Origin of the sequence: Photorhabdus sp. HUG-39 (genome assembly GCF_963878365.1) — a bacterium.
Lineage (GTDB): Bacteria > Pseudomonadota > Gammaproteobacteria > Enterobacterales > Enterobacteriaceae > Photorhabdus > Photorhabdus kayaii.
The window spans coordinates 57,672-173,014 of the sequence record NZ_CAWNWY010000005.1 but is presented as its reverse complement, the minus strand read 5'-3'; the positions used below and the strand labels follow the sequence as shown (position 1 = coordinate 173,014).

General features: G+C 41.2%; 99 protein-coding genes, 1 tRNA gene, 10 pseudogenes and 1 other annotated feature (2 of these 111 cut by a window edge). Of the genes and pseudogenes, 57 read left to right on the top strand and 53 right to left on the bottom strand.

Annotation, left to right across the window (positions count from 1 at the left end):
• Positions 1–183 carry the start of a Gfo/Idh/MocA family protein gene (locus AAC155_RS05955; RefSeq protein ID WP_113041394.1) on the bottom strand. It extends 468 nt beyond the left edge of the window, so the window shows 183 of its 651 coding nt (coding positions 1–183); it begins with the start codon at positions 181–183; its stop codon lies beyond the left edge, outside the window.
• Positions 184–978: 795 nt separating this feature from the next.
• Here AAC155_RS05955 and AAC155_RS05950 point away from each other — a divergent pair.
• The 4 genes and pseudogenes from AAC155_RS05950 to AAC155_RS05935 all read left to right on the top strand — a co-directional run.
• Positions 979–1,098, top strand: a pseudogene (locus AAC155_RS05950) (adenosine deaminase); the annotation flags it as partial.
• A 103-nt stretch (positions 1,099–1,201) separates the two neighbouring features.
• Positions 1,202–1,732 (top strand): annotated as a pseudogene (locus tag AAC155_RS05945) (adenosine deaminase family protein); the annotation flags it as partial.
• Between the two features lie 124 nt (positions 1,733–1,856).
• Positions 1,857–2,165: pseudogene (locus tag AAC155_RS05940) on the top strand (plasmid pRiA4b ORF-3 family protein); the annotation flags it as partial.
• A 57-nt stretch (positions 2,166–2,222) separates the two neighbouring features.
• Complete coding sequence (locus AAC155_RS05935; RefSeq protein ID WP_229015785.1) at positions 2,223–2,447, top strand: hypothetical protein; 225 nt, start codon at positions 2,223–2,225, stop codon at positions 2,445–2,447.
• Here AAC155_RS05935 and AAC155_RS05930 read toward each other — a convergent pair.
• The 6 genes from AAC155_RS05930 to AAC155_RS05905 form a co-directional block, all read right to left on the bottom strand.
• Positions 2,416–2,643, bottom strand: coding sequence for a hypothetical protein (locus tag AAC155_RS05930; protein WP_011146600.1), 228 nt, complete (start codon positions 2,641–2,643; stop codon positions 2,416–2,418). The two genes, AAC155_RS05935 and AAC155_RS05930, sit on opposite strands and share 32 nt — an antisense overlap.
• A gap of 89 nt (positions 2,644–2,732) precedes the next feature.
• Positions 2,733–3,065, bottom strand: a complete 333-nt coding sequence (gene pemK-mt / locus AAC155_RS05925) for a type II toxin-antitoxin system toxin endoribonuclease PemK-mt (RefSeq protein WP_146747606.1) — start codon at positions 3,063–3,065, stop codon at positions 2,733–2,735.
• A 1-nt stretch (position 3,066) separates the two neighbouring features.
• On the bottom strand, positions 3,067–3,324 hold the full coding sequence (locus tag AAC155_RS05920) for an AbrB/MazE/SpoVT family DNA-binding domain-containing protein (protein ID WP_146748061.1): 258 nt from the start codon (positions 3,322–3,324) through the stop codon (positions 3,067–3,069).
• Positions 3,325–3,418: 94 nt separating this feature from the next.
• On the bottom strand, positions 3,419–3,547 hold the full coding sequence (locus AAC155_RS05915) for a hypothetical protein (protein ID WP_262405117.1): 129 nt from the start codon (positions 3,545–3,547) through the stop codon (positions 3,419–3,421).
• A gap of 403 nt (positions 3,548–3,950) precedes the next feature.
• The gene (locus AAC155_RS05910) at positions 3,951–4,328 is read right to left on the bottom strand and encodes a type II toxin-antitoxin system VapC family toxin (protein ID WP_058588678.1); all 378 of its coding nucleotides are present in this window, start codon (positions 4,326–4,328) and stop codon (positions 3,951–3,953) included.
• Positions 4,328–4,531 (bottom strand): type II toxin-antitoxin system VapB family antitoxin, encoded by a 204-nt coding sequence (locus AAC155_RS05905; RefSeq protein ID WP_011146605.1) that lies wholly within the window; start codon positions 4,529–4,531, stop codon positions 4,328–4,330. Before AAC155_RS05905 ends, AAC155_RS05910 begins: the two co-directional genes overlap by 1 nt.
• 98 nt (positions 4,532–4,629) lie before the next feature.
• Between AAC155_RS05905 and AAC155_RS05900 the strand changes: the two are divergent.
• The 3 genes and pseudogenes from AAC155_RS05900 to AAC155_RS05890 all read left to right on the top strand — a co-directional run.
• Positions 4,630–4,789 (top strand): annotated as a pseudogene (locus AAC155_RS05900) (IS5/IS1182 family transposase); the annotation flags it as partial.
• Positions 4,790–4,868: 79 nt separating this feature from the next.
• Positions 4,869–5,333, top strand: a complete 465-nt coding sequence (locus tag AAC155_RS05895; protein WP_011146606.1) for an antitoxin PaaA2 family protein — start codon at positions 4,869–4,871, stop codon at positions 5,331–5,333.
• Positions 5,334–5,350: 17 nt separating this feature from the next.
• Positions 5,351–5,659: a type II toxin-antitoxin system RelE/ParE family toxin gene (locus AAC155_RS05890; RefSeq protein WP_113041392.1), complete on the top strand. Its 309-nt coding sequence runs from the start codon at positions 5,351–5,353 to the stop codon at positions 5,657–5,659.
• Between the two features lie 680 nt (positions 5,660–6,339).
• Here AAC155_RS05890 and AAC155_RS05885 read toward each other — a convergent pair.
• Together AAC155_RS05885 and AAC155_RS05880 are read right to left on the bottom strand one after the other, a co-directional pair.
• Positions 6,340–7,311 carry a bile acid:sodium symporter family protein gene (locus AAC155_RS05885; RefSeq protein WP_113041391.1) on the bottom strand — a complete coding sequence of 324 codons (972 nt, stop codon included), beginning with the start codon at positions 7,309–7,311 and terminating at the stop codon, positions 6,340–6,342.
• Positions 7,312–7,393: 82 nt separating this feature from the next.
• Positions 7,394–8,431, bottom strand: a complete 1,038-nt coding sequence (locus tag AAC155_RS05880; RefSeq protein WP_113041390.1) for an oxidoreductase — start codon at positions 8,429–8,431, stop codon at positions 7,394–7,396.
• 197 nt (positions 8,432–8,628) lie between these two features.
• Between AAC155_RS05880 and AAC155_RS05875 the strand changes: the two genes are divergently transcribed.
• The 13 genes and pseudogenes from AAC155_RS05875 to AAC155_RS05815 all read left to right on the top strand — a co-directional run.
• A complete protein-coding gene (locus tag AAC155_RS05875) occupies positions 8,629–9,069 on the top strand; it encodes a DUF2569 domain-containing protein (RefSeq protein WP_113041389.1) in 441 nt (146 codons plus the stop codon).
• 107 nt (positions 9,070–9,176) lie between these two features.
• Positions 9,177–9,758, top strand: coding sequence for an electron transport complex subunit RsxA (gene rsxA, locus AAC155_RS05870; protein WP_011146612.1), 582 nt, complete (start codon positions 9,177–9,179; stop codon positions 9,756–9,758).
• Complete coding sequence (gene rsxB, locus AAC155_RS05865) at positions 9,758–10,390, top strand: electron transport complex subunit RsxB (protein WP_113041388.1); 633 nt, start codon at positions 9,758–9,760, stop codon at positions 10,388–10,390. Before rsxA ends, rsxB begins: the two co-directional genes overlap by 1 nt.
• On the top strand, positions 10,383–12,386 hold the full coding sequence (gene rsxC / locus AAC155_RS05860) for an electron transport complex subunit RsxC (protein WP_113041387.1): 2,004 nt from the start codon (positions 10,383–10,385) through the stop codon (positions 12,384–12,386). The genes rsxB and rsxC overlap by 8 nt, the downstream gene beginning before the upstream one ends.
• Positions 12,387–12,398: 12 nt before the next feature.
• Positions 12,399–13,478, top strand: a complete 1,080-nt coding sequence (gene rsxD, locus AAC155_RS05855) for an electron transport complex subunit RsxD (RefSeq protein ID WP_113041386.1) — start codon at positions 12,399–12,401, stop codon at positions 13,476–13,478.
• Between the two features lie 9 nt (positions 13,479–13,487).
• Positions 13,488–14,117, top strand: a complete 630-nt coding sequence (rsxG, locus tag AAC155_RS05850) for an electron transport complex subunit RsxG (protein ID WP_113041385.1) — start codon at positions 13,488–13,490, stop codon at positions 14,115–14,117.
• Complete coding sequence (locus tag AAC155_RS05845; RefSeq protein WP_113041384.1) at positions 14,114–14,797, top strand: electron transport complex subunit E; 684 nt, start codon at positions 14,114–14,116, stop codon at positions 14,795–14,797. The genes rsxG and AAC155_RS05845 overlap by 4 nt, the downstream gene beginning before the upstream one ends.
• Positions 14,798–14,813: 16 nt before the next feature.
• The gene (gene nth, locus AAC155_RS05840) at positions 14,814–15,452 is read left to right on the top strand and encodes an endonuclease III (protein ID WP_113041383.1); all 639 of its coding nucleotides are present in this window, start codon (positions 14,814–14,816) and stop codon (positions 15,450–15,452) included.
• 127 nt (positions 15,453–15,579) lie between these two features.
• A complete protein-coding gene (locus AAC155_RS05835) occupies positions 15,580–17,523 on the top strand; it encodes an exoribonuclease II (RefSeq protein ID WP_113041382.1) in 1,944 nt (647 codons plus the stop codon).
• Between the two features lie 515 nt (positions 17,524–18,038).
• Complete coding sequence (locus tag AAC155_RS05830) at positions 18,039–22,940, top strand: putative adhesin (RefSeq protein ID WP_113041381.1); 4,902 nt, start codon at positions 18,039–18,041, stop codon at positions 22,938–22,940.
• Between the two features lie 166 nt (positions 22,941–23,106).
• Positions 23,107–24,159, top strand: a complete 1,053-nt coding sequence (locus AAC155_RS05825; protein ID WP_113041380.1) for a hypothetical protein — start codon at positions 23,107–23,109, stop codon at positions 24,157–24,159.
• A gap of 8 nt (positions 24,160–24,167) precedes the next feature.
• A complete protein-coding gene (locus AAC155_RS05820) occupies positions 24,168–24,374 on the top strand; it encodes a hypothetical protein (RefSeq protein WP_146748060.1) in 207 nt (68 codons plus the stop codon).
• 70 nt (positions 24,375–24,444) lie between these two features.
• A pseudogene (locus AAC155_RS05815) lies at positions 24,445–24,662 on the top strand (DNA replication terminus site-binding protein); the annotation flags it as partial.
• A gap of 176 nt (positions 24,663–24,838) precedes the next feature.
• On the opposite strand, the gene AAC155_RS05810 reads toward AAC155_RS05815, so the two are convergent.
• Positions 24,839–25,000: a hypothetical protein gene (locus tag AAC155_RS05810; RefSeq protein ID WP_205068530.1), complete on the bottom strand. Its 162-nt coding sequence runs from the start codon at positions 24,998–25,000 to the stop codon at positions 24,839–24,841.
• Positions 25,001–25,011: 11 nt separating this feature from the next.
• Complete coding sequence (locus AAC155_RS05805) at positions 25,012–25,137, bottom strand: type II toxin-antitoxin system Phd/YefM family antitoxin (RefSeq protein WP_113041379.1); 126 nt, start codon at positions 25,135–25,137, stop codon at positions 25,012–25,014.
• A gap of 193 nt (positions 25,138–25,330) precedes the next feature.
• Between AAC155_RS05805 and parS the strand changes: the two genes are divergently transcribed.
• Positions 25,331–25,777, top strand: a complete 447-nt coding sequence (gene parS / locus AAC155_RS05800; protein ID WP_113041400.1) for a type II RES/Xre toxin-antitoxin system antitoxin — start codon at positions 25,331–25,333, stop codon at positions 25,775–25,777.
• Positions 25,774–26,247 (top strand): RES family NAD+ phosphorylase, encoded by a 474-nt coding sequence (locus tag AAC155_RS05795; RefSeq protein ID WP_113041378.1) that lies wholly within the window; start codon positions 25,774–25,776, stop codon positions 26,245–26,247. The genes parS and AAC155_RS05795 overlap by 4 nt, the downstream gene beginning before the upstream one ends.
• 57 nt (positions 26,248–26,304) lie before the next feature.
• On the opposite strand, the pseudogene fumC reads toward AAC155_RS05795, so the two are convergent.
• Positions 26,305–26,538 (bottom strand): annotated as a pseudogene (gene fumC / locus AAC155_RS05790) (class II fumarate hydratase); the annotation flags it as partial.
• Between fumC and AAC155_RS05785 the strand changes: the two are divergent.
• The 3 genes from AAC155_RS05785 (at position 26,539) to AAC155_RS05775 (ending at position 28,512) form a co-directional block, all read left to right on the top strand.
• A complete protein-coding gene (locus AAC155_RS05785) occupies positions 26,539–26,703 on the top strand; it encodes a hypothetical protein (RefSeq protein WP_158536500.1) in 165 nt (54 codons plus the stop codon).
• A 169-nt stretch (positions 26,704–26,872) separates the two neighbouring features.
• Positions 26,873–27,235 carry a helix-turn-helix domain-containing protein gene (locus AAC155_RS05780; protein ID WP_113041377.1) on the top strand — a complete coding sequence of 121 codons (363 nt, stop codon included), beginning with the start codon at positions 26,873–26,875 and terminating at the stop codon, positions 27,233–27,235.
• Complete coding sequence (locus tag AAC155_RS05775; RefSeq protein ID WP_113041376.1) at positions 27,232–28,512, top strand: type II toxin-antitoxin system HipA family toxin; 1,281 nt, start codon at positions 27,232–27,234, stop codon at positions 28,510–28,512. The genes AAC155_RS05780 and AAC155_RS05775 overlap by 4 nt, the downstream gene beginning before the upstream one ends.
• Before the next feature lie 98 nt (positions 28,513–28,610).
• Here AAC155_RS05775 and AAC155_RS05770 read toward each other — a convergent pair whose 3' ends face one another.
• The 7 genes from AAC155_RS05770 to AAC155_RS05740 all read right to left on the bottom strand — a co-directional run bounded on the left by AAC155_RS05770 (position 28,611) and on the right by AAC155_RS05740 (position 32,840).
• Positions 28,611–29,060, bottom strand: a complete 450-nt coding sequence (locus AAC155_RS05770) for a nuclear transport factor 2 family protein (RefSeq protein WP_228902717.1) — start codon at positions 29,058–29,060, stop codon at positions 28,611–28,613.
• Positions 28,996–29,136: a hypothetical protein gene (locus AAC155_RS05765; protein WP_228902714.1), complete on the bottom strand. Its 141-nt coding sequence runs from the start codon at positions 29,134–29,136 to the stop codon at positions 28,996–28,998. Before AAC155_RS05765 ends, AAC155_RS05770 begins: the two co-directional genes overlap by 65 nt.
• A 103-nt stretch (positions 29,137–29,239) precedes the next feature.
• Positions 29,240–29,845 (bottom strand): TetR/AcrR family transcriptional regulator, encoded by a 606-nt coding sequence (locus AAC155_RS05760; protein WP_113041374.1) that lies wholly within the window; start codon positions 29,843–29,845, stop codon positions 29,240–29,242.
• Between the two features lie 400 nt (positions 29,846–30,245).
• Positions 30,246–30,572 carry a stress response translation initiation inhibitor YciH gene (yciH, locus tag AAC155_RS05755; protein ID WP_113041373.1) on the bottom strand — a complete coding sequence of 109 codons (327 nt, stop codon included), beginning with the start codon at positions 30,570–30,572 and terminating at the stop codon, positions 30,246–30,248.
• On the bottom strand, positions 30,562–31,308 hold the full coding sequence (gene pyrF / locus AAC155_RS05750) for an orotidine-5'-phosphate decarboxylase (protein WP_011146655.1): 747 nt from the start codon (positions 31,306–31,308) through the stop codon (positions 30,562–30,564). Before pyrF ends, yciH begins: the two co-directional genes overlap by 11 nt.
• 44 nt (positions 31,309–31,352) lie before the next feature.
• Positions 31,353–32,522, bottom strand: coding sequence for a lipopolysaccharide assembly protein LapB (gene lapB, locus AAC155_RS05745; RefSeq protein WP_112872301.1), 1,170 nt, complete (start codon positions 32,520–32,522; stop codon positions 31,353–31,355).
• 6 nt (positions 32,523–32,528) lie between these two features.
• Complete coding sequence (locus AAC155_RS05740) at positions 32,529–32,840, bottom strand: LapA family protein (protein WP_112872300.1); 312 nt, start codon at positions 32,838–32,840, stop codon at positions 32,529–32,531.
• Positions 32,841–33,254: 414 nt separating this feature from the next.
• Here AAC155_RS05740 and ribA point away from each other — a divergent pair, with 414 nt between their 5' ends.
• Complete coding sequence (gene ribA, locus AAC155_RS05735) at positions 33,255–33,851, top strand: GTP cyclohydrolase II (RefSeq protein WP_112872302.1); 597 nt, start codon at positions 33,255–33,257, stop codon at positions 33,849–33,851.
• Positions 33,852–33,943: 92 nt separating this feature from the next.
• Here ribA and acnA read toward each other — a convergent pair whose 3' ends face one another.
• Positions 33,944–36,619, bottom strand: coding sequence for an aconitate hydratase AcnA (acnA, locus tag AAC155_RS05730; RefSeq protein ID WP_113041372.1), 2,676 nt, complete (start codon positions 36,617–36,619; stop codon positions 33,944–33,946).
• A gap of 266 nt (positions 36,620–36,885) precedes the next feature.
• Between acnA and AAC155_RS05725 the strand changes: the two genes are divergently transcribed.
• Positions 36,886–37,713 carry a hypothetical protein gene (locus AAC155_RS05725; RefSeq protein WP_113041371.1) on the top strand — a complete coding sequence of 276 codons (828 nt, stop codon included), beginning with the start codon at positions 36,886–36,888 and terminating at the stop codon, positions 37,711–37,713.
• Between the two features lie 50 nt (positions 37,714–37,763).
• On the opposite strand, the gene cysB is transcribed toward AAC155_RS05725, so the two are convergent.
• Together cysB and topA are read right to left on the bottom strand one after the other, a co-directional pair.
• On the bottom strand, positions 37,764–38,738 hold the full coding sequence (gene cysB, locus AAC155_RS05720; protein ID WP_113041370.1) for an HTH-type transcriptional regulator CysB: 975 nt from the start codon (positions 38,736–38,738) through the stop codon (positions 37,764–37,766).
• A 304-nt stretch (positions 38,739–39,042) separates the two neighbouring features.
• A complete protein-coding gene (topA, locus tag AAC155_RS05715) occupies positions 39,043–41,646 on the bottom strand; it encodes a type I DNA topoisomerase (protein ID WP_113041369.1) in 2,604 nt (867 codons plus the stop codon).
• Positions 41,647–41,997: 351 nt separating this feature from the next.
• Between topA and AAC155_RS05710 the strand changes: the two are divergent.
• Positions 41,998–42,197, top strand: a pseudogene (locus AAC155_RS05710) (DUF2498 family protein); the annotation flags it as partial.
• 241 nt (positions 42,198–42,438) lie between these two features.
• Here the strand turns inward: AAC155_RS05710 and AAC155_RS05705 are convergent.
• The 3 genes and pseudogenes from AAC155_RS05705 to AAC155_RS05695 form a co-directional block, all read right to left on the bottom strand.
• Positions 42,439–43,269, bottom strand: a complete 831-nt coding sequence (locus AAC155_RS05705; RefSeq protein ID WP_113041368.1) for an alpha/beta fold hydrolase — start codon at positions 43,267–43,269, stop codon at positions 42,439–42,441.
• 406 nt (positions 43,270–43,675) lie between these two features.
• A complete protein-coding gene (gene sohB / locus AAC155_RS05700) occupies positions 43,676–44,722 on the bottom strand; it encodes a protease SohB (protein ID WP_113041367.1) in 1,047 nt (348 codons plus the stop codon).
• A gap of 674 nt (positions 44,723–45,396) precedes the next feature.
• Positions 45,397–46,160: pseudogene (locus AAC155_RS05695) on the bottom strand (CatA-like O-acetyltransferase).
• 296 nt (positions 46,161–46,456) lie between these two features.
• On the opposite strand from AAC155_RS05695, the gene AAC155_RS05690 reads away from it, so the two are divergent.
• Both AAC155_RS05690 and cobO read left to right on the top strand, forming a co-directional pair.
• Positions 46,457–47,221: a YciK family oxidoreductase gene (locus AAC155_RS05690; protein ID WP_113041366.1), complete on the top strand. Its 765-nt coding sequence runs from the start codon at positions 46,457–46,459 to the stop codon at positions 47,219–47,221.
• Positions 47,221–47,817, top strand: coding sequence for a cob(I)yrinic acid a,c-diamide adenosyltransferase (gene cobO / locus AAC155_RS05685; RefSeq protein ID WP_223121385.1), 597 nt, complete (start codon positions 47,221–47,223; stop codon positions 47,815–47,817). Before AAC155_RS05690 ends, cobO begins: the two co-directional genes overlap by 1 nt.
• Before the next feature lie 36 nt (positions 47,818–47,853).
• Here cobO and rluB read toward each other — a convergent pair whose 3' ends face one another.
• Positions 47,854–48,786: a 23S rRNA pseudouridine(2605) synthase RluB gene (gene rluB, locus AAC155_RS05680; RefSeq protein ID WP_113041365.1), complete on the bottom strand. Its 933-nt coding sequence runs from the start codon at positions 48,784–48,786 to the stop codon at positions 47,854–47,856.
• Between the two features lie 517 nt (positions 48,787–49,303).
• On the opposite strand from rluB, the pseudogene AAC155_RS05670 reads away from it, so the two are divergent.
• Together AAC155_RS05670 and AAC155_RS05665 are read left to right on the top strand one after the other, a co-directional pair.
• Positions 49,304–54,510: pseudogene (locus AAC155_RS05670) on the top strand (DUF637 domain-containing protein).
• On the top strand, positions 54,497–54,766 hold the full coding sequence (locus tag AAC155_RS05665; RefSeq protein ID WP_113041363.1) for a hypothetical protein: 270 nt from the start codon (positions 54,497–54,499) through the stop codon (positions 54,764–54,766). The pseudogene AAC155_RS05670 and the gene AAC155_RS05665 overlap by 14 nt, the downstream one beginning before the upstream one ends.
• Positions 54,767–55,348: 582 nt before the next feature.
• Here AAC155_RS05665 and AAC155_RS05660 read toward each other — a convergent pair.
• The 7 genes from AAC155_RS05660 to AAC155_RS05630 all read right to left on the bottom strand — a co-directional run bounded on the left by AAC155_RS05660 (position 55,349) and on the right by AAC155_RS05630 (position 69,865).
• A complete protein-coding gene (locus AAC155_RS05660) occupies positions 55,349–56,497 on the bottom strand; it encodes a C2 family cysteine protease (protein WP_229015657.1) in 1,149 nt (382 codons plus the stop codon).
• Between the two features lie 320 nt (positions 56,498–56,817).
• A complete protein-coding gene (locus tag AAC155_RS05655) occupies positions 56,818–57,438 on the bottom strand; it encodes an L-threonylcarbamoyladenylate synthase (protein ID WP_113041361.1) in 621 nt (206 codons plus the stop codon).
• 27 nt (positions 57,439–57,465) lie between these two features.
• Positions 57,466–58,326: an RNase RNM gene (rnm, locus tag AAC155_RS05650; protein WP_113041360.1), complete on the bottom strand. Its 861-nt coding sequence runs from the start codon at positions 58,324–58,326 to the stop codon at positions 57,466–57,468.
• A 200-nt stretch (positions 58,327–58,526) separates the two neighbouring features.
• Complete coding sequence (locus tag AAC155_RS05645; RefSeq protein ID WP_113041359.1) at positions 58,527–60,395, bottom strand: glycoside hydrolase family 18 protein; 1,869 nt, start codon at positions 60,393–60,395, stop codon at positions 58,527–58,529.
• Positions 60,396–60,522: 127 nt separating this feature from the next.
• Entirely contained in the window at positions 60,523–64,614 is a 4,092-nt protein-coding gene (locus AAC155_RS05640; protein WP_113041358.1) for a Tc toxin subunit A-related protein, read from the bottom strand.
• Positions 64,607–68,134 (bottom strand): Tc toxin subunit A, encoded by a 3,528-nt coding sequence (locus AAC155_RS05635; RefSeq protein WP_113041357.1) that lies wholly within the window; start codon positions 68,132–68,134, stop codon positions 64,607–64,609. The genes AAC155_RS05640 and AAC155_RS05635 overlap by 8 nt, the downstream gene beginning before the upstream one ends.
• 96 nt (positions 68,135–68,230) lie before the next feature.
• Positions 68,231–69,865, bottom strand: a complete 1,635-nt coding sequence (locus AAC155_RS05630) for a glycoside hydrolase family 18 protein (protein WP_113041356.1) — start codon at positions 69,863–69,865, stop codon at positions 68,231–68,233.
• Between the two features lie 919 nt (positions 69,866–70,784).
• Positions 70,785–70,885, top strand: a sequence feature (Trp leader region).
• A 28-nt stretch (positions 70,886–70,913) separates the two neighbouring features.
• Here AAC155_RS05630 and AAC155_RS05625 point away from each other — a divergent pair.
• The 8 genes from AAC155_RS05625 to AAC155_RS05590 all read left to right on the top strand — a co-directional run bounded on the left by AAC155_RS05625 (position 70,914) and on the right by AAC155_RS05590 (position 78,939).
• Positions 70,914–72,488: an anthranilate synthase component 1 gene (locus AAC155_RS05625; protein WP_113041355.1), complete on the top strand. Its 1,575-nt coding sequence runs from the start codon at positions 70,914–70,916 to the stop codon at positions 72,486–72,488.
• Positions 72,488–73,066 (top strand): glutamine amidotransferase-related protein, encoded by a 579-nt coding sequence (locus tag AAC155_RS05620; protein ID WP_113041354.1) that lies wholly within the window; start codon positions 72,488–72,490, stop codon positions 73,064–73,066. The genes AAC155_RS05625 and AAC155_RS05620 overlap by 1 nt, the downstream gene beginning before the upstream one ends.
• Positions 73,067–73,079: 13 nt before the next feature.
• The gene (gene trpD, locus AAC155_RS05615) at positions 73,080–74,078 is read left to right on the top strand and encodes an anthranilate phosphoribosyltransferase (RefSeq protein ID WP_113041353.1); all 999 of its coding nucleotides are present in this window, start codon (positions 73,080–73,082) and stop codon (positions 74,076–74,078) included.
• A gap of 2 nt (positions 74,079–74,080) precedes the next feature.
• Entirely contained in the window at positions 74,081–75,445 is a 1,365-nt protein-coding gene (trpCF, locus tag AAC155_RS05610) for a bifunctional indole-3-glycerol-phosphate synthase TrpC/phosphoribosylanthranilate isomerase TrpF (RefSeq protein WP_113041352.1), read from the top strand.
• Positions 75,446–75,664: 219 nt separating this feature from the next.
• Entirely contained in the window at positions 75,665–76,855 is a 1,191-nt protein-coding gene (gene trpB / locus AAC155_RS05605) for a tryptophan synthase subunit beta (RefSeq protein ID WP_011146690.1), read from the top strand.
• Positions 76,855–77,694 carry a tryptophan synthase subunit alpha gene (gene trpA / locus AAC155_RS05600; RefSeq protein ID WP_113041351.1) on the top strand — a complete coding sequence of 280 codons (840 nt, stop codon included), beginning with the start codon at positions 76,855–76,857 and terminating at the stop codon, positions 77,692–77,694. The genes trpB and trpA overlap by 1 nt, the downstream gene beginning before the upstream one ends.
• 146 nt (positions 77,695–77,840) lie before the next feature.
• Positions 77,841–78,158: an ABC-2 family transporter protein gene (locus AAC155_RS05595; protein ID WP_240002815.1), complete on the top strand. Its 318-nt coding sequence runs from the start codon at positions 77,841–77,843 to the stop codon at positions 78,156–78,158.
• On the top strand, positions 78,151–78,939 hold the full coding sequence (locus AAC155_RS05590; RefSeq protein ID WP_113041350.1) for an ABC-2 family transporter protein: 789 nt from the start codon (positions 78,151–78,153) through the stop codon (positions 78,937–78,939). Before AAC155_RS05595 ends, AAC155_RS05590 begins: the two co-directional genes overlap by 8 nt.
• Before the next feature lie 70 nt (positions 78,940–79,009).
• Here AAC155_RS05590 and ompW read toward each other — a convergent pair whose 3' ends face one another.
• On the bottom strand, positions 79,010–79,651 hold the full coding sequence (gene ompW, locus AAC155_RS05585) for an outer membrane protein OmpW (RefSeq protein ID WP_113041349.1): 642 nt from the start codon (positions 79,649–79,651) through the stop codon (positions 79,010–79,012).
• 430 nt (positions 79,652–80,081) lie between these two features.
• On the opposite strand from ompW, the gene AAC155_RS05580 reads away from it, so the two are divergent.
• Positions 80,082–80,852: a YciC family protein gene (locus tag AAC155_RS05580; RefSeq protein WP_113041348.1), complete on the top strand. Its 771-nt coding sequence runs from the start codon at positions 80,082–80,084 to the stop codon at positions 80,850–80,852.
• A 35-nt stretch (positions 80,853–80,887) separates the two neighbouring features.
• Here the strand turns inward: AAC155_RS05580 and AAC155_RS05575 are convergent, their stop codons facing one another.
• The 5 genes from AAC155_RS05575 to AAC155_RS05555 form a co-directional block, all read right to left on the bottom strand.
• The gene (locus AAC155_RS05575; protein WP_158536499.1) at positions 80,888–81,064 is read right to left on the bottom strand and encodes a hypothetical protein; all 177 of its coding nucleotides are present in this window, start codon (positions 81,062–81,064) and stop codon (positions 80,888–80,890) included.
• Positions 81,065–81,137: 73 nt separating this feature from the next.
• Positions 81,138–81,671: an Ail/Lom family outer membrane beta-barrel protein gene (locus tag AAC155_RS05570; RefSeq protein ID WP_113041347.1), complete on the bottom strand. Its 534-nt coding sequence runs from the start codon at positions 81,669–81,671 to the stop codon at positions 81,138–81,140.
• A 611-nt stretch (positions 81,672–82,282) separates the two neighbouring features.
• On the bottom strand, positions 82,283–82,834 hold the full coding sequence (locus AAC155_RS05565) for an Ail/Lom family outer membrane beta-barrel protein (protein ID WP_113041346.1): 552 nt from the start codon (positions 82,832–82,834) through the stop codon (positions 82,283–82,285).
• A gap of 398 nt (positions 82,835–83,232) precedes the next feature.
• A complete protein-coding gene (locus tag AAC155_RS05560) occupies positions 83,233–83,634 on the bottom strand; it encodes an HVO_A0114 family putative DNA-binding protein (protein WP_113041398.1) in 402 nt (133 codons plus the stop codon).
• Between the two features lie 226 nt (positions 83,635–83,860).
• Positions 83,861–85,591: a SulP family inorganic anion transporter gene (locus AAC155_RS05555; protein WP_113041345.1), complete on the bottom strand. Its 1,731-nt coding sequence runs from the start codon at positions 85,589–85,591 to the stop codon at positions 83,861–83,863.
• 211 nt (positions 85,592–85,802) lie between these two features.
• Between AAC155_RS05555 and AAC155_RS05550 the strand changes: the two genes are divergently transcribed.
• From AAC155_RS05550 to yciA, 3 genes are all read left to right on the top strand, one after another.
• On the top strand, positions 85,803–85,994 hold the full coding sequence (locus AAC155_RS05550) for a hypothetical protein (RefSeq protein WP_146748059.1): 192 nt from the start codon (positions 85,803–85,805) through the stop codon (positions 85,992–85,994).
• On the top strand, positions 85,933–86,469 hold the full coding sequence (locus AAC155_RS05545) for a septation protein A (protein ID WP_112875880.1): 537 nt from the start codon (positions 85,933–85,935) through the stop codon (positions 86,467–86,469). The genes AAC155_RS05550 and AAC155_RS05545 overlap by 62 nt, the downstream gene beginning before the upstream one ends.
• 77 nt (positions 86,470–86,546) lie before the next feature.
• Entirely contained in the window at positions 86,547–86,978 is a 432-nt protein-coding gene (yciA, locus tag AAC155_RS05540) for an acyl-CoA thioester hydrolase YciA (RefSeq protein WP_113041344.1), read from the top strand.
• Positions 86,979–87,039: 61 nt separating this feature from the next.
• Here yciA and tonB read toward each other — a convergent pair whose 3' ends face one another.
• Both tonB and AAC155_RS05530 read right to left on the bottom strand, forming a co-directional pair.
• Positions 87,040–87,720, bottom strand: coding sequence for a TonB system transport protein TonB (gene tonB, locus AAC155_RS05535; protein ID WP_113041343.1), 681 nt, complete (start codon positions 87,718–87,720; stop codon positions 87,040–87,042).
• A 102-nt stretch (positions 87,721–87,822) separates the two neighbouring features.
• A complete protein-coding gene (locus AAC155_RS05530; protein ID WP_112875877.1) occupies positions 87,823–88,005 on the bottom strand; it encodes a YciY family protein in 183 nt (60 codons plus the stop codon).
• 246 nt (positions 88,006–88,251) lie between these two features.
• Here AAC155_RS05530 and cls point away from each other — a divergent pair, with 246 nt between their 5' ends.
• Positions 88,252–89,712, top strand: a complete 1,461-nt coding sequence (gene cls, locus AAC155_RS05525; RefSeq protein ID WP_113041342.1) for a cardiolipin synthase — start codon at positions 88,252–88,254, stop codon at positions 89,710–89,712.
• Between the two features lie 111 nt (positions 89,713–89,823).
• Entirely contained in the window at positions 89,824–90,153 is a 330-nt protein-coding gene (locus AAC155_RS05520; protein ID WP_113041341.1) for an HI1450 family dsDNA-mimic protein, read from the top strand.
• A gap of 194 nt (positions 90,154–90,347) precedes the next feature.
• On the opposite strand, the gene oppF is transcribed toward AAC155_RS05520, so the two are convergent.
• The 7 genes and pseudogenes from oppF to AAC155_RS05485 form a co-directional block, all read right to left on the bottom strand.
• Positions 90,348–91,349, bottom strand: coding sequence for a murein tripeptide/oligopeptide ABC transporter ATP binding protein OppF (gene oppF, locus AAC155_RS05515; protein WP_113041340.1), 1,002 nt, complete (start codon positions 91,347–91,349; stop codon positions 90,348–90,350).
• Entirely contained in the window at positions 91,346–92,344 is a 999-nt protein-coding gene (locus tag AAC155_RS05510; protein ID WP_113041339.1) for an ABC transporter ATP-binding protein, read from the bottom strand. Before AAC155_RS05510 ends, oppF begins: the two co-directional genes overlap by 4 nt.
• Before the next feature lie 9 nt (positions 92,345–92,353).
• Positions 92,354–93,262: an oligopeptide ABC transporter permease OppC gene (gene oppC / locus AAC155_RS05505; protein ID WP_113041338.1), complete on the bottom strand. Its 909-nt coding sequence runs from the start codon at positions 93,260–93,262 to the stop codon at positions 92,354–92,356.
• Positions 93,263–93,276: 14 nt separating this feature from the next.
• Positions 93,277–94,197 carry an oligopeptide ABC transporter permease OppB gene (gene oppB / locus AAC155_RS05500; RefSeq protein ID WP_113041337.1) on the bottom strand — a complete coding sequence of 307 codons (921 nt, stop codon included), beginning with the start codon at positions 94,195–94,197 and terminating at the stop codon, positions 93,277–93,279.
• 85 nt (positions 94,198–94,282) lie between these two features.
• Positions 94,283–95,923: an oligopeptide ABC transporter substrate-binding protein OppA gene (oppA, locus tag AAC155_RS05495; protein ID WP_113041336.1), complete on the bottom strand. Its 1,641-nt coding sequence runs from the start codon at positions 95,921–95,923 to the stop codon at positions 94,283–94,285.
• A gap of 137 nt (positions 95,924–96,060) precedes the next feature.
• Positions 96,061–97,698 carry an ABC transporter substrate-binding protein gene (locus AAC155_RS05490; RefSeq protein WP_113041335.1) on the bottom strand — a complete coding sequence of 546 codons (1,638 nt, stop codon included), beginning with the start codon at positions 97,696–97,698 and terminating at the stop codon, positions 96,061–96,063.
• A 554-nt stretch (positions 97,699–98,252) separates the two neighbouring features.
• A pseudogene (locus AAC155_RS05485) lies at positions 98,253–98,482 on the bottom strand (MarC family protein); the annotation flags it as partial.
• Between the two features lie 424 nt (positions 98,483–98,906).
• Between AAC155_RS05485 and adhE the strand changes: the two are divergent.
• A complete protein-coding gene (gene adhE, locus AAC155_RS05480; RefSeq protein ID WP_113041334.1) occupies positions 98,907–101,540 on the top strand; it encodes a bifunctional acetaldehyde-CoA/alcohol dehydrogenase in 2,634 nt (877 codons plus the stop codon).
• Positions 101,541–101,670: 130 nt separating this feature from the next.
• Here the strand turns inward: adhE and AAC155_RS05475 are convergent, their stop codons facing one another.
• The gene (locus tag AAC155_RS05475; protein ID WP_113041333.1) at positions 101,671–102,276 is read right to left on the bottom strand and encodes a thymidine kinase; all 606 of its coding nucleotides are present in this window, start codon (positions 102,274–102,276) and stop codon (positions 101,671–101,673) included.
• A 645-nt stretch (positions 102,277–102,921) separates the two neighbouring features.
• Between AAC155_RS05475 and hns the strand changes: the two genes are divergently transcribed.
• Entirely contained in the window at positions 102,922–103,326 is a 405-nt protein-coding gene (gene hns / locus AAC155_RS05470) for a histone-like nucleoid-structuring protein H-NS (RefSeq protein ID WP_113041332.1), read from the top strand.
• A gap of 298 nt (positions 103,327–103,624) precedes the next feature.
• On the opposite strand, the gene AAC155_RS05465 is transcribed toward hns, so the two are convergent.
• From AAC155_RS05465 to rssB, 4 genes are all read right to left on the bottom strand, one after another.
• A complete protein-coding gene (locus tag AAC155_RS05465; protein ID WP_113041331.1) occupies positions 103,625–104,638 on the bottom strand; it encodes an NAD-dependent epimerase in 1,014 nt (337 codons plus the stop codon).
• Positions 104,639–104,646: 8 nt separating this feature from the next.
• Positions 104,647–105,990 (bottom strand): UDP-glucose dehydrogenase family protein, encoded by a 1,344-nt coding sequence (locus AAC155_RS05460; RefSeq protein WP_113041330.1) that lies wholly within the window; start codon positions 105,988–105,990, stop codon positions 104,647–104,649.
• Positions 105,991–106,015: 25 nt separating this feature from the next.
• On the bottom strand, positions 106,016–106,963 hold the full coding sequence (gene galU / locus AAC155_RS05455) for a UTP--glucose-1-phosphate uridylyltransferase GalU (RefSeq protein ID WP_113041329.1): 948 nt from the start codon (positions 106,961–106,963) through the stop codon (positions 106,016–106,018).
• Positions 106,964–107,361: 398 nt separating this feature from the next.
• Positions 107,362–108,387 carry a two-component system response regulator RssB gene (gene rssB / locus AAC155_RS05450; protein WP_113041328.1) on the bottom strand — a complete coding sequence of 342 codons (1,026 nt, stop codon included), beginning with the start codon at positions 108,385–108,387 and terminating at the stop codon, positions 107,362–107,364.
• Positions 108,388–108,544: 157 nt separating this feature from the next.
• On the opposite strand from rssB, the gene AAC155_RS05445 reads away from it, so the two are divergent.
• The 9 genes from AAC155_RS05445 to denD all read left to right on the top strand — a co-directional run.
• The gene (locus AAC155_RS05445) at positions 108,545–109,024 is read left to right on the top strand and encodes a YchJ family protein (protein WP_113041327.1); all 480 of its coding nucleotides are present in this window, start codon (positions 108,545–108,547) and stop codon (positions 109,022–109,024) included.
• Between the two features lie 45 nt (positions 109,025–109,069).
• Positions 109,070–109,918 carry a formyltetrahydrofolate deformylase gene (purU, locus tag AAC155_RS05440; protein WP_113041326.1) on the top strand — a complete coding sequence of 283 codons (849 nt, stop codon included), beginning with the start codon at positions 109,070–109,072 and terminating at the stop codon, positions 109,916–109,918.
• Between the two features lie 172 nt (positions 109,919–110,090).
• Positions 110,091–110,175, top strand: a tRNA-Tyr gene (locus AAC155_RS05435).
• A 408-nt stretch (positions 110,176–110,583) separates the two neighbouring features.
• Positions 110,584–111,489 carry an L-threonate dehydrogenase gene (ltnD, locus tag AAC155_RS05430; protein ID WP_113041325.1) on the top strand — a complete coding sequence of 302 codons (906 nt, stop codon included), beginning with the start codon at positions 110,584–110,586 and terminating at the stop codon, positions 111,487–111,489.
• Positions 111,489–112,766: a 3-oxo-tetronate kinase gene (gene otnK, locus AAC155_RS05425; RefSeq protein ID WP_113041324.1), complete on the top strand. Its 1,278-nt coding sequence runs from the start codon at positions 111,489–111,491 to the stop codon at positions 112,764–112,766. The genes ltnD and otnK overlap by 1 nt, the downstream gene beginning before the upstream one ends.
• The gene (gene otnC / locus AAC155_RS05420; RefSeq protein ID WP_113041323.1) at positions 112,759–113,400 is read left to right on the top strand and encodes a 3-oxo-tetronate 4-phosphate decarboxylase; all 642 of its coding nucleotides are present in this window, start codon (positions 112,759–112,761) and stop codon (positions 113,398–113,400) included. The genes otnK and otnC overlap by 8 nt, the downstream gene beginning before the upstream one ends.
• An 18-nt stretch (positions 113,401–113,418) precedes the next feature.
• Complete coding sequence (otnI, locus tag AAC155_RS05415; protein WP_113041322.1) at positions 113,419–114,198, top strand: 2-oxo-tetronate isomerase; 780 nt, start codon at positions 113,419–113,421, stop codon at positions 114,196–114,198.
• Between the two features lie 12 nt (positions 114,199–114,210).
• Positions 114,211–114,984, top strand: a complete 774-nt coding sequence (locus tag AAC155_RS05410) for a DeoR/GlpR family DNA-binding transcription regulator (RefSeq protein ID WP_113041321.1) — start codon at positions 114,211–114,213, stop codon at positions 114,982–114,984.
• A 190-nt stretch (positions 114,985–115,174) separates the two neighbouring features.
• Positions 115,175–115,343, top strand: partial view of a D-erythronate dehydrogenase gene (denD, locus tag AAC155_RS05405; protein WP_113041320.1) — the beginning only. It continues 797 nt past the right edge of the window; only the first 169 of its 966 coding nucleotides appear in the window; it begins with the start codon at positions 115,175–115,177; its stop codon lies off the right edge, out of view.

The following is a 115,343-nucleotide window of genomic DNA, read 5'->3' as shown; positions in this document are numbered from 1 at the left end:
TTCTAACGCATCGCTTACCGAAGAGTAAGTATCGAAACTATGATAGTTTGAGAAAGCTTCAAGTCGATTGCTATCTCTATCGACACAACCAACAATATCTAGGCACTCATAGTCATTAAGATTTGACACATAGAAGTCTGCAGCATAACCACAACCAACAATTAGAATATTTGACTTTTTCACCTCACCTCCATTTTCAGACTAATACTCACTAAATAAGCTTTCAAAATAGTAGATCACTTTGCAAAATGACTTGTACAATAAGGAGTACGAGCTATAGAAAGACCATGAATTAGTGCTGTTTATCAGGCATCAAACTTCCACTACTCAGACACTAATCAAATTGACTACTGTATCGGTATTACGAAATGCTATTTAATATTTCTCAACATAATTGAAATGGATAAATGTAAATACTTATTAGCTCACTTACAATACGTCTTCATTATAAGTATAAAATTTCAAAAAACAATCAAATATTTAAAATAAAAATCCAATTCATAGATTAAAATCACTTTTTCTTATAAAAATATACATCTATACCTATCATTTAACATGATATCCTATCAATAATAAATCACTTATAAGCATTTCCATAAAATTATTATAAGTTTTCTCTAATTAACCCATGAAATTTTTAAGAAATACAATTTTCAAATTGTGATAACATTTTCATTAAAAAAACCAATTCCATGATTATATTAATTTATAATCCATATATTAAATTTAATTATTTTATGGCGTAAAATATTAAACATATTATTTTCCATCACAGTTATCGTACCACCATTACTGGTGTGAATAGGAGGAAACATATTGAAAACTGATTTCGGTGGAACCTGTTTTGAGAGGTGTCCATTTCATTATTTCGAAATAGTAGATAACTTGAAGGGAGCTCAGTCCGATATTTGCGATCTGATCAATCGCCAAAAGTCACAAACCACAATATGGACTAAGTTATATCTATTATAGCATTAGGCAATTATTGATGGTATCCGTTCTGCCCGTCAAAATAACGGTATCGACATCCATCTTATCGGAATTTTGAGCAGAACTTTTGGTGAACAAGCCTGTACTCAGGAATTAACTAGCCTACTAAATAAGATTTCAAAATAGTGCTAAATCTTATACCACTCATAATTCTATGTATAACAATGGGTTGAAGAAGGCTATGTGTAGCATAATTACGAAACGTTATTTAGCTCACCAGCAACATATTACTGCATTGGATCTCGCGGGTGACGAGTTAGGTTTTCCCGGCCATCTTTTCCAATCTCATTTTACCAAAGCCCGTGATGTTGGATGGCATATAACTATCCATGCCGGCGAAGCCGCTGGCGCTGAAAGTATTTGGCAAGCCATTAGGGAATTAGGAGCCACGCGTATTGGTCATGGGGTAAAAGCCATTACTGATCCCGTATTGATGGATTATTTGGTTGAAAACCGTATTGGTATTGAAACCTGTTTAACCTCAAACCTTCAAACCAGCACCGTCAATTCTTTATTGGACCATCCACTCAAACAATTCCTGGAAAAAGGTATTCTTGCTTCCATTAATACCGATGATCCAGCCGTTGAAGGCATCGACATCCGCCATGAATATGAAATTGCCGCCCCTGCCGCAGGTTTATCTATTGCTCAAATTCGTCAGGCTCAGATAAATGGGCTGGAAACTGCTTTTATCAGTGATACAGAAAAACAGGCATTACGCATGAAAGCAGCAAATCGTTAAACATAAATAGCTCAGGAATGGAATCTCCCATTCCTGATTATCGAGACCATAAAAATCTGTGGTGCACGGTGTTAAATCAACGATAGAATGAGCAAAGGAACATCATTCTATCAGACACCTCCCCATGAAATCTTATATTGTGAAAGTAGCCCTCCGAGGTATCAGCCCAATGGTCTGGTACCGATTCAGATTGTCAGGCGAGACTTCTTTAGCGGCTTTGCACTATATCATTCAGATCGTGCAGGGATGGCAGGATGATCATCTGCATCAATTCCGTATTTAGGGCAAAAATTACGGCATTTCCTACTCCGGCGGGATCGGATTTCCTGATAACCCCTACAAAATTACGCTGGGTGACTTTGAATTTGATGCCGGTGACCGTTTTACCTACGAGTACAACTTTTTCGAGCACTGGCTTCACGATATCCGTATTGAAACGATTCTCGAAAATTCTCACCTGAAGTCTCCTTTTTGTCTGGCCGGAAACAGAATGCCCGGCGCGACGTTAGCCGATGAAACTGATAAGACACTGGCATTGCTTGACGCGATTATTCATGCTGATGATACGACCACGGTCGGAGAGATCCGTCCATTGGTTGAGGCGCTTGATGCCGTCAGATTCAACCGGCCCAAGGTTAATAGCCAATTAAGTCGGCTCAACCTTGATTCACCGGAACTGGAACCTATTGTGATCGAGCTGTGGCCGATAGGATGATCGGTATCCATAAAGGTATACCTTTTGCTCTTAACGCGTCTATTTGAGGCAATTTACTGATTTCCGCAGGCTGGTTGAGTTCATTAGCTTCATAGCCGGCTGCCGGGCTTGGGAAACCGGCCGCGACGGACTCGGCAAAGAAAGGTAATGAGTCGCCTTCATCAGAAGGCAGGGGATAAACTAACGCCAGCGCCATAAAATTAGCCTCCTAATATTGTTTATACATACAGTATATTGCAGCTATTCAGGAACAGGCAATGCCGGCAACATATTCACGTTATTGATTCAACTAAGAATTACGGTCAGTCGGGCCAGAACGTCATCCATGATTTTTGCAGGCACACGCTCAAGCCGCTTTCCGCCCCGTGCGCCCATGTCAATTGTGCGCGGCTGATCGCAGCGCACAACGCCGGTTGTACGTGTACCGGCACCGTCCAGCGATACTGCAAAGCCAGCGGTACGGACAAAATTACCACCGCTGGTAACGGGTACCACTACAGGCAGGCGGGTCACGCGGTTAAAGGCCGCTGGCGTGACAATCAGCACCGGCCGCGTTCCCTGCTGCTCATGGCCTGCGGTAGGGTCGAGTGAGACAAGCCAGATTTCCCCTCTCTCCATATCAGATTGCCTCCCGGCCTGCAGATGGCGCGTCCAGCCATTCACGATCTTCTGCACTGATTTCGGCATCCGGATCGCACTGTGCCAGCAGTTCAGCAAGCGAATATTGTGGGCGCTTGTGCGGCTCCACTATCAGCCGACCATTATCAATGACCATGCCGACTTCATTATCTGATCCCAGAGACAGTGCGTTCAGCAGCGCCGGCGGAACGGTCAGCATAACGGAACCGCCGACTCTCTTCAGACGAGTGGTATGCATATTTCACCTCCATAAAAGTTATATATAAATATAACATCCAACAGGGAAATAAACCAGGCGGCAACACTAAAAAGTTAAATAAATATATAACTTTTTATCCCAGAAGCGTAGCAGGCCCACTGCTGGCAGCAGTGCTACCCCGCGCCAGTAGACTAGGAAAATACACAGCAGGAACACCAGAACAGCGCCATGACTGACGAACATAGCTGTATGATTTCATCATTTCCCATCATCTGAAGCATAATCAGATGGTCTAAGTCTTTGAAGAAATCTTATCAGCGATTTCCTTTGTAGAGCATAAAAATCTATGGTCTCAAAGGCCGAGCCTTTGCCCGGCGCACAAAATATCCCACGAAGGCTATTTTTTGTACAAACTGACGTCTACAGTGCGCAATGCGCGATATTTCCCGGCTCCTAGCTGTAGTGACGCGCAATGATGATTGCCCCGATGCGCAATAAATGCCCTTTTCTGAACCACATTGCGTGAGAATGAAAAGCCGTTCCAAATCACTTTATCTGAGAATCAAACCACATTACTGATTTGCCCGCCCACCCTTCCTGAGAATGAGAAAACCACCAGAAAACCGGCCGGTTTTCTGGTGGTTTCCAGAGCGGTTTAAATTCTGTCAATGAATCGGCTGATAACTCGCATTAAGACGTTTAGCCAACTTCTCAAGTCGTCTATCCAGCGTCCAAAGCCTTGCCCCTGGTGTTATCAAGGTTGATGCCAGCAATGTAATATCAACCAGACCACATCCGAGGCCGTACAACTTTTCGTTTTCAATGAATGCCATTACCTCGATGATAGTGGCCTGATGACTCTGTGGTAACAGCCCCAGATCTCCAAGCGTTCGCAGTCTTGGTGCCGGAGGAGTACCACAGGCTATTTCAGCCAGTATCATTGGATGAATCAGAACCAGATCCCGGCTTAACAACTGGATCAATCCGTCATTCCTGTTTTTGAAATGGTCAATCCAGACGGACGTATCTACTAAAATAGTCATTATGCGGATGGCTCCTCCCGGCGACGGGGAACTATCTGCATATCAGGTGATGTGCTGCCGAGCGAAGCCAGTCTTTTTGCTGCCTGCACCCGAACAAACGTTTTCACCGCTTCACGGAAAATATCAGCCTTATCCATGCCAGGATCGGCCATTTCTAGTGCCTGTGCATACAACGCATCATCAATCGTGACAGTAGTTCGCATAATATAACCTCCTTGATTCACATATTGATGATAATATACATCAAAAATAGAATCAAAACAGTTTGTAAGAAAAGAATAATGGCATGGGACAACCTTGCAATCCGCACAAATCAAAGAGTGAACAACGTGCTGTGCCCCCCGGCGCCTATTTTGACGACTGCATAAAGCCGTCAATGAAGACCGGGCAGCAGTCGGAAAAAAAGCCTGAAGCCAGCCCTTAAGGAACGGCCGAGAAAGACGAAGGTCAGTACCACCGATTTGTCTAGGTGCTTGCGCGTTTCCTAGAAAACATGCACAATCAACCCTGTTACTTTCATCACCCTATAAGGAGTTAATCATGCAAAGCATGACCATTGAGCAGCTACGCGCCGCAAGCGATGCCGGCGGCGTGGAAGGTGTGACCCTGAAAGGGCAAGGCGGAACCTTCCTTGTGCAGATCGCAACCCGCAGCGGTGCCGCCGCTGTGCTGGCGAAGGCCCGCAGCCAAGAGCCGCGCCGTTTCGGCAACCCCATTGCCGCCCTGAACGTGTTGCGCGGCGTAGGCATCACCATCGGCCAGTTCGACGCCAGTGAGTGGAACCCGGACGAGAAAGAAGAAACCGCCGGCAATCGTGGCCGGGCCGAGGCAATGCGCAAGGCCCACCAAGCCGCCGCCTACTCGGAGTGGCTGGCCGCCGAGATTCAGGATGCTATCGACGACCCGCGCCCGAATCTTTCACACGATGAGGTTATGGCCGAGATGGACGCCGATATTGCCGCCTTGGCCGCCGAACACAAGCCCGCCAAAAGGAAGCGCGCTTGAGCGCGGCTGGCTGATTTATGGCGAAGGCAAAGACCCCTTACCGCATCGAGTGGCGACCGAAGGCCCGCGAGGATTTGCGCGCCATTGTTCGATACATAGGCAAAGACAACCCGACCAGGGCGGGCAGCTTCGGTCAGGAGCTACGCGACAAGACCTTGCCGCTTGCGCAGCACCCGGAGCTTGGCCGCACCGGGCGGCCCGGCCTGCCGGATTATGTGCGCGAGCTGGTCGCGCATCGGAACTACATTATTTTTTATCGCGTGCTGGACGAGGCGCGCACCGTCGAAATTTTGCGAGTGAAACACGCGGCGCAGCAAACGCCGTGACATGGTGACAGCAGATCTCCCTGCAGGAGATAGAGAGCGTAAATAACTCAAGTGCCCCAGACTTTTTTATGCTCTCCCTTTTCAACCAACAGAATATTAACGTAGATTTATCTAGGTCTAATTTAACAATGTTCCAATATATACCACAACAAATTAAGTATAGATTTAAAAAATCCATCATAACGACTATTTTAGTGATCTTAATCAAAGATTTAGACTTCTAAAGAAAACCATTTAAAATATAAAATTGTATTCATTGGGGAAATATAAAATTCAAATAGAAGTTTACGATTTAAATTTCGTAGTCAAATAAATAAGTTTTCATAATTATGCTCCACTTCCAACCAGCCCTTGTGTACCAAGATATACAGCCTTTTCATCCAAGTGGTCTGTAGAATCAATGAGATAGGCTACAGAACCAATGTTGTTCAAAAAGAAAACAAAAGGCATAGGTGTATCAGTATTATGGAAAGCTATTTATTACATTGTTGTAAATATCATTAATATATATACCCTATGGATTTCAAGATGCATCGCGGCGGCAAGGGAGCGAATCCCCGGGAGCATAGATAACTATGTGACCGGGGTGAGTGAGTGCAGCCAACAAAGAAGCAACTTGAAAGATGACGGGTATAAACATATATTTACAACAATTCCCTATCATAGATTTATACCTATTTCTATTTTAACCTTTTGGCATAACGTTGCGCCAATACTGCACACACCATCAACTGAATTTGATGAAAAATCATCAACGGCAACAACATTACGCCAACCGTCGCCGCAGGGAATAAAACATTTGCCATTGGCACACCATTAGCCAGACTCTTTTTCGAACCACAAAAAACAATCGTAATTTCGTCTTCTTTATTAAAACCCAACCAACGAGCAATATAAGTATTAATAACCAACACAACCGCCAATAAAACACAGCAAACCACCCCAATCGTCAGGAGTGAATAACCATCAATCTTATGCCAAATACCTTCTACCACCGCCTCACTAAAAGCTACATAAACCACCAAAAGAATCGATGACCGGTCAGTCATATTAAGCAGTTTTTTATGTTTCTCTACCCAACGGGCAATCAATGGCCGCGATAGATGTCCGATAATAAAGGGAACCATCAATTGCAGAATTATGGCTTTTATGGCTTCCAGAGTATCAGCGCTGCCTTCACCTTGTGTATGGATCATCAACCCGACTAATATTGGCGATAAAAATACGCCCAGAATACTGGACGCCGAAGCACTGCAAATAGCAGCGGCAACATTGCCACCAGCAACTGAGGTAAAAGCAATAGCTGACTGAACCGTTGCCGGTAATGCACAAAGATAGAGAAATCCCCAATAAACTGTTGGTGTCATGATTTCGGGTACTAGCAAATTCAACCCTAATCCGATAATTGGGAATAAGACAAAAGTACTGAGAAAAACAACTAAATGAAGCCGCCAATGTCCCATGCCAGCAATAATGGCCTGACGGGATAATTTAGCTCCATGCATAAAAAACAGCAAAGCAATAGCAGCCGTCGTTAGCCGTTGAAACCAGACTTTAATTTCTCCCTCGCAAGGCAAGAATGTCGCAATAACGACTACCGTCACTAATATCATCAAAAAAGGATCTATTCTTAACTTTTGCCACCAAGTCATTAGTTATTTTCCTTGTTTTACAAATAGTTAGCTCGGTTTACCAGGCTAATCAATAAATAGAAAGTCACAACAAGATATAAGCTTAAATTGCCACTGTTCGTTGTTGTTTTGCCGACTGAATACCGGCTTCAATTAATTTCATAATTTGAATGGCTTCACTTGCCGTGACTGGATTAGGTTTACCTAACGTAATCGCATCACGGATAGCAGCATAATAAGCAGAATAATTACCAGGTAAAGTCGGCACATATTCAGTCACTAATTCATCTCCACGTGACAGCGTCACAATCCCATCACGAATATCATATCCCCAATCGGCATGTGGCGGCCTTTCCCCCGCTTTCAATCGTTCTTCCTGAGGATCAAGACCATATTTCACGTAACTGCCTGCCATACCATGCAACGTATAAACAGCAGATTCAGCCGCTGCCACAGTTGTTGCATGAAGAACTACTTTAATAACCGGATAATTTAACAGTACATGGAAATAATCTGCCGCTTCCGCTTGTGGGCGAATCATTCCCAAATCAGCCGTAATAGATTGCGGTTTACCAAACAGTTGAACCGCCTGATCGAGTAAGTGAGGGCCTAAATCATACCAAATACCACTTCCTTGCCCTGCTGTTTCACGCCATCTTTGACGTATAACCGGACGATAACGATCAAAATGGGATTCGAAATATCTCAATTTGCCCAATCGATTTTCTTCAATCAGAGATTTTATCGTCAGAAAACCAGAATCCCAACGGCGGTTATGAAATACAGAAAGTAATAAATTCGCCTTCTCTGCCTGCTCTTTTAAAGATTCAGCTTGTTCAACTGTGATAGTAAACGGTTTATCCACCACGACATGCTTACCCGCTGCCAATGCCTTCTGCGCCAGAGGATAATGAGTATCATTAGGTGTCGGAATAACGATTAAGTCAATTTCAGGATCATTAAAAAGATCCTCAGGGCGGGGTACCACCGGGATATTTGGCCAATCTGATTTCACTTTCTCAGCGTTACTACTGGAAATGGCAACCAATCTAATACCGGCAGTCCCGGCAATTAATGGTGCATGGAACGTTTTACTCGCATAACCATACCCCACCAGCCCAACCTTTAATAGCTCATGCATAACAGCCTCTCAAACTCATTAATAATATGCAGCAATTCAGCATCCGTAAAAAATATCATCGGTGATGACCATTGCGCAAATTATCTCTGAATCTACCCTTGAAGATCTTTCAATCAATCTATTTCCTACAACCTATTTCCTAAGTCATCAGAATCGCCTATTATTCTTTTTTCATATAGCTTCAAGTGGAATGATTTATGTATCAAACCAATGATTACCACCGAATTAATGGTTGGATTCTGGCTCCGGCGTCTTATCTGATTATGACCTTTCTCAGTGCCAGTATAATGCTCGCCTTATATATTGTGTCATTTTTTAGTCAAAACAGTGCATTGAGTGCCGGGAATAATCACTTTACTTTAATGTGGTTTCTTTCTGTTGCCATTACTGCGGTAATGTGGTGTTACACCCTATGGGTATTGAAACTGCTTTTCATTCGATCAAAAAGATTCCCTCAAATTTTTATTATTTGGCTTATTGTTACCGTATTAATTGCATTGAAAACTTTCGCTTTCTCCCCTATTCCTGATCAAATGGCTTTGCGTGCATTAGCATGGCCACTATTGGCAACCGCTATTTTTGTCCCCTACATTAAACGCTCTCATCGAGTCAAAATGACTTTCACACAAGATCGATAACCTCAACTTTCTTTGGTTGTTATCATTAACAATAGATTGCCCCTGGTAAAACGAGGGCATACTTATAATTTAATAAAAAGTCAACAAACTCATTTTCAGGCACAGCAATGACTGACTATTTTCTTTTATTTGTTGGAACCGTATTGGTTAACAATTTCGTCTTGGTGAAATTCCTCGGTTTATGCCCTTTCATGGGCGTATCTAAAAAGCTGGAAACTGCCATCGGGATGGGATTTGCGACAACATTCGTTATGACACTAGCCTCTGTATGTTCATGGCTGGTGAATACTTTTATTTTATTACCACTGGACTTAATCTATTTGCGTACCCTGAGCTTTATTCTTGTCATTGCAGTCGTGGTGCAATTCACAGAGCTTGTTGTACGCAAAACCAGCCCGACGTTATACCGGTTATTGGGTATTTTCTTGCCGTTGATTACGACTAATTGTGCTGTACTGGGTGTGGCACTGCTGAATATCAATCAATCACACGATTTTTTACAATCCGCTATCTATGGTTTCGGGGCTGCCGCCGGTTTCTCTCTCGTTATGGTACTGTTTGCCGCTATTCGCGAACGTCTGGCTGTTGCTGATGTACCCGCCCCTTTCAAGGGGTCATCTATTGGTCTTATTACTGCGGGTTTAATGTCCTTGGCTTTTATGGGCTTTAGTGGTTTGGTGAAATTCTGATGACATCGTTATGGATTGCTATTGGTGCACTCAGTGCACTAGGGTTAATTTTTGGGTTAATCCTAGGGTTTGCTGCCCGCCGTTTTCAGGTGGAAGAGGACCCCATTGTTGAAAACATTGATGATATTCTGCCGCAAAGCCAGTGTGGACAATGCGGTTACCCAGGCTGTCGCCCTTATGCTGAAGCCGTAGCGAATAATGGCGAGATGATTAACAAATGTGCACCGGGTGGAGAGCAAGTCATGCTGAAAATTTCAGAGCTGCTCGGTATCGATCCGCAACCATTGGATGGTGATGCAAACGTACAAAACCCTGCACGCAAAGTCGCCTTTATTGATGAAGAGAATTGCATTGGTTGTACTAAATGTATTCAGGCATGTCCTGTAGACGCTATCATCGGTGCTACACGTGCCATGCATACCATTGTTGAAGATTTATGTACTGGTTGTGACCTGTGTGTTGCTCCTTGTCCAACAGACTGTATTACGATGATCCCTGTAGCAACAACCACTTCCAACTGGAAATGGGATTTAAAAGCTATTCCAGTCAGAAATATTCCTGTTCAGCCATCTCTCGCCATTTCCAATAAAAGTATCCCGGTCAAAAATATTGAGGCTGAACACCATGTTTAATTTATTTAATTTGCTCAATAAAAATAAAATCTGGGATTTCGCCGGGGGTATTCATCCACCTGAAATGAAGCTGCAATCCAGCCAGACCCCTTTACGCATTACGCCACTACCGGAAGAGTTAATCATCCCATTGCAACAACATTTGGGTACGGAAGGCGAGTTGCTGGTTAAAGTGGGTGATGAAGTGCTTAAAGGCCAACCTTTGACATTTGGCACTGGTCGTACTGTACCGGTTCATGCATCGACTTCCGGCACAATCATTGCCATTGAACCGTGTATTACAGCGCACCCATCCGGGTTGAAAGAGTTATGCGTTCGTTTGCGCCCTGATGGGAAAGATCAATGGGGTGAACGCATTCAAGCACCTGATTATCAATCACTGGATGCAGATACGATTCTTAATCGAATCCATCAGGCCGGTATCGCAGGTTTAGGTGGAGCCGGCTTTCCTACCGCAGCCAAACTACAAAGCGGCCGTCATGGTCTTAAGACGCTGATCATTAATGCCGCAGAATGCGAGCCTTATATCACCGCTGATGACCGCCTGATGCAGGAGCATGCCGGCGAACTTATTGAGGGCATTCGTATTCTAGAACATCTGCTTAAACCGGAGCAGATCCTGATTGGTATCGAAGATAATAAACCAGCAGCAATAAAAGAACTCAAAACCGTTCTAAAGGGCGATAAATCGATTATCGTCCGGGTTATCCCAACCAAATATCCTTCTGGCGGTGCCAAACAACTGACCAAGATACTGACCGGTAAAGAAGTCCCCTCCGGTGGCCGTTCCTCTACTATCGGTGTACTGATGCAGAACGTAGGTACCGTGGTTGCAATCAAACGTGCCATTATTGATGGAGAACCTTTGATTGAGCGCATCGTCACAATTACTGGCGAAGCCATCACCTCGCCGGGTAACTTTTGGGCGCGGCTCGGTACTCCGGTACAATTTCTTCTCCAGTTAGCCGGTTTTGCACCACAATCAGAACAGATGGTCATTATGGGTGGGCCCTTAATGGGATTTACGCTACCTGACCTCAACGTGCCCATCGTTAAGATCAGTAACTGTATTCTGGCTCCATCCCATCAGGAAATGGATTCAAATACAACGGAAGAGGCTTGTATCCGTTGTGGATTATGTGTGGAAGCCTGCCCTGCCCGTTTATTACCACAACAGCTCTATTGGTTCAGTCGGGGACAAGAGCACGAAAAAGCCAGAGATCACAATCTGTTCGACTGTATTGAATGCGGCGCCTGTGCTTATGTCTGCCCAAGCAATATTCCTCTGGTGCAATATTATCGCCAAGAGAAAGCCGAAATTCGAGCCTTGGATCAGGAAAACCGCCGTTCAACCGAAGCCAAAATTCGTTTCGAAGCTAAGCAAGCGCGCATGGAACGAGAAAAACTGGCCCGAGAGGAAAGGCACAAAAAATCGACCGTCCAAGTTGATAACAAAGATAAGAGCGCTGTACAAGATGCGCTTTCCCGCGTGAAGGAAAAACAGGCTAACGCGGGTAAAATTGTTGCTATAGAACCGGGGCAAATACCTGATAACGCCGCAGTAATAGCGGCTCGTCAGGCAAGAAAAGAGCAGCTTCGCGCTCGTCAGGCGGAAAAACAGGCGGTGGAAAATATTAATATTGCTCCATCTGAACCACCAAGTGCAGAAGATCCACGCAAAGCCGCATTAGCAGCAGCAATTGCCAGAGCTAAAGCGAAGAAAGCAGCTCAAAATCAAGAAGTAACACCATCACCAGAAGCGAGAGAACCAGAAACTACCGCTAGTGAAAAACAAGATCTTCATAAAGATGCGGTCACTGCCGCTATTGCCCGTGTCAAAGCCAAGAAAGCTCAGACTCAACAATTAGCTGAAACTCAGGCAGAAACACCATCAGCGGAAGAAACTGATCCACGTAAAATTGCCGTCGCGGCTGCTATTGCCAGGGTTAAGGCCAAAAAAGACGCTCAGGAACAACAGAAAATTTCAATAGAATAGTGATTGTTATAAATGAAATTCAGACCCGTTCAGATTGACAATAAAAAACTAAAAGTCGCAAGTTCGCCTTTTACACACGATCAGCAAAGTACCAGCCGCATTATGCTGTGGGTTGTGCTGGCAGCGCTCCCCGGTATTGCAGTACAAACTTACTTCTTTAGTTACGGTACCTTGTTCCAGCTCCTGCTTGCGGTGATTACCGCCCTACTTGCAGAATCATTTGCCCTATCTTTGCGTAAACAGGCAATTATGCCTCGTTTGCAGGATAATTCTGCATTACTGACAGGTTTACTTTTAGGGATCAGCCTTCCACCACTGGCTCCTTGGTGGCTGATTGTATTGGGAACTGCCTTTGCGGTAATTATTGCCAAACACTTATATGGTGGCCTTGGTCAAAACCCATTCAATCCAGCCATGGTCGGTTATGTCGTACTGCTAATATCATTCCCAGTGCAAATGACCGGCTGGTTGCCTCCTATGGATTTACTGGCAACACAAATCACACCGCTAGACAGTCTGATGGTGATCTTCAGCGGTCATACTCCCGATGGCACAACATTACAGCAGTTGCAACAAGGTTTCGATGGAATTAGCCAGGCTACACCACTGGATAGTTTCAAAACCGGTTTATTGACTCACAATATTGATGACGTTCTTCGCCAACCTATATTGCAAGGATCTCTGGCTGGCATTGGCTGGCAATGGGTCAACATTGCTTATCTTGTTGGTGGGTTGATTCTGCTGAACAGAAAAGTGATAACCTGGCAAATTCCTGTGGCATTTATCCTGGTATTAGGCTTATGTGCACTCACTAGCTGGTTGATTGATCCATCTCATTATTCGCCACCATTATTACAACTGTTTTCCGGTGCAACCATGCTAGGTGCATTCTTTATTGCAACCGATCCCGTCAGTGCTTCCACGACCCCCAAAGGTCGTTTGGTTTTTGGTGCCATGATCGGCTTATTAGTCTGGGTTATTCGTGTTTATGGTGGTTATCCTGATGCCATAGCATTTGCGGTCTTATTGGCGAATATCACCGTGCCACTCATTGACCATTACACCCAACCCCGCGTTTACGGGCATAAATAAGGAGCCGTTATGTTAGAAACCATGCGACGTCACGGCATCACACTAGCCATTTTTGCTGCAATTACCACCGGGTTGACGGCTGTCGTGAATTCACTCACCAAAAGTACTATCGCAGAACAAGCCGCACAACAGCACAAGTCGCTGCTTGATCAGGTTATTCCGCCGGCCCTATACGACAATGATATACAAAACGAATGTTATCTAGTCAATGCGGATGCTCTGGGCAATAACTTGCCTCATCGTCTCTATCTGGCCCGTAAAAATAATCAACCCGTGGCGGCGGCGTTAGAAAGTACTGCACCGGATGGTTATTCCGGTGCTATTCAATTACTGGTTGGCGCAGATTTCTCGGGAAAAGTGCTTGGTGTACGGGTTACAGAACATCATGAAACCCCAGGACTAGGGGATAAAATTGAAACCCGGATTTCAAACTGGATTCATGTATTCTCAGGGAAAACCATCACATCAAATCATGACCGGCACTGGGCAGTGAAAAAAGATGGCGGCGAGTTTGATCAATTTACTGGTGCCACTATTACCCCACGCGCCGTGACAAACTCAATCAAACGAACCACACTTTATTTACAGACTATACCTAAGCATCTCTCTTCTCTAGAATCCTGTGGAGAAAAATCATGAGTGAAACCAAAAACTTATTTATCCAAGGGCTATGGAAAAACAATTCCGCTTTAGTACAACTGCTAGGATTGTGCCCACTGTTAGCCGTATCTTCCACTGCAACCAATGCGCTCGGCTTAGGGCTGGCAACGACACTGGTTCTAGTCTGTACCAATATTGCGGTTTCCAGCTTGCGTCGTTGGGTACCCAATGAGATCCGTATTCCAATTTATGTTATGATCATCGCCTCGGTTGTCAGTACTGTCCAGATGTTGATTAACGCCTACGCTTTTGGTCTGTATGAATCATTGGGGATTTTCATTCCACTGATTGTGACTAACTGTATTGTTATCGGCCGTGCTGAAGCCTATGCCGCGAAAAATCCAATTATGCCATCGGCGATTGATGGCTTAGCAATGGGATTAGGAGCCACTTTTGCCCTGTTTGTTCTTGGTGCTATTAGAGAAATTCTCGGCAATGGAACCCTATTTGATGGCGCTGATTTACTGCTGGGTAATTGGGCTAAGGTATTACGAATAGAAATCGTTCATATGGATTCCCCTTTCCTGTTAGCGATCTTACCACCCGGCGCTTTTATCGGTTTGGGATTAATGCTGGCAGCGAAATATCTTATTGACGAAAAAATGAAAGCTAGGGCAATAAAAGAAAAAAGCCGTGCAATAACCATGTTACCAGAATAGGACAGTTCCATTTGATATGAACAAGCAGAAACGTATCGAAATTTTAACGCGTTTACGGGATAACAACCCAAAGCCAACAACTGAATTAGTTTTCACAACACCATTTGAGTTACTTATTTCAGTACTGCTTTCAGCGCAAGCAACAGATGTGAGCGTTAATAAAGCCACAGCGAAACTCTATTCAGTTGCTAATACCCCCAAGGCAATACTTGACCTTGGTGTAGATGGGCTGAAAGAGTATATAAAAACTATCGGTCTGTATAACACCAAAGCGGAAAATACAATTAAAACCTGCCAGATATTACTGGAAAAACATGCTGGCGAAGTTCCCGAAGATCGTGCTGCATTGGAGGCATTGCCAGGTGTTGGCCGCAAAACAGCTAATGTGGTGTTAAACACCGCTTTCGGCTGGCCGACTATTGCAGTCGATACCCATATTTTTCGCGTTTGTAATCGTACTCAATTCGCGCCCGGTAAAAATGTCAATGAAGTCGAAAATAAATTACTGCAAGTTGTCCCGGTCGAATTTAAAGTTGATTGTCATCATTGGCTTATTTTACACGGTCGTTATACCTGCATAGCCCGTAAACCTCGTTGTGGTTCCTGTATTATTGAAGATCTATGTGAATTTAAAGAAAAAATTTACCCTGAGTAACTATTGTAATTTCCATACTGTTTTACGCTATTGTGCAGATGTTGCTTGCTCGACACCATCAATTCGCGTAAAACTGTTATTCTAAAAAACTATCTGATAATAACCCTCAACTTTCTCCGCGGATATTATGTTTCAAAACAACCCGCTGCTTGCACAGCTAAAACAGCAACTTCATTCCCAAACACTTCGAGTAGAAGGTTTGGTCAAAGGTACCGAAAAAGGATTCGGATTCTTAGAAGTCGATGGGCAAAAAAGTTATTTTATTCCTCCCCCACACATGAAAAAAGTTATGCATGGCGATCGAGTGACTGCCGCTATTCATACTGATAAAGAAAGAGAGATCGCCGAGCCAGAAACATTGATCGAGCCATTTTTAAGTCGCTTCGTTGGCCGTATTCAGAAAAAAGAAAATGATAACCGTTTATGGATCATTCCTGATCACCCACTGCTAAAAGATACTATCCCTTGCCGGCCGACCAATCAGGTCACTCATCCATTTCAACATGGTGATTGGGCCGTCGCTGAAATGCGTCATCATCCATTGAAAGGCAGCCGTGGTTTTCATGCAGAAATTACCGGCTATATCACTGAAGGCGACAATCACTACGCCCCTTGGTGGGTAACACTCACTCGCCATAACCTGGAACGTGATGCTCCCACTATGACTGCCGATTGCCAGATGAACGATGGCGATCTTGAGCGCATTGACTTAACATCGCTGGATTTTGTCACTATTGACAGTGCAACCACGGAAGATATGGACGATGCTTTGCATATTGCTAAGCAAGATGACGGTAGCCTGAAACTCAGTATCGCCATTGCTGATCCAACCGCTTATATTGCGGCTGACAGCGAACTGGATCAAATCGCCCATCAACGTGCTTTCACTAACTACCTGCCGGGTTTTAATATCCCCATGTTGCCACGCGATCTGTCAGAGAATTTATGCTCTCTGCGCCCTAACGTCCGCCGTCCGGCATTGGTTTGTCAAGTTTCTATTCTGGAAGATGGTCAACTGGGTGATGATATTGCGTTTTTCTCTACTTGGGTTGAATCAAAAGCTAAATTGGTTTACGACGAAGTTTCTGACTGGCTGGAAAAAACCGGGACTTGGGAACCCGCTTCCGAAGCGATTAAGACTCAAATCACACTCCTGAAGGAAATGAGTGATCGCCGTAACCAATGGCGCCACCAAAATGCGCTTATTTTCAAAGATCGTCCTGATTATCGCTTCATCCTCGATGATAATGGTTACGTATTGGATATCGTAGTAGAACAACGCCGCACAGCTAACCGTATTGTTGAAGAAGCAATGATCACTTCTAACCTGTGCGCCGCAAAAATACTACGCGATAAGTTAGGTTTTGGTATTTACAATGTTCATATGGGTTTTGAGCCACTGCAAATTGAACAAGTGGTTGAATTACTGAAAGAAAATGGTGTCGATGCTAACACAGAAGAATTGTTAACCTTAAACGGCTTCTGCAAATTACGCCGTGAATTGGATAAACAGCCAACACAATTCCTTGATAGTCGTATTCGTCGTTTCCAGACTTTCGCAGAAATTAAACCTGAACCCGGCCCTCATTTTGGTCTCGGTTTTGATGCTTACGCCACCTGGACATCACCGATCCGTAAATACAGCGACATGATTAACCATCGTTTACTGAAAGCGATTATTCAAAAAACGGATGTGGAACAACCCTCAGAAGAAAGCTGTTTGCAACTGGCTGAACGTCGCAGACTGAATCGTATGGCTGAACGTGATGTAGGAGATTGGCTGTATGCCCGCTTCCTGCAACCACACGCAGGAACAGAACAACGATTTACCGCAGAAGTCATTGATATCACCCGTGGTGGTTTACGTGTCCGGCTGGTCGATAACGGTGCAGTGGCCTTTATACCGGCACCATTCCTACATGCCGTGCGTGATGAGCTGCAATGTAGCCAAGAGACCGGTACAGTGATTATCAAAGGTGAAATCGCTTACCAATTGAACGATATTATTGATGTTCGTATTGATGAAGTCAGAATGGAAACGCGTAATATTGTCGCCCGCCCTACGGCCTGATTTCCCTTAATTGAACCCTTTCTGAGTCAAACTACAGCTTAATCGCTGTAGTTTGTTTCAATCTTACATTTCGTTCTGTTCGATACGGGGTGTCACTATATTGAACCATTATCATTATCCCCTCACAGTGATAACATTTCCCTTTCCACTTCTTTACAAAAATTTACTATTTCTACTGTTTACTACTCGCTATAGAGTATTTTTAATAAATATCCCGTATTAACCACAGAGACCTTATCAGCCCACTCCTCAACGGATACATTGTCTTATATTTAACCATATTATAAAAAACTATAAATAAATATTTATATATAGTTATACTAATTAATAATTTTACAATGTTATTAATTAGTATTTGATATTAACCGATATTAACTATAATTACCCTGCCTTACGATTGTGACTTTAAAATCAAAAAATAATATTTTTATATGAGCAATCATTTCTATAAATCAGATGGATACGGTAGCTATATAGCTAAATAAATAATAAATTTAATCAACCTAGAGGATTATATGTCAAACTTTGAATATGATATCGAAAATAAAAATGACGCCTATCAATCAAAAGAAAATGAATATACTGTGGTCAATGGAGAGTATTTTAAATATAATACGAAAAATGATAAAAATAATGATAATACTTTTATTTACCTATTAAAATGTAATCAAGACTATCCAACCTGGATAACCTCTGATATTAAAAAAGTGAGTCTATATATCATAGAAAATTTATTTTCTTATAATAAATACTCAACTAAATTACAACAAACTTTAAAACAAGCTGTGAACGCCGTTTTCAATGAATATTCCGAAATAAAATACTCTGAGTTACTGCATAACATTAACAATATATTCAACCTTTTTTTCATAAAAAAATATAATAGTCCTGATATCGATACAGCAATCAATATTTTAATATCAAAAATAGAAATTAATGAAAAATTAGCAAGCATAAATAAAAATAAAATCGATTCAGATCAAACTAAAATCGATATATGGCAGGAACTGGGTATCAACGCGGAAGAACCTTTACTGAAAATATATCGTCAGGCATTCTCTACCGGAGAAATCGATGATGAGCTCTATTCAGATGCATTGCTAACTTTTATGTCAGATGGCAATGTAACGTTAAGTGATAAAGAAAAATCAGATTATAATCAACGAATCAAAGATAAAGAAGATCTTTTCAAATCCTATAAAAAAGGCATTGAAAAGGTGAATAGTTTAATTTCCGCTAATAATATTAATCCAGGTATTCCGATTATTCATCCAGAAACAAATCAAAGTATCAGCATTGGAGATGACATACTATTAGCGCTACTAGCCAAAGAAGAGATAGCATTAAAAAAACAACATCGTACCGAGTATAGTCAGAAAGATATTTTTGAACTGCAAACTCTACAAGCTGCTAAGTATCATTTATTAATCTTATCTTCATTAGGTGCCCTATTATATCAGATTGCCCCTAAAATCGGAAAAATGATTCAAGGTCATGGTGATTATCGTGATATCATTTTTTCCCAAGAGCAGGCTGAATTATTATTTAAAAAACATAATATTCACTATGATACTGATCATGTTCTTTCTCAAGAATCAAAACATATTGAAATGGAAGGCTGTATTATTTTAACAGCCGCAATTATTTATCGAATGAGAAAAGAGAATGCCAATGAGGAACAAGCATTTAAGTACTCTACATTAGAAACAATAAAATTATTTGAAAATGACAAGCAAAAACTTAATCCTTTCAATAAAAGCAACATAAAGCCAGCAGGATATTTTTCTTTTATTGATTTCAAAAAGAGAGATAAATTTGATTCACAATATAATTTTAATGAGCAATTTAATGTTTATAAAAACAAATACAGTCATTATGAATCCATTTCACTCAGTAAGTTAATACTTTCATCTCCGGCTGCGCAATTAACTGCCGAAGAGATTGTTAATCCACCAGAAGAAGCCTTTCTCTATTCAGTCGAACACGGAATGGGAAATGTCGCCATGATAAAAATGTATCAGGGTAATTGGTTGGTTGTCTCAACAATACAAGGAGGCGTGAAAGCAAAAAAATATTCCCAACAACAAGTTGATAGCCAACCCACCTTACATGCTATGTCTAGACCCAATGCACTATTTTTAATTGAGCAAAAAATAGAGATAGGCATGGGGATATTAATGGCAAATAGAATGATTCCTACAGGAAAAAGACTTTTCCCGATTGGCTATGTACGAGCCAAAACCTTCAGCGGCTTCTCAGAAACAAACCGATATAAACATTCTTACGACGCATTTTGGAATGATTATTACGGTATAACTTCAGGAATGAATGTCGGAATTAGCTTCACGGGTTCACCTACATTTAATTTCTATAAAGATGAAAACTTACTTTCTGTTACCTCAACGATAATACAGCAAGGCTTAAACGATATTACAATAAAAAGTAAACAGGCGCTGGATATTACCTCTGGTTGGCATATCGCGGCAACCATTCTTATTCCTTTCTATAATGTTATCTATAAAGCAACAACCGATAGTGAATATAAATTAACTGGAGGGGATATTGGCTCCATTGTCTTTGATACAGCAAATGTGCTGTTAGTTGTTGCTACCCTAGGTATGTCATTGACTGAATCAATGGCCGCAAAAGTCACACAGACCACATTGCGCCTCAGACAAGCCGGTCTAACCGGAAGAGCTTTAATTACAGCGGTTATCAGAACATTACCAGAGCATGGCATAATCACTTTACGCCAATCTTCTCGCATTCTGCTCGGCGGATTAATTGATTTAATCGAGCCTTTACCGATTAGATCAACACTGACCTTAACTTACCGAGGAGTTGTAAGCGCAGTAGGTGTGATAAAAAATAGCATTAAACTTGAGAAAAGTTTCGCCGATATTTTTAGCAAAAGCACCAGAGGGATTGGTAAACTTAAAAATGAATGGAAAGTCAGCAATATTTCACTCGACGAAATGGTCCCTCATGCAAATGAGGGAATATATAAAGGGATCTATTCAATACGCCCTGCTAATGTGGAAACAGCAATTAAACAGAATTACTATATAAAGGAATCTGGTGCTAATTATCAAGTCAAATGGGATGAAGCAAACCACACTTGGCGCGTAGCCAACCCGGCTTATCCGAAACAATTTAGTTACTGGTCTGCGGTGAAATTAGATAAAAATGGCCATTGGATTACTCATACCGATGTATCTAATAAATTTTTTATCCTGGAGCAGAGTAAAAAAATAGATCATGAACTTGAAGCAGCACGCAGTAATATTAATAACGATAAAATATTAGATGCATTTATTCATATCAATACCGCATTCAAAAGTCATGAAAAGTATGATATCTATAAACTATCAGATATTACTGACACATTAAGCCATTTCTTGGAAAAATCCCTAAAACTTGGAGATAAACAAGCCCTACTCAACACAGAGATAGTGAATATCCAACAAGCCTGGATACGTGAAGTCACCTTACCATTACAAAACAATCTAAGTATTTCGGCTGAAAAGATTAATGCCATCAAAACCGAACTGCCTTATCTATTGAAGGAAATCTATCCTGTTGGAAATCAATTACCTAATGAATCAGCAATCAATAAAATTGCCCTAGCTATTGAAGAAATACCTGTCACACCGATGCCAAAATATTCTTCCGGTAATATCCAAAAAACTATACAATATACATCCATAGAGAGTAACCGTGTAGATATTCCTCCTATCGGGATCACAATAACAGGTAATGAACTATTTATTAATCAAGTCACTCACGTACTAGATGAAATAAGTGAAATTCCTTCCGGAAATATCGTTATTCAGGAGCTTGAAAAACAGGGTTTAAATATACAACCACCGACGATGGACGCCATTGTACGCGAAAAAGAGGGTCAATTTTATGCTCGTAATAGCGCCGGTAGCAGTATTGCCTTTGACCCAGAGAATCACCTGATTGGCACAGAAGAAAAGCTTGTCGAGGAGCCATGGCGTTCCCGTGAACCTGCTATCGCTTTATATCATGAGATGCTACATATCTATTATAATCGTTACCCAACATGGTTTACTTCTATCGATAATAAAATAATTGATCAAAAAGTCAGTGGCGGTTTTTCTTTGCTGGAAGAATCACGCATTGTGGGAACAAAATATTACTCCAATGATAAAAATACGTTATTTGATTTCAGTAATTCCGGCTATTTATTAGAAAACAATTCTGCCTTATTGACTGAAAATAGATTCAGAGCAGAATATGCCATATTCAAAGGTGAAAGCGAGTATGTTATTCAACCTTATTATGGCAAAGGCGATAGTCAAATCCCATTAACAAGTACTAGAATAAGCACCAATGAATCACACCGTAATGTCATGGGTGTGGGAAGTGGAAAACCTGAAAAAATGCCCGGTGAATCAGCTACTGATTACCGTAATAGAGTGAAGGAATGGCGAAAAGAGAATAAAAAACCAGGGATGGATATAGATATTGGATCAGCGGATATTAGAAAAAGAAAAGCACAACTCAGAATTGAGCTTTTACAAAAAGAATATCCTCAACTTGAACCACAAAAAATTGAGCTTGGCGGAGCATTCGAATTATGGACAGTACCTAATGAACCGGCGAATAGATTAATGCTGAGTTCACATGGATATTTTTTCTCTGATAGTGCAATGACGCAAGTCCCCGCGGGAAAAACGATTCAATTTCTTGGTCCTCACGGTCAAACATTATTGGAATCACCGGAAAGTCCATTGAATTCTCCCTTTGATGTTACATTGGGTAATAGCGGCTTGACTGTACAACCTTATGCAACAATTAAAGCAGGCAACACAGCAAGTCTGGCTAATGTAAGAATAGGTGATAAGACGTTTACCGTGAACGATATTCAGAATATGGCTACCAATGATATTGAAAATTATCTGCTAGCCACTGGAGTAGAAGCCAATACAGTTAATCATGGCAGGGTAAGAAATTACGGTATCAAATATTATGAGAAAATGCCTGATGAGGAAGTGAAAGCGGCAATATGGAAAAATAGGACAGACAGTACAAATATCAATAAATATGACGCACTATTAGTCAGCCCTGAAGCGGAGAATCGTAAAAAATTGTCCGATATTTTTACGCTGCTGAAAACCAACGAAAGGATGGCAAAATATGATGAAATAACCTTTGTTGCCTGTCGTGAAGAATTGAACAGAATAAATATGAAATCAGTACATGATACCGGTCTTGGCGGTGGTTATGAACCCAAACTACAACCAACGGTGATTATTTCACGTTCTAAACGATCGGAGACTCTCACGCCGGATGGAGCAATTATTTATTCTATTATTGCGGTAAATCTACATCATAATCTCATAACAGAAAAAATTATCGGCATAGCACCTTTCTTGTTGATAGATAATTAAAAGGTTTTTGTATTACTTGAAACACTAAATTAAGGCGGGAAATATTTTCTCGCCTTATTTATTTTAAACTGTGTTAATTCTGCGCTAGGAATTGCATCCTACGATTTTGATATCTTATTTAGCCTACTATATTAAATTACACCTTTTGACTTTAGAAGCGTTAGATATGATTAAAAAGAAAAATTTTAATCAGTCAGATTCTGTGTCTCCACAAAGTGTTGTATCCAGTGTATTAAGTATTTTATTAAAACTGACGTACAAAAAATTGACAGAACCTAAAGAAGTCGATGTCATTGGAATTATTCAAGATACATTAATTAAATATACCAGTGAATGGTTAGAAGCAGAGTATCAAGCCGTAAGAAAAGATGCGGAAAGTTTACAAGATGCCATCTCATCTTATCAAAAGAATCCCACAGATGAAGCAAGACAATTAATTGTAGTTCGTAATGAAATCGCGATAGCGGATATGCGTCGCTTGTGTATTCTCAGTATTAATACAGCGAAGAAAAACAGTATTCCTCTCTTATCCAGCATTTGTGCCCTTTCCTGTTTATTATACTTTTTTACATTAAGAGATACCTTGGTTAATGGATCGGAATGGGGTTATTCACTTTATGATCTTCAAAAATACAGCAAAGCAATAGCCGAACAAGCAGATATTATGTTTAACGATATTCTAATTGCCGCTCTTAATAACTATAACAGTGAAGATTTTTATGAGCCAGAGACACAGGCAAAGCGCTCAATGATATATTGGACAAGTGACTATACTAATATTCAATCCCATTTAACTTTTGGCGCACAACGAAAATCTTCGCGTGTTTGTTTAGATCCAAATGACACAGATAATTTATTTATCGACCATAACTACAATAATATTTTTCTCGGCGATGTATTTTTGAATGGTGGTAGGTCATCTAGAAAAGGTAGCTATAATTATCTTTCAGCAACAGAACCACAAACGTATGAGCGTGGCCCGACTCAAATTACCTTACAGGTTAAATCGGCAGGACGGTATCGTTTACGAATGTATTATGCCTATATGTCAGCTTCATTCAATTTTGATTCGGCAATTCAAATGAAGCTAGAACAATCAAACAGCACTATTTTCGATCAAAATATCAAATTCTTTACCGAAAAAGTTTTAACACCTTATATACCCAATGGATTTCAAGATGCATCGCGACGGCAAGGGAGCGAATCCCCGGGAGCATAGATAACTATGTGACCGGGGTGAGTGAGTGCAGCCAACAAAGAAGCAACTTGAAAGATGACAGGTATAAATCAGGTTCAAACTACGGGCCGGTTGTATATCGGACAACTGAGGTTGATTTAAAGGCTGGGCCTCTAGTGTTAACATTACATGAAGAAAAAGGTAAACGTCTATCTGGTGAGGGATTAATTCAGCATATTGAATTTTTAGGGCTATAATATTGCATGAGATTGTTACCGAAACCTTGGTAACAATCTCCTTTATTTCTTGCTGCTCTTACCAAATAGTATTGCACGGATCTGGTATACAGAGCAGCAAAAGCAAGTGCAAGTGCAATATGCCTGCCCTCTTCCATTAATGCGTTTTATGTTAACTATGGCGGAAACCCACCAAAGATCGGCGAATTACCTGATTATGATGCCGATGCAATAGTGCATCGTTATAAACCCAAAGCTAAGCCATTGGAGTTGGTTATTCCAAGACTGCATTTGTATCGTGAGATTTAGTGCATGACTGTTATTTGACCGCATTAGTCATTTGTCATAAAAAAATGACTAATTTGATGATTTTTTCATCTGCCGTAATGAAAATCATTTTTTCCAATTTAATCTGTGAGACCAGAATTCTATCAAATGGATCTTTGTGCATCTTATCAGGCAAGGTCAATACGTTAACTGTATGTTCACCTTTTTATCGGTAGTTCTTTAAAATCATTATCCAGTAATTCTTTGCGTAGAACATGCGGCTCAATGTCTATCTTCCCAAGATCATATTTGATAGCCACTTCCCAAATGCTGGCTGCACTGAAAAAGACCTGATTATCAAAATTGGTGAGAATGTCCATACATTTCTGATTCAGCTTCGTTGGTTGGCTATAACTTTACCGTTGCGCGCAATAAGGAATGGCTCCCCGGTTGTTGCCACACTGTTTAGCAGTTTGGACAGATGTGTCTTAGCTTCGTAGATATTGATTTTTTCCATCAGCAAGACCTCATTTTTAAACCTAAAGTCATTATCTACAGCTCTCAGACCTAGTCAAGTTAACCAGATCAACAGAATATTTGATACTCATAAATAAATTGGTTATTCCGAAACTGCATTTAGCATGATTACTATTTGACCTCCCTAGGTCATTTGTCTATCATAAAAGTGACAAATGACTAACGAGGTGCTTATGAGAGTATTTACACCAAACCATAAAACACAAAGCAACCCACTTTGGAGAGCAGTTGGTTTCCCTTCAAGCAATGGGCCACATTTAAATGCAGTATTAAATGAAGGGCTACCTATAACTGTAGTTGAAAAAATACAAGATTGGTCAATGTTTGCTAAGAGAGATATTCTACGAATCACGGGTATCCAAATGCGCAACTATTCAAGACGACGCTCAAATAAAGGTAAATTCACAGCAGATGAAAGTCAGCGTATTGCCCGATTCGTACGTGTCATGGATTGTGCTGTAGATTTATTCGATGGCGATAAAGATAAAGCAACTCAGTGGATGAAACGTCCCGTTCGGGGGTTAGGATACGTCACGCCTGAATCAATGCTGGATACAGAAAGTGGCGCGCTGGATGTCATCAATCTCATAGGCAGAATTGAACATGGAGTTATATCGTGATCCTATACCGGCTCATACGTTCGAAGTATGTAGAATCAGCGTGGAGCGGTACTGGAGCAAAACTGTATGGTGGCCGCTGGCACAATATAGGAAGGCCAGCAGTCTATGTTACTACTTCTGTTTCCTTGGCTGTTCTGGAAGTTCTTGTTCATGTTGGGGATGATGAGCTTCTTACTGATTTTGCACTGCTAAGTATTGATATCCCCGAAAACCAGATTGATATTTTAAATATTGATACTTTACCTCCAGATTGGAACGATCCTATACCTCCGGTAAGCACAATGGAAATAGGCAGTGAATGGCTCGATGTTAATGATTCCATTGGCCTTATGGTACCTTCTGCCATCATACCTTACGAGAATAATGTTATGCTGAATCCTATGGCGAAAGATTTTCAGAAATACATGAGCACGATCAAACGCCTTGATTTTGGTATTGATTCCCGACTGGCAAAAACAAAAAATAGTTGAGGAGCAAGGAAATGAAAACCGGAACACAAGGCTCTGGTTCAAATAGCTAAACAGCGATTATTTCAAGCTGCCAACCATATCTTCAGGACGAACCCACTCATCAAACTCAGCGTCTGTCAAATAACCCAGTTTCATTGCGGATTGTTTCAAAGTCAGCCCTTCTTTATGCGCTTTCTTGGCAATTTCCGCTGCTTTGTCATAACCGATATGGGTATTCAGCGCCGTGACCAGCATCAGCGATTCATTCAGCAACTGCGTAATACGATCGCGGTTAGGCTCAATACCTGATGCTTGAGATCCTACAACTGCGGCTACTTTACCCTATGGATTTCAAGGTGCATCGCGACGGCAAGGGAGCGAATCCCCGGGAGCATAGGTAACTATGTGACCAGGGTGAGTGAGTGCAGCCAACAAAGAGGCAACTTGAAAAATGACGGGTATAAACCAGATTCATGAACTACCCGCGGTGGGTATGGGACTCATATAAAGCTTTAAATCATCATAAATACATTTATGAGATTCAATTAGCACTCTTAAATACTTCTCCTTTCATATCAGATTTTAGTAAAATAAGAGCTATAATAAAGTCTATTAACCATAAAATTTAAACTTAAAAGGTGTATTTATGGCTCTAATTCTTTATACCGAATCGGAGTTGCTAGAAGAACTTGGGCACCGCCTCCGTTGGCATCGGTTACAGCGTAACATGCTCCAGACAGAACTAGCTCTCAGGAGCGGTATTTCCGTCTCTGCGCTCAAAAAACTTGAAGGCAGCGGACGGGGCACGCTTGAGAATTTCATGAAGGTCGTCTTTGCTCTACGACTGGAGAACGAAATTAAGTCCCTGTTTACGCCACAACAGATCAGCATTGCACAGCTCGAAGCCATGAAAGCACCGGTTCGCCAGCGCGCCCGGCGAACCCAACGTTCGTCTCGGAAACCCTCCGGCAATGGCCGCGCCCATCAATCAAGAGACTCAAAAAAATGACGACACAAAACTTTCAGTACCGATCACTGGGTCGGCTACAAGTGATCTACAGTGGTCGTGGGGAACAGTGGGTGTTGGGCCATCTGGCCGAAAGTACTGTGCGTGGCCGCTATTTATTTGAGTACACCCATGAAGCTCTTGATAGTGGCATCGAATTCTCGCCCCTACAACTGCCACTTTCCACAGAGACTTACGCGAATTTTGAGCACTTTCAGGACTGGCTTCCTGGTTTCATCGCAGATTCCCTGCCGGATGGCTGGGGACGGCTGCTTATGGACCGGTTCCTTCGCCGTAATAATGTCGATCCTGGCCGGATTTCCGCCCTGGAACGCCTGGCATTACTGAGCGATAACACGATGGGGGCTCTGACCTACCAACCTGCTCTGCCTTTACCGGACGACCAGGAAGACAAATATAGTATTCTGAGCTTGACCGGACTGGCTCAGCAGATCCGTCAGGAAGTCACCGGTCAGGACTCGGAGGCACTGCGTGAACTTTTCCTACTTGGCGGCTCGCCTCACGGAGCCAGACCAAAAGCACAAATAGAATATAATCCATCCACCGGCCAGATGAAAACGACTGCGTTCCCAGGAAGTAAGCCTTGGTTGGTCAAATTCCCCGCAGCAGAAGAAAATCCTTGGGTCTGTGCCCTTGAAGAAGTGTATGCCTGTACTGCCAGAATAGCGGGCATTGATTTTCCCACAAGTCGCTACTTCCGCCTTGAAGGGGAGCTTGCTGCTTTCGGTGTCCAGCGTTTCGATCGTGAGAATGGAATGCGGGTGCCGGTACTAAGTATAGCCGGTGCCCTACATGCCGACTTCCGATTACCCTGTATGGATTACATAGATATCTTACGGGCAACTGGCTCCATCACCCGCTCTATTGTTGCACGAGAAATCCAAGCCCGTCGTATGGTATTCAACGTGTTGATGCATAACCGCGATGATCATGTGAAGAATTTCTCCTTCATTCTGAATGAAAGCAATGAGTGGGTGGTATCCCCCGCCTATGATCTGACCTTTGCGGACGGACCCGGCGGACAACATCAAACCTCAGTGACCGGCCACGGAGCAGATATCACCCGCACTATGTTGCTTAAGGTTGCCAAAGATGCGGGCATCGCGTCGGCCAAAATGAACAATATTATTGATGAAGTAGCGGATGTCGCCGCCGACTTCGCCCATACTGCGCGAAATATAACTGATGATATTCCCGCTGACGAACTCCATCAGGTCACGAACTGCATTAACCGTAATCTGTCTTATCTTAAACGATAAATTCAAGGTACACAGGCCTTCTTAATTCTTATGTTAATCAGAAAGCCCCGGCGGAGGTACTGCACATCAGCCACGTCTCGACTGTCGTCTGAAAAAGATTACAACCCTAACTCAGATAATCCAGGATGATCATCAGGACGGCGACCTAAAGGCCAATGAAATTTGCGCTCAGATTCTTTTATCGGAAGATCATTAATGCAAGCATAACGGTTATACATCAAGCCATCTTCGTTAAATTCCCAATTCTCATTACCATATGAGCGAAACCAGTTACCGGAATCGTCATGCCATTCATAAGCATAACGAACCGCTATCCTATTATCAGTAAACGCCCAAAGTTCTTTAATCAATCGATATTCATGCTCTTTCGCCCATTTTCTGGTTAATAAATCCTGAGCTTCTTTACGACTATGTACAAATTCAGCACGATTACGCCAATAGGTATCCAATGAATAAGCCAATGCCACTTTTTCAGGATCACGGCTATTCCATCCATCTTCCGCCAAGCGGACTTTCTGAATAGCAGTTTCGCGGGTAAATGGCGGCACCGGCTGGCGAATTTCTTTTATACCCGTCATCTTTCAAGTTGCCTCTTTGTTGGCTGCACTCGCTCACCCCGGTCACATAGTTTGCTATGCTCCCGGGGATTCACTCCCTTGCCGTCGCGATCCATCTTGAAATCCATAGGGTATATATTAGACATATTGTCTCCTAATTAAATTTTCCATTAACTCACATCGTATTTATTCAGCAATGCCTCGGCAATATTCATCGCCTCTAAAGCATAATGTGTATCATTCATCACATGCGCAGTGGTAATAGCGCCTTCTATTAAGAGCAGGAGCTTCCTCGCTAAATCCACTGATGAATCCGGCGATATTTCTTTACAAATAGACAGCACGTAAGTAAAAACTTTCTCTTTATGTTCCTTAGCAATTATTCTTACCGGATCATCAGGATTAGGGCGCTCACCGGATGTATTGATAAATGCACATCCTCTAAAATCATCACTCGCGAACCATCTTTGTAATACCAAAAAAATATTCAGCAATTTCTCTTTAGGTGTTTTATATTCAGCTATTGATGCGGTAAACCCCCGCATCCATCGTTCATCTCGCCGACGAAGAACTTCTTCAATCAACCCCTCTTTCGTACCAAAATAACGATAAATTGTCTTACGTGAAGAACCTGTCGTGCGCGTTATCAGATCGATACCCGTCGCCGCAATCCCCCTTGTGTAAATTAATTCCTCTACAACATCCAACATGTTTTCCCTGATGTTGGACGCCTGCTCACCTTCCATGTTTTTCATGGTAGAACGATCATTCTCCACAGTCAACCTCTTTACTGAAAAAATAGATTTAAATTGTTATCTCTATGATTTAAAAAGTAATTATTAATGTTCATCGCCTTTATCATCAAAGTTGCTCATTCCCATACGAAAATGCCTTTTAATAATGATCTTATCAGAGAAATGAAGAAATAATGAAGAAATAATATTAATTATATTACTATCCTTAAGAGGGGAAAATAATATCAAAATATTATTTTCATAGAATATTAACAATAATCTATTTTATCTCTTTATTGTGAATTATTTCTAATTAAAATGATTAAGAATATTATTAACAAATATCTTAAAACACTACCAATAATTAGACTCAGGAGTAAAATGAATGAAGGGCGAATATCCGCCCTTCTATACCCTATGGACTTGAAAGATAACGGGTATATCAACCACCAGCTAATTTAACTGTCATACCTTTGGCTTCGAGTAACTGTTTCAATAATTCTCTTTTATCGCCCTGAATTTCGATCTCACCCTCTTTCACTGAACCACCACAGCCACATTTTTTCTTCAACTCAGCCGCCAGCTTAGCTAACGTCTGATCATCAGCATCAATCCCGGTAATCACGCAAACCCCTTTTCCTTTACAGCCACTGGTTTGACGCTGAATACGAACAATGCCATCCCCTTTTGGACGCTGAGATTCAACCGTTTCTTCCTGAATACGCCCTCTGTCTGTGGAATAGACCAACCGCGAATTATTATCTTGCATTAATCACTCCCGCAATAGATTGATTAATTTGACGCAATGCGGCCGCAGGATCGGCGGCACGGGTAATCGGACGGCCAATGACCATATAATCAACGCCAGCCAATACCGCCTGTTCTGGCGTCATGATACGGCGCTGATCACCCACATCACTGCCCGTCGGGCGAATTCCGGGAGTAACTAATTGAAAATGCTGACCACAAACCTTTTTCAGTTGCTGAGCTTCATGTGCAGAACAAACCACACCATCCAGCCCACATGCCTGAGTCAGTTTTGCCAACCTTTCAGCCTGTTGCGCTGGTGTCATATCAATCCCAATACCTTGCAGATCCGATTGTTCCATGCTGGTTAATACCGTGACAGCAATTAACAATGGAGCATCATGACCATAAGGCAGCAGCGCCTCTTTCGCCGCTGTCATCATTCTGGTGCCGCCACTAGCATGTACGTTTACCATCCAAACCCCCATCTCAGCAGCGGCAGCTACCGCTCTGGCGGTGGTATTAGGAATATCATGGAATTTCAAATCTAGAAATACTTCAAAACCACGTTGGTGCAGCAACTTAACAAACTGCGGACCATGTAAGGTAAACATCTCTTTACCTACTTTCAGACGGCAATCCTGTGGATCAATTTTATCGGCAAAAGCCAGCGCCGTATCCTGATTGTCGTAATCTAAAGCAACAATGACAGGCGAGCTAATCTGTCTACCGAACGATGTTAAGGTATGAGATGTCATTTTTTAACCTTTTTGACTAACAAAGCAATATTATGGTGACACTGTCACTGACCATCTAATCCACGGATCGGTTTAATAGAATCCCACGAACGGCATGATGGACAGTGCCAGTAAAGCGAATGAGAAGTAAAGCCGCACTTATGGCAGCGATAATTAGGCTTGGTGCGAATTTGCTCACCAACCATGTCCCGTAGCAAGATAATACTTTCTTTCGCCCGACCCTCTTCTGCTTCGGCCAGGTGGTAATCCATCAAGCGATAAAATAGGCGCATGGTCGGATGACGCTCCAATCGATGATTGATGTAAGTTTGCGCGACTTCATGCCCTTCTTGCTGCTCGATAATATCAGCCAGCAAAAGCTCAGCCGTTGCCCCACAATCCTCTTCGACACAACGTCTCAGGAAATTTTCCCATTCATCAAGCTGATTCCGATGTTGGTAACACTCCTGGAGAATAGGTAACACCTCACTCACCAATTGTTTGTCCTGCTCAAGAACAGATTTTAAAGCATCCGCCGCTTTATTGTACTCTTGCCGGGCCATAAACAGACGCCCCAACATGATAGAAACTCTGGCACAGTTTTTATCTGTCTGAACTGCTTTATTGAGATAACTGATAGCCTCATCAAGATCATCACCGCTCATCTCCTGTAAAGCGAGTTCACAATAAAAATGCGCAATTTTTTCCCGTAAATCATGTTTGCCGGATTTGACTAATTTCTCAGCAATATCAATGGCTTTTTTCCAATCACTGGTTGCCTGATAAATAGCCAGCAGCGATTGAAATGCATTTTGGCGAAAATCTTTTTCATTCACCAATTGAGCGAACATATTTTCAGCACGATCATACAAACCCGCAGACATATAATCGCGGCCCAATTGTTGCGTCGCAAGCAAACGCTGATCAAATGTCAGAGAAGCGCTTTCCATGAGAGATTGATGAATGCGGATAGCCCGCTCTACTTCTCCCCTGGAACGGAATAGATTCCCCAAAGTCAAATGCGCTTCAAAAGCAGAACTGTCCTCTTTAAGCATTTCAAGAAACAGATCCACGGCTTTATCTTGCTGGTTTGAAAGGAGAAAGTTAACCCCGGTAACATATTCTCGTGATAAGCGATCGGCATTTTGTTGCTTATCCTGTTGAGCACTTCTGCGCCCCATATACCAGCCATAAGCAGCGGCCACAGGAAGCAACAGAAACAACAGCTCTAACATAGGGGTTTATTCCTTGCTAAGTGCAAGCGATGAATGAGTAACCGAAGGTTCAACAGGTTGCTCCAGTTGCGCTTCAAGTCGCTTAATCTTGCGTTCAGCTCTTCTTAACGACAAACGAGCACGAAGATAAAATAATCCACAGATAACCCAACCTAACACGAAACCGCTAGCAAATAATACAGCTAAAAGTGTAGATATAGAGTAATTCCCTTTAGCAATCAGATAGTTAAATGTAACAATCTGTTCGTTATTTGATCCAAGAGTCATCGAGACGACAAAGATCACCAATACCAGTAATAAAATCAGAAAATATTTCACATTTTTTCCTGTTATCTATTGTTGCTTGGACATTATGCTGGATAACGGCTCATTAAATTAGCATTTCCAGTCTGGATAAAGGAAGCAATTTATCATGATAAATGCGTCTTTCAGCTTTTTTACGATATCTTCCCATCGATTAAGTGTAAATAAGAAGCAATGACACCGCCAAATCCTTTTTGTCGTTAATCAACCGCCATTTTTCTGAGCGACGACGCGACCTAGTGTTATAACTGTCATTTATATATGATTATTTGAAAGTTTTTGACAGATAATTTGCGGTAAATATGGCAAGATATAGCCGCATGATAATCAGAGAAAATCTTTTACGCAGTGTCCGCTGATTTCCCAGACCGGTATTGTTTTTCACATCTATGTCTTGTAACGAGTCTGAATCAACATATGAACAATAAAATGCAATTAAAACGAGTCGCTGAGGCCAAGTTACCCACTCCTTGGGGTGATTTTTTAATGGTCGGCTTTGAAGAAATCGCCACAGGTCAAGATCATGTCGCATTAGTATACGGTACTATTTCTGGCAATGAACCTGTTCTTTCCAGAATCCATTCAGAATGTCTGACCGGTGACGCCCTGTTTAGTCTACGTTGTGATTGCGGTTTTCAACTTGAAGCCGCCCTTGCTCAAATAGCTAAAGAAGGGCGAGGTGTATTACTTTATCATCGACAAGAAGGTCGTAATATTGGCTTAATCAATAAAATTCGTGCTTACGCGTTACAGGATAACGGTATCGATACTGTAGAAGCTAACAATCAGTTAGGTTTTGCCGCCGATGAGCGTGATTTCACCTTATGTGCAGATATGTATAAATTACTCGGTGTTCAAGCTATTCGTCTGCTGACAAATAATCCCAAAAAAGTGGAAATTATGACCGAAGCAGGTATTAATATTGTAGAACGTGTTCCATTAATTACCGGCCGGAATCCTAAAAATGCTTATTATTTGGATACCAAAGCCAGAAAAATGGGTCATTTGTTACCTGAGCAAAATTAGTTTCTCAGTAAGCTAGCTGGAAAAGACGGCGCCTAAATAAATCAGTGCCGTCTTTAGTATGATGTATACCCTATGGATAACGGGTATAAAAATTATTTCAACATGTGACGAATAACATAGTGCAAGATACCACCGTGATGGAAATAATCTAATTCAGTTCTGGTATCAATACGACACTGAGCATTAATGATTTCCTGACGCCCATCCGAATAAGTCACTTTCACCGGAACAATCTGTCCCGGCTTGAGGTCATTCATCCCTTCAATATCAATTGTCTCATCACCTCGCAGATTTAATGTCTTACGATTTACGCCCTGAGAAAATTCCAATGGCAATACCCCCATACCAATCAGGTTCGAACGGTGAATACGCTCAAATGATTCCGCAATCACCACCCTAACCCCCAATAACCGAGTCCCCTTCGCTGCCCAGTCGCGGCTCGAACCAGAACCATATTCTTTGCCCGCAATGATAGCCAATGGTGTTTTTTCTTCCTGATAACGCATAGCTGCATCATAAATCGCTAATTGTGTCTGTGACGGAATATGGCGGGTATATCCTCCTTCTACACCAGAAATCATCTCATTACGGATACGGATATTGGCAAACGTTCCGCGCATCATGACTTCATGATTGCCGCGCCTTGAGCCGTAAGAGTTAAAATCCTTAGGTTCAACCCCATGTTCTTGAAGATAACGCCCTGCCGGGCTATCAGCTTTGATATTCCCCGCCGGAGAAATATGGTCCGTGGTTACAGAATCCCCAAGAATAGCCAATATATTCGCGCCGTGAATATCCGTTATCGCTTCAGGCTCTGCTGTCATATCACTAAAGAATGGTGGGTGGCGAATATAAGTAGAATCAAGCTGGAAGTGATAAGTTGCAGAACTCGCAACATCCAGCGACTGCCATATTTCATCACCATCAAAGACTTCCGCATACTCTTTGTGAAACATATCAGCCTTAATTTGATCAACGGCTTTAGCAATTTCTTTGCTATCAGGCCAGATATCCTTCAAATAGATATCATTGCCTTGTTGATCCTGACCAAGAGGATCTTTAGTCAAATCCTTTTTCATGTTGCCGGATAAAGCATAGGCCACGACTAACGGCGGCGATGCTAGCCAGTTAGTTTTTATCAGAGGATGGATACGGCCTTCAAAGTTTCGGTTGCCAGAAAGGACGGCACCGACGGTAAGATCAGCTTGCTTAATCGCCGTTTCAATCGATTCAGGCAATGGCCCAGAGTTACCAATGCAAGTTGTGCAACCGTAACCAACCAGATTGAAGCCCAGTTTCTCCAGATAAGGCATCAAGCCCGCCAATTCAAGGTAATCTGTCACCACTTTCGAGCCGGGCGCCAGTGAGGTTTTCACCCACGGTTGGCGTTTAAGCCCCTTCTCAACCGCTTTTTTCGCCAATAACCCCGCAGCCATTAGCACACTGGGATTAGATGTGTTGGTACAAGAAGTAATTGCAGCAATGACAACAGCCCCCTCTTCTAACTCATACTGCTGATTATCCAGATTAACTGGCGCTGAGATGGCTTTCCCCTCGGGTTTATTCATTTCCAGATCAACGGATGATTGAAATACTTGAGGTACTCGCGCTAAAGCCACCCTGTCTTGTGGACGTTTCGGTCCAGCGAGGCTCGCTTCCACCGTCGACATGTCCAGTTCAAGACTACTGGTAAATACCGGTTCATCACCGGGATTTCGCCATAATCCTTGGATCTTACAATAAGCTTCTACCAGCTCAATCTGCTGTTCTGTACGCCCTGTCAATCGCATATAGCTCAGGGTAATATCATCTGCCGGGAAGAAACCGCAAGTTGCACCATATTCCGGTGACATATTGGCAATGGTTGCCCTGTCTGCCAGCGGCAAATCAGCTAACCCATCTCCATAAAATTCAACAAATTTCCCGACCACACCATGGGCACGCAGCATCTGAGTCACTGTCAATACAAGGTCTGTTGCAGTAATTCCTTCGCGTAACTTACCGGTAAGTTTAAAACCCACCACATCAGGAATAAGCATGGAAACAGGTTGTCCTAACATGGCCGCTTCAGCTTCAATACCGCCCACACCCCATCCTAGAACACCGAGACCATTGATCATGGTGGTATGAGAATCGGTACCAACCAAGGTATCAGGATAAGCCAACTCTCGTCCGTTATGCATTTCATGCCAAACCGTTTTACCCAGGTATTCCAGGTTTACCTGATGGCAAATCCCGGTTCCGGGCGGGACAACACGAAAACGGTTAAAAGCTTTTTGCCCCCAACGCAGAAAGAGATAACGCTCGTAATTACGTTCCATTTCTAATTGAACATTTTGTTCAAAGGCTTTTTCCGTGCCAAATTTATCCACCATAACTGAATGGTCAATAACCAAATCAACGGGTGATAGTGGATTAACTTGTTCAACATTACCACCAAGGCGCTGAACCGCTTCTCTCATGGCCGCTAAATCAACAACGGCAGGCACCCCGGTGAAATCCTGCATTAATACACGTGCTGGCCGGTAAGCAATTTCTCTGTCTGCATGACCAGTATTTTGCCAATCAACAATTGCTTTCAAATCATCAACAACAACAGAATTGCCATCGATATTGCGAAGAAGATTTTCCAGAAGAACTTTCAGTGATTTGGGCAAACGGGAAATATCACCCAAATGTTTAGCAACCAGTGGTAAGCTGTAATAATCATATTGTTTACTTGCAGCGGAAAGTGTTGAAACACAAACTTTTTTTAAATCAAACGACATAACTCCTCCTTCTTCTTATACTGGCATAACTCAAAACTACCTTAGTGCCTAGCCATTAATGATAATGGCACAAATTAAACATAACATATAAGCAAATATTTGTTTCCCATTACCGCACAATGAATCAATTCAGTGTATCTATCAGAATTTCAGTAATAAATTTTGATAATTTAGTCGGGTAAACAATCGAATGATAATCAGCTAGAATTAACCCGCTAACAATTCAATTGGATTCAAATTATCAATAAAAAAACAAGGAAAAAATAATGGATATAAAAAACGCAATTACAAATAATCAGGAACATATCGCAAAAATCAATGAAGCTAATACGTTCTTTCACATCGACGATGCTTATTTTAGTATAGAAAATACCAATAAATATAATGAAAAGGATGGTTTAGTTCAGTTCATTATAGCCAAACAATTATCTGATAAACCAGAAGTCATAGATAAAACTAATAGCTTAAGTCAAACATTAATTGCACTCTCCTCCATTGCAACCAATTATGTCAATAAATACGCGGAAAAGTATAGAGAGCAATATAAAACAGATATGGACTTTTGGACTAAAGTCGTTAACAAATTACCTCTAATGGGTACTAGCAAAGTTGAATCTAAAAATTACACCGATTCATTAAATGGTTTAAGCATCTCACAAAGTTTCCTTAATTTCATTATGAATGTGGTTGTATTCGAAAATACAGATATGCTGCCAGATTTCGCTAAGTTTCTTACCAAGCAAGGGGAAACGATTCGTTTAGGCATACGGAAAAATAAAGGCTTCTATTCTACTGTGACACTAACGATTGCTATCGATACCTTGATTGTAGGAGAGAAGACCGTATATATTCCGAAACTAAAACTCTATCGAGTTAATTTTGATAGCACTAATTCAAACTTTTTATCAAGTTGTGCTTCTAATGAAAATATCAATATTGATTTTGAGTATTCATCCTTAATATCGGTTTTAGACTATGAGGCGCTCGAAAATCCTGAGATTAAAGCCAGTTTTGATAATTTCATCAATAAACAAAGAAAAATATCAATAGAAGATTCTGATGATTTCTTCAGTGGTGAGTTTGAACCCATCTGATAAGCAAAATTAGGGAGCCAATAGCAATCATTCGCTCCCTAATTATTTCATTATACGATTGGTAATTTGATATCTTTGAACATGACTTCGATATCTTCATTTGAGCGTAAAGCAACTGCCTGATCAATAACATCACGCGTCAGGTGAGGCGCAAAACGCCACATAAAATCATACATGTAACTGCGCAAGAAACTACTGCGACGAAAACCAATCTTAGTTGTGCTGTAGCTGAATTTATCACGCATATCAATGCAAACAAGGTCGTTATCCTGCACCGGATCAACCGCCATGTTGGCAATAACCCCCACACCTAATCCTAACCGGACATAAGTTTTAATGACATCAGCATCCGTCGCAGTGAAAACAATTTTAGGCTTTAAACCCACTTTATCGAATGCAACATCTAACTCAGAACGACCGGTAAAACCAAATGTATAAGTGACCAGTTGATATTCAGCCAATTCTTCAATTGAAACACTCTCTTTACCTGCCAGCGGGTGATTCGACGTGACCACCAGCGTCCTGTTCCAATGGTAACAAGGCAACATTATCAAATCTTCATATAAATGCAGCGCCTCAGTTGCAATAGCAAAATCAGCACTACCTTTACTGACAGCTTCAGCAATTTGTGTTGGCGACCCCTGATGCATGTGTAAAGAGACCTGAGGATAACGTTCAATAAAGCCTTTAATCACAGGAGGTAATGCATAACGGGCCTGTGTATGAGTAGTGGCAATATATAGCGAACCACGATTCGGATAAGTATGTTCACTAGCAACTGACCGTATTGCATCAATCTTAGATAATACTTCACGAGAAATTCGGACAACCTCTTCACCTGCGGGAGTAACATGCGTCAGGTGTTTACCACTACGGGAAAAAATCTGAATACCTAATTCATCTTCAAGCATTCTGACCTGCTTACTGATCCCGGGTTGAGAGGTATACAGTCCTTCTGCCGTAGATGAAACATTGAGGTTGTGGTTTACCACCTCCACGATGTAACGAAGCTGTTGCAATTTCATATAAACACCATCCCAAAATAAACGCTGTGAACAATTATGACTTAGAAACCTGGACTGATATTGCTGTTTGCTATTTATTATAACGAATAGAAATAATATTGTTGTCGCATATAACCACTATAACACGATTATATATTTATATAACGAATAATTAAAAATTCATAATGAATGTTTAACCGGATTCTAATTCATATATTTTAAGATAATGCCAATAGGCGAAAAAAGCCAACCTATAAGGTTGGCTTAATAGAAGAAAATAATCCCTTTTCTAAGAAAAAGAGAGTGTTGATTCTGTCAGAAATGGTTACTTTTTGTCTTTCTCAACCCATTTCCCATCAACATAAAACACACTCCACCCCGTTGCCTTGCCATTTTTCTCTGAAGAAGCATATTGCTGTTTAGTCTTACGACTAAAACGGATAACTGTTTTATTACCTTCAGCATCCGCCACAGGCGCATCAGCCAGATAGCGTAATTTCTCCGGCAAACGCTCTTTAAAGCGAGCTAACTCTTCTACCAACGGCGCTCTGGTTTCTCTAGATTTAGGGAAAGTATTTGCTGCTAAAAATACACCGGCTGCACCATCACGCAATACAAAATAGGCATCAGATTTTTCACAAGGAAGCTCTGGTAACGGAACCGGATCCTCTTTTGGCGGCGCGACTTCCCCACTGCGCAAGATTTTGCGGGTATTTTTACAAGTTTCATTGGTGCAACCCATGTATTTACCAAAACGCCCCATTTTCAAGTGCATTTCAGCGCCACATTTATCACATTCGATAACAGGACCGTCATATCCCTTAATGCGAAATTCACCCTCTTCCACTTTGTAGCCATCACAAGCCGGGTTATTACCACAAACATGTAACTTACGTTGGCTATCAATAAGGTAACTGTCCATCGCTGTACCACATTTTTTACAGCGACGACGGGCGCGCAATGCGTTTGTTTCCGCCTCATCCCCTTCTAAGACATTAAGAATTTCATTTTCAGGGATAAGGTTTATCGTCTGCTTACAACGCTCTTTAGGTGATAACGCATAACCAGAACAACCCAAGAAAACGCCAGTGGTCGCTGTTCGAATGCCCATAGAGCGCTGACATGTCGGGCACTCAATAGAGGTAATTACCATCGGATTAGGCCGCATACCGCCATCTTCCGGCTCTTTATTGGCGACGTCTAGCTGTTCACTAAAATCTGTGAAAAACTCATCCAGAATCCCTTTCCATTCGGCTTTGTTACTTGCAACCTGATCAAGCTGATCTTCCATTCGCGCAGTAAAATCATAACTCATCAGCTCGTTGAAATTTTCTTCCAGACGATCAGTAACAATTTCTCCCATTTTCTCCGAGTAGAAACGGCGACTCTCCACGCGAACATAACCACGCTCCTGAATCGTGGAGATAATGGAAGCATAAGTGGATGGGCGACCAATACTGCGTTTCTCCAGCTCTTTAACCAGGGATGCCTCACTGTAACGTGCCGGTGGTTTGGTGAAGTGCTGGCTTGGGAGCAGTTGTTGCAAATCAAGTTCTGTACCCATTTCAACAACCGGCAACGTGCGGTCTTCATCACCTTTGCGCAACACAGGCATCACTTTTGTCCAGCCATCAAAACGCAATGTACGACCTTTGGCACGCAATTCAAAATCACCCGCCTGTACCGTCAATGTTGTGGAATCGTATTTCGCCGGTGTCATCTGACAAGCCACAAACTGACGCCAGATTAGCTGATACAGCTTCTGTGCATCCGCATCCATATCTTTCAGTTGCTCTGCCATGATGATATCAACACTGGAAGGACGAATCGCTTCATGCGCTTCCTGTGAATTCTCTTTACTGCTGTAAGTATTGGCTGCTTTTGGCAGGTATTTATCGCCAAAATTATCACTGATATAACCACGAACCATATCCAGCGCATCCTGACTCAAATTGGTTGAATCAGTACGCATATAAGTAATATATCCGGCCTCATACAAACGCTGAGCCATCATCATGGTCTTTTTAACACCAAACCCTAAACGCGTGCTGGCCGCCTGTTGCAACGTAGATGTGATAAACGGCGCACTCGGTTTACTGGAGGTTGGACGATCTTCACGATCGAGCACTTTGTAACGGGCTTTTTCCAGTAAAGAGACGGCGGCTTGAGTTTGTTCACTATTAACTGGCTTAAACGGTTTACCCTGCTGATGGGTCACTTCCATATGCAGTGAAATTTCGCCTTTCGCCAGCAAATCAGCATGTAATTGCCAATATTCTACTGGTACAAACGCTTTAATTTCACGCTCTCTTTCTACTACAAGGCGTACCGCCACCGATTGCACACGACCGGCAGAGAGCCCTCTAGCAACCTTTTTCCACAGTAGCGGAGAAACCATATAACCCACGACTCGATCCATAAAACGGCGAGCTTGTTGAGCATTTATCCGGTGAATATTTAATTCACCCGGATTATCAAATGCCTGTTTGATGGCATTTTTAGTGATTTCATTAAAAACAACCCGGCTAAAACGATCGCCATCACCGCCAATCACTTCCCGCAAGTGCCATGCAATGGCTTCTCCCTCTCGGTCAAGATCCGTTGCGAGATAAACATGATCAACTTTTTCAGCCAGTGATTTTAGCTCTGCCACGACCTTCTCTTTGCCCGGCAAAATCTGATAATTCGCTTCCCAACCATGGTATGGATCAACGCCCATACGGTTGACTAATGCAGCTTTCTCATCTTTTTTAACCTTCTTCTTAGACTTATCGGTAGATGAGCTCGAACTCTTTTGGCTGGCTGAGCCACTGGTCGGCAAATCACGGATATGACCAACGCTGGATTTCACCACGTAGTCACTCCCCAAATATTTGTTGATTGTTTTGGCCTTTGCCGGGGACTCCACTATTACAAGAGCTTTACCCATAGTTATCTTTACCTAATTATCTTTTCAGATGGTGGAATTCACTGCGCCATATCACGGTATTTAAAACCTCTTTTTATATTGCGATAGATTCTCAATATATCAACTTATTTTTATTCAGTTGATTTTCCCAAACTCGAAACATATTGAATTATCTAAGGTATTTTAGATACCGCCCATGCTCTATGCAAATGAATGAAGTGATCACCGTAAACAAAATCTTCCATCTGCATGATGAAAAGTTCACACTCTACCTGATAAAAAATGATGCGCAACAAATTATTTTTGATTAAGGATAGAAATAGACGAAACAGAACAACACCGATTAAAGGTGAACAATGACTAAAAAAAGCCAGCGATATTATCCGCCAACGTGAAGATTTTATTCATGGTATGTATATAAGTAGCGTAAAACAAAAAGGAAATGTATTAGTATTAATGGTGAATTTTTTCTAATGGAAAATGGTTTACCCACAGTAAAAAGTACTGCTATTTTCAATATGTTCAAACACCTGACGCATACCCTGTCGAAACCATATTATCTCGAAAATTAATAACAAAAATTTATTGAGCAACGAATAGGCAGATAGATGAAAACGATATAAAAATATATCTGCCGGGTATATATACCCTATGGATTTCAAGATGCATAGCGACGGCAAAGGAGCGAATCCCCGGGAGCATAGATAACGATGTGACCGGGGTGAGTGAGTGCAGCCAACAAAGAGGCAACTTGAAAGATAACGGGTATAAAACAGCTCTGACGGTAACCTGACGGTAAACTACAAGTATTAATTACACTTCTAAGGTGAGATCAGAGAGAAAACCCGCCATCAAACGATTAAACAGCTCTGGTGCTTCCCAGAATGGCCCATGTCCCAAGTTGAGCAAGTTATACACCTGACCAGTCCAGAGATTTTTGTAGGTTATCCCGTTAATGTAATCAATATTAACAAATAAATCTTCTGCGCCATTAACGATAGCCAGTGGCGTTGGGTTTGTTTCAACCAATAACCGTTGATCCATAACGTCCGGTGAAACCGACGCTTCAGACATATACTGCCGGGCTAAACCATCGGTCCGCGCCACTGCGGATCTCAAAAATGGCTCACAAAGTGCGTTTTCTCCATACAACGCCAGGGTATAATCCGTAATCTCCTCTTCTGTCAGCGAAGCCTTACCCGATATAGCCATAAACCGGCTTGGTTTAAATCCAAGACTAACATTCTCTGCGCCTGGACTAACCGGCGGCGTGCCACAAATCATTAGCCCAACAATCCCTGGGAATCGCGGGATCAGCTCTAAACCGATATGTCCCCCCAGTGACCATCCGAAAACAGCAACTTTATCGACGCCTAATTTTTCCAGTACTTCGATGATGCAAAGAGCATAACCAGGTATCGAATAGGTCCGGCGAGGGTCCACTGCATTTGATGAAGAACCGTGCCCTGGTAAATCAATAGCTAAAATCCGGTATTCGTCACCAAAACAGTTAATTTGATGGCGAAAAACATCTTTGGAACTCGAATTACCGTGTATAAGGAGGACCGGTAACTCATCACCTCCCGTATCAGCAACAGAGATGACAGCATGACTGGTATGAATATCGTATTGTGAAATAGCCATAATACTTTATTTCCTTATGAATATTATTGTAAGTTGCCATTCTTCGGGGATTTTCATAATGCGTTTAAAGACGCACAATAACGTTGTGCAAAAGTGACTTGTATTTGTTTGAAAATCAGCCAAGCAGAACACATAAACGCAAAGCCAGAGTATCAACTATTGGTGTAGAAAAGCCTGCGGCTCATCACAAGCAGGAAGGGGGATGTAAAGCAAATTATGTAACACCTGTAATATTTTAACAGGGCCAAAATACCTGGCTTTTCAGGGGAATAACATCATGAGAATAAGCGTCGCTCTGTTCAATTAGCACATTACAATTAAGCAATATATCAGGGCACCCCTGAACGTCGAAATAGAACGCCTTGGGGTACGCCAAGATAATTGATTCAAAATAGCGGAACTTTAATTAAAGCAGAGGCTTCTCCCCTCTTTGCCACCAGCGCAATAATAGTTTATCAATACTTTCCATTGCATTACCGGTGAAACGCTCTACCATGCGTTTACGGCGTGTATAACTGACACCAATAACTTCACAGTTATCTATTTGAGCAATCAACAGATCATCGCTGACACCAATTTCGTCAATCAATCCCTTCTCTTTCGCCTGTGAGCCGTACCAGTATTCGCCTGTCGCCACACTTTCCACATCAAGTGATGGGCGATGTGTATGAATAAACGATTTGAATAGTTCGTGAGTCTGATTCAGATCTTCCTGAAACTTTTTCCGGCCCTGCTCTGTATTTTCTCCCAACACAGTCAGTGTACGTTTATATTCACCAGCCGTATGGAGTTCCACATCAATATCATTTTTCTTCAATAACTTATGAATGTTCGGAATCTGAGCGACCACGCCAATAGAACCAATAATGGCAAAGGGTGCAGCAACTACACGATCAGCAACACAAGCCATCATATAGCCCCCACTGGCAGCAACTTTATCTACGACGATAGTCAAGCGAATCCCTTTCTGACGCAAACGAGCAAGCTGAGAGGCTGCCAATCCATAGCCATGCACCATGCCTCCAGGACTTTCCAGACGTAACAACACTTCATCTTTTGCATCTGCCACGGCCAGAATTGCGCTAATCTCTTCACGTAATGAATCGACTTCATGTGCATCCATACTCCCTTTAAAATCCAGCACATAAAGACAAGGTTTCTGTAACCCTTTATGACCTGCCTTAGCGTCACTCTTCTTCTGCTTGGATTCGAGCTTTTGTTGCTTATTAAACGCTTTCTGCCAGATTTTCCCTTCCGCTTCTGTCATGCGCGCCCGCTGCATTTGACGCTGTTTATCCCGATATGACTCACCGAGATCGACGAGTTTCAATTCTCCTTTTAGCGAAGATTTCCGCATTCCTATGCCGATACCGAATATTGCCAGAGCAATAATCGCCAACACCAGCGTAACTACTTTGGCTAAAAACAACCCGTAAAGAGATAAGTATTCCACAAAATCCACCTTTTGTTTCTTAGACATTTACCAAATAAATGTATTTGATTTTTTTCACTTAAAAACAATATATTATAATTAATTCGTATTCAATAAATACGAATATGTACAAATAAAAACGTCCAGTATATCGGTCTCAGTAGCTAATTCTACACCATTAAGATGGAGAAATGGGGGACTAGTGCAAAAATGAGCAATTAGATTGCAGAATCACAAAAACCCGGCGTTTCAACCAAGCATTCTGACTGTTATAACTGCCTGATCGCTACCACTATCTGAAAGAAAAGAGAGAAATTATTGAACAATGGAAAAGTAAACTGCTATCGCTATGAGTAAAGAATAATGGCCAAACAGTCCCCATCATTATGCTGCCCTTACAATACAGTTAGATCGCTATCCCTATTATATAATAATTTAATGGGTAGTCGTTAGTTTGTAATTATCAATGAAAATTTTAACAACAGACTCAATGTGTTTCATAATGAAGTGACATGAACCTCTAGTTCAACAAATTTAACAACCAGCCGCTTGTACAGCAATAGTCCAATCGTAATCATGATCCCGACCAACTTCAATCGTGAAAACCACCAGTGTTAACTGATGGCTATTAGCATATTTCCGATACAACCTTATATTGAAGCCATAAATAATTCAGGTTAGCTTTAAGGCTTTAACTAAATAAAATCATTACATAGCTCTTGTAAGTTATTAATAACACGTCCCACATGGAAGCCGTCACAAGTAGCATGATGCACCTGAATTGCCAAAGGCAACTGAGTTTGATTTCCATTTTGGTAAAATTTTCCCATGGTAAATATGGGTGGAAAATAATCGGTAAAACTCGCCATGTTCAAGTTAAATCCATCAAAACTTACCCACGGCACTGATGAGATGTGAAAGTGATTTTCAGGTAGTTCTGGTTTAGAAAAAAAGCAAAGATCATCTTTATAGGTTTCATAATCATCAGAATAATTTTTCATAAACTCGGACAGATCAGAATTGAACTCAGTCCAAATCGCTGAGAATGTTTCTGTTTCCTTGTGAAAGATTGTATACGCAGGATTTACACCATCCCATATATACCCGTCATCTTTCAAGCTGCCTCTTTGTTGGCTGCGCTCACTCACCCCGGTCACATCGTTATCTATGCTCCCGGGGATTCGTTCCCTTGCCGTCGTGATGCAACTTGAAATCCATAGGGTATAATTAATTCTTCATCTTTTATAGCCATTCTGAACTCAGAATAAGAGTTCACAACTTTTGATATTAAATAAATCATGGTTGGATAGAATTTATATTGTTTTTCTACCAACGAAGATAACAAATGGGTAATATCAATTTTTGCTGTTAGACTAAATCCGCATTGCGCGACATTACGGTAATGCAAGAAATGCTCTTTTCTATCCCAGAGATCTATATCAACCTTTGAGTAATTCATGTTTTCCCCTTCTAATGTAAAATTTAACAAATTGATTAAATTAGAAGGGCTGCTCTTTCTGTTTGTATTGGCATCATAATCACTCCGGTATGAAATTGGATTAAATACTCAGTCTCCGACGAAGAAAAATTATACATTAGCTAAAGACAAATAACTACCAACACAGCACTATGCTCCGTTTATCTCCTGAGCAATCAACCTTGGCAAATTTGACTCAATATATCACTTTCTGTTTTGATAGCCCGAACGGCCTCCGACGGTAACAAATCGCGCCGTCAACAACAGGAAATCTTCAAATGTTACATTACCAACCAAAACATGACCTCCTACAACAACGTATTATTTTGGTGACAGGTGCTGGAGAGGGTATTGGCCGTGAAGCGGCTTTGACTTACGCCCGTTACGGTGCACAAGTGATCTTACTTGGCAGAACAACACACAAACTGGAAACTGTCCAAAAAGAGATTGAACAAGCAGGTGGTGCCCCTGCAACTGTTTACACCATGGATCTGCTTACCGCCACAGCCGAAGAGTGTCAGGCATTCGCTGGCGATTTAGCGCAACATTATCCGCATCTGGATGGCGTATTGCATAATGCCGGTTTACTGGGAGCTGTCGCGCCGATGGCAGAGCAACCCGTCCAATTATGGCATGATGTTATGCAAGTCAACGTCAATGCGACCTTTATGTTAACACAAGCCTTATTGCCGCTATTATTGAAGTCACCTGACGGATCATTAATCTTTACCAGTTCGAGCGTTGGCCGTGAAGGTCGTTGTGGTTGGGGAGCCTATTCTGCCTCTAAATTTGCAACCGAAGGCATGATGCAAGTTTTAGCAGCAGAATATAAACACACTTCTCTACGCGTTAACTGTATTAATCCCGGCGGTACACGCACAAATATGCGCGCCCGCGCATTCCCTAACGAAAATTCTGCTAAACTGAAAACACCGGCAGATATTATGCCACTGTATCTTTATCTTATGGGCAGCGATAGTCTGCATAAAACAGGCATCAGTTTTGATGCCCAACCCGGACGCAAAGCAGGACCAGCCGAATAATGACAATCAATGACAACCAACATCAAAAAAGGCAACAACGCCTAAAAGAAAAAGTGGATTTCCGTATTGAAGCCGCCCAATTAGAACGGGGTATTCTCATCGTTTTTACCGGCAATGGTAAAGGCAAAACCACTGCGGCATTTGGCACCGTGACCCGAGCGATAGGTCATGGATTTCGCGCCGGTGTGATCCAGTTTATCAAGGGGAAATGGGAGAATGGCGAGAAAAATCTGCTGGAACAGCATGGGGTGAATTTTCATGTTATGGCAACAGGTTTTACCTGGGAAACTCAAAGCCGGGAAACGGATACTGTAGCCTGCCATCAGGTATGGCGCTATGCGTTAGAGATGTTATCTGATCCCGATTTGGATCTAGTTGTCTTGGATGAACTGACTTATATGGTGAGTTATGGCTATCTTCCTCTGGAAGAAGTTATTACTGCGCTCAACCACCGACCGGAACACCAATCCGTTATTATCACCGGCCGCGGTTGTCATCGTGAATTATTGGAAATGGCAGATACCGTGACAGAGATGCGCCCGGTAAAACATGCCTTTGACGCCGGCATTAAGGCACAAAAAGGGATCGATTGGTAAAAAAGGCCCCGTTATAACACACGAGACCCAGAAAACTTAACGACCTTTTGGTGCGGTTGTACGCCCCGCGTTCTGGCGTGAACTGCCCGGACGTTTGCCTGCCGATGGACGCGATGCGACTTGAGCATGGCGTTTAACCGCTCGGCGGATTTGGTTAGCTTTAAGACGGCGTTGATCACGCCCAACGGCCACTTTAGAAACCGTCTCTTCATTCAAATCCACTAATTGGCGTAAATAGTTAGTCTGCTCCAGACCCAGTTCCGTCCATCCCCCGCGTGGTAAGCCTTTTGGCAAACTAATATCCCCATAACGCACACGAATAAGACGGCTCACCTGTACACCAACTGCTTCCCAAAGACGACGAACTTCACGGTTACGTCCTTCTGTCAGCGTGACGTTATACCATTGATTCATCCCCTCCCCCCCCTTAAACGCGATAGTACGGAATGAAGCTGGACCATCTTCCAGTTGAATCCCTTTAGCCAGTTGTTTCAATTTGGCATCATCAACTTCACCAAAGACACGGACAGCATATTCGCGTTCAACTTCACGGCTTGGATGCATCAAGCGATTAGCCAGTTCGCCATCCGTGGTAAATAACAATAAACCACAGGTATTCACATCCAGACGCCCAACCGCTATCCAGCGGGAACCTAGCAATTTAGGAAGACGATCAAAAACCGTTGGCCGCCCCTCTGGATCATGACGAGTACAAAGCTCACCCTCTGGTTTGTAATAAGCCAAAACACGGCAAACCGCTTTTTGTAATTCTTTGATATTTAATACCCGACCATCGAGGCGGATTTTTGTGGCGGGCTGAACTTCAAGGCGATCACCTAAAGTCGCGATCTTACCGTCAACACTGACGCGCCCCTGTTGAATATAACCTTCTATTTCGCGGCGGGAACCGTGACCGGAACGCGCGAGAATTTTCTGTAACTTTTCAGATTTCTGTGTCTTACCGCTCATTGAGCAACCTCTGTTGTCGCCTTCACAGGCGTCGTGTTATATATCAATCAATACGTTATGACAGAATTCAATCATAACAAACTGATTTTAATACATTTGATAGCATAGAATGCTAGAAAATAGCTCATACATTCTAATCCGTGGCCGAGCATTCTACACTAATTTCAGACACAATGATTCTAATCCAGCAATTCCCTATCACGCGAAAACTGAAAGCCTCATGGCTGGCGTAAGGGAACAATATCTCCATCCTTATCGCGATTTGCCGACATTTAATATAACAGATTCCCCATTATCAGGATTAAAAAACCCAACACTGATCACATTTCATACTACCCATTCTGACGGTCAATTAATTACACATTAGAATGATTCAATAATGTAACTATTAAATAATCAATATTCTCTGTGGTAAATGACTATTTTATACCCGAAGCCTGACCGCTGATGCTCAGGTCACTTATTGGTCAGCATCACTGACTTTTTAACACTTAAATTAAACAAAAGGGATAGTATGATGAGTAAACTCAACAGCTCGGTGGCGAGAGGCACGAGTTATCTTTTAATTTACCTTACCGCCATTCAGCCGCTTCACCCGGCGATTGCCACGGGGATCACACCGGATAATAACCAGACACAGGTACAAAATCAGGGTAATGTCCCGGTGGTCAATATTGCCACGCCGAATGACGCGGGAATATCCCACAACACCTATAAAGAATTTAACATTGCCACTCAAGGCGCCGTACTCAATAACGCCACGCAAGCGGCTAAATCACAACTGGCGGGGCAACTTAACGCTAACCCTAATCTGCATGGAAAAGCAGCGGAACTGATTATTAATGAAGTGACCGGCAGCGGACAATCTAACCTGCAAGGCCAATTGGAGATTTTCGGCCATAAAGCCAATGTGATGATTGCCAACCCCAACGGCATTACTTGTGATGGCTGTGGTTTTATTAATACTTCGAGTGCAACACTGACTACAGGTAAACCCCAATTTGATAAACAGGGCGCGTTGGAAGCATTGGAGGTTAAAACAGGCCAGATTACCATTGGCGGTAAAGGGTTAGATGGCAAGGCGACAGATTATGTCGATATTATCAGCCGGGCAACGGAATTAAATGGAAAAATTCAGGCGAATAACCTGTCCCTGACGCAAGGCGCTAACCGAATCAGCTTAAAAGATGGCACAGTTAAACCTGCCGCTGGCGAAGGTGTTAAACCTCAATTAGCGGTTGACACCAAAGCGTTAGGCGGCATGTATGCCAATAAAATCCGACTGGTTGCCACTGAAGAGGGCGTTGGCGTTAATCTGAAAGAGTTAACCAGTCACCAGCGTGATATTACGTTAAACGCCAATGGCAAAATTGAACTGGGAAATATTAACGCTAAAACGGACCTGAATATTGTTGGCAAAGAAACCCGTATTGCGCCCAATATTAACGTGCAGGCGGGACAGGATATTATCCTAGAAAATACCACGCTGGATAATAAAGGTAGCGTGACTGCTGGCCGGGATATGCGGATATTTGGCGATACTGTGCGTAATAGCGGTAATAAAGCCTTGCTGCAAGCCAATAATAATATGTGGATACAGAAAAATGCACAAGGAGATAAAAGTCATCTTATTGAAAATAGATCTGCTACCATAAAGACGAATAAAGGCGATTTAGTTGCCAGATCTCATAAAATGCTCAATATAAGAGATCTTTATCTCCTTTCTAATATTAAACCTGAAAAAAACGATTTTCTTGACTTTAGTAATATTGATGATCTCAGTGACATGAGAAATTGGTTCTTTATAGAAAATTATGATAGCAGTTTAATTTCATCTGGAGGAAATTTATATATAAATAGTGATAATTTATTAAATATAAACAGTGAAATACATGGAAAAGGCGATGTATTTTTGACCGGAAGTCATTTTACAAGCACTAAATTTATAAATACTGAAAATCTATATAATGATAATGGAAATACCTATCCACATTTTATAATAAATAGTTCACATCCTGTATTTAATAATCCATACTATAAATACAGAAATAGGCAGGAAAACGACAGAGAAATATACCCAATGGATTTCAAGATGCATCGCGGCGGCAAGGGAACGAATCCCCGGGAGCATAGATAACTATGTGACCGGGGTGAGCGAGTGCAGCCAACAAAGAAGCAACTTGAAAGATGACGGGTATACATGTATTAGATAGAAATAACACAGATATAAAACAGCAAGATTGGAATCTTCTTCTAAATAACCCTTCTAATGAAACAAAAATTGACTCATTCACAAATAAGACAATGCTATCTTCTGGAAGGAATTTAGTTATTGATTTTCTTGGCGAAGTTAAAATTACGTCAAATAAGGAACTTATTAATGAAAATGAGTTGAATACGCCGATTACACCTAGTTGGAAAGAAAAAACATTAAATCTATTAAATGCAGAAACTGATGATATCAAAGTTAAAAATAATCTTATATTAAATGCAAATGGATTTACATTAAAATCAGCACGATTAAATGCTGAAAAAGATATCAACATTATCTCATCAGATGCTAACGTTGTCGATCTTACCGATTCTAAAATCATATCTAAATCAGGTGATTTATCTATACTTTCAACCTATTATAAAGCACCGTATGAATTTTGGGGTAAATTATTATTTCCAGATGCCATTAATATTTTATCAACGGTATTAAAAGGACATAATGTTTCATTAATAAGCAAAAATTCAGGAATATCCGCTTATAAATCTACAAGATTTAGTATCGGGCCTGATATTGATGATCGAAGTAATATAATAAACTCATCAGGAGATTTAACATTTTATTCAGGAACAAACTTAGATTTAAATTTTATCAATTATTTAACAAAAAACAAGAATACGACTTTAACTGCGGTCAGAGATATTAAAATAAGCAGAAGTGAAACCACTCTAGACTCATCCGAGTCCATATCCATTAATGGTGGTATAAATCTGGATATTAGTGGTGTAAAACTCATCGCAGGAAAAGACGTTATAATAAACTCTTCTCAAAATTCTACATTATGGGGAATTCCTATTACCGCTAATAGTATCTCTATATCGACGGGGAAAGATTTGAATGTAACCAACTCTGCATTGAATGCAACAGAAAACATATTGATGAATTCTGGTGGAGATCTCAATTTATCTGTTGCTTATGGTAATGTAGACGGTCTTCTGATGAGAGAAGGAAGAGTAAGCCACATTACTTCTGTTAATGCAGGTAATAAATTAACTTTAATAGCTAATGATAATATAAAGTTAGAAGGTTCAAGTTTAATTTCTAAAAGTGATATGACCCTCACTTCTGGTGGGTATACATACCTTAAATCCGCAGTAGATACTGAAAACACAAATTCCAGATCATCTATTACCCATAAAGAAGCCAAATTAACCAGCAGTAATAATTTAACCATTTTTACCGGAGAAGGTCTTTTATTTCAAGCAACTAAGCTTTTAGCTAAAGGTGTAATAGATATTGCTGCTAAAGGGGGTTATCTTTATGCACAAGCACAGGAAGATGTGACTGAATATACAACCTCCAGTACTAAACGTAAGTGGTATGGTAAAAAGAAGACTTCAACTACCACCCATCATTCAGTCACCAATAAAGTGACTGAATTTATTGCTGATGGAGATATTAATTTACTCAGCCGAGATGACAGTACATATGAAGCCAGCAAAATTGAAACAAATAAAAATGCCAGACTGACCAGTACACATGGAAAAATAAACTTTAAAGCAGTTAAAGACAGTTCTTTTGAACAGACCATTAGCCAGTCTAAAGGATTTTTCATTAAGAACAGAGATAGTGGTCATCGTGCAGAAACATGGGTGCTGCCTTCGGTTCACATTGGTGGAAAATTAACGATTGAGGCCGCAAATGGGATCAGTGCTGATATCAAAACACAGAAAGGACAATCCTTACAGGCGGTATTGGCTGCTCTTGGCAACACTTCTGAAACAGCCTGGTTAAAAGAGTTAAGCCAACGTCAAGATGTCAACTGGAATGAAGTTCAGGATGCTTATGAGAATTGGGATCATAAGAGCCAGCATTTAAATCCTGTCGTTTCTGCGGTTATTGCTATCTCCGTTGCTGTAGTCACAGCCGGGGCCGGGGTAACTGTAGCTGCTGCCAATAGTGCCGCTGGTGCAGCCAGTGGTGCTGCTACCGCAGCCGGAGCCAGTGCTGCAACAGCAGCAACAGTGAATACCGCCACATACGGCGCAATTTCTGCGGGTATCTCATCTCTAGCTGCTACGGCAGCGGTTAAGCTTATTAATAATGAAGGAAACCTATCGAAAACCCTTAAGGATATGGGAAACAGCGATACCGTTAAATCAACTGTCACATCAATGGCAATGGGTGGCGCACTGGCGGGTTTTGATAACGCCATGGGATGGGATAAAGCCGCCAATGGCGCTCAAATTGACCCGGCAAAAGTGACATTACCTAAACTGAGCAACGGCGACTGGAGCAAAGTGGCTCAACGGATCGCAGGTCAATCCATTATCAGTTCCAGCCTGGGTACAGCCATCAATGGCGGTAGTTTTAAGGACAATTTTACCACCGCATTACTTGCCAATATTGGCAGCCAGATTAACGCCGAAGGTGCCGGGTTGATTGGGGCTAACGGTCAGGTGTTAGATTTACCCGGAAAAGCTATCAGCCATGCGGCGGTTTCTGCCCTTGCTGCGGAAATTGGCGGCGGTGATGCCAAAGGGGCGGCGGCTGGAGCATTAGCCGCAGAACTGGCCGCGATAACATTGGATAAAACATTCAATGATCCAATGAAAATTCAGGCGGGCGGCAAAATCATCGGCAGCGTCGCAGGCGCCATTGCGACCAACAGCGCCAAAGGCGCTAACAGTGGGGCTAATGCTGGGGAAATTGTTATTCTCTTTAACCACCTGAACTCCATGAATGCCTACAATCTGGCTAGAGAGCTCCAGGAAGCCAATAAGCAAGGAACGCCTACCGAAGCAATCTGGAACAAATACAACAAACTGAGCGCTGCACAACGGGCAGACATGTTATCTCACTGTGCCGGAAACGGTGGGTTATGCACACTGACCTATCAGGCCGAAATGGAAGGAGGAATAAAAACAGCGGATGCCATCAGTGGCCTGAGATGGATGTTTGGCTTATCGGCTGAAGATACTCATCGTATCAGCCAGTTTGTGACGACAGAAAATCAGAACGATTTAGGGCTGTTGTATAATTCGCTGCCTGCCTGGGAAAAAGGCGCACTAATCGCCAAAGAAGCAGTAGAATCTGCCGGTATTGGTGGTGCCATCGGCAGCAAAGCTTCGGTTGCTTCGATTGTTGGGAAGAGTCGTCATGTTGGCAACACAATAGGCTCAAGCAAAACGAAAGAAACTCAGATATGGACAGAAACGAAGAAAAAAGAGCCTGTAGCAAATGCTTACGGCCACTGGGATAAACATAAAAGTGAATTCCCTGAATATCAGAATTCAAAACAATATGTCGAAGCCACCCATAATTTTATTAAAAATCCTCCAAAAGGAACTTTAATCAAAACCCGAGCTAATGGTGATACCTTGTATTACAATCCAAAAACAAATATTTTTGCAGTAAAAAATGTGGATGGTGTCCCGAAAACAATGTTTAAACCAAATCCAGTAGATCATGGATATGAAACAAATTTGGATTACTTCAATGCACAAAAATAATAGATTATATGTATGCCGTGTGTGTGGTGCAGAACAGTTAGATCCTCCGTGGGGTGAAGATGGTAACTCACCAACATTTGATATCTGTGATTGTTGTGGGGTAGAGTTTGGCTATGAGGACGCTACTTTAACAGCATTAAAGAATTATAGATCCAAATGGTTGGATAAAGGCGCAAAATGGAACTCTGAAAAATCCAAGCCAAAAAATTGGTCGCTAGAGGAGCAACTATCAAATATACCTAAAGAATATTTGTAAAATTTAAGAGTATGCAAATGGATTTGCGTGATCTCTTGTTAATAAAATGACCACTCTCCCTATGTTAGCAATACGCTAACACAGGGAATTTATAGCCCATCATATCAGCCGGTAAACTGGGTGATATAATCAAGAAAGGCGATCAACTGTATTTGGACAGTTCTCATAAAAACCCTCGAAAGGAACTTTAATCAAAACCCGGGCTAATGGAGATTCTTTATATTACAATTCAGCATATTTGTTTATTACTCAACACTAAAATTCATTGGAAAAACACTGAAATATTATGCATAAACTGAGCTAAAACACGATTAGCCAAATATATGAGCAATTATAATTATTTAAAAGACCACCTCCCGATATAATAAGCTACTAATACCCATAAATAGTTAATTTTCTACAATTGACTTACCCACTTATTCTTTCAATTATCAAATAATTAATAAATATAATTTTTAATAATATAAAAGTGGCCATAAATTATAAATTTCAGGCCACCATTTCATTTAATTACTATTAATTACCAGGTACTAATATTAAATTAGAGGCTTACAAATCAATCCTGACAAAACTGATATCCTATCACTCTTGAATTGGAGAGGGATTTGCAATACTTTTCAGTGAATCAGGAACAGTTTCTCTGAGATACATATCGCTGATTTTTGGTAAATTCTTAACATAGAGATCATATGGCATCCAGAATGATTTCCCCTCAAATCGGCTATTCTGGAATATATCATTTTGCACGTCTTCTGGAATATTTTCCCATTCAGCAGATCCGGGGGAATATGGACCTTTATATTTAACGACATTCCACGGATTATGCAATCGTACTAACTTAATATCATTCCATTGCTGAGCATCTAATATTAAATAAGCATGACCTGATACCAAATCCGTAGAGTAACCCGTTCCTTGATAAGTCACATGATGTTTTATTTTGAAGATATCGATAAATTTTTCATCCCAAATACGATCCTGATTATCCCGATTAATACTGGTATTTTCTGTCGATTCTATACCAAAATAGATCTCATTACCGCCGCCTAAATTCTCATAGCTTCCATGCAATTTCGCAAATGCTTTTTCAATCAGGTAATACCAAAACTCATTTTTATCTTCCATATCAGAAAAACTAACTCGTGGCAGATCATCATCAATCAATAAATAACCAATTTTCGATTGATTGATGATTCTAATCGAATAAACCCCCGTTGGGTTATAAACCGGCGGATAGATAGCAGAAAATAACAAATTATGCCCTTCAGGATGGGATGCAATTGCCCCAATGGTACTAACAAAGCCGCAATTACCAAGATAAAGCTGGCCCATATCGATCATCTCTATCCCTTTAATAAACATGTTAGGGGATTCAATAAAATCTTTAATACGGTCATGCTTATCAACTCCCCCGCTTTGCCATTGCTCAGGAGGATATGAATCATCGACTAAATAGGCATTCTTCTCTGATAACGCTTTAATTAAGGTCAATACAGGATCTTTTGCATATAACGTGACGCCTTTAAAGTCAAAAGGTTCACAGGCAGCCAAAATATCATTTAATTCACTTAATTTTACCGCTTTATCAGGATCTCCGCTCAATGCTTCTTGCACTGATTTTTCAGCATATGCGTCACGTCCACATGCAATTAAATCCCTATCTGGTGATTTCGGCCATGCATGAACATTAGCGACATCAACTGGTTTATCGGAGAAATTAATAACTGACATTTTCAATATCCCTTGATTTTATAATGGATGAATAGCCTTGCGCTATTATTTATATTAAATAGCTCAGACCAAAGGTTTTATATCTAATGGTATAGTCAAATAATTGGCGAACACACTTACCTTTGGTTAGGTAAATATTTCCTTATCACGTTATTAAAATCAACTTAATTATTAAATAGATGATGATTTTATTTTATTGAGTCAGTATTAATAATTCGAAACAATAATAACCATTTCGATTCAATTAAAAAACCAAAAATATAAAGCCTGCGTATAATATACAGGCTTTATATAGATTCTGAAAATAATTACTGCGTAGCTTATAAGAATGGCGTGATATTGCCAGCCCCTTCCCGTATTACAACCGGCGTATCCTCGGTTAAATCAATTACGGTGGTAGGTTGTTGCCCTAAATAACCCCCGTGAACAATCAGATCAACCCGTTTTCCCAAATTATCTTTAATTTCTTCAGGATCAGATTCAGCAAAATCATTGCCTGGCAAAATCAGGCTCGTGGACATCAATGGCTCACCCACTTGTTCAAGAAGCGCCAAGGCAATTGGATTAGATGGAACACGTAATCCGATGGTTTTCCGCTTATCATTCATCAAACGACGAGGGACTTCTTTCGTCGCACGCAAAATAAACGTGTAATTGCCCGGAGTATTATTCTTAATCAGACGAAAAGCCGGATTATCGACATAAGCATAAGTCGATATCTCCGACAAATCCCGGCACATTAAGGTGAAATTATGATGACTATCTAACTGGCGAATACGACATATCCGAGTCATCGAATCTTTATCTTCCAGATGGCAACCAATCGCATAACCGGAATCAGTGGGGTAAATAACCACCCCACCTTTTTTCAACACATCCACACTTTGCCCTATTAAGCGGGGCTGCGGATTATCTGGATGAATATAAAAAAACTGGCTCATAAATTACCTCTTAATTTTATGCTGCCCCTACAGTGACCAGTTACGCCATATTGGTACCACATCACCGGGTAACCACAATTTACGCCCTAACTCTATCCATGAACAAGGCTGGTGAAAATCAGAACCTAACGAAGCCATCAAATCATGTTCCCGTGACAACTGACCAAGATATTGCCGCTCGTTAGGTGCCTGCTGACACTGTGCAACTTCCATTGCATCACCACCATGTTGTTTAAACCAAACAATCAGACGCTTCAACCATTTGGTCGATAAATCATATCGTCCCGGATGCGCAATGACTGCTTGACCACCTGATTGATGAATGGCATCAATAGCTTGTTCAATTGTACACCATTGAGGTGGAACATATCCGATTTTTCCCTTTGCCAGATATTTTTTAAATATTTTCGCCATTGTTGGCTCTCTGCCCATTTCAATTAAATAACGGGCAAAATGGCCTCGTGTTATTTGTCCACCATTCGCTAATCGGCTCGCTCCTGCCCAAGCATCGGAAATACCCACCTTTGCCAGCTTGCGACCTATTTCAATTCCTCTTTCTTTCCTAAGTTCAGATTGTTTATTAAGTAATTCAATCATTGCATTTGACTGAATATCAATGTTCAGACCAATAATATGAATCTCGATATTTTGCCACAGTGTGGATATCTCAACCCCTGATATGAGCTTTAATGGCAAATCATGTTGGTTAATATATTCATGGGCCGGCAAAATAGCGTCTGTCGTATCGTGATCAGTCACGGCCAATACATTAACGCCCATTGCCACCGCTCGTTCGACCAATTCTGCTGGTGAAAGTAAACCATCCGATGCAGTCGTATGGCTATGCAGATCGTAAATTGTTACTAACTCAGTGGCTGAATTTGTCATTATCTCTTTCTCTGCCCAAATAGCTTAAATGCTTGATGGGATAGCTTAACGGTAAATGGTCGCGTTTTACAGAAATAATCATGTTCAGCCCTAGAATATCGGGTTGAACATGATTATTTTAAGCATGAAAAAACTAACAGATAAGAAAAGCAATATCCCTTTTTATTGGCAAAGAAAAATTAACCGGCGTTTTTCTTCACCTAACCAATAGATTTCAAATAATAGGGCTTACCCGGATTATAAAGTGGCCCCATGTCGATGGTTTCATCATTAGATTTGGCAATATAGCCCATCCCTTCTCTGGCCGCATTTGCCAACAAGCCACAATCCTGATCGCCTGACCAAGAAAATATGCCTCCCAGTTTATTCTTAGCGACATATTCCGCTTTTTGCTTCACCGTGCGAGGGGTATCTAATGAGATAAAGTGCCCCTCTTTTTCACTAAACAAGAAATCAGCATCAGCATTGGTATCTGTCATTAACACAAAGCCATTTTTCCCGGTAGCGAGAGTGTGTTCACTATCCAGATAATTATTAACAATATCAAAGAATTCAGGTGAACCTTTTTCCATTGTTCCTAATGCATCGCCAGTTTTATTATATTCGCGCGTTTCAAGATTTGCCCCTTTGCCCGCACGGCCATAGTTAGCATAACCTAAATGAATTTTCTCCAAAGGTATGCCAAGATCCTGATGTAAGTAATTGATAGCAACTTCCGCGGATAAATCAGATGCCTCTGATGGATCAGGATCTTTTGGCGAATAGAGATTAGTATGATGGCCGATATAAGGTGCCCAACCAGTACCAAAATAGTCGTAACTCATTAAGTAAATATTATCCAGACCATTTTTGACTAATTCAGCAATATTAGAGGTTTTTAATTTCGCTTTTACACCACTACAAGCAATGGAGATCTCTTTTCTATCCTCTCGTCCAAATCGACTATCCAAAGATTCACGTAATTCTTTAATTAACAGAGCATAATGTTCTCCATCTTTATCACTAATAACATTACCTTCCTCTCCCGGGCTTCCAGGATATTCCCAGTCAATATCGACACAACTGAACATAGGAAAACGCTCAAAGAAATCAACAATACTGTCAACAAAAACACGACGCAGTACCGCATCAGCCGCCATCACGGAGAAATAACCGGACATACTCCAGCCACCAATACTAAAAGCTAATTCAAGTTTATGGCCCGCTAAACGTGCCGTTTTTTGCAGTTCACGCAACCCACCTAATAAACCCGAAGCTCTCTTTTGTTGATAATAAGGCAAGAATGTTCCCGGACCGATAGCAGTATTCGCGCTTTCTTTCGGTAATCCCACATTACGGGCAGTTCCTAAATCACCATAAGGGTCAAGAGGGACAATATGGCCTTCAGTAATTTTTATTTCACTCTGGCTATTCCAACCATCGGCAACCTCTTTGATTTTATCCCCTTTCACACCAGTATCACCGTAAATACCCAAAAAGCTGAATATTAATTTATCATAGGCAGTCACATTGATAGTGCTTAAATCAAACCCTCTTCCCCGATCACCAACCTTTTCATCCTCACCATCCAAACGTGCATCATATTGGCACCAATCAGTAATATAAGCAGAAAGTTTTGGCCTGGATTTATCGCTTTTATATTCATTAAACATCGGGCGACAAACACGCGTCGCAGTATAAGAAAGGTTACCCGCTGAACCATCAGGTTTAAAATTAACATCCGGCCGTTGATAGGTTTGTTCTGTAATCGCATCCGGTTGTAAAACCGGTGAAGGAATATCTTCGGTTGGATCAACGCGCCCATCGGTAGGATTTCCGTGTTGTTTTATCTCATTTTCCGTCGCTGGACGAATATATTTCCAGGCATTATGCGGTGTTCCCTCTTTAGCCGTAGGATCGGGAATATGCCAGCGCTCAACCCAATACGTATTGGTATAAACACCACTATTAAAAATAACATCATAAACTTGGCCGCCTGCCTGATTATTCCATGCAGTTAATGGTTCACCAACAATATCACTGATGTCGGACATGGATTTCGATGAGGTATAAGTATATTTATTTACCATTTATAAACTCCAATGCGATTTATATTTAGCCTCCACATAATTAGAAGAGGCTAATTTGAATGTTAAAGATAATGAGTAAGCATTTTAAATTCAGGTGACTGATTCATTTAATGCTTAATTCTCGTTATCACAAATCTGGGTTTTCCTTTTTTAATAACTCTTTAACCGCCAGACCAAATGATGCAGATCCTTCTTGCGCGGTATATCGAATATGAAGAATAATATCGGTCAAACTTTCTAAATCCTGCGAGATATTGGTAAATTGGAAATTCCAACTTGATCCTACCCCTACCCCCTCAAAGGGTAAGAAACGTTCATCATCGAAATTAAGCGTGAACATTCCGCTGTCATTAATCCCCGTAGATAAAGCGATTTGTTGATTAGGCTGGATACTGCGCACCGTATAAGGCGTTTCCGCACGAATTCCTTCTTTCAACATTTTTTCAACGGTTTTGAGATCCGCTTTTGTCGTATAACTGCTCACACCCGACAAACTTAATTTGGCACAGATATCTTCATAAGGCCCAATTAACATCGGCAGCGTCACTGAAACTGATTTAATCCGCCGATTAAATAAACCCGGATAATCCACACCAAATTGTTTTAACTCATCCAAATTAAAGGTAATTGCAGTATGCGCTTTTAAAGCGTTGAGATTATTTTCCCAAGACTCACCCAATAAAGATTTAAGTGAAATTGTTTTGATAATTTCCAATTTACGCGAATTTTGCTCAACATAAGTGCGTTCCATGCGTTGCAACGCCAATTTCAGATTTTCACCGACCAACAGCCCTTGATAGAGATCATTCCAGCTCGCGCCATCAATAAAATTCTGCTCGCCTAGTCCAAGTTCATATTGTAAAGAGGCTTGTGCGGATAAACATAACGATGAAACAGCATCATAAGCCTGCAAATAAAGGCTTGAGATCTGGCTAATCATCCAAGTATATAAGCTTTCATTAGTAAAACGGCTGGAGAAATACGCCAACAGTGCCTGAGATTGTTGTTGCTGTGCTTCTACTTGCGCCAAACGCTTACGTGCGGCGCTGACCTGCAACTGCTGAATATTAATTTGCTGATCAATAGATTTTACTTCCCATTCAGCCTGTTTATATTGCAGTTCCCACTCTTGCCGGCGACGGCGATAAGATTCAGAAACACTGAGGCTATCAGCTTTAGTACTATCAGACTGATGTTTCAAGGTTGCTATTTCAGCAACAGCATTTAAAGCGGCCCCCCAATGTGAACCCCCGACTGCCAATCCATAAATATTGGGAACTAAATCCAGTGCCGCCGCCGCTGTTCTTGATACTTGTGAAGCTAACAGAGCAGAAGATGCCTGAGCCTGTAATTCAATAACCTGTTGTTCCGTTGACGAAATATTTTCATCATAAAGACTTTTATAATGTTCGTACCGCTCCTGAGCAGATTGTTTACTCACTTGCAATGCATCAAGACTGGCCTGATTAATATTGATATCTTGTTGCTGAAGGTCAACCGCAAAACGGTAGAGATCATTATTCTGCACCATCTGGAATGATTCAAAACTCAAATTATCTTTCCGTTCCAACAGGCTTAACAACGTGCTGCCAAATTGTATCAATGTATCGACACCCGATTTCGCCCGCGCCAACATCGGTTCAAAACGATAATTTGGCACTCTGAAATTCATTCTGCTGGCATTTCTGGCAGCAACAACCTTCTGATAACGCTGATTCATTAATCCACGAGGAGAAATTTTCGAATCATAAAGATCCATAGAAATTTCTTTACCATCCAGCGTTAAATTATGCCGTAAATTGTAAATCCGGTTTTCTATTTTATCCCACAGGGCCGTTAACTCTTCATTAATCGGTTTCATAAAGAGATCATTATCCAGCGCACGAATCGTTTTATCATGAACCACCGGGGCATAAGGCAAAGGATAACTTATCATCTCCAATGCACGTACTGCGCTACTCTTCCTATATGATGCATCCTCAAGAGTTATCGGCTGCCATGAACTGGCTAATTGGAGATCAGGACGCGCACCTAATAATGAACTTGCCGTTGCATAGCTCAGACGTGCCACCGTTCTGGCAGTAGTCTGTAATTTGCGATATTCCATGTCACCCTGATCGATAATATTCTTAACGTAGAAGTTAAAAATAGCCTTACGATAATGAATAGGTTCACTGGCAGAAATTGCATCAGGATCAGCCGGTTCTATTAAACTACGTAATCTCTTTGGCTCGTCAATGATCGGGCGACTATTCCAATAACGTGGCTTATTTTGTTCCAGCGCCGATTCATCATGACTTTCAAAAGGATTAAAAATAAACTTAATCCAGCGACTGGCTTCTTCATAACGCTGTTCGACATTAAACCGCCAGGCCACCATAAATGGCATATGGAAGAATAATTCCCAGAAATAAATACCATTTGCTCCTTTAAGGTCGATAGGTTTTGAAACATTGCCGGTAATCGGCTCTTCATGAATATTTTGCGTTTCCCAACTGAGAACTTTGTCCAGTTTTTGACTCGCCTTACTAATTAACTCTTTTGCAAACAGGGTATTTAAACGAATCGCCTTGTCAGAATACCAACTTTCTAATGGTTCCTCTGGTTGCTCTTCTTTTGGAAATTGCAAATACTGAGTTTGTTTAGTCTGTTTAATTTGTATCTTGTCACGAAGCAATTTACCTACACTGAGTTTAGTTTTAATTTTACCCGCAACATCTCCAGTTTCTGACGGCAAACTAAAACCCGTAACAACCGTTACATCATTTCTATCACAACGGTTCAATGTGACACTCAGCTTTGGATCATAATCTTCTGGAGTCAATATCTTATAATCAAGCCAACAGCGTTCACCCTTGCTATCTTCCAGCCAAATACAATAAAGGATATTTTTACTTCTGCTAAAATCATATTTATACGTTGAAGTGGACGTAAGATGCATATTTAATGTCCCGTCAACATAAGGCGCCTCCAGCTTAAAATCGTCTATTTTACCCAGTTGTCCTTCAAATGTTGGTGGTTCGGCTATCGGCCATTTCATATTATTATTAACGGGATAAAGTACCAATTGCTTATATTCTTCCGGCCCGCCATTTGAGGGTTCTCGAAAATAGAACCAGACTAAAGCCGCGCCATATGCATCAAGGTCGGATAGCTTTGAAGTGGATTTGGGCAAATCCGTTGCTTCCATTAATAAGTTGTCACAAACATAGGTGAAAACTTCATCATAATCGTATGCTTTTCCATCATTATCTGTACCTTGCAAGCGCACAAATGCGACCAACGCTAAACGTTCAACATTTCCGGTACGATCGAGAACCGCAATCAACTCTTTCATTGAGTGGTCGAGTAAATCCTCACGAACAGTTGTCCCGGTACTCCAGGTACCATCAAATGCTAAATGAGCCAAATTAAGTTTGGTACGATATTTAACGCTATTACCTTGATCTTGTTTTTCTTCAGAGACTTCAAACCAACTAATATATAACCGGTTATTTAGGATAATTGGACGAACAATACCGTTATACGCATTTTCTAAAGGAACATTAATCAGCTTCCACTCACTCCAGGCGGTAGGATAGAGTTCATCAGTCTGATTATTACGCTGTTTGGCATCTAAAGTTCGCCAAAAATAACGGTAAGGTTGAGTTCGTGTTTTAGCAATGAAATAGATCTTATCATCGGTAATATCAATACCATCTTCATAGCCAGCAATAACCTCTAAATTACTGACCTCTTCGAAGTTATTCAAATATCCCAATATCGCTTTTTGAGCAACATCATCGGTGAGCTTGCCTTGATTAAGCGCACTTTCAAGTTGGAAAAAGAATTCTGTTTTGGTTAAACGTAATGTGGGATCAACATAGACTTCTGGATAAATAGCCAATTGTTGATTTGCCGCCCAATAACCATAACGATTAGCAAACTCCTGCCAATTGTCTGCCTCTTCCTGAGTCATTGATAAACCTGACTCTAAATTCAAAACAATACGGTTAATATATTGTTGTATAGATTGGGTAATATGTGCGACACGAGCTGTTTTTACTTTAGAAGAGACCTGAGTGTCTAACAAGAGAAAATCATACAAGTCATCAACATTTTGAATTCTTTCACGCAAGGATTGAAAAGCGGTATCATGCGGAACAATCTGACCAAGATAATAATCAACTAATGCATCACGCAAATTTTCCTGTAATTTAGCTTCAATTAAACTAGACATTCTCATCATCTCCTTGCGCTTTTAATGCAGCCATTACTGCTTCACCAATGCTTTGGAAAGCTTCAAAATCTGAATTAACATCAAGTGCACCAGCACCTAATAAAGGCTCAACGGATAAATTGGTTTTCACAGAAAATTGTTGTAGCCGTCGTATCCAATCTATTTGGGATAAGGTCATCGCACGTTTTCTTTCTAATCCTCCTTTATCGCAAGCAAGATAAATTTCATCAGGACCCCAATCTAAAATTTCCGCCAGTAATTGCGCACATTTATAATTATTATCATCCTCTTCTGTCTTCGGTAAAATTTCACTGTTAGCAAAAGTAAAATATTCCTGAACTTTATCCTCATTTTGTTTCGCATTTTCCAGTAAATCTTGATAGCGATTCAACAGGAAAATTTCATCTAACGACAATGATATTTCTGTGGTTTCATCTATGATTAGTCCAAGCCATTTAGGATTTGTCAGGCGCAATAATAATAGATTATTACCTATGCTCAACGCATTAATTAATTGGGTATAAACTAACAGACTATAGGTCAAGTCCAGAAACTCTTTTTTAATATCTTCAACTTTTTCTGGTGTATTATCTAACACCATTTTCAACACTGAATAAACACTACTTCCTAACCAACGCAATTGTAGTGGCACAATATCTCTTGATACCCCATATTCACCCGCAATAGTGCTAGATAATAGACTCTCTTGTGTGGTTTTAGATTGCAATATGATCTGCAAGACAATATTAATTTGATTATTATCTGGAGTTATCTTTTTCTCTTTTACAATATCTTCTATCTTTTTCCTCAGAGATTCTTCGTCTGTTTTTCCCCATATCAATGGAATATCTTTGATTAATCCATTATCCCTATCAAAAACACCATTTTCATCTGACAAAATGGTCCACCAATCTGTACCATTTATTTCTTGCCGATTAAAATCAGAGTCTTGCAAACGTACATTATCAGTAAGACCGTCAGAAATTCCTTTATAAAAAGTTAACATACCACTTGTTGGCACGACCGGAAGCTGAGTTTTACCTAATAATAGAGAAAGCTTAATCGGTGTCAGTTTCGTTTTAGTGAGCCAGGAAGTTAAAACCTCCATTTGGGCAATAATACTGAGGATGTCATCTTTCTCTCCTAAAGCCGGTATATTTACCAGATATTCGCTTTTATCCGTTAAAATATCCACCAGAATTAATCCATCTTCCGCAGAAAAACCAAATAATCGTGGAATAGTCACCAAGCGATAAAGTCTGGATACGACATCAAGATTACGCACTAATTTGCCAGAAGAGAGTTTCAGTGCTTTCTCAACGATAGGTGCAATCACTTGAAACGTGGATAAAGAAATAGCTAACCCTGCACACAATTGTTTAACTGTTTTTGCGCCATCTCCTTGATTTTCTGCATAGTTAAATTCTTTCCCATCCAGAATTAACGGCTGGTCAAAAAGTTTAGACTGATTAAAAACTTGATCAAAAAATGGAATATTATTGCTGATGGCAAATGGCGTAATTTGATATATCCATCCGGCAAACGTCTCCGGTAATACTTTATATTGTGTCGATAAATGACGGAATAAACCTAATGCTCTTAATGTATTATTAGAGATAGCCAGATCGCTATTTTTCGGTTCAGCTTTTATTGCTGAGGTTACCAGTAAATCAAGTTGATGATAAGGTAACGCTAACCAACGCTGTAAACGAATAAAGCGGTTCATTCGATCATAGCGAAAATCAGAAACTGCATCTATTTCCCGTCCTGAGTCCGTTCTCACAATGCTTAATGCATCCAATTGCCCTGCATTTATATAAACACCACCACAGTGATAAGGTGCAGGAAAGTGTTCTGATGTTTGCCCACTATCGAAGATAGGATTAGAAAATACCACATTTGGCGAAACTAAAGGCCGGAAATCACCACTACTAAACAAGTGTTCGAGATCTGTCACTTTCGATCCTGTTTGTTGACCAAAAGATAAAATCTCTGTTAATTTCACCCTTTCATCCGCAGAAACGCCATAGTTATCTTGGAAAAACCGCTCTGCTTCTGGCAATAATTCTGATTGTGCAGTCCCTTGTTTAGCAATAGCAAAACGATAAGTCATGGTCAGGAAGTTAATGCCTTCAATATTTACCGCAGTATTATTTGTACTTTCTTTGGGTACCGCAGCATAAACTGTCATTTCACCAAAGAAAGGACCTTTATCTAAATTACCGATATCACTATTATCACTTTCTACATAAGTCAATTTTAACTGCCGACTAAATGGTGATGAATTATCGAAAGGCTCCATCCTCGCTTTTATGCGATTGTAGGTCAGAACACTTTCACCACGAAGTTTAACTTTGATCGTCTCTTTAGCTTTATTTTCACAGGTAACGACAATTTCATCATAGGCTTTATCAACATTATCACTCAATAATGTTGGGCCAGTGATATTTTCATCAGCATGAATAATATAAGCATGTTTTGCAACATCACGTTCAGGCAATACTTCTGTTGTACTTGTGCTGAAATAGCTATTAATAAGTTGTTCGCGTGATAAAAAGTTTTGCGCAAATGGGCTTTTCTCTGTCAGTAAACTCATTTGCTCCTTACTTAATTGGGTATAAGCAAGCAGAGCCTGATCACGTTTTTCCGTTAAGATATGCCAAGGAAATTGTTGATTCACTTGCTGAATAACGGTACCTAATTCAGTCTCTTTTTCGGCCAAACCTTTATTGATCTGTTGAGAGGGTAAACTATAGGGTAATGTAAAGGGAAAACGAGTCTCTCCCAAAACCTGATTAACCGGTTTTTCCGCCTGACCTGTCTGATCAATATATTCCCTGGCACTTTTCGACAAAACATCATTCACAATAGATATTGCCGTGATCTCTTTGTAAAGATTATCACTATTAAGTAATAAGTCAGGAATATCAGCACGCCGTTGCTCCAATCCCACGGCATTATTAGAGCCATCTAACTCTATTTGTTGTACAAATTTATAAAGATCAAGCAGGTAATTTACCGGACTGTCAAGGGATTCAATAGCGTTTGGCTGACAGAAGCTATCCCAAGGCTCAGGAAATAGGTTACTGTAATCAGGTAATTTTTCTTTCTCATCTGCATCATTATTGCGATAAGAAAAATATCTTGCCTGATGACTCGCTTTTGTTAATGATGTGTCATCGTAATCCCTCAATTGTCTTTGCCGATAACTTTGTACCAATTGATTCGCCGCACTCACTGCTTTATCAAAAATGACCTCTGCATGACCTGATAAAGATTGATTATGGCGTTTAATAAATCGCTGCTTTGATACTTCTGCAATATCAAAAATTGAGTGATATCCCAGACGCTGGAGTGTATTAACCAGCGTGATAGTGGAATTATCTTCTTTCTCTACTGCGTTTAATAACCTATAACCTGATGGCGATTTTGACGATTTAACTTCTGCCACCGCAGCTAATAATGGTGATACTTTTGTTATATTCTGTTTTTCACGAGAAATGCTTTTATATTTATCCATTATATTATTCCCAACCTAATTAATCGGAAACACCTGAACAGAACAGTTATAGAGACTATAACCACTTTAAGTAGTGAGATTTTTTAAAGCATAAATTCAATTTAATTTACATGTTTCACACCGTTTCTCTTTCGGTTTATCGTAAGAAGGAAGTTCACCTTCGAAATAAAACGGTTCCATTTCAATAACTTTTTTAATCGCCTTACGCCCCAATCCCTCATGAGCAGCATTAGTTAGCAAACCATTATCTTGATCACCGGTCCAAATAAATAAGCCACCAAGCCCTTTTTCTTTAACATAGCGGCCTTTTTCTCTTACTGAGCGTGGCGTATCTAACGACATAAATACTTTGAGATCTTTATTGTAAAGATAATCGGCTTTCGCAACCGGATCATGGAGAACCGCAAAACCATTACGACCTATTTGATTTTCATAATCAACATAGTTATAGATAATATCTGTCCATTCAATTACGCTGTATTCGAAACTCCCTACTGTGGATGTTCCATCAGTATATTTCCCAACCAGTTGTTCATTATCCTTACTCTCTAACTCCGCAGTTCTGGCATTACGAGTGTAACCAGAATAACCGATATAAATAAATTTCTTATTAATACCTAAAGAGATAAGATAGTTAACTGCATCATCGACTGAATATTTAGAATACTGATCATCCTGATTGCGATAAAGATTAGTGTGATGAGAAAGTTTTCCATCGCCCAATGTAAAGAAATCATAAGTCATTAAGTTGATTTCATTGACACCGGCGGCGATCAATTCTGGAATATTCGCTGCTTTAATTTTTTCTACATCAGCAGAAGCTGCAATACTAATGCCTTTCAAATTACTGATATTTGCACTCTTCAAATCCTTAATAAGCTCAGCAAAGTACTTATAATCATCTTTATCAAATTGATTATTTTCCCCCGCAGAACCAGGATATTCCCAATCAAGATCAATATGGGTTAGCATGGGGAATCTGGTGTATAAATCTTTAACCCCCTCAACAAACCGTTGGCGCAGTTTCTCATCACGACAAACTTTATAAAAAGCACCACTCATTGACCAACCGCCAACACTAACAGAAATTTCCAGATCCGGGTTTTGTTCTTTGAGTAAGCGCAATCCTCCTAATACCCCTTGGGCTTTATCTTGCTGATATAAGTCTACAGGATTGCCCACCCAATGAGTAAAGCCACAATTAAGATAAGCACCAACATCAGCCCAAGGATCAATTGGAATAGGTTTACCTTCGTGATTCTCTAGAATATCTTGTTCGGCCTCCCCCATTTGCCATCCATTTTTACCCGCGGCAGCAATGATAGTTTCTTTCTTCTCCCCAGTGTCACCAATAATACCTGCAAAGCTAAAGATAATTCTCTGAAACGGCTTTCCCTTGTCTTTATCACCCTTAAAGCGCATTAAATCAGAGCCTCTGCCACCATTCTTTTTAAAATCATCTTCGCTTGCTGTGTCAATAAAACGCGCATCATAAATTGACCAATCAGTTAAATAACAGAAAACACCAAAATCATCCTTCTCCTCATAAGTATTGAAAACTGTTTTAGCAAGCCTTGTTGGTGTATAAGATAATGCACCATCGGTTGTCTTAGGATCAAAACTATTTAACCGATAAGTTTTCTGCGCCGCACCTTCTTCCGAATCCTTAACCTTATATGGATCAGTTTCATACACCAATTGGCTATCTGCTTTTGGTTCATTTTCACTCATATCTTACTCCACTAATAGTACAATTATTTTAAACATCAGAGAGTTAAATCATGGCGACCAATGCCAGAATTAAGTAGAGATCTATATACCCGTCATCTTTCAAGTTGCCTCTTTGTTGGCTGCACTCACTCACCCCGGTCACATAGTTATCTATGCTCCCGGGGATTCGCTCCCTTGCCGTCGCGATGCATCTTAAAATCTATTGGGTATAAGTATTCAGATTAAAAATCGTTCCTCAGGTATACCTATAACGTATTAAATACAAATAATTACATAGTTTTAACTTATAAAGATCTAAATTTTAAATAACACGATATGTTAGAGCTATGAATACTACTTCTCACAGTAATATCGGTTAAACCTCTTTTTTTCATATACAGATATAAAAATTGATTATCTATTCTTCCCGTTTGCCTATTGACTCAAAAAAAATCCAGCTAATCCTGCTCTTTAACCAATTTGTACTATCGCTAAATTCTTTTTTTCATGAAACATGATTTACATACTTAATATTACTAAATATATATCATAGCTATATCATAAAATAATATGATGAGATATTTGTGACAATAAGATAATAATTTTATTAAAATTAAGTATCCGATATTATCTGATCTCTAACTATTAATCAGTTTATGTTACACCGTAATAAAATGTCACCAAATTAACCTTCAATTTTATCTAGTCATATTAAAATAGGGTTATCTCTTGAATAGATTCTGTGGGAAATTCACTACCTGTAACGTTGGTCATTTCAAATTCGAGAAATCACACAGCAAATTAATAAACGCGCCAAAAAATACTTGACACACCAATTTCGTTCCAGTTTACTAGTACACAAGTGAAAGCGATATTGTCTTGTATCCCATCTTATATCAATACTAAAGAGGCACTGAAAATGGCTGTATTTATGATGTCTATCCGTTGGTGGCATAACTTCCCAGTAAGGGCGGTATGGTCACGCACATAAATCAACAGTGCCAAATTACCAAAACCCGCCTAATCAGCGGGTTTTTTTATATGCATAACTTATTGACAGGACGAAAAAATGACGGATAAACAACCAAAAATCACAGTAATTGAGCAGGAAACCGCTTACCAACCTGATCCTACGCGACTATTCAACCAACTCTGCGGTGAGCGACCAGCAACTTTATTGCTAGAATCTGCGGAAATTAACAGCAAAAAAAACTTAAAAAGTCTGCTAATTATCGATAGTGCCTTGCGCATCAGTGCCAACGGCAATCAGGTTACTTTTGACGCTTTAACAGAAAATGGCCGAAATTTATTACCCATTTTGGCCAACAAATTTTCCAGCAACGTCCAATCTGAAATAACACACAATACTCTTCAAGTGATTTTCCCACCAATCAATCACAATATAGATGAAGATAATCGTCTAAAAGCGGTATCCGTATTTGATGCACTGCGTGCCCTGCTTTCTTTGGCGGAAGAGCCGTCAACATACAATTCGTCAAGCGCAGAAGCGATATTCGTTGGCGGCCTTTTTTCCTACGATCTGGTGGCCGGATTTGAACCATTACCCGCAGTAAAAACTGTTCAACGCTGCCCTGATTTCTGTTTTTATCTCGCAGAAACGTTATTGGTGATCGACCACCAGAACAAAAATGCACGCTTGCAAATCTCTCTTTTCAGTGATTCTCAAGCAGAAGAACAACGCCTTAAGCAACGATTAAAAACATTAGTGGCGCTCATTACCAAACCCATTGAACCAGTACAACAAATCTCTCTGCCAACCATGAAAGTTTCATACAATCGGGATGACTCGGCCTATGCAGAAATGGTGGCGCAATTACAACAATACATCCGCCAGGGGGATATCTTTCAGGTAGTGCCATCAAGACGCTTCTTTTTGCCCTGCCCGGCACCGCTTCATGCTTATCAAAAACTTAAGTACCACAATCCAAGTCCCTACATGTTTTTCATGCAGGATAAAGATTTCTGTCTGTTTGGCGCATCTCCCGAAAGCGCGCTTAAATATGATGCGTCCAATCGCCAAATTGAAATCTACCCGATCGCCGGCACACGTCCCCGTGGGCGCAATGCGGCTGGCGAGCTGGATGCGGATCTTGACAGCCGGACCGAACTGGAGATGCGAACAGATCATAAAGAATTAGCCGAACATCTGATGCTGGTCGATTTGGCCCGTAATGACCTGGCCCGCATTTGTGAGCCGGGCAGCCGCTATGTCGCGGATCTGACAAAAGTCGATCGCTACTCTTTTGTTATGCATCTGGTCTCCCGCGTCGTGGGGACATTACGCCATGATTTAGACACCTTTCATGCCTATCAAGCTTGTATGAATATGGGTACCCTCACCGGCGCGCCGAAAGTACGCGCAATGCAACTTATCGCTCACTATGAAAGCGAACGCCGTGGCAGTTACGGTGGTGCTGTCGGTTATTTCACCGGCAAAGGGGATATGGATAATTGCATCGTTATTCGCTCTGCTTACGTGGAAGACGGCGTAGCAACTATTCAGGTTGGCGCCGGTATCGTACTGGATTCCGAACCTTTAGCAGAATGCGAAGAGACTCGTAACAAAGCAAGAGCAGTCATTCGTGCAATTATTGAGGCTCATCAGGCAGAGGAGACTTTCTAATGGCAAATATTCTTCTGCTCGACAACGTGGATTCATTCACCTATAACCTCGTCGATCAATTGCGTAATCATGGTCATCAGGTTGTTATCTATCGCAATACTGTTGCTACTGAAATGATTATGCAGCAATTAAGAATGCTCTCCTCTCCGCTATTGATGCTTTCACCGGGACCGGGTAAACCATCTGACTCCGGTTGTATGCCTAAATTACTCCAACAAGTCATCGGCAAAATCCCAGTGATCGGCATCTGTCTTGGGCATCAAGCCATTATTGAAGCTTATGGTGGAAAAATTTCTGCTGCTGATGAAATCCTACACGGCAAAGCTTCTCTGGCAAAACACGATAATCAAGCTATGTTCGCTAATCTGGAAAACCCTCTACCCGTTGCCCGTTATCACTCTCTCATGGGTAGCCTAATTCCGTCTGAACTGACTATTTCTGCCCGTTGTGGCGACACCGTGATGGCAGTTCGCCACGATAAACATAAGGTTTGTGGATTTCAATTTCACCCAGAATCGATTCTCACAACTCATGGCGCTAAATTGCTTGAACAAACTCTGGTTTGGGCACTAAATTAAAAGGGAGATGAAAATGCAAGCTATTTTCAATAAATTGTTTAATGCGCAAACACTGACACAACAAGAAAGCCAGCAACTATTTGCCGCCATTATTCAAGGAGAATTAAGTGAACCACAACTCGCTGCTGTACTTATCAGCATGAAATTACGGGGTGAACAACCACAGGAGATTGCCGGTGCAGCCCAAGCATTATTGGCAAATGCCCTGCCATTTCCACGGCCGGATTACACTTTCTGCGATATCGTCGGAACGGGCGGTGATGGTGCGAACAGTATCAATATTTCAACCGCCAGTGCCTTTGTCGCCTCGGCTTGCCAGATTAAAATTGCCAAACATGGTAACCGCAGTGTTTCCAGCCAATCAGGTTCTTCTGATTTGCTGGCAGCGTTTGGTATCGCCCTTGACATCAGCGCGGAATGTGCTCGTAGCGCACTGGATGAAATCGGCATCTGTTTCCTATTTGCGCCACATTATCATCTGGGATTCTGTCATGCGATGCCGGTACGTCAACAACTGAAAACACGGACTATATTTAATATATTAGGTCCTTTGATTAATCCGGCACGTCCGCCATTAGCATTAATTGGCGTCTACAGCCCGGAACTCGTTGAACCTATTGCCCGCACCTTACTGGTTCTCGGCTATCAACGGGCAGCGGTTGTACACAGTGGTGGCATGGATGAAGTCGCACTGCATGCACCAACGAAAGTGGCAGAAATTAACGATGGAGAAATTATCCATTATCAATTAAATGCTGAAGATTTTGGTTTACAACGCCATCCAATGTCAGCACTAAAAGGAGGTTCACCCGTGGATAATCGTGAAATGCTCAGTTTATTGTTACAAGGACGGGGTAAGAAAGCCCATGCTGATGCCGTTGCGGCTAACGTTGCTCTGTTAATGAAAATTCATGGACAGGAAGATTTACGTCATAACACCCAACAAGCTCTCGAAACCATTCACAGTGGCCGAGCTTATGAACGAGTTATTGCACTTGCAACAAGGAGTTAATCATGCAAGCTACCATTTTACAGAAAATTGTTAATGATAAAGCCGAATATCTTATTAATCGTAAACAGCAACAACCATTGGAAAGTTTTATTAATGCTGTTGTTGCCAGCAACCGTCATTTTTATCAGGCACTAAACAGTGAACAGACCGTTTTTATTCTGGAATGTAAAAAGGCATCTCCTTCTAAAGGCGTCATTCGCCAGGATTTTGATCCCATTCAAATAGCGAAAATTTATCAGCCCTATGCAACGGCCATCTCTATATTAACTGATGAAAAATATTTTCAAGGCAACTATGAATTTCTTCGTTTAGTCAGTGATACCGTTCACCAGCCAGTATTGTGCAAAGATTTTATTATCGATCCTTATCAGGTTTATCTTGCCCGTTATTATCAAGCCGATGCGATTTTGCTGATGCTTTCTGTTCTTGATGATCAGCAATATATTACGCTGTCTGAACTGGCGCATAGCCTGAATATGGGCGTGCTGACTGAAATCAGCTCAGAGGAAGAGCGAGCCAGAGCAGTTGCATTAAAAGCTAAAGTTATTGGTATCAATAACCGTGATCTGAGAGATCTTTCTATCGATTTAAACCGTACCAAACAACTTGCGCCACAGTTACCGGAAGAAACTATTATTATTAGCGAATCGGGTATCCACCAGCATCAACAAATTCGTGAGCTTAGTCATTATGCTAATGGCTTTCTCATTGGCAGTGCTTTGATGGCCCAACCCAATCTGGACTTAGCATTACGTCAACTGATTCTGGGTGAAAATAAAGTCTGTGGATTAACTCGCCCACAAGATGCGAAAGTGGCATTACAGGCAGGTGCTGTTTATGGTGGTTTGATATTTGCTGAACATTCACCACGTAAAATTAATATCCAACAGGCCCAACAAATTATCAATGCAGCAAATCTCAAATATGTCGGGGTATTTCAAAATCAATCATCTGCATTCATCAGTCATACCGCTCGTGTCCTTTCTCTGGCTGCGGTGCAACTCCATGGCGCCGAAGGCGAAGTTTATATTGAGGAATTACGAAAAACATTGCCTGAAAATTGTCAAATCTGGAAAGCGATTGATATGTCGAAAGATGAATTTCACACCAAAGCCAGAAATGTTGACCGTTATTTACTTGATAACGGCAAAGGTGGAACCGGCCAAAGTTTCGATTGGCAATTACTTGAAAAACAATCACTCGCCAACATCATGCTCGCCGGTGGATTAAATGAAGAAAATTGCCAACAAGCAGCAAAATATGGCTGTTGTGGACTTGATTTTAACTCTGGCGTCGAAAACGCACCCGGCATCAAAAGCAGTCATAAATTAAATAAAGTGTTTCAGCTACTACGCTGTTACCAATAAACAGCAATTTTCCGATTAATTACTGTTTTCCGATTAATTACTATATTTCGATTAATTACTATATACCCTATGGATTTCAAGATGCATCGCGACGGCAAGGGAACGAATCCCCGGGAGCATAGATAACTATGTGACCGGGGTGAGTGAGCGCAGCCAACAAAGAGGCAACTTGAAAGATGACGGGTATATTTCGATTAATTACGATGGACAAATAGAATGATGAGTAAGCTTAACCCCTATTTTGGTGATTTCGGTGGACAATTTGTACCACAGATCCTTATTCCAGCCCTTGAACAATTAGAAGCCGCATTTATTGCCGCTCAGCAAGATCCTGAATTCCAGCAAGAATTTCAAGATCTACTGAAAAATTATGCAGGCAGGCCAACGGCATTAACGTTATGCCGTAATCTGACGAAGGGCACCAAAACTCGCCTTTATCTGAAACGAGAAGATCTATTACACGGCGGTGCTCATAAAACCAATCAGGTACTTGGTCAGGCTCTATTAGCGAAACGCATGGGCAAAAACGAAATTATTGCAGAAACCGGCGCTGGTCAACATGGTGTAGCCACCGCCCTTACCTGCGCACTTTTAAATATGAAATGCCGCATTTATATGGGCGCTAAAGATGTGGAGCGCCAATCCCCTAATGTTTTCCGCATGCGTCTGATGGGAGCCGAAGTTATTCCGGTTCACAGCGGTTCTGCCACCTTAAAAGATGCTTGCAATGAAGCGTTACGTGATTGGTCTGGTAGCTATGATAAAGCCCACTATTTATTAGGAACTGCCGCCGGACCGCACCCTTATCCGACGATGGTCCGAGAGTTCCAGCGTATGATTGGCGAAGAAGCCAAATCCCAGATTCTGGCAAGAGAAGGACGCCTGCCCGATGCCGTATTGGCCTGTGTTGGTGGGGGTTCCAATGCCATTGGCATGTTTGCCGAGTTTATTCCTGAAACATCGGTCCGCCTGATTGGTATTGAACCTGCCGGGCTCGGTATCGAAACCGGTAAACATGGTGCGCCATTGAAACATGGCAAATTGGGTATCTATTTTGGTATGAAATCGCCAATGATGCAGACAGATGAAGGCCAGATTGAAGAATCTTATTCTATTTCCGCCGGTCTGGATTTCCCTTCCGTTGGCCCTCAACATGCTTATCTGAACAGCATTGGACGGGCTGACTATGTTTCCATCACCGATGATGAAGCATTAGAAGCATTCAAAACCCTTTCCCGTGAGGAAGGCATTATTCCAGCCCTCGAATCCTCTCATGCGCTGGCTTATGCTTTGAAAATGATCCATCAAGCTCCTGATAAAGAGCAATTACTGATCGTTAACCTATCCGGTCGCGGTGATAAAGACATATTTACTGTCCACGATATTTTAAAATCCAGGGGGGAAATCTAATGGAGCGTTACGAGCAGCTATTTAAACAACTGGAAAGCCGTAAACAAGGTGCTTTTGTCCCCTTTGTCACACTCGGTGATCCAACCCCAGAATTATCATTGAAAATTATTGATGCACTGATTATCGGTGGCGCTGACGCTCTTGAATTAAGTATTCCTTTTTCCGATCCGCTGGCTGACGGCCCGACAATTCAGAATGCTAATTTGCGCGCTTTCTCCTCAAATGTGACTCCCACGCTCTGTTTTGAACTATTAACAAAGATAAGGGCAAAATATCCTGATATTCCTATTGGTTTATTAATGTATGCTAACCTGGTTTTTCATCATGGAATAGATGAGTTCTACCGCCGTTGCAAAGATGCCGATATCGATTCAGTATTAGTTGCAGATGTTCCTATGTCAGAATCACGGCCATTCCGTACCGCAGCCATGAAACATGGGATTGCCCCCATTTTTATTTGTCCCCCCAACGCGGAAGATGAACTATTACGTGAAATTGCTTCTTATGGCCGCGGATATACCTACTTATTATCAAGAGCAGGAGTGACCGGTATAGAAAAACGAGGTGAAAAACCGTTAAATCATCTAGTCAATAAACTATGGGAATATCATGCTGCACCACCGTTACAGGGATTTGGTATTTCAGAACCTCAGCAGGTAAAAGAAACATTAGCGAGTGGCGCAGCGGGAGCCATTTCAGGATCTGCCGTCGTTAAAATTATCGAAGAAAATCTTTCTCAGCCAGAAATAATGCTGAAAGAACTGACTGAATTTGTATCAAAAATGAAGTCTGCCACGCATAATATTCCTCGTCCTTTAAAATCGCACAGCGATAAGTAATTTCTAGAGATTTGAAGGCTATAATAGCCTTCAAATTAAAAGAATAAAGATAATATGGATATGAAATAATTAAACATTATACCCTATGGATTTCAAGTTGTATCGCGACGGCAAGGGAACGAATCCCCGGGAGCATAGATAACTATGTGACCGGGGTGAGTGAGTGCAGCCAACAAAGAGGCAACTTGAAAGATAACGGGTATATAATTATTAAGGATACTTTGTCATGGGTCCTTTCAGGTGCGTTAATACCATTAGATGTGTTTGGTGATTCTTTAAAATCAATATTTAATTATATTCCATTTCAATACATTACCTATATTCCAGTTAAAATTGCAACGAACTCAATATCTATTTATTTTATATTTAATGGGTTTTTAGTCATGATGTGTTTAATGATGATTTTTAATTTTATTTGGAATTATATGTTAAAATACAATCAAGGATATAATGGTAATGCTTAGAGTTATATTGATTGGCTTTAAAAGTGGATTGTCAGAAGCAAAAAAAAGTCCATTAAATTTATGGTTATCCGCTTTTGTTAATTTTAGTTACTATATAGCACAAGCTTTTTTTTGGTATGCTATTTTAAACTCACAATCTTCAGGTTATATTTTATCTGATGGTTTTATTATTATATTTTTTACTACGGTATGTTTAGTCGATAATCTTTATCTTTTTTTATTTGGCAGAGGAAGCCTCTTGCTGGTTAAAAAAGTCAAGTCATTAAAGTTAGAACCTCATTTAACGCTACCTATAAACACTCAATTTTTATATGTCACTACAAATATTGCATTTGAGCATTTTTTATTATCATTCCTATCTTTAGTATTATTTTTTACTGTACATATTTACTTTGGCACTAATATTTTGTTGGTTTTTTTACATTTTATCATGGTATTAGAAGGAGTCTTAATACTTACTTCAATTACATGGATCATAAGAACAACAATATTTTGGACAACGTCATTAGTTAGTATTAAGAACTCAAATCCTTGTTTTAAAGTATTGGTGAGACCTGAACAATCTTTTCATGGTGTAGTTCGTTTTATTTTAATGTTCATACTTCCGTGTCTATTTATAACGGGTGTTCCAGCTTCAGTAGTAAGTGGAATAATGAGTATGAAATGGTTTTTTATTCAGACTCTGGTCACATTAATTTTAATTTTAATTTTAATTTTAATTTTTATAGCGAAATTGGTTTTTGATATTGGTGTTAAAAGGTATTCAAAATATATAACGTGAGGAAATGAAATGAAATTGGGAATCCAGTTCCGGTTACAAAAAATGGGGCAAAATCTGCCCCATTTTTTTATTAAAAGTGATAACCAACCCCAAACATAAATACCCACGGATCAAGCCGGGTATCAACTTTATATTGCTGGTCACCTGCTTTAAATTTCACATCTGTTTCAATGTTTACCCACCACACAGAGGCGTTCAACATCCAATTCTGATCTAACTCATAATCCAGACCAACCTGCCCCGCAACACCCCAGGAATCTTTCAAGTCCAGACTATGTAAGTTATTATCTTTAACAGCCGAATTACCATTGAATTTTTCGTTAAAGAAAGTGGTATAGTTAAGACCAACACCAACATAAGGGCGGAAACTACTTTCTTTAGAGCCGAAATAGTATTGCGCCATTAATGTCGGCGGTAGATGTTTTACTTTAGCAATATCACCAACACCCGGTAAACTTACCCGATGCTGGAAGGGTGTCCCTGCCAGTAATTCAAAACCAATATTATCGGTCATCATATAACTGAAAGTTAAACCCATCTGGGTATTATTATCCGCACTAAAAGAACCCACCCCCAATACATTATCAGAACCTGTATTAGGTCTTACTGTTGCAGTACCTGTGCGGAAAATAAAATCACCCGCTTCATGAGCAAAAGCGAATGAGGGTACTAAAGTTGCCGCTGCTAATACAAATGCAGAAATTTTTTTCATTATTCATCCCATTCCTGTGATTTAAAGTCAATCAAAATATACTCATATATTAGAAATTATGATCCAAGACAGATCACATCTTTCAAAGAATTTCAGTAAAACCGCATATCTATAATATTATTATTTCAATTAGGAATTATTTTAACTTGATCCAAATCAAAGTTTATTTATTATTAATCAGTTAGTAATCTTTTTACCATTCCGATGTTTTATCTTTCCTCTCATTATATTTCCATTATGTTTTAATAAGGTTAATTTTATGTTTATTTTTATCTTAAGAATATAATGTGAAGAATTTTTTTCTGTCATCAACAATCACAGCTAACCATTAATTTATCCGTATCATCTTGTTTCTACTATCCACGTTTCCCCATAACAAGGTACAATCATCCCCTATGTATTGTTGTTTAACCTGATAGGAGCTGTCTTCATGCCAATCACGGCGAATACCCTGTACCGTGACAGTTTTAACTTTTTCAAGAATCAACTGTTAAGTACCCTGACCCTGGCCGTTCTGGCGGCTCTGGTTACCACCTTATTGGGGCACCTGTTTATTCCTGACAGCGAACAGATGAAGTTGCTGACAGAAGCAGAATTCACGTTTGCCACCTCAGGCAAGGCCGGTATTCAAGAGCTGGTGTCTCAAATGACTCCAGAGCAACAATCAATGATCATGCGTGCGGGAATCGGAACCATTTTCTCAAGCATGATTGGTAGCGTGTTACTAGTTGGTGGTGTATTGACACTGGTTGCGGCAGTTTCAGCGGGAAATCGTATCTCTTCATTACAGGCAATTGGTTTATCAGCAAGCCAGTTACCGAAACTGTTCCTGTTACTGCTTATCTGCACCCTGCTAATTCAACTAGGCTTGATGCTTATGCTAGTACCAGGCATTATTTTGTCGATCGCACTGGCTTTATCACCCGTTATTATGACTGCCGAGCGTTGCGGCGTTTTTGCTTCTATAAAAATAAGCTGGAAACTGGCATTTGCTAATATTCGCCTGCTGGTTCCAGCAATTCTTTTATGGCTGACCGCAAGGCTCTTACTGGTATTTATTATTGATCGCCTAACATTCATTCACAGCGAGATGGCAGGGATTATTCTTGGTGTGTTTAATAACCTCATCTCAGCCATTTTGCTGATTTACCTGTTCCGGTTGTATATGCTGATTACCTCTTCACAACAAAAATCAATATAAAATAGCAATTCAAACAAAACCCCATAGTGATAAAACTATGGGGATAAACAGAATAAGCTGCTATACCCGTCATCTTTCAAGTTGCCTCTTTGTTGGCTGCTCTCACTCACCCCGGTCACATCGTTATCTATGCGCCCGGGGATTCGCTCCCTTGCCGTCGCGATCCATCTTGAAATCCATAGGGTATATATCTGGATTGAACTAAAACACAAAAAAATTCCCTGTTTTTCAACAGGGAATTCTATAGAAAAGAGAGCTAATTAAATATTAATTAGCGAATTTCGGTTAGAACCGATAACCAACACCAACTACCCAAGTGCCTACTTTAATGTCATTCAGTTTTGAATATTCATAGGATGTATCAATAGTCCAATTTGGCATAGGGTTAAACTGTAATCCCAGACCGTAGCCAATAGATGTTTTACTGTAACTCTCTGAATCAACAAAATCAGAGACCTTAACCTTTCCACGTGCAGCACCAACCATACCGTATGCACTAACATAGTCATTAAAACGATATGTAGGCCCCGCCATCAGAGAATAATAATCTATATCAGCTTTACCTACTTTTCGGCCATGGTCATAAAACTCGTACCCCAAATATGTATACGTAAATGAGCTGATAACACCCCAATTATTATCCAATTCGTAGCGGTATTTTAAGTTGAGGCCCTTTGGATGATCGTCAATCTTATCGTCTTTAAACTTTATATGACTCTGAGCATAACCACCCGAAATCGTGCTTTCACCGGCATTTGCCGCAAATGCAAATACAGATAAACCTGCTGCCACCACTGAAGCTACCAATGCTCTTTTCATTGAAAATCCCTAATATTGTATAAAATATAGAAAAGATTAATTACGAGGCGCGATTATTTATCAACAATCAATAGAAAACAACTCAATCCCGTTTGTTGTTAAGTTTCCGTTTAACAAGATAAAGTAATAACCGCTTTCCATCCTGAACAAGATAATCTTTCCATCTTAATCGGATATTTTTTGTGCTTATTAGCATTTCATCACTTCACTATTGAGATAAAAGCAAAAAAATTCCCTGTCTTACAACAGGGAATTTTGTCTAGAATAGATAGTGATAACTAATAAAGGAATAATCTTCAGATTACATGGCTAAACATGGACTAGCAATTTCAACTAAATAGATATATGGACACTAAACCAATACAAATCTATAAATAAGATGTTCTGGCAAAAAGTAGTCAAAAACATATATCCGGTTTCAATAATCCCTGATGAAAATCCGTACTCTGTGTCCTCATTATTTCGATAGCCTTTAAATAAACTATCTAACAAGCTAACAGAGAGTTGGTTCTAACATTACTTTATTATCTTCAGTCACTTAATGAGATTGCACAGATCGCAAAAGTTGGACTGAATTCCCTTTAAAGGAACGACTACATTGGAAACACTATTTAAAATCGATAACCCGCACCAATTACCCAAATGCCTATTTTATAGTCACCTACTTTCGAATATTCATAAGATGCATCAATAACCCAATTTGGCATAGGGTTAAACTGCAATCCTAAACCATAAGCAGCAGAGGTCTTACTCTCTTTATATTCAACGTCATAGCCCAATACAGCAGCATTACCCTTTGCCTCTTCCTTTCCGTGTGCAGCACCAACCAGACCGTATACACTCACGTATTCATTAAAGCGGTATGTAGGGCCAACCATCAGAGAATAATAATCTAAATCATCCGTACCAACTTTGCTGCCATAATCGTAGATATCATAACCCTGATGTGTCAGCGTGAATGACCCAATAACACCAAAATTATCATCCAGCTCGTAGCGATATTTCAGGTTAAAGCCTTTTGGGTTTTCATCAAGCTTTTCACCATCAAATTTCACATGACTTTGAGCATAACCACCAGAAATCGTGTGTTCACCGGCATTTGCTGCAAATGTGAATACAGATAAACCAACTGCCACTGCTGAGGCTATCAATGCCTTTTTCATTGGAACGTCCTAAATAGTTATTGTACAAGTAATAATGATTTTGCTTTGTTAAAATATACTTATCGAAAAACAAAATGTAACGTGGTATTAAATACTTAATATTCCAATCACATTGTTTTTTAACAAGAAATTTTAAAATAAAACAGGTATTCAGGATCTGATATCTCAAATAATAGAAGAATAACGGTCAATAATCATACGTTTAGGAATCAAGAACTATTTTTTCAATTATAATTATCAATGTGATTATTTTATTTATCGTATTCACTTGTTGATCTCAATAACGCTATTATAGCTAAATAATCGTTCAATCAGACCTCACAGTGATAAAACTATGAGGCTGAAAGTTATAAACAAGTTTACGTTGTGTTAATTTACATTGTCTTAAATTTGCTATTTCAAGCTGCTATATTTTTAGCCCCACAAGATGACATAACCCTTTCACTGATTTCCTGCTCAATTTTTATTTCAAAATCAGTAAACAGCGCCTTTGGTTTTACGCTTCTATTACTTTTTTCCAGCGTTACAAAACCATGTTGGCTAAGCGTCTTTAATGTCACTGACAGATTGCTTGGTTTCCTTCCTGATAAATTAGCCAGCTCTGCGATTGTCTCCGGTTTATGCTCATTGATAAGGCGCAGAAGCGCGATATTATCACTGCTAAGTACTTGGGCAAGAGCAATCATGGAAGTAAACCAAATCTTAGGCTCATCAGGTTGAACAACATATTCACCTTTAATAATAGCCAATGTGCGCTTGCGTATAAGTTCTTCATTCATCACGCCAATGAGTGCTTTCATCGTATTACCCTCTTTTTTCGCGTTCAGCGATAATTTCATCAATTTTAGTAAAGAAATCCTCAATTAACTGATATGCAGAAGTAAATTCATATGGAACACCCTTATCTATAGGGTTTCAAGACGTCCAAACCTGAATCCGATTGCATTACTAAAACCTCCTTGTTGTTATGATCTAATCATATGTCTTTGTTTAATGAAATTCAAGCTAGCAAGCAACTGTAAATTATTATCTTTTCATGTAATTCGAGTACCATTCAGGCTTACTTTGGATCATTCGTACCGCAAAATAGAGATCGGGCACCACAATCAGATCGTCATCACTACTTTTCAGTTTATTCTGTCTTATCCAGCGAGTAAGTTCTGTCCGGCGCCCGGCAAGCACCAATGTGATATCTCTTCCTTTCAATTCACTAATCAACTCATCAATAGCGGCAAATACGCTGACATCATCGTAGGTAAAACTCACAGCCGCATCGACAACCAACCAACCCGGACGTTTTTGCGTCTTGTTAAGTTTTTGAATCCTGTCAACATGCTGTAACACCCGCTTTTTAAAATAGCTGACATTGAAATAAGTCAATGGTGAATTAAACCGATACATCATCACACCATCTATTGGCTTAATATCATTGCCATGGTTAATTGAATGAATCATTCCTTGGTCATTCACCCCTAAGAGCTGATCTGTCGGGCGGAATATAATTCGCAAAAACTGTAATAAACCAAGCAGAACGGCGAAACCAACACCGTTAATCAAGCCAACCACCAGCACGGCAATTAATGTAAATAGTGATAAAGTAAATGCCTGATGATTTCTTTTCCTCAGTGACCAGATCCGCCGTAAGCCCAACAGTGACGATGCCGAATAAATCAGCACCACACCAAGAGATGACAACGGGATATAAGCCAGGAAACAGGTCATAAATAACAAAACCAGCAAAATAATGGTCGCTGCGATAACAGAGACCAATTGCGTTTTCCCACCAATCGCATCATTAACCGCAGTACGACTGCTGGCAGCACTGACAGCAAATCCTTGTGATAAAGCAGAAGCAATGTTCGCAATGCCTAAGGCCCTAAGTTCACAATCTGCATCAATCTGATAACCGTTTTTACTGGCGAAGCTACGGGCCGTCATCATAAAACTGACAAAACTGATAACAGCAAGGTTCAACGATGGAATAACCAGCTCACGCATAATGCCTGGCTGGAAATCGGGCATTGGCACAACAGGTAATCCCCCACCGCTGACACTACCAACAATCTGAATGCCATATTTTTCCAGATCAAATTGCCAGCTTATATAAGTCGCTAATACCATTGCCAACAAAGGCCCCGGCCAAGTCGGACGCAAGAAACGTACAGTGAGCAAAATTAATACTATAGCAACAGACATTGCTAACGTCGGTAAATGTGTACTCATGAGCTTGACAGGTAATGCGATCACCCGTTCAATCAATCCCGCCGGAACGCCAGCAAAACCAAAGACTTTAGCTAGCTGATCCACAATGATTGTCAATGCAACACCGTTCATTAATCCTTTCAGGATCGGTTTGGAAAGAAAATCAGCAAACGCGCCTAATCGGAAGTGACTGGCGAGAACACACCATATCCCGGTCATTAAGGTCATGACGATCGTGAGCTGCCAGCGTACATCTTCATTATCAAAAACCAATGGCGCGACAGCCGCTGCAATAACGGCACACGTTGCGGCATCTGGCCCGACAATCAACTGCCTTGAAGTACCAAATAGTGCATAAGCGAACATAGGTAAAATGCATGCATAAAGACCAATAATTGCACTTATTCCCATCAATTCGGCGTAAGCAATAGCAACGGGCAGAGCAACTGCGGCAACAGAAAGCCCAGCTCTTAAATCATGACTAAACCATTCCTTGCGATAATGAGAAAAATTACCCAACCCTGGCATCCAACGCTGTAGTTTTTTCCACTGCATCTGGTTTATGCCCTCTTATTTTTCAACGGGTTTTCGTTATAATGCTGCGTTATATGTTCACTGACAACCGGAAGTTAATTACGCCGCTCTTTATGGTAAAATTGTGCGAAACCGATCGATAAAAACCTTTTTTATTGAACGATATAGCCTATGGATTTCAAGATGCATCGCGACGGCCAGGGAGTGAATCCCCGGGAGCATAGGTAACTATGTGACCGGGGTGAGCGAGTGCAGCCAACAAAGAGGCAACTTGAAAGATAACGGGTATAAAACCATACTGTTGCTGCCAGTCCATCATTATCGGATGATAATCAAATGCCGGAATTACAATAGGTTCAAATATGAAACAACTTTTAGACTTTCTACCTCTAGTCGTCTTTTTTGTCGTATACAAAATGTATGACATTTTCTACGCTTCCGGGGCGTTGATCGCCGCCACCGGTTTAGCTGTCGCTATTACTTATTCCATCTACCGGAAAGTAGAGAAAGCCTCCCTGATCACTTTTATCATGGTTGCTGTTTTCGGTACGTTAACTTTAGCTTTCCATAGTGATCTATTTATTAAATGGAAAGTCACTGTAATCTATGCATTATTCGCATTAGCTTTGCTAGGCAGCCAGTGGTTTATGAAAAAACCACTCATTCAGAAAATGCTAGGAAAAGAGTTAATTTTACCCGATCTTGTTTGGAATAAGCTCAATATGGCATGGGCGCTGTTTTTTACAGCCTGTGCGCTGGCTAATATTTATGTCGCATTCTGGTTACCACAAGATGTCTGGGTTAACTTTAAAGTATTTGGTCTGACTGCCCTGACTCTGGTTTTCACCGTGCTCAGTGTAGTATATATTTATCGTCACCTGCCACGCGAACAGAAGTAACCTTATTCAAATGGATACCTGCCTGCTATCGTCTGTAGGCAGGTATTGTTTTTTCATCAAATAAAGTAAAGTTTTCAATGACACAACAACAATTACCTAACGGAGAGTTAGTCCTCCGCACACTGGCTATGCCCGCTGATACCAACGCCAATGGAGATATTTTTGGTGGATGGTTAATGTCACAAATGGATATTGGTGGTGCAATTCTGGCAAAAGAAATTGCGGAAGGCCGTGTTGTCACTGTCAGAGTAAATGGTATTACTTTCCTGAAACCTGTTGCCGTTGGTGATGTCGTCTGCTGCTATGCGCATTGTCTCAAAACCGGTAACAGTTCGATTACCATCAACATCGAAGTCTGGGTGAAGAAAGTCGCCTCTGAACCTGTCGGTCAACGCTATCGTGCAACCGAAGCGATATTCACTTATGTTGCGGTTAATGAAGATAATACCTCACGTCGGTTACCAGAAGGTAAAACCCAGTTCCAACTCGCTAGCAGTACCAGCGAATAAACATTAATGGAAAAAGGAGCATGTTAATAATGCTCCTTTTTTATTTGCATTTCCCCGACAATCAGGATTGAGATATACCCGTAATTTTAAATTCGACGGTTGTGATATAACCCATCGCGGGTATTTTTTCAAAGCGCCATTTTCTCATCGCTTTTTTCACCTCCCTTTCAAAAACATTGGGTGGATTAGCGCCAATCACTTCTATATTTTTTACCCGTCCGTCTTCATCAATATCATATTTGACTTTCACATAACCTTCGGTGCCCAATGCTGAAGCTCTGGATGGGTAGACAGGTAACGCTTTACTTAATGCTCTTGGCCCATTCTGCGGTTTAACCACCGGTTTATTCTGATTATTATCAGTACGGTTAGCCAATGCATTCTGATTAAACAACGGCTTTTCCGGTTGTTCAGCCCTCTTTTCAACGGGTTCAGATTGCTTTTTAACAACCTTTTTCTTCACTTCCGGTTTCGGCTTCTTCACCTCTGGTTTTGGAATTACCGGCTCTGGAACAGGTTCCGGCTCCTCTGGCTCTGACTCAGGTTCTGGTGCTGCCGGCTCTGAAACAGGAGTTTCCTCGGCAGCTAACTGAATCATAGCAACAGACATAAGTGCAGCATCAGGCTGCTTTTCCTGTATTGCAGAACAAAAAAGTGCGGCAGCAACAGAAACGTGTAAACAAACTGACAACAATATTGGCCAATGTATCCAGCGCATAAGGGAATTCTTGATTAGCAGCATAATAGTCAATCCTCGAATGACTGCTAGTTTAAATGCAAATAGCAATCATATTCAATAAAGATTGTAGGTGAGCGTGAATATAAGGCCAAAAATATTATTTTTTCAATGTATCCATTCGCCATGCTGAACAAACAATAAAGCTCGACGCTGCTTATAACCATCTAATTTACGTAGTGAATAAATACGCAAATTACGTCTTGACTGCCCTTCCAGCCAACGGCGACGGCGGTTGAAATTCTGGCGCAATATCCGCCACCGCCCTACTTCATTCCGACTACGTTTCATAAAACCTACCTATAAAAACATCACGCTCATTATAAGCCTTTAAAAAAGATATCCAAGGCGTATCTGGATAGTACTTTTTATATCAATAATGCGAAATGACCAATATCAAGTATGATGCTTGCAGTATATTTGCCGATTTTTTGGTAAATTCACCAAGTTAATTAGATCGTTTATAGCTTGAGTCTTGAGGAAACCATGTTAAACGCCACCAAAGATGTCTGAACAAAACAGGATTGATTGCCTAATATGACAACCTTTTATTCCGTCCTAAGTTGGCTTGCTATTTTCTTTTATTGGCTGATTGTTGCCAGTATCACCTTACGCATTCTGATAAAACGCCGGCCTGTCACTTCTGCCATGACCTGGCTGCTGATTATTTATATCCTACCCTTAGTTGGAATCATCGCTTACCTGTCATTTGGTGAGCTGCATTTGGGAAAACGCAGAGTTGAACAAGCAAAAGCCATGTGGCCTTCAACAACCGTATGGCTTGAAGAATTGCGCAAATCTCGTCATATCTTCGCTACAGAAAATAGCGAAGTCGCGACACCGCTATTCCAGCTTTGCGAACGACGGCAAGGGCTTGCCGGTGTTAAAGGTAACAAGATCCAACTACTGACAACCTACGACCATTCACTAAAAACCATTATCAAAGATATTGAGAATGCCAAACACAGTATTGATATGGTGTTTTACATCTGGCAAACCGGCGGCTTGGTTGAACAAGTGACGGATGCTCTTATGGCCGCAGCACACCGAGGAGTCAGATGCCGTATTATGGTGGATTCAGCCGGTAGCTGGTTATATTGCCGTAGCCAATACCCGGATATCATGCGCAAGGCGGGAATTGAATTTGTTGAAGCTTTGCGAGTCAATATATTCCGTTTATTTCTACGCCGTATGGATCTGCGCCAGCATCGTAAAATTATCTTGATAGATAATTATATCTCTTATGCCGGCAGTATGAATATGGTCGATCCACGCTTCTTTAAACAAGATGCCGGCGTTGGGCAATGGATCGACATCATGGTGCGAATGGAAGGGCCGGTTACCACGACTATGGGGGTTATTTACGCTTGTGACTGGGAAATGGAAACAGGTCAGCGTATCTTTCCGCCATCACCAGATAACAATATCATGCCATTTGAACAGGCCAGCGGACACACAACTCAGATTATTGCATCCGGCCCCGGATTCCCTGAGGAATTGATTCAACAATCTTTAATGACGGCTATTTTCTCTGCTCGTAAGCAACTGATTTTAACTACCCCTTATTTTGTTCCCAGTGATGACCTGACAAATGCTATTTGCACCGCAGCCTTACGAGGGGTTGAAGTTATTGTTATCGTTCCACGCAGAAACAATTTCTTCTTAATTCGTTGGGCAAGCCGGGCATTTTTTGCTGAACTATTAAACGCCGGTGTTAAGATTTATCAGTTTGAAGATGGATTGCTACATACCAAAAGCGTTTTAGTTGATGGTCAACTCAGTATGGTGGGTTCCGTTAATCTTGATATGCGTAGCCTGTGGCTAAATTTCGAAATTACCGTGGTTATTGATGATGAAAACTTTGGTCATGATCTGACGCTGGTGCAATACGATTATATCGCCCATTCCACATTGCTGGAAATCAATGAGTGGGAACAACGCCCTTTGTGGCATCGGATTATTGAGCGCATTTGTTACTTTTTTAGTCCACTACTGTGATCAATACCCTCGTCTTTACAAGACGGGGGTATCAATCAAGACTTCATCATGTTTTAATTCTTCATCACGACCCACAAATAAATCAATATGGACAACAGATCCTCACAAACTATGGATTTAGATCTCAATAATCGAATGACAGAAGATGAAACCCTTGAGAAAGCCTATGACATCTTTCTTGAACTGGCTTCGTTCAACCTTGATCCCGCTGATATTCTGCTATTTAGCTTGCAATTCGAAATACGTGGCGGCGCAGAATTACTGCCCCTTTCTGATGAGTGGCTTGAACACGTGGATTTCACTCCAAACCCCGATTTTTTTGCCGAAGTCATTATCGGGCTAGCAGAATCTGAAGATGCTGAGATCAACGATGTTTTTGCCCGTATCCTCATTTGCCGGGAAAAATCTCACCTGATTTACCATATTTTGTGGAAAGAGTGAAAAATTAAAGTCAGTTATTTTGATCTGCTCTTTTTTCCGCAAAAAATGAGAGCTACCCGTTTTAATGCAGGTCTGAATCCTGATATAAAATCCCAAAAGTAACTCTCACATTGAATGTCTTACAAAGTTCCTCAATAACTACAATTGATTAACCTTAACGACAATCGATCAATCTTAACTACAATCAATCTTAACTACAATGGATCAACCTTCAAACAAGACACGGCATGGCGGAAACTCCCCTCCATTAATGGCCGAGTTTTAGCACATTCAGGATCTGCCATTGGGCAACGAGTACGGAAAACACATCCTGATGGCGGGTTGATAGGTGACGGTAATTCACCTTCCAGCAATTCAATGTGTTTATTTCGTTCCTTATCTGGATCAGGCACTGGCACGGCTGACATCAACGCCTTGGTATAAGGATGTTGTGGATTATGGTAAACCTCATCATAAGTCCCCAACTCCACCGCATGCCCAAGGTACATCACCAATACACGGTCAGATATGTGTTTAACCACCGCCAGATCATGGGCGATAAAAATCAGCGACAGCCCCATTTCCCGTTGTAATTTTTGCAACAAGTTAACTACCTGAGCCTGAATGGATACATCAAGCGCGGATACCGGCTCATCACAAATCACCAATTTAGGTTCAAGGATAAGTGCACGAGCAATTCCAATACGCTGACATTGACCACCAGAGAATTCGTGTGGATAACGGTTAATCAAATTCGGTAATAACCCAACCTTCATCATCATGGCTTTTACCCGCTCTTTAATTTCCAGCCCTTTCATCTTCGGATGATAAGTGCGCAGTGGCTCAGCGATAATATCGCCAATCGTCATTCGCGGGTTTAAGGATGCTAATGGGTCCTGGAATATCATCTGGATATCACTACGAATATCCCGCCACTGTTTATCATCCATATCCAGCAGGCTTCTTCCCAACCAAGTTACTGAACCACCGGAAGACTTAACCAATCCGATAATTGCACGAGCAAAAGTCGACTTACCGCAACCGGACTCACCAACCACACCAAGGGTTTCCCCTTCGTATAACCTTAATGTAACGCCATCAACCGCTTTCAAAGTTTTTGTTGGTTGCCAGAACCATTGTTTACCATCTTTAATATCAAAGTGAACTTTCAGATCTGCTACTTCCAGCAGCACACGTCTTTCTTCAATCGGACTCATACCAATTCCCCCGGTGCTTTAAAACAAGCTCGCAAACGCCCGTTGCCAAATGTCTCTAACCTTGGTTCACAATTTACACAACGGTCTACTGAAAACTGGCAGCGTGGCTGGAACGGACACCCTTTCGGCAACCGTAATAAGTTAGGTGGATTTCCGGGAATGGTCGTCAATGATACTTCATCACCATCAAGACGCGGAACAGCATTAAGCAGGCCAATAGAATAAGGATGGGTTGGTTGATAAAATACTTCACGGGCCGAACCATATTCCATCGTTCTCCCCGCATACATCACCAACACTTTGTCACAAATACCAGCAACCACCCCTAAATCGTGAGTAATCATAATAATTGCAGTATTAAATTCCCGTTTCAGCTCATTCAGTAAAGTCATAATCTGAGCCTGAACCGTGACATCAAGTGCGGTTGTCGGTTCGTCAGCAATCAACAATTTTGGTCGGCATAACAACGCCATTGCGATCATCACACGCTGACGCATCCCACCAGAAAATTCATGAGGATACATCCGCATTCGCTTAAGTGCTTCTGGCATTTTGACGGCATCCAGCATCCGTATCGATTCAAGGTATGCCTCACTTTTACTCATATGCTTATGCAACATCAATACTTCTGTCAGTTGATCGCCGATACGCATATAGGGATTGAGAGATGTCATTGGGTCCTGAAATATCATTGATATCTCTTCCGCTCTCATGCGATTAAGCGCTTTCTCTTCAAGGTTAAGAATTTCCCTGCCATTAAAAATAGCGGAACCGCCAATTTTGCCATTTCTGGCAAGTAACCCCATCAAAGCAAAAGCGGTTTGTGATTTTCCAGAACCAGATTCACCCACAATTCCTAGTGTTTCCCCCGCTCGTAAATCAAAATTCAGCTTGTTCACTGCGGTAACATCCCCATCCGGGGTACTAAAAGTCACGTCCAACTCTTTAACAATTAACAACGGCTCAGAACTTTTCTGGTTTTTAACGCTGTCCATGTTACCTCCTTAACGATCTTTCGGATCGAGGGCATCACGCAAGCCATCGCCGATAAAGTTAAAACAAAACAGTGTCACCACCAGAAAACCGGCAGGAAACATCAGCAACCACGGGGAAACTTCCATCGAATTCGCACCATCACTTAACAATGCGCCCCAACTGCTTAACGGCTCTTGAGTTCCCAATCCCAGAAAGCTAAGAAATGATTCAAACAAAATCATGCTTGGCACTAATAAAGATGCATAAACCACCACCACTCCCAATACATTAGGAACAATATGGCGCAGCACAATATGACGGGTTGGCACACCACACACCAACGCCGCTTCAATAAACTCCTTACGTTTCAAGCTCAGTGTCTGACCTCGGACAATACGCGCCATATCCAACCATGACACCATGCCGATAGCGACAAATATCAGAAAAATATTCTGTCCGAAGAAGGTCACCAGCAGGATCACAAAGAACATAAATGGAAATGAATTCAAAATTTCCAGCAGACGCATCATGACTGAATCTATTTTTCCCCCCAGATAGCCGGATAATGATCCATATAAGGTTCCGACGACTACCGCAATCAAAGCAGCAGACACCCCAACCATCAATGAAATACGCCCTCCAATGGCAACACGCACCAGCAAATCACGACCGGAAGAATCGGTACCAAAATAGTGACCTGATTCAGAATCAGGCGGCATCGACATCATGGCCCAATCAGTATCGTCATAGGTGAATTGAGCTAACATCGGCGCCAGGATCACAAACAAGGTAATCAAAGATAACAGGCACAAACTGGCAATCGCTGCCCGATTGTGAATAAAACGACGCCGTGCATCCTGCCACAAACTACGGCCTTCAATTTCTAATTGCTCAGAGAAATTTTCCAAAGCTTCGCTGTTTTGTTTATTAACTATCATTGCGTGCTCCAATCTTAATAACGAATCTTCGGATCGATAACCGCGTACAACACATCAACAATCGCATTGAACAGAATAGTCAAACTACCAACTAAAATAGTCAGACTTAACACTAACGAATAGTCACGGTTTAATGCGCCATTAACAAACAACTGCCCTATTCCCGGCAACCCAAAGATCGTTTCAATCACCATCGAACCAGTAATAATGCCGACAAAAGCAGGCCCCATATAAGAGATAACCGGCAACAATGCGGGCTTTAAAGCATGGCGGAAAATAATGATGCGCAATGGCAACCCTTTGGCTCGCGCAGTACGAATAAAGTTAGAGTGCAACACTTCTATCATCGAACTCCGGGTAATACGGGAGATACTGGCGATATAGGCCAAAGAGAGTGCTACCATTGGCAAAATCATATATTTAGGCGCACCACCATTCCAGCCGCCTCCCGGCAACCATTTAAGATGAATAGCGAACCCCAGCACCAGTAACGGCGCTACGACAAACCCCGGGATAACAACCCCCGTCATGGCGAACCCCATAACCGTATAATCCCATTTGGTATTTTGATTAAGTGCGGCAATAACCCCGGCGCTGACCCCCAACACAACTGCCATAATAAATGCCGCAGCACCTAACCTGGCAGATACCGGAAATGCCACGGCGACCAGATCATTAACGGTGTAGTCCTTATATTTAAACGAAGGCCCAAAATCTCCTTTAGTGAGCTGAATTAAGTAATCAAAATATTGTTTATAAATTGGGTCATTCAGATGATATTTCGCTTCAATATTTGCCAGCACCTCTGGTGGCAATTTCCGTTCACCGGTAAATGGACTGCCCGGCGCTAACCGCATCATGAAAAACGAAATAGTGATAAGAATAAAAAGTGTCGGGATAGCCTCTAAACAACGGCGTAGAATAAACTTAAGCATTGCCCGTTCCTATGTATTGGCCCTTAACCCTGGCCTTAAAATAATTTGACACTAAAGCAGCCCTTTCCGGGCTGCTTTACAACGATTATTGTTTGATAATATAAAAATCTTTGGTGTGTAAATTATCCAAAGGATCTTTTCCTGTATAGCCACCAACATAGGGCTTCACTAACCGGGTATTTACATAGTAATAGAGAGGGACAATAGCCGAATCTTTATCTAACTGCGCTTCTGCTTGCTGGTAAACAACAGCACGTTCATCATCTGTTGCCACTTTCAGAGATTGTTTCATCAGCTTATCAAACTCATCACTCTTATAATGAGCCGTGTTATTACTACTATAAGAAAGCATTGAATTCAGGAATGAAGAAGGTTCGTTGTAATCGGCACACCAGCCAGCACGGGCCACGTCATAATTCCCTTGATGTCGAGTATCAAGGAAAGTTTTCCACTCTTGGTTTTCTAAACGAACATCAACACCCAAATTTTTCTTCCAGATTGAAGCTACGGCGATTGCAATTTTTTTATGTAGATCAGAGGTGTTATAAAGCAGGTTAAACTTCAGTGGATTGTCTTTAGTATAACCGGCTTCAGCCAGTAATTTTTTGGCTTCCTGATTGCGTTGTTCCTGACTCCAACCAGTAAACCACACTGGTTTTATTTCTTTAAAACCATCAGTAACCGGCGGTGTATAACCAGAAGCGGGAATATCACCCTGTGCTTTTACTTTATTGGTCACAATATCGCGATCCATAGCCAATTTCAGTGCGGTACGAACGCGGGGATCATTAAATGGGGGTTTTTCGTTATTAATTTCGTAGTAATAAGTACATAAATATGGGCTAATGCGCAGCTCGTTCGGGATCTCTTTTTTCAGTTTCTGGAATAGCTCAATCGGTAAATTAGTATGACTCATATCAATTTCGCCACTGCGATAGCGGTTGACATCCGTGACCTCTGACGAAATTGGCAAGAAAGTAACCTGATCAATAACGGTATTCTTGTTATCCCAGTATGTCGGACTGCGTTCCATCACAATACGTTCGTTAACTACCCAATTTTTCAGTTTATAAGCCCCATTACCGACAAAACTCTGTGGCTGAGTCCATTTTTCGCCATATTTTTCTACCGTGGCTTTATGCACCGGTGACATTGAAGAGTGGGCTAAAAGTCTTGGCAGATAAGGAACCGCTTCGCTCAATGTAAGCTGCAATGTATAGTCATCCAGCGCCTTTACTCCCAAAGTATCTGGTTTCTTTTTACCACTGATGATGTCATCAATATTGGTGATATGGGCATACTGGAGGTAACTTTCATAGGGAGAAGCAGTATTAGGATCGGCCAGACGTTGCCAACTGTAAACAAAATCATGAGCCGTGACAGGATCACCATTAGACCACTTAGCATCTTTACGCATATGCAATGTCCAGACGGTAAAGTCTTTATTTTCCCAACTGGTCGCAGAACCTGGCAAAATTTCGCCATTCGGACCAACGATGACAACACCTTCAAACAGATCGCGTGCCAAATGTGATTCTGGCACTCCTTCAATCTTATGCGGGTCTAACGATTGCGGTTCAGAGCCGTTATTACGGACTAAAACCTGTTTATCAGCTAATTGAACACCATCAGGCACTTTTGCAGCAAAGACCTGACTCGCCATTATCATACTCAGTGCAGCGCTGATGCTGACAGTAAGTAGTCTCTTTTTCGTTGTGTTTATCATCTTTTTCTACTCCAATTTTATACCGTCAGATTTGTTATCAGCCGACGGCCCAGAAATAAAGGGTGGATTACCACCTGCATACAAAAGGAACGATTTTGTTTGCAGGGTCTAGTAACTCTTTTGAATAAAGCTACTGTCTAATTTTTTATCATATACAGTCGCTTAATATCCATATAATCCAATGGGTCTTTCCCTGAAAACCCTCCCACTGATGGGCTAACAAGCCGTACACTCACCCGGTAATAAACGGGAATCAGCACCGAGTCTTTATCCAATTGAAACTCGGCTTGTTGGTATAATTTCTTACGCTCAATAGCATCCTTAGCGATTAATGCCTGTTCCAGATAGCTATCAAAATTTTTATTCTGATAAAAAGTCGTGTTATTGCTGCTGTCTGACAACAACATGTTTAAAAATGCGGTAGGTTCATTGTAATCAGCACACCAGGTCGCTCTGGTCACCTCATAATTCCCTTGATGGCGGCTTTCAAGAGAAGTTTTCCATTCCTGATTCTGCAAAATCACATCCGCTCCCAGATTCTTTTTCCACATGGAAGCGGCAGCAATAGCCTGTTGTTTATTTTGCTCAGAGGTGTTGTACAACAATGTGAACTTCAATGGATTCGCCTGATTGAAACCGGCTTGGGCTAACAATTCTTTGGCGCGTTTATTGCGTTGCTCTTGTGTCCAATTAGCCCATTCTGGCTTAGCGAAATCGCCACCACCGATAAATGTTGGCGTGAAACCATAAGCCGGTATTTGCCCCTGACCCATAATTTTTCCAGCGATAATATCCCGGTCGAGACTTAATTTGATGGCTTCGCGGACTCTAACATCCGTAAACGGCGGTTTTTTATTGTTAATTTCGTAATAAAACGTACAAAGATAAGGACTGACACGAATCTGTTCAGGGATATCTTTTTTCATTTTCTGATATAGATTCGGCGGAATGACGCTGTTGGTAATATTTATCTCTCCGCTACGATAGCGGTTTATATCACTGGTTTCGGATTGAAGGGGTAAAAGCGTCGCTTGATCAATAACTGTTTTTGCATTATCCCAATATTGCGGGTTGCGTTCGATCACTATCCGCTCATTGACCACCCACTCTTTTAACAGATACGCCCCATTACCCACATAGTTTTCTGGTAGCGTCCATTTATTACCTAACTTTTCGACCACATCCTTTTTGACGGGTTTCATTGCCGTATGACTGAGCATACTGACGAAATAAGGCACAGGATGCGTCAGAGTCACCTGTAAACGATGATCATCCAGCGCTTTTACGCCCAACTGATCAGGCGATTTTTTACCCTTTAGAACATCACTAATATTTTCAACGTAAGCATATTGAAGATAGCTGGCATAAGGTGAACCCACTTTTGGGTCAGCTAACCGTTGCCAGCTATAGACAAAATCGTGGGCAGTGACGGGCGTTCCATCACTCCATTTAGCATTATCACGCAGGTAAAAAGTCCATACCTTGTAATCCTGATTTTCCCAATGGGTCGCAACGCCTGGCACAACTTCTCCCTCAGAACCCATCCTCACTAACCCTTCCAGGAGATTAAGAATAATATTGCTTTCTGGTACACCTTCAACTTTATGTGGATCAAGCGAGGCAACTTCGGTGCCATTATTAATAATAATTTGTTGTTTATCCGCAAGTTTCACACCATCTGGAAGTTCAACGGCAGACACGGCGGTAACAGGAAATGCTGATAATAAAAATATACAGGAAATAAACTTATGTAATTTTAATTGTTTAATCTTCATTTTTTACCTCCAGTTTGATGGACCGGTTCATTCCACATATCCCATCAAGGCCGGTATCTTCACATTATTTAGCCCAAAGTAACGGATTAAATATTAAAGGCAACTTATCATATCGATTGTTAAAATATCGCTCTCATATTGTAAAAATCATCCTTACAAACAACTTAGTACGACTTATTACATTAATTGATAAAACATCCCAAAGTTCATTATAACAAGTTGATATATATAGCATTATTAACTTAGAACTTAAATAAAATAGTAAACAAAGCGAGACCAAAGATGAAAATAAACATAATTTTAACAAATTGCAATCAATGCAAATTAAAAACCTACATTCATCACAAAACAGTGGTGGAAGCAACCAGTTACACATCGAACTAACAGGAAAGAATCATTTAGAAAAATATTGGGTTATTTGTATAAAATTCAGGAAGTACCGGTAAAAGAAGGGAGAAAAGCCTATGAAATAGGCTTTATAATAAAAATGATAAGAATATTATAATTTGTAATTTCACTAGAATGAAAACTAACACCTTTTATCGTAAATCATATCAAAGCAACCCTGGGAATAGCGCTCTGATCCCTGTCACAATCAGTTCAATTCCCAAAGACATCAATAGCAGTCCCATAATTCGGGTGATAACGTTAATGCCTGTTTGTCCTCTCCAAGTTTACCGTTAATCATCGACATCGCGATGGTCACAACCAAAATCCTACCGGCAGTACGAAAAGAGTCAATGGAAATGCCAAACATACGCAGTATCGAGTCAGGCAGATCCAGCAGTAAGTCCCCCACAAAGAACCTCTATTGAGTTACGCTGTGTTGTTAAAAACATTCTCATGATTGCTCTCCCAAAAATCATAGAAAACTTAATTTTTTCTTCACCTTATACTGGCGAAGTTCTATTTTCCATCAACCACAACGTATTTTTTAATTTAAAATATCTTATATAACAAGTTGTTAACCCGATATTTTTATTAGATTAAAAATTCAACTTCTTAACGCTATTTAAACCCAATCAATAATAACTATCACTGACCCAAGCTGAAAGGAATCAGCTTGGGGATTTATGTGATTAAGATCAATATATATTTAATACCAAATGGTAACCTTTAGCTACCAAAAAATCACCAAGCTAAATAGTTTAAAAAATACTTATTCATTGATATTAAAAGATTTTTAATATTTCCAGGAGTACTTCTTTATGACTGTAACTCATGTTACTGAACTGAACGAACTCGTTGCCAGGGTAAAAAAAGCACAACGTGAATTTGCTAACTTTTCTCAGGAGCAAGTTGACAAAATCTTCCGCGCAGCGGCCCTTGCAGCGGCAGATGCACGTATCCCTTTAGCAAAATTAGCCGTAGCAGAATCCGGTATGGGCATTGTCGAAGACAAAGTAATCAAAAATCACTTTGCTTCCGAGTATATCTATAACGCTTATAAAGATGATAAAACCTGCGGCATTTTGTCTGAGGACAAAATATTCGGCACCATCACTATCGCCGAGCCTATTGGCTTAATCTGCGGTATCGTGCCAACCACCAACCCAACATCTACCGCTATTTTTAAGGCCCTCATCAGCCTAAAAACCCGTAACGGTATTATTCTCTCACCCCACCCACGCGCCAAAAAAGCAACAACCAAAGCAGCAGAATTGGTTCTATCCGCTGCGGTTGCCGCTGGTGCGCCAAAAGATATTATTGGCTGGATTGATGAACCCTCCGTTGAACTTTCCAATGCATTGATGCACCACCAAGACATCAATCTAATCCTGGCGACCGGTGGCCCAGGTATGGTAAAAGCGGCGTACAGCTCTGGTAAGCCCGCAATCGGCGTCGGTGCCGGTAACACCCCGGTTGTCATTGATGAATCAGCTGATATTAAACGTGCTGTCGCATCTATTCTGATGTCTAAAACCTTTGACAACGGCGTCATTTGCGCTTCAGAACAATCCGTTATCGTGGTGGATGCCGTTTATGATCAGATGCGTAAACGTTTCTTTACTCATGGCGGTTATCTGTTACAAGGCAAGGAACTGAAAGCTGTTCAAGATATCATTCTGAAAAACGGGAGTCTAAATGCGGAAATTGTTGGTCAATCTGCAACAAAAATTGCCGAAATGGCAGGCATTAATGTTCCTGAAAGGACCAAGATCTTGATTGGAGAAGTGAGTTTGATTGATGAAGCAGAACCCTTTGCCCACGAAAAATTGTCTCCACTTCTCGCTATGTATCGTGGCAATAGCTTTGAAGATGCCGTAGAAAAGGCAGAAAGATTGGTTGAAATGGGCGGAATTGGTCACACTTCCTGCTTGTATACCGATCAGGACAATCAGGCGGCACGAATCAAGTATTTCGGCGATAAAATGAAAACAGCTCGTATTCTCGTGAATACTCCTGCTTCTCAGGGCGGTATCGGTGATCTCTACAACTTCAAGCTTGCTCCCTCTCTGACACTAGGTTGCGGCTCTTGGGGAGGGAATTCCATCTCTGAAAATGTCGGGCCAAAACATCTCATCAATACCAAAACCGTGGCGAAAAGAGCAGAAAATATGCTGTGGCATAAACTTCCGAAATCAATTTACTTCCGTCGCGGCTCCCTGCCTGTGGCATTAGAAGAAGTTGCAACCGACGGTGCAAAACGCGCTTTTATCGTAACAGACCGTTTCTTATTTAATCATGGTTATGCTGATCAAGTCACTGATGTGCTGAAATCCCATGGGATAGAAACAGAAGTTTTCTTTGAAGTTGAAGCAGACCCTACCCTGAGCACTGTTCGTAAGGGTGCGGAACAAATGCACTCATTCAAACCGGACATCATTATTGCCCTGGGGGGAGGTTCCCCAATGGATGCGGCCAAAATTATGTGGGTGATGTATGAACACCCTGAAACTCATTTCGAAGAGCTAGCTCTACGGTTTATGGATATCCGTAAACGCATCTATAGATTCCCCAAAATGGGGGTTAAAGCGAAAATGGTCGCCATTACCACAACTTCCGGCACCGGTTCTGAAGTGACACCATTTGCCGTTGTCACTGATGATGCAACCGGTCAGAAATATCCACTGGCTGATTATGAATTGACGCCTAATATAGCTATCGTTGATGCCAATCTAGTCATGGATATGCCGAAATCACTCTGTGCTTTTGGTGGATTAGATGCCATCACTCACGCTTTGGAAGCTTATGTATCAGTCTTAGCAAACGAATACTCTGACGGACAAGCACTGCAAGCGCTAAAACTACTGAAAGAGTTCCTCCCAACCAGCTATCATGAAGGGGCCACTAACCCAGTTGCCCGTGAACGGGTTCATAATGCAGCAACTATTGCAGGGATTGCATTTGCTAATGCCTTCTTGGGGGTATGCCACTCTATGGCGCATAAACTGGGTTCTGAGTTCCATATCCCGCATGGCCTGGCTAACGCATTGCTGATTTGTAATGTTATTCGTTATAACGCTAATGATAACCCAACCAAACAGACTGCATTCAGTCAATATGATCGCCCACAGGCCCGCCGTCGTTACGCTGAAATTGCCGATCATCTCGGTTTATCTGCTACTGGTGACCATACTGTCACAAAAATTGAAAAACTGTTAGCCTGGCTGAAAGAGCTCAAGTCTGAGCTAGGTATCCCGACATCTATCCGTGAAGCGGGCATTCAAGAAGCTGACTTCTTGGCAAAAATTGATAAGTTATCTGAAGATGCCTTCGACGACCAATGTACCGGTGCTAATCCGCGCTACCCGCTGATTTCTGAGCTGAAACAATTGCTGTTGGATTCATACTATGGACGAGAATTTACAGAAACCGTTGCAACAGAAAAAAGCCAATAAGAACAAATTTATTAACTGATTAAATACCACTTAAGGGAGCTGATATCAGCTCCCTTTAACTTACCGCTGCTCTATTCTTAATACAAACTCTCAAACAGAGCACCCGACCGCTTCACAGAAAGCCTATCCATTACACGCTGTCTTTTCTGTTTTTCCTCGCCTCACTAATAGCATCCATATAGTGCTTACGGCAAACAGACACATATTTTTCATTACCACCGATATCAACTTGTTCGCCATCATAAATGACCGCGCCTTCGCTATCAAAACGTAATACACGGTTCGCTTTGCGTCCACAATAGCAAATAGTTTTTAATTCAACTAACTTATCAGCCCACGCTAGAAGATACTGGCTACCACTGAAAAGCTCGCCTCTGAAATCAGTTCTCAGCCCATAACAAAGAACCGGAATATCATCGTAGTCGGTCACCTTACATATCTGTTCAATCTGTGCTTTCGTGAGAAAATGGCACTCATCAATAAGCACACAATGCACTTTTGCCTGCTTATTTTCATTTCTGATCAACTCACCAATATCTGTCTGTTGACTAAATAGAAGTGCATCAGAAGATAATCCAATCCGAGAATTGACTTTTCCATTTTCAAACCGGGTGTCAATTTCCGCGGTAAAAACCAGCGTTTTCATCCCTCTTTCATTATAGTTATAAGAGGATTGCAACAAGGATGTCGATTTTCCAGCATTCATTGCGGAGTAATAAAAATAAAGTTGAGCCATCAACCCTGCCCCTTAACAAAATTTATAAGGCCATAATAGTCAGATGAGTTTACCATAAACTTGAGTTGTGATTATCCATCTCAGTAAGCTACACTGGTTGATATACCGAAATATTTAGCTTAGTGATGTCTTAATGATTCATGACCACCATCACACCAGCCGAGTAATAAAGCGCATTTGAATGACAAATGTTCATGTTTAAATTAAAAAATGAAAGCTAGTCTGATTTGTTGCATATCGTATGCAAATTAATAATGTGCGTGATTTACTTCCAGAAAACGGTAACAGTAAATCAGCGATAACTCATGGATTAGTCATAAGTTTTTTTTAACTTAGTATTATCCTGGTTTATCAGGTATGATAAGAAACAGTTAAAATTACTTACCGATTTAGTATATACCTGGTTTATAAATTAGAGAGATTATCATGTCTCCTCTTTGTTAAAGGTACCCTGAACATGTTATTGGGGAATGACAATCAAAATAGCTGTATAAAAAGCACTATATAACTTTTGTAAAGAAATTACGTTTAAAAAAAAGAGCTATTTTATCGGAATATGAGAAATTGACTATTGCAGAAAATAAAATAGCATTCTATTATTATATCCACATCCGCAATCATCATTAATAATTTGAGACCAGGACAATGAGCGATTTAAAAACCCTAAATAACATCCGTACTTTACGAGCCCAAGCAAGAGAATGCCCACTTGAGTTCTTAGATGAAATACTTGAAAAACTGACCGTCGTTGTTGAAGAACGTCGTGAAGAAGAAAGTCAGGTACAAGCTGAATTAGAGGAACGTACACGTAAATTGGAAGAAGTTCGTAAAATGATTCTTGACCAAGGAATTGATCCAAGCGAATTGCTTCAGACAATGAGCGCCGGCAAATCTGCTGGTAAAGCAAAACGTCCTGCACGTCCAGCTAAATACCAATATGTTGATACAAACGGTGAAACTAAAACTTGGACTGGCCAAGGACGTACACCTGCTGTTATCAAAAAAGCAATTGAAGAAGAAGGAAGAACGCTGGAAAGCTTCTTACTCTAAGTCATTGTTTTTCAAGTTAATTTAATTAAAAACACCCTTTTAAAATAGAAGGGTGTTTTTATTATAAAACAACTTAGCTGACAAAAGAATTAACGTCTATCGTATAAGCGAGATAAGTATCCTTGAGAAGAATTTAGTCGAGTTGCCCGTTTTTTGTATCATTTCTTTATGGTAAAGCAAGGCCAGTTACTCACTTAGCCAATGCATAGATAAATTAATAATCAAACAGACACAACTATTTACTTCTCTCTGGTCACTGTCGTTGATTCAATAGATAAGGAGCCAACGGCTCCTTATCTTATTTAGACTTATGATAGAAACTCAAATACCACTCTACAAACTGCTTCACACCCTGCTTCACAGATGTATTTGGGGCAAACCCTATTTTTTGAACAATGTCACTTGAATCAGCACAGGTCGACAGAACATCACCATCTTGCATGGGCATAAAATTTTTCTTAGCCAGAATGCCTAATGATTCTTCTATTGCTTCAATAAAATCACCTAGTCTAGTTGGTTGACCATTACCAATATTATAAATACAGTAAGGGGCAGAGCTGGCAGATATTTGCCCATCTTCAACCACCCAGCTCTCATTTGGTGTGGGAATGATGTCTTGCAATCTGATTATTGATTCAACGATATCATCTATATACGTAAAATCTCTAACCATATTACCGTGGTTATAAACATCAATAGGCTGCCCTGATAACATGGCCTTGGTGAACTTAAATAAAGCCATATCAGGACGTCCCCACGGGCCATATACTGTAAAGAAGCGCAAGCCTGTCGTTGGCAACTGATAAAGATGAGAGTAACTGTGAGACATTAATTCATCTGATTTTTTCGTTGCCGCATATAGTGAAACTGGATGATCAACTGAATCATTTGTAGAAAACGGTTGCTTTCTATTTAATCCATAAACAGAACTAGAAGAAGAATATAATAAATGCTCAACATTATTGTGACGGCAACCTTCCAGGATATTGATATGCCCTATTATATTCGAATCAATGTAAGCCATTGGGTTTTGCAACGAATAGCGAACACCCGCCTGAGCCCCCAGATGGATAACCCGCTGAAATTGGTGTCGCGAAAAAAGATCGGGAATGGCTATTCTGTCAGCTAAATCTAGCTTTTCAAATTTAAAACCTGACTTATCAAATAATAGATCTAACCGTGCTTGTTTGAGACTCACATCATAATAGTCATTAAGGTTGTCGATACCCACAACCTCATGCCCCATTTGCAATAATCTCTGGCTCACATGAAAGCCAATAAAACCAGCAGCACCTGTGACTAAGAATTTCATTGTATTACTCAGATAACCGGATTAATGGATGCACCACGACCAATCCCATAATAAGTAAAACCTCGGGATTGCAGGCGTTCAGGATCATAGAGATTCCGGCCATCAAAGATAACCGGCGTTTTGAGAGACTCTTTGATTACATCAAAATCTGGCGCACGAAAACTTTGCCATTCAGTACAAATGATCAAGGCATCGGCTCCCTTAAGCGCTGCTTCTTTAGTCCCCATCAATAATAAATCATCACGCTGACCATAAATACGCTGAGCTTCCTGCATCGCCTCAGGATCATAAGCCTGTATTTTGGCTCCGGCCTGCCATAATGCTTCCATCAAAACACGGCTTGATGCTTCACGCATATCATCGGTATTCGGTTTGAACGATAATCCCCAGACAGAAAATGTCTTACCGGATAAATCTTCACCGAAATGGCGCGTTACAAAAGAAGGTAATTTATGCTTTTGCAGTTCATTCACTTGCTCCACAGCACGAAGAATTTTAGGCTGATAACCAATTTGCTCTGCGGTACGAATTAACGCCTGCACATCTTTCGGGAAACATGAGCCACCATAACCACAGCCCGGATAGATAAAATGATAGCCAATACGGGAATCAGAACCAATTCCTTGACGAACATGCTCAATATCAGCGCCAAGCATCTCAGCTAAATTAGATATCTCATTCATAAAACTGATTTTCGTTGCCAACATACAGTTCGCGGCATATTTAGTCAGTTCTGCACTGCGGATATCCATCACAATCATACGATCATGATTACGGTTAAATGGCTCATACAACTCACGTATCAGGTCAACGACTCTGTCGTTGTCACACCCAATAATAATCCGCTCAGGGCGCATACAATCTGCAACAGCGGCCCCTTCTTTGAGAAACTCCGGGTTAGAAACCACATCAAATGGGATATCAATATTGCGTTTACGCAGAGTCTCATTGACAACCGCATTAACTTTATCTGCGGTACCAACAGGAACCGTAGATTTATCAATAATAACTTTATAGCTATCCATATGTTCCGCAATAGTACGAGCAACCGCTGTCACATACTTCAAATCCGCTGAACCATCTTCATCAGGAGGAGTACCGACAGCAATAAATTGCAATTTACCGTGTGCAACACCGGCCTTTGCATCCGTACTAAAATTCAGACGGCCTTCTTCATAATTCTTCTTAACCAGTGGCGCTAAACCAGGCTCAAAAATGGGGACTTGACCATTTTTCAGGTTCTCAACTTTATTTTCATCTACATCAATGCAAAGGACATCATGCCCTACTTCAGCTAAAACCGTAGCCTGAACCAGGCCAACATAGCCAATACCAAATACTGTAACTTTCATATGATACCTAAAAATTTCCACAAGATTATTCTTTAGCTTGATCCTGCAAAGCCACTAACCAATCAGTAAACTCTTTGCCTAAAGTATGATGTTTCATACCATACCGGACAAATGCCTGCATATAACCAAGCTTATTACCGCAATCATGGCTTACACCCTGCAAATGATAGGCTTCCACAGGCTCCCTTTCTATTAACATAGCGATTGCATCAGTGAGTTGAATTTCATCACCGGCACCTGGCGCTGTTTTTGCTAATAATGACCAAATTTTCTCGGACAACACATAACGGCCAACAATGGAAAGATTTGATGGTGCTTCTTTAGGTTGAGGTTTTTCAACTACGCGCTTAATGAGTTTGCTGTCACCGGGTTGAAGATTTTCTCCCTGACAATCGACAATACCATAACTAGAAACTTCTTCATGAGGTACAGGTTCTACTAATATTTGACTAGCACCCGTTTCATTATACCGAACCAACATTTCGCTCAGATTATATCTAGTCAGATCTGTACTGTATTCATCAAGAATCACATCAGGCAGTATCACAGCAAAAGGTTCCTCACCGATTAAAGGCTTGGCACATAACACCGCATGTCCTAATCCTTTAGCAATTCCCTGACGAGTTTGCATAATAGTGACATGACTTGGACAAATAGATTGAACTTCGTCCAATAACTGACGCTTCACCCTTTTCTCAAGGATAGCTTCTAACTCAAAACTGGTATCAAAATGGTTTTCAATTGAATTTTTTGATGAATGAGTTACCAAGATAATTTCATTAATGCCAGCGGCAATACATTCATTAACAACATACTGAATAAGAGGTTTATCTACTAAAGGTAACATCTCTTTAGGAATTGCTTTCGTAGCAGGTAACATCCTCGTTCCCAAGCCCGCGACTGGAATAACAGCTTTCTTTACTATTTTTCCTACTGATAGTTTGTCTACTGATCGTTTTTCTACTGATGGCATTAACCTTTCTCCCGATGTTTTTTGGCTAAAACAAATCTGTCTTCAACTCAAAATCAGTGCCAATTCTTTAATAAGGCATCACTATTACTGATTATTTTGTGTCAATAAACCGCGCACACGAACAGCACACAGGAACCAAGGCATACAAAAGTTCACTGCTTCGTTCAGTTCACCCTTCTGACCACTCAAAAAGTTATCACTTTTATCTGAGCAGTACTAAATCCGCTCTTTGTACTAAAGAGCGGCAAATAAAATAGCCTGATTAGATAGACTTCCAAGCATAATAGGCGGAGTATACCAGCTAATTCTCTTCGATAAACATCACCATTCTGCTTAATTACATTACCGTGACTTGATGTTTAAAATCCATTTTAAACAACATTCCACCTTGGTAATATTCACTCAGAATACATTGAAGAAAGCATCAGATTTATTTGACTATTTGTATTCCAAATCCGACATTGCCATTCAGCGCTATGAGAACAAACTTGGTTCGAACAAATCGTTCTCAATGTCCCAAGAGGAACACCACTGTCTAATTGGATTTGGCGATTACCCGACTTAATACTGGCATGTAACCCCGCAGAAGTGAGCAGAACCGTTTTATTGATTGTATGATAATACCCAAGCAGCAATGGAAATTGCCCTTGTAACCCTGCACCTTCCAGTAACTTATTAATTCTATTTAGAATACCTGCCATATTGGGTAAACGTCGGGAATGGTGGATGATATGCTCTTGTAACAAACTATTAAATATGACTCTAAGTAATAATGCTGAAATCACGCCATACTCTTTTGAACGGCTAATATCTAGACAATAAAAAGCTAATTCATTGTCAGATAACGCCGCCATATCGAGAATTAATCCTGGATTATCAATCATATTTAATTTTCGGTAATTGACTTTACAGTGGGCAATCACTTGAGAAACTGGGGGTTGCAACTGCTTAAGCATATTTAATGCTTCATCTGAATTATGCTTTAGGGTTAACCAATCTTTATTCAAGTTATTCTGTTCAATCGCACCAGACATAAAGACCGTAGGATGTAAATAGGCCAACACCGATTTTTTTATCTCATTAAGATCTGACACTGGTTTTAATAAAACATCTTTTGCACCCAAACGAAGCACTTCATCAATTTCGGCCATCTTGTTAGTTGCTGAAATAATAATAACTGGAATGCTAATACCCTCATTCGTCAATTTCGCAATAAATTCAATGCCATTCATGACCGGCATATCTAAATCACATAAAATAAGTTCAACATGAGCTTCGCGTCCTAGCACCTGTAGTGCGACAGCGCCATTAGATGCGACTAATACCTTAGCGCCCAACGTTCGCAAATACCCTGCCAGCAAAGAACAAAAAACAGGTTCATCCTCCACAATCAGAATTTTTTTGCCTGCCAATGCCTTTTCCATAAATACGCTCCCTTACCTTAATATTGCGACCTTCACCTTTTCTTAGGTACTATCACTCATATTAGTTCAATTAAGTGACTATCATTTGTTCTCTTACGTTTCTTTGCAATAGAAAACCCATAAAAATGGTATTTCACCCTTTACAATTGGAGTTATTTTGACAGAGCTATGTCCTTGTGGTAGTGGAATAGATTTTGCGGATTGCTGTTCCCCTTATCTCCAAAACATAAAATTTGCCCAAACTGCTGAATCACTGATGCGTTCCCGATACAGTGCCTATGTAAAGCACAACGTCGATTATCTAATTACCAGTTGGCATCCTAACTGCCAGGCTGAAAAGTGGCGTTTAGACATAGAGCAGAGTTTTATTGTTACCCAGTGGCTCGGACTACATGTCATTACCACTGAAAAAGGCAAAAATGATAACGAAGCCTATGTTGAATTTTCAGCTTGCTTTCTTGATCAGAAATCCCAAGATAAGCAACTTATTCATGAGCGTTCACGTTTTCTTCGTATAGACCAGCGTTGGTACTATATTGATGGAGTAAAACCTATTGATGGTGTAAAGCCTCAAATTGGCCGTAATAGCCCCTGCCCATGTGGTTCGGGTAAAAAATACAAAAAATGTTGTGGTTAAGACCCATAAACAGAAAACGCAAAATATTTAAGGATAATCCCATTCATGCCGCACCAACATATACAAAAGAAAATTTTACGCACTATTTGCCCTGATGCCAAAGGACTGATCGCCAAAATTACTAATATTTGCTACAAACACCAACTGAATATAGTTCAGAATAATGAATTCGTCGATCATCGTACTGGCCGCTTTTTTATGCGTACAGAGCTTGAAGGCATTTTCAATGATGAGACATTTCTTGCTGATTTAGATGATGCACTGCCGGTGGGTTCTCAACGGGAATTAAATAGCGCGGGGCGTCGGCGTATTGTCATTATGGTGACAAAAGAAGCGCATTGTCTTGGGGATTTGCTCATGAAAAGCGCTTATGACGGGCTTGATGTTGAAATTGCGGCGGTTATCGGCAACCATGCAATATTACAATCGTTGGTTGAACAATTTGGCATTCCTTTCCATTTAATCAGTCACGAGGGTTTAACTCGTGAACAACACGATGAAAAACTGATTGCACAAATTAACCAATACAAACCTGACTACGTGGTATTAGCTAAATACATGCGAGTACTGACACCAGAATTTGTCCAGCATTATCCAAATCAGATTATTAACATCCACCACTCCTTTTTACCGGCATTTATCGGGGCACGTCCTTATCATCAAGCTTATGAAAGAGGGGTAAAAATCATCGGAGCAACAGCGCATTATGTGAATGATAATCTGGATGAAGGTCCAATTATTACTCAGAATGTCATTAACATAGACCACACATACACGGCTGAAGATATGATGAGAGCGGGCCGGGATGTTGAAAAAAATGTTCTGAGCCATGCTTTATATTGGGTTCTTGCTCAGCGGGTTTTTGTTTACGGCAACCGTACTGTAATTCTTTAAAGCTGAATTAGTTGGGGCAACCAACAAACAGGCCGCTCATTTGCTCACAACGGGATCAATAAGGATAAAAAAACAGCATACGGTAACTTATTTTTAAATATATGCTTTACAGCGGCGGCTCATTTGATATGATTCCGCCCGCTGTAATCAACAGTGATACATTTCAAAATCTGGTGGGGTTCCCGAGCGGCCAAAGGGAGCAGACTGTAAATCTGCCGTCACAGACTTCGAAGGTTCGAATCCTTCCCCCACCACCATAAATATTCTTCAAGCCTCCAGACATTAAGGCAAGACCTCAAATTCTCAATCCGATAAATTTTCTCTTAGAAGTGGCAACCGGATTGATTTCTTATACTCTCCATCCCCTAAACCTAATCTGAGTCTGCACATTTCTGAATTGGCTATTAGCACCCTTAAAAGTACTCAACGAAACATGCGCTCCCCCAACCTTAATGTACCCACGATCATATTTCTTATCACATCTTTATGTGAAGCTTAACATTTTGCAAAAATCAACAATAAACCATATAAATCAAATAATTAAAACAAAAACCACCTTCAAGCAGCGAGCTTTCGAATGTGATAACCATCGTATATTTGTGAAATGATGTGTGAAATAATTATAAAAGAATAACAAATTATAACAACAACACCAGGGAACCATCATGAACCAATCAACACAAAAAATAGGAATTATAGGATTGGGGGCTATGGGTATGGGAATTGCCCGCGCGTTAATACGCGCGGGTATTTCCATATATGGATTTGATTTAAACCAAAAAGCCTGTGACCAACTACTACAAGCAGGCGCTAAAGTGGCGACAAACAACGCCGCAAATTGGGCATCAGAGCTGGATGCTATCTTACTTGTTGTCGTCAATGGTGCTCAAATAGAAAGCATACTGTTTGAAGGCGAAACACCGCTAGTCAACCAGTTAAGAGCCGGTACGATCATTGTGCTTCACAGTACCGTTGCCGCAGAACAGGCTAAAAATTTTGCCCATCGTCTTAGCCAATACAATCTAAACATGCTGGACGCGCCTATTTCAGGTGGCGCACTAAAAGCTGAACAAGGCCAACTCACCGTTATGGCTTCCGGTGAACTCGCATTATTTGAACAACTAAAACCCGTATTTGCTGCCACCACCGAACGTCTCTACTATGTTGGAAATGAAATTGGTCAAGGCTCTACCGTCAAAACAATCCATCAATTACTTGCCGGTATACATATTGCTGCCGCAGCTGAAAGTATGGCATTGGCGGCCAAAGCCGGCATTTCCTTGGAACTGATGTACGACATTGTAACCCATGCGGCGGGTAACTCTTGGATGTTTGAAAACCGCGTTCCCCATATTCTGGCTGGGGATTACACTGCCAAATCCTCCGTAGACATTTTTGTCAAAGATCTGGGATTAGTCTTAGAAACAGGTAAGGATCTGAAATTCCCATTACCATTATCAGCCACTGCACATCAAATGTTCCTCGCTGCCAGTAATGAAGGTTTCGGCCAATGGGATGACAGCGCGGTTATCAAAACATTTAAAGGTATCACTTTGCCGGAGAAAAAATAATGACCATTAAATTGGGCGTTATCGCTGATGACTTTACCGGCGCAACCGATATCGCCGGTTTTATGGCACAAAGTGGTTGGCGAGTTGTCCAGCTATTAGATACACCTGATGAAAATACCTCTATTCCACCGGATATTGATGCTATCGTTATCAGCCTGAAAAGCCGTTCCTGCCCGATAGACGAAGCCGTGAATAACGCGGTGAAATCCTGCCGCTGGTTACGTCAGAAAACAGGTTGTCAGCAAATATTCTTCAAATACTGCTCAACTTTTGATTCTACCAGCAAAGGCAATATCGGGCCGGTCACTGATGCCCTGATGGATGAACTACAAACAGACATCACGCTAATCTCCCCTGCCCTTCCCGTTAACGGGCGAACAGTTGTACATGGGCATCTATTTGTCAACGGTCAACTACTTAATGAAAGTGGTATGCAGCACCATCCGGTGACACCAATGACAGATGCCAATCTACTGCGCCTAATAGAACAACAAGCTCAAGGGAAAGCAGATCTGGTGGATCTGGCATGTGTACACCAAGGCGAGCAGGCAATCCGCGTGAGGCTAAATCATTTACAACAACAAAACATACGCTACGCAATAACAGATACCCTCACCATGAATGACCTACTGCCTATTGCCAAAGCGGCATCAGAGCTGAAATTAATCACTGGTGGTTCTGGTCTTGGCGCTGCCCTTGCCAGCACAGACACCGGTAAGCCATTGATGCCATACCAACAAGAAGGGGCAACCCCACCCGCCGAGAATAGACGCACCGTGGTCCTTTCTGGCAGTTGTTCCGTCATGACCAACAAACAAGTTGCTCTATATCAGAAATTGGCCCCAACTAAATCCCTGAATATTGATTCATGCATCAATGATCCACAATATGCCGAAAAGCTGGTTGCGTGGGTTATTCAGCAATCCGAAAACTATCTGGCACCGATGCTATACGCGACTCACCCGCCAGAAACATTACAGAAAATCCAGCAACAATATGGTGCAACTACTGCCAGTGAAGCAATAGAAAACACCTTCGCCAGCGTTGTAAAAAGCCTGCGTCAGCTAGGATTCAATACCTTTATTGTCGCAGGCGGCGAGACTGCCGGTAAGATAGTACAAAGTCTGGACATCCAACAATTCAGTATCGGCGCACCCATTGCTCCCGGCGTACCTTGGGTACACGATCGACAACACAATTATTGGCTGGCATTGAAATCAGGTAACTTCGGCAACATCGATTTCTTCCTGCATGTACAGGAGATGTTTCATGAGTGAACAAGCACTAAGGTTAGAGTTAGTCGAATGGGCTCGTTCAATGTTCTACCGGGGTTATAGCAGTGGCGGTGCAGGTAACATCAGCGCCAAACTGGAAGATGGCACGATTATCATCACACCGACCAACTCCAGTTTTGGTGACTTGCAAGCTAATCGCCTGAGTAAACTAGATGCAGAAGGTAATTGGCTATCCGGTGACAAACCCACAAAAGAAGTTTCCATGCATTTGGCAATGTACCGCAACCGTCCCGAATGCCATGCGGTGGTCCATCTACATTCCCCTTGGTTAACTGCCCTTTCCTGCCTACCCAATCTGGACAAAAGTAACTGTCTACCCCCCATTACGCCCTACTATGTAATGCGGGTCGGAAAACTGCCTCTGGTCAAATATCTGCCACCAGGAGATGAAAGAATCGGTGAAGAAATTGCGAAGCTGGCCGCAAAACACAACGCAATTCTTCTCTCAAACCACGGACCTGTTGTCGGCGGCAAAACTTTACGGCAAGCTTTTTTCAACGCAGAGGAATTGGAAGATACCGCACGGCTCTATTTAACCTTATTGCCACACGGCTTTACGACATTAAATAAAGAGCAAGTGCAAGAACTTGCAACTCGTTACCCAAAAACTGAGTGAACAAACAAGGAATTCGTCATGGCTAAATTCGCGGCAAACTTGAGCATGATGTTCAATGAGGTACCTTTCACAGAACGGTTTGCCCGTGCAGCCAAAGCTGGATTTAAAGGCGTTGAATATCTGTTTCCTTATGAAGTCGCAGCGGAAGAGCTTGCTGCCCTATTAAAACAGCATCAATTAACACAAGCTCTATTCAACATGCCCGCCGGAAACTGGGCGGCGGGAGAAAGAGGAATAGCCTCTATACCTGGCCGTGAAAAAGAATTTGTTGAAGGTACACAAATAGCTCTGAAATATGCACTGGCTCTGAATTGCAAGCAAGTTCATGCTATGGCCGGGAAATTGCATGAACAATTCACACCAGAACAACAACGTGAGTGTTATATCAAAAACATTCGATACGCCGCTGATGTCATGGCAGAACATAACATCAACGTATTAATTGAGCCGATTAATACTCGTGATATGCCGGGTTACTTTCTGACAACTCAGCATCAGGCTGAAACATTACTCAAAAAAATTGATCGTCAAAATGTTCTTATCCAATTGGATCTTTATCACTGCCAGATCATGGAAGGGGATTTGCTACGCACCATTGAACGTCTATGGGGAAAATTCAGTCACATCCAGATTGCCTCCGTGCCCGAACGCCATGAACCCGATAGCGGCGAAGTGAACTATCCGTGGCTATTTAACAAACTGGATGAAATGGGCTATCAAGGGTGGTTGGGCTGTGAATATCACCCCGCTGGTTACACCGAAGATGGTTTGGATTGGTTGACCAAAGCACAGAAATAATCAGGAGAAGATATGCTTCCATCAGAGCGTAGAGACTTTATTTATCGCTATGTACATGAATATCGGACAATTTCTATCAGTACACTGGTTAAACTGATGAACGTCTCGCATATGACAGTACGGCGGGATATCCGCACTCTGGAGGAGGAAGGAAAAGTCGTTAGTGTCAGTGGTGGTGTGCAACTTAGTGATGTTTTACGTCAGGAATTGCCTTGGAATGAAAAAGCCCGGCTTCATCATCGTCATAAGCGGGAAATTGGTCAATATGCAGTATCTATGGTTGAAGATGGACAAGTGGTCTATCTTGATGCTGGCACTACCACGTTTGAAATTGCCAGAGTCCTGGCTGAGCGTTTTAACCTCACTATCATCACGAACGATTTTTCCATTACCCAATATCTGATGAACAAACCCCAATTAAATCTGTTCCATACCGGGGGGCTGGTAGATAAAAGAAATTATTCCTGTGTTGGCCCTATCGCCGCCATGCTGCTTCGCAATCTGAATGTGGATATTGCCTTTATTAGCACCAGTTCATGGGATCTAGAGCATGGTGTCTCCACGCCACATGAAGAAAAAGTGTTAGTCAAACAGGCAGTATTGGAAATCGCCCGCCGCCGTGTGTTGGTGTCTGATAGCAGTAAATATGGCAAATACGGCATGTTTCGGGTCTGCCCGCTTTCGAGTTTGGATGATATTGTCTGTGACAGCCAGCTTCCGCCGAAAGTGCAGCAACAATTACGAGAACACAATCTGATATTACATATCGTCAGCGTACAAGGGTAAGAACCCTACTATACCCTATGGATTTCAAGATGCATCGCGACGGCAAGGGAGTGAATCCCCGGGAGCATAGGTAACTATGTGACCGGGGTGAACGAGTGCAGCCAACAAAGAGGCAACTTGAAAGATAACGGGTATATACCCTATAACCTATAAGTAAATAGCCCAACGCTATTAAACAAGGAGAGTCGCAATGAAAATGATAATCACTGGTGGAGCAGGTTTTCTGGGTCAGCAACTAGCCAGCGCTTTACTAAACAACAATCAAACATTAAATTTCGACCAACTCATATTGACCGATATTCAATGTCCTGTTTCACCCGTTAATGATCCCCGCGTTCAGTGTCTAGCACTGGATTTAA

Excerpts from the sequence above, each read along its gene's own strand:
- AAC155_RS05935 (WP_229015785.1), top strand. The coding sequence starts at position 2,223 with ATGCCCGGCGCGACGTTAGCCGATGAAACTGATAAGACACTGGCATTG.
- AAC155_RS05930 (WP_011146600.1), bottom strand. The coding sequence starts at position 2,643 with ATGGCGCTGGCGTTAGTTTATCCCCTGCCTTCTGATGAAGGCGACTCA.
- pemK-mt (WP_146747606.1), bottom strand. The coding sequence starts at position 3,065 with ATGGAGAGAGGGGAAATCTGGCTTGTCTCACTCGACCCTACCGCAGGC.
- AAC155_RS05920 (WP_146748061.1), bottom strand. The coding sequence starts at position 3,324 with ATGCATACCACTCGTCTGAAGAGAGTCGGCGGTTCCGTTATGCTGACC.
- AAC155_RS05915 (WP_262405117.1), bottom strand. The coding sequence starts at position 3,547 with ATGATGAAATCATACAGCTATGTTCGTCAGTCATGGCGCTGTTCTGGT.
- AAC155_RS05910 (WP_058588678.1), bottom strand. The coding sequence starts at position 4,328 with ATGACTATTTTAGTAGATACGTCCGTCTGGATTGACCATTTCAAAAAC.
- AAC155_RS05905 (WP_011146605.1), bottom strand. The coding sequence starts at position 4,531 with ATGCGAACTACTGTCACGATTGATGATGCGTTGTATGCACAGGCACTA.
- AAC155_RS05895 (WP_011146606.1), top strand. The coding sequence starts at position 4,869 with ATGCAAAGCATGACCATTGAGCAGCTACGCGCCGCAAGCGATGCCGGC.
- AAC155_RS05890 (WP_113041392.1), top strand. The coding sequence starts at position 5,351 with ATGGCGAAGGCAAAGACCCCTTACCGCATCGAGTGGCGACCGAAGGCC.
- AAC155_RS05885 (WP_113041391.1), bottom strand. The coding sequence starts at position 7,311 with ATGACTTGGTGGCAAAAGTTAAGAATAGATCCTTTTTTGATGATATTA.
- AAC155_RS05880 (WP_113041390.1), bottom strand. The coding sequence starts at position 8,431 with ATGCATGAGCTATTAAAGGTTGGGCTGGTGGGGTATGGTTATGCGAGT.
- AAC155_RS05875 (WP_113041389.1), top strand. The coding sequence starts at position 8,629 with ATGTATCAAACCAATGATTACCACCGAATTAATGGTTGGATTCTGGCT.
- rsxA (WP_011146612.1), top strand. The coding sequence starts at position 9,177 with ATGACTGACTATTTTCTTTTATTTGTTGGAACCGTATTGGTTAACAAT.
- rsxB (WP_113041388.1), top strand. The coding sequence starts at position 9,758 with ATGACATCGTTATGGATTGCTATTGGTGCACTCAGTGCACTAGGGTTA.
- rsxC (WP_113041387.1), top strand. The coding sequence starts at position 10,383 with ATGTTTAATTTATTTAATTTGCTCAATAAAAATAAAATCTGGGATTTC.
- rsxD (WP_113041386.1), top strand. The coding sequence starts at position 12,399 with ATGAAATTCAGACCCGTTCAGATTGACAATAAAAAACTAAAAGTCGCA.
- rsxG (WP_113041385.1), top strand. The coding sequence starts at position 13,488 with ATGTTAGAAACCATGCGACGTCACGGCATCACACTAGCCATTTTTGCT.
- AAC155_RS05845 (WP_113041384.1), top strand. The coding sequence starts at position 14,114 with ATGAGTGAAACCAAAAACTTATTTATCCAAGGGCTATGGAAAAACAAT.
- nth (WP_113041383.1), top strand. The coding sequence starts at position 14,814 with ATGAACAAGCAGAAACGTATCGAAATTTTAACGCGTTTACGGGATAAC.
- AAC155_RS05835 (WP_113041382.1), top strand. The coding sequence starts at position 15,580 with ATGTTTCAAAACAACCCGCTGCTTGCACAGCTAAAACAGCAACTTCAT.
- AAC155_RS05830 (WP_113041381.1), top strand. The coding sequence starts at position 18,039 with ATGTCAAACTTTGAATATGATATCGAAAATAAAAATGACGCCTATCAA.
- AAC155_RS05825 (WP_113041380.1), top strand. The coding sequence starts at position 23,107 with ATGATTAAAAAGAAAAATTTTAATCAGTCAGATTCTGTGTCTCCACAA.
- AAC155_RS05810 (WP_205068530.1), bottom strand. The coding sequence starts at position 25,000 with ATGGACATTCTCACCAATTTTGATAATCAGGTCTTTTTCAGTGCAGCC.
- AAC155_RS05805 (WP_113041379.1), bottom strand. The coding sequence starts at position 25,137 with ATGGAAAAAATCAATATCTACGAAGCTAAGACACATCTGTCCAAACTG.
- parS (WP_113041400.1), top strand. The coding sequence starts at position 25,331 with ATGAGAGTATTTACACCAAACCATAAAACACAAAGCAACCCACTTTGG.
- AAC155_RS05780 (WP_113041377.1), top strand. The coding sequence starts at position 26,873 with ATGGCTCTAATTCTTTATACCGAATCGGAGTTGCTAGAAGAACTTGGG.
- AAC155_RS05775 (WP_113041376.1), top strand. The coding sequence starts at position 27,232 with ATGACGACACAAAACTTTCAGTACCGATCACTGGGTCGGCTACAAGTG.
- yciH (WP_113041373.1), bottom strand. The coding sequence starts at position 30,572 with ATGCAAGATAATAATTCGCGGTTGGTCTATTCCACAGACAGAGGGCGT.
- pyrF (WP_011146655.1), bottom strand. The coding sequence starts at position 31,308 with ATGACATCTCATACCTTAACATCGTTCGGTAGACAGATTAGCTCGCCT.
- lapB (WP_112872301.1), bottom strand. The coding sequence starts at position 32,522 with ATGTTAGAGCTGTTGTTTCTGTTGCTTCCTGTGGCCGCTGCTTATGGC.
- ribA (WP_112872302.1), top strand. The coding sequence starts at position 33,255 with ATGCAATTAAAACGAGTCGCTGAGGCCAAGTTACCCACTCCTTGGGGT.
- acnA (WP_113041372.1), bottom strand. The coding sequence starts at position 36,619 with ATGTCGTTTGATTTAAAAAAAGTTTGTGTTTCAACACTTTCCGCTGCA.
- AAC155_RS05725 (WP_113041371.1), top strand. The coding sequence starts at position 36,886 with ATGGATATAAAAAACGCAATTACAAATAATCAGGAACATATCGCAAAA.
- cysB (WP_113041370.1), bottom strand. The coding sequence starts at position 38,738 with ATGAAATTGCAACAGCTTCGTTACATCGTGGAGGTGGTAAACCACAAC.
- topA (WP_113041369.1), bottom strand. The coding sequence starts at position 41,646 with ATGGGTAAAGCTCTTGTAATAGTGGAGTCCCCGGCAAAGGCCAAAACA.
- AAC155_RS05705 (WP_113041368.1), bottom strand. The coding sequence starts at position 43,269 with ATGGCTATTTCACAATACGATATTCATACCAGTCATGCTGTCATCTCT.
- AAC155_RS05690 (WP_113041366.1), top strand. The coding sequence starts at position 46,457 with ATGTTACATTACCAACCAAAACATGACCTCCTACAACAACGTATTATT.
- cobO (WP_223121385.1), top strand. The coding sequence starts at position 47,221 with ATGACAATCAATGACAACCAACATCAAAAAAGGCAACAACGCCTAAAA.
- rluB (WP_113041365.1), bottom strand. The coding sequence starts at position 48,786 with ATGAGCGGTAAGACACAGAAATCTGAAAAGTTACAGAAAATTCTCGCG.
- AAC155_RS05665 (WP_113041363.1), top strand. The coding sequence starts at position 54,497 with ATGCACAAAAATAATAGATTATATGTATGCCGTGTGTGTGGTGCAGAA.
- AAC155_RS05660 (WP_229015657.1), bottom strand. The coding sequence starts at position 56,497 with ATGTCAGTTATTAATTTCTCCGATAAACCAGTTGATGTCGCTAATGTT.
- AAC155_RS05655 (WP_113041361.1), bottom strand. The coding sequence starts at position 57,438 with ATGAGCCAGTTTTTTTATATTCATCCAGATAATCCGCAGCCCCGCTTA.
- rnm (WP_113041360.1), bottom strand. The coding sequence starts at position 58,326 with ATGACAAATTCAGCCACTGAGTTAGTAACAATTTACGATCTGCATAGC.
- AAC155_RS05645 (WP_113041359.1), bottom strand. The coding sequence starts at position 60,395 with ATGGTAAATAAATATACTTATACCTCATCGAAATCCATGTCCGACATC.
- AAC155_RS05640 (WP_113041358.1), bottom strand. The coding sequence starts at position 64,614 with ATGTCTAGTTTAATTGAAGCTAAATTACAGGAAAATTTGCGTGATGCA.
- AAC155_RS05635 (WP_113041357.1), bottom strand. The coding sequence starts at position 68,134 with ATGGATAAATATAAAAGCATTTCTCGTGAAAAACAGAATATAACAAAA.
- AAC155_RS05630 (WP_113041356.1), bottom strand. The coding sequence starts at position 69,865 with ATGAGTGAAAATGAACCAAAAGCAGATAGCCAATTGGTGTATGAAACT.
- AAC155_RS05625 (WP_113041355.1), top strand. The coding sequence starts at position 70,914 with ATGACGGATAAACAACCAAAAATCACAGTAATTGAGCAGGAAACCGCT.
- AAC155_RS05620 (WP_113041354.1), top strand. The coding sequence starts at position 72,488 with ATGGCAAATATTCTTCTGCTCGACAACGTGGATTCATTCACCTATAAC.
- trpD (WP_113041353.1), top strand. The coding sequence starts at position 73,080 with ATGCAAGCTATTTTCAATAAATTGTTTAATGCGCAAACACTGACACAA.
- trpCF (WP_113041352.1), top strand. The coding sequence starts at position 74,081 with ATGCAAGCTACCATTTTACAGAAAATTGTTAATGATAAAGCCGAATAT.
- trpB (WP_011146690.1), top strand. The coding sequence starts at position 75,665 with ATGAGTAAGCTTAACCCCTATTTTGGTGATTTCGGTGGACAATTTGTA.
- trpA (WP_113041351.1), top strand. The coding sequence starts at position 76,855 with ATGGAGCGTTACGAGCAGCTATTTAAACAACTGGAAAGCCGTAAACAA.
- AAC155_RS05590 (WP_113041350.1), top strand. The coding sequence starts at position 78,151 with ATGCTTAGAGTTATATTGATTGGCTTTAAAAGTGGATTGTCAGAAGCA.
- ompW (WP_113041349.1), bottom strand. The coding sequence starts at position 79,651 with ATGAAAAAAATTTCTGCATTTGTATTAGCAGCGGCAACTTTAGTACCC.
- AAC155_RS05580 (WP_113041348.1), top strand. The coding sequence starts at position 80,082 with ATGCCAATCACGGCGAATACCCTGTACCGTGACAGTTTTAACTTTTTC.
- AAC155_RS05570 (WP_113041347.1), bottom strand. The coding sequence starts at position 81,671 with ATGAAAAGAGCATTGGTAGCTTCAGTGGTGGCAGCAGGTTTATCTGTA.
- AAC155_RS05565 (WP_113041346.1), bottom strand. The coding sequence starts at position 82,834 with ATGAAAAAGGCATTGATAGCCTCAGCAGTGGCAGTTGGTTTATCTGTA.
- AAC155_RS05560 (WP_113041398.1), bottom strand. The coding sequence starts at position 83,634 with ATGAAAGCACTCATTGGCGTGATGAATGAAGAACTTATACGCAAGCGC.
- AAC155_RS05555 (WP_113041345.1), bottom strand. The coding sequence starts at position 85,591 with ATGCAGTGGAAAAAACTACAGCGTTGGATGCCAGGGTTGGGTAATTTT.
- AAC155_RS05545 (WP_112875880.1), top strand. The coding sequence starts at position 85,933 with ATGAAACAACTTTTAGACTTTCTACCTCTAGTCGTCTTTTTTGTCGTA.
- yciA (WP_113041344.1), top strand. The coding sequence starts at position 86,547 with ATGACACAACAACAATTACCTAACGGAGAGTTAGTCCTCCGCACACTG.
- tonB (WP_113041343.1), bottom strand. The coding sequence starts at position 87,720 with ATGCTGCTAATCAAGAATTCCCTTATGCGCTGGATACATTGGCCAATA.
- AAC155_RS05530 (WP_112875877.1), bottom strand. The coding sequence starts at position 88,005 with ATGAAACGTAGTCGGAATGAAGTAGGGCGGTGGCGGATATTGCGCCAG.
- cls (WP_113041342.1), top strand. The coding sequence starts at position 88,252 with ATGACAACCTTTTATTCCGTCCTAAGTTGGCTTGCTATTTTCTTTTAT.
- AAC155_RS05520 (WP_113041341.1), top strand. The coding sequence starts at position 89,824 with ATGGATTTAGATCTCAATAATCGAATGACAGAAGATGAAACCCTTGAG.
- oppF (WP_113041340.1), bottom strand. The coding sequence starts at position 91,349 with ATGAGTCCGATTGAAGAAAGACGTGTGCTGCTGGAAGTAGCAGATCTG.
- AAC155_RS05510 (WP_113041339.1), bottom strand. The coding sequence starts at position 92,344 with ATGGACAGCGTTAAAAACCAGAAAAGTTCTGAGCCGTTGTTAATTGTT.
- oppC (WP_113041338.1), bottom strand. The coding sequence starts at position 93,262 with ATGATAGTTAATAAACAAAACAGCGAAGCTTTGGAAAATTTCTCTGAG.
- oppB (WP_113041337.1), bottom strand. The coding sequence starts at position 94,197 with ATGCTTAAGTTTATTCTACGCCGTTGTTTAGAGGCTATCCCGACACTT.
- oppA (WP_113041336.1), bottom strand. The coding sequence starts at position 95,923 with ATGATAAACACAACGAAAAAGAGACTACTTACTGTCAGCATCAGCGCT.
- AAC155_RS05490 (WP_113041335.1), bottom strand. The coding sequence starts at position 97,698 with ATGAAGATTAAACAATTAAAATTACATAAGTTTATTTCCTGTATATTT.
- adhE (WP_113041334.1), top strand. The coding sequence starts at position 98,907 with ATGACTGTAACTCATGTTACTGAACTGAACGAACTCGTTGCCAGGGTA.
- AAC155_RS05475 (WP_113041333.1), bottom strand. The coding sequence starts at position 102,276 with ATGGCTCAACTTTATTTTTATTACTCCGCAATGAATGCTGGAAAATCG.
- hns (WP_113041332.1), top strand. The coding sequence starts at position 102,922 with ATGAGCGATTTAAAAACCCTAAATAACATCCGTACTTTACGAGCCCAA.
- AAC155_RS05465 (WP_113041331.1), bottom strand. The coding sequence starts at position 104,638 with ATGAAATTCTTAGTCACAGGTGCTGCTGGTTTTATTGGCTTTCATGTG.
- AAC155_RS05460 (WP_113041330.1), bottom strand. The coding sequence starts at position 105,990 with ATGAAAGTTACAGTATTTGGTATTGGCTATGTTGGCCTGGTTCAGGCT.
- galU (WP_113041329.1), bottom strand. The coding sequence starts at position 106,963 with ATGCCATCAGTAGAAAAACGATCAGTAGACAAACTATCAGTAGGAAAA.
- rssB (WP_113041328.1), bottom strand. The coding sequence starts at position 108,387 with ATGGAAAAGGCATTGGCAGGCAAAAAAATTCTGATTGTGGAGGATGAA.
- purU (WP_113041326.1), top strand. The coding sequence starts at position 109,070 with ATGCCGCACCAACATATACAAAAGAAAATTTTACGCACTATTTGCCCT.
- ltnD (WP_113041325.1), top strand. The coding sequence starts at position 110,584 with ATGAACCAATCAACACAAAAAATAGGAATTATAGGATTGGGGGCTATG.
- otnK (WP_113041324.1), top strand. The coding sequence starts at position 111,489 with ATGACCATTAAATTGGGCGTTATCGCTGATGACTTTACCGGCGCAACC.
- otnC (WP_113041323.1), top strand. The coding sequence starts at position 112,759 with ATGAGTGAACAAGCACTAAGGTTAGAGTTAGTCGAATGGGCTCGTTCA.
- otnI (WP_113041322.1), top strand. The coding sequence starts at position 113,419 with ATGGCTAAATTCGCGGCAAACTTGAGCATGATGTTCAATGAGGTACCT.
- AAC155_RS05410 (WP_113041321.1), top strand. The coding sequence starts at position 114,211 with ATGCTTCCATCAGAGCGTAGAGACTTTATTTATCGCTATGTACATGAA.